Source organism: Nocardioides sp. SRI_004 (assembly GCF_057586415.1).
This window is the reverse complement of the sequence record NZ_JBYCZV010000013.1, coordinates 57,672-163,049: the sequence shown is the minus strand read 5'-3', so window position 1 is coordinate 163,049 and position 105,378 is coordinate 57,672. Positions and strand designations below refer to the sequence as shown.

Below are 105,378 nucleotides of genomic sequence, written 5' to 3'. Positions count from 1 at the left end.
ACGGCGGCCCCGGGCGTGACGGGGAGCCGCAGGGCGGCCTGCAGGTCGCTGCCCATCTCGGCCGCGGACTGGTAGCGCTCGGCGGGCTCCTTCGCCATGGCGGTGCGCAGGATCCGGTTGGTCGCGTGGACCATCGCGCTGTCACCCTCGAGCTGCGGCACCGGCTCGCGCACGTGGGCGGCGATCAGCTGGAACTCCGACATCCCCTGGTACGGCGGCGTGCCGGTCAGGGCCACCCAGAGCACGCACCCGAGGGCGTAGATGTCCGTCGACGGGCCCGCCTTCGCGCCGCCGTGCAGCTCGGGCGCCATGTAGGAGGGGGTGCCGGCGGTCGTCGTACTGAACCTCGTGGCGTCGGCGTTCATCCGCCGGGCGATGCCGAAGTCGGCGAGATAGGCGCGGATCGAGCCGGGGCGGCGGCGGACCAGGACGTTGCCCGGCTTGATGTCGCGGTGCACCAGTCCGGCGTCGTGCGCGGCGGCGAGGCCGCTCGCGACCTGCTCGATCACCTCGAGGGCCTCGACGAGCGTGGGCGGACCCTCGTCACGGATCATCTGGCCCAGGTCGCCGCCGGGGATCAGCTGGCTGGCGATGTAGAGGTAGCCGTCCTCCTCGCCGTGGGCGTAGACGGTGACGACGTGCGCCGACTCCAGCGACGCCTGGGCGCGGGCCTCGCGGGTGAACCGCTCGCGGAACTCCGGGTCGTGCGCGAAGAGGGGCGCGATGACCTTGAGCGCGATCTCGCGGCCGAGGTTCTCCTCGCGGGCGCGGAAGACCACGCCCATGCCGCCCTGGCCGAGCTGCTCGAGCAGCAGGAACCGGCCGACCCGCGTGCCGGGCGCGGGTTCGGGCGGCGGGGACGAGGGGGGCACACCCCGTTTCTACCGGACGCAGGCGCCGGAGACATGACCCGGACGCACCGGTCTCGTGTCCGGACCTCCCGCGGAGGGGGAGGAGCGGAGCCGAGAGGAGAGGAGCGCCGCACCCGGCCGGTGTGCCGAGACCCCCAGGACCGGTCCCCGGTCAGTGTCCTCCGTCCGCGGCGGGACGGAGCGGAGCGGCGCGCCTCTCGCTGGACCACTTCCCCCACGGTGCGGTCCACCACCAATCCTTCCGGCCGCGAGCAGGGCGCCGAAACCAGAGGAATGGAGGACATCAGTCCAGTGGAACGGCCTCGGGGCCGGGTAAATCGCCCTAACCTCCGAGGAATGGGGGCTCATCGGCTGTCCGGGCGCTCGTTCGGCGCTTCGGTCGAGCGCGGCCTCAACCTGTCCATCGGCATGGTGATCCTGGCCAAGACGGTGGTGTTCGCGGTCCAGTTCGCCGCCATGGACAGCTTCGACCCGGTCGAGGTGAGCTCGGCGGCGGCGATCATCATGTGTGTCGGGACGGTGGCGCTGCGCTGCCTCGGTCGCGGACCGTCCGGCTTCGACGTCCTCCTGTGCACGGTCGCCCTCGTCGTCGGCTCGTGGATGCCCCGCGACAGCGTGCCGGTGGCCGGTGCCGCGGACTCCCCCATCGTCCACCTCGTCGAGCCGATGCTGGTCGTCATCGCCATCCGGCGCCAACGGGCCGTTCCCGCGATGGTCCTCATCGCCGCACTCTTCGTCACCCTGCGCTGGGAGAGCGCCGGCAGCACCGACGGGCTGGTCTTCGGGCTGCAGGAGGCCGTGCTGATCTGCGGTACGGCGTTCGCCGCGCTCTACCTCGTCACCCAGATGCGCCGCGCGTCGGCCCGCGCCGAGGCGCTGATCGCGAGCCACCGCGAGGTCCACCGTGCCCACCTGTCGGCGGCCGAGGTCGAGACGACCGCCTTCCTCCACGACGACCTCGTGCCGACCCTCCTCGCCGTCGGCAGCATCCCCGGCGCGGCCGAGACGCGCAGCGCCGCGGGATCGGCGCTCGCCCGGCTGGCCGGGCCCGCCCACGGGGAGGACGCCGCCGACGTCGCGACGGCACTGCGCTCGGCGGCCGCGCGGGAGATGCTCGACGTCGACCTCGTCGTCCGCGGGCCCCGCACCCACCTGCCGGAGGCCGTGCGCGAGGCGATGGTCGGCGCGGCCGTCGAGGCGCTGCGCAACGTGTCGCGCCACAGCGGCCAGCGGCACGCCACCGTGACCCTGGTACGACGCCCGACGGCCCTGAGGATCCGGGTCGAGGACCACGGCGCCGGCTTCGCCGGGACGCCCGGTGTCGGCATCCGGGTCGCCATCGTCGGCCGGATGGAGTCGATCGGCGCGACGGCGCGGATCAGCGGCACCCCCGGCGCCGGCACGGTCGTCGAGCTCGTGTGGCGCGGTCGCCTGGTGAGCCGGCTGCTGGGCATGGCGCCCGAGCACGACCGGCTGATCCGGGCCGCCGTCGTCGACCCGGGCCGGGTGGCGCTGCGCGCGGTCGCGATCCTCGCCGCCGGCTACCTCGCGACCGCTGCCCTGCTGACGATCGACGTCCCCCTCCAGCCGTGGTCCTACGGCGGCGCCGCGGTGGTCGCGGTCGTGGTGGTGCTGCTGACCCGGGCGATGAGCCGCGGACCGTTGCACCCGGCGGCGTTGCTGCTCGTGGGCGGCGTGCCGGCCGTCGTACTCCTGGTGGCGCTGCCGAGCGTCTCGGCCGACGGCCTCGGCGGCACGGAGTCGTGGCTGATCGAGTTCAGCGCGCTGCCGGCGCTCGCCACCGCATGGGTCATCTCGGTGCGGATGGTGCTGCTCCTGCTCGTGCCGAACGCGGTGGTGATCACGCTCGTCGCGCTCGACAAGGGCGCCACGGCCGTCGACCTCCCCCACATCCTGTTCGTCCAGCCGCTCAACGCGCTCTTCGTCGCGGTCATCGTCGCCGTGTGCCGGCGGGCGGGTCGGGTGCTGACCGAGCCGGGGGCGAGCCAGTCCACCGCGTGGACCCGCGCGGTGCGGGTCGCCCTCGGGCCGACCCTGCGCCCGGTCGTGGCGGCGCTGCGCAGCGTCGGCGACGACACCGCCGCGCCCGGCCCCGGCCCCGGCCTGCTGGCCCAGGCCGTGCGGGACTGCCTCTACCTGCCCGGCCCCGAGCACGAGGCACTGCGGGCCGAGCTGGACGCGCTGCGGCGTACCGGCGCCCAGGTCGACACCATCCTCCCCGAGCCGCCGCCGGCGACGCGGACCCTGGCCGCCGCCCTGGGAGCGGTACGACGGTTCGGGCCCAGCCACGTGACGGTCTCCGGCAACGCCGACGAGGCCACCGTGGTGATCGTGCCGGGGCCACCGCCCGAGGTCGTGGAGCGGCTCCCCCGTCTGCTGCCGGTGGCGTGGCAGGTCGACGCCGACCCGGAGGCGTGCGTGATCACCGGCCCGCCGGACCTGGCCACCCTCATTCGTCGAGGTGACCCTCAGCCCGCGCCCGGCTGATCAGCCCGTGCACGTTGCCGATGTCGACGCCGCCCTCGCGGTAGGCGCGGGCGGCACGGGAGAGGTGCTCGCGCACGGTGACCTCGCTGATGCCCAGCTGGCGGGCGACGAGGCGGTAGGGCAGGCCGGTACTGACGGCCCGGAGGATCTCGATCTGCCGCTCGGACAGGCGGGTCGCCAAGGACGCGTCGGTGAGCAGCGCGGCGGCGACCTGGCCGGAGCAGGCGAGCTCCCCGGCGAGGGCGTCGCGGATCGACTGCGCGATCCGCTCGGCGGGGTCGACCTTGAGCACGAGCCCGGCGGCGCCCGCGGCGATCGCACGGCGGACCGGGACCGGCTTCTCCTCGGCGGTGAACAGCAGCACCACGATCCCGAGCGCGGTCAGCCGGGCCACGGCCTCCTCGGCCGGCGGCTGCTCGGGCATGTGCAGGTCGAGCAGCACCACGTCGAGGCCGTCGGGCGCCGCCTCGAGCAGCGCGTCGACCGAGTCGGCGATCGCGACCAGGTGGAGGTCGGGCGCCGTCTGCGTCAGGGCAGCACCGACCCCGGCAAGCACCACCGGGTGGTTGTCGATCGCGCCGACCCTGATGAACGGCCCCATGGGGACAGTATGGGGACGTCCGGGGACCGATCCGGGCGGAATTCCCAGATCTGTCATCGTCCCGGCCGGGAGCGGGCTGAACCGGCCCGTCGTCGCGAGCGGCGTGAGGTGCGTCCGATGGCAAGGCGCCGGCGCGAACGCATGCTGGACGCACGTGGAGGGTCGGCAACGCAGCCAGCGGGCGCGCATCGCGCCGCGCAGCAGGCGGGACGGTTCAGCCCGCTCCCGGGGCTCGTGGGAGGACGGGCCCCGGCCGGAGTCCGGGTGACCGGGCAGGTCAGACGCCGGCGGGCACCTTCGCGGGCTCGGCCGCCGGGTCGTCGTACTCCTCGCGGAAGCCGTGACGCTCCCACCAGCGGGCCATCGGGGCGGGCGCCCACCAGTTCCAGCGGCCCAGCAGCTTCATCGTCGCCGGCACGAGCAGGGCCCGCACGACCGTGGCGTCGACGAGGATCGCGACCAGCATCCCGAGGCCGAGCATCTTCATGAAGACGACGCCACTGAGGCTGAACGCCCCGATCACGACGGCCAGCAGGAGGGCCGCGCTGGTGATGATCCGACCGGTCTTCTGCACGCCGGTCTGGACGGCGCGGTCGTTGTCGCCGGTGGCGTCCCACTGCTCGCGGACGCGCGAGAGCAGGAAGACCTCGTAGTCCATCGAGAGGCCGAAGAGCACGGCCAGCATGACGATCGGGTTGGTCAGGTCGAGGAAGCCCTGCGGCGTGAACCCGAGCAGGTCGGCGAGGTGCCCGTCGCTGAAGATCCAGGTGACCACGCCGAAGGACGCGGTGATCGAGAAGGCGTTCATCAGCACGGCCTTGAGGGGCAGCACCACCGAGCCGAAGGCGAGGAAGAGCAGCACCAGCATCACGCTGATCACGATCAGGCCCATGAGCGGCAGGTGGTCGCCGACGGACTCGGCCAGGTCGACGGTGTCCGCGGTCAGGCCGCCGACGAGCGCCTCCGAGCCGGCCGGGCCGTCGACGGCCCGCAGGTCGCGGACCACCTGCTGCGACTGCTCGGTCTGGCTGTTGCCCCGCCACGCGACCCGCAGCAGCGTGGTGTCGCCCTCGGCCTGCACGGGGCGGACGTCGACGACCCCGGGCACCGCACCCAGCTCCTTCGTGTACGACGCCAGGCCGGCCTCGTCCGCGCCGGTCACCAGCACGTTGGCGGTGGAGCGCTCGGCCCCGAACTCGGAGTTGAGCCGCTCCGCGGCCATGTGCGAGGGGGTGTCGTCGGGCAGGACGCGGTAGTCGACGCTGCCCCACTTCACGCCGAGGAACGGCGAGGCGACGACGAGCAGCACGGCGACCACGCCGACGGCCACGACGACCGGGCGGCGCATGACCGCGGCGGCGAGCCGGGCCCACGCGCCGTGGTCGGTCTCGACGGCCGCACTGCGCTGCAGGAACGGGATCCGGCCGGCGTCGATGCGGGTGCCGAGCAGGGCCAGCGCGGCCGGGAGGACGGTGAGGGCGGCGACCATCGCGATCAGGACCGCCGCGATGCCGCCGTACCCGATGGACTTGAGGAAGGTCTGCGGGAAGACGAGCAGCGAGCTCATCGCCGCGGCCACGGTGAGCGCCGAGAAGGCGACGGTGCGACCCGCGGTCGCCATCGTGCGCACGAGCGCCTGGCGGGTGTCACCCGGGGTGCGGGCGATCTCCTCGCGGAAGCGGGAGACCACGAAGAGCGCGTAGTCGATCGCGAGGCCCAGCCCCAGCAGGGTGATGATGTTGGGCGCGAAGATCGAGACGTCGACCAGCTCGTTGAGGCCGGCGATCGTCGCCCGGGCACCGAGCACCGCGACCGCGCCGACCAACAGCGGCATCAGGGCCGCGACCACGCTGCGGAAGATGATCAGCGACAGCAGCAGCACGATCGGCATCGAGACGAGCTCGGCGCGCAGCAGGTCGGACTTGGTCTCCTCGTTGACGTCGCTGTAGACGGCGTACGGTCCGGCGAAGGCGACGTCGAGCGAGCTGGTCTCCACGACCGGCCGCAGCTCGTCGTAGGAGTCGATGAAGTCGTTCTGGGTCTCGCCGGCCAGGGACACGTAGACGGCGGTGGCGTGCCGGTCCTTGCTGACCATGGCGCGATCCTCGACGTCGTACCAGGTGAGCACGGAGACGACGCTGTCGGCCGGGATGGCGTCGACGGTCCGCTCCACCTCCCTCTCGAAGCCGGGGTCGTCGACCGTCGCGTCGTCGCTGGAGAAGAGGATGATCGCGTCGATCGAGCGGTTGCCGAAGGTGTCCCGCTCGAGCGAGAGCTCGCGCGAGGACTCCGTGCCGGGGTCGTCGAAGCCGCCGGCCGAGAGCTCGTCCTCCAGGCCGATGCCGGCGATCGCGGCGGCGGCCGTGATGCCGAGCCCGACCAGCAGGACGACGACCGCCCGTCGTACCACCAGGGCGCCCCATCGCTCGATCATGACGTCTCCTCCGGGTTCGGCCCGAGTACCAGTGAAACTGCATCAGTTTCGTTAACGCCGTTAACCGTAAACGGTGTAAACTCGCCGCGTCAAGTGCTCTCCCCCACCACCCGAGGAGTCCCGTGGGCCAGTTGCGCGCGCCCGTCACCCGCCGCGAGAAACAGCGCGAGGCGACGTACGACGAGATCGTGGCCGTCTCCGCCCAGCTGCTCGCCGAGGGCGCCGACCTGTCCCTGCGCGCGGTCGCGGGGCGGATGGGGATGACCGCCCCGGCGCTCTACCGCTACGTCGCGAACTACCAGCAGCTCGTCGACCTGGTCGCCTTCGAGCTCGACAAGGCGGCGACCGCGGAGTGGGCCGCGGCCGCCGAGCGCTTCCCCGAGGACGACCCGGCCGCCCGGCTGGCGGTGGCGTGCGTGCGCTTCCGGAACTGGGCGCTCAGCAAGCCCCGCGAGTTCGCGCTGGTCTTCGCGAACCCCATCGCCGAGGCCGACAGCCAGCGCCGCGAACTGCTCACCGTCTCGACGTCGGGGCACTTCTTCACCGACCTGCTCTGGCAGATCTGGGAGCAGCAACGCTTCCCGTTCCCGTCGCTCGACGAGCTCGACCCGGTCATCCGCGACGCCGTCCTCGACCCGCTCATCCCGGCCCGGGCGGAGCACATCCCGGCCGAGGACCGCGGCCTGCTCTGGATCTACATGCGCTCGTGGTCGGCGCTCTACGGCGTGGTCACCCTCGAGTCCACCGGCCACTGCGACCCCCGGGTGATCGAGTCCGGCCAGCTCTTCCGTGCCACCGTGCTCGACTGGCTCGAGCCGCTCGGCCTCGGCGACGACCGGGAGCGGCTGGCCGCGATCATGGACGAGGAGCTCGCCCGGCGCTGACCGCCGGAGACGACGCGACCCGGCGCGTCGTACGCGCCGGGTCGGGTCGGTGGAGCGGGTCGGGTCAGTTGAGCTTGGCCAGGTCGAAGATCTCGCCGGCCGCGGGCTTCTCGACCTCGAGCGGCTCGTCGAAGCGGCTGAAGCCCATCGCGCCCTCCTCGGGGACGTCGAAGCGCACGAAGTAGTGCGGGTCCTCGGCCGCGACGTAGGCCGTGCCCTGGTTGCCGTCGTCGGAGGTGAAGGCGATGGTGACGGTCTCCTTGCCGGAGACGTCCTGCGTTCCGGTCACCTTGGAGTCGTCGCCGGCGATGTCGTCGGAGTTGAGGTCGGACAGCAGCTCGTCGAGGTCGCAGAGCTCGGCGAAGCCCTCGGGGTCCGAGGAGTCGGTCGTCCACTTGTCGCCGATCAGGCCGGTGATCACCGACGCCTGCTCGCCGCCCTGGCTCTTCCAGAAGGCGTCGTCGGCCTTGAAGTAGGAGACGCCCTCGACGGCGATGATGTCCATCGACCCGACGCCCTCGATCTGCATGGTGCCCTCACAGTCGCCACCGCGGCTGACGGTGACGTCCATCAGGATCTTCTGGCCCTCGTCGTCGACGATGTTGCCGGCGAGGTGGACGGTCTCGAGGGCCTTCATCGCCGCCTCGACGTCCTCGCCGATCTGGTCGACGGGGGTGTCCTCGTAGTTCGAGGTCTGGCTCGACTCGCTCGACTTGTCGTCGCCGGCGGAGTCGGAACCCTTGCTGTCGTCGTCGCCACAGGCGGCGAGTCCGAGGGCGAGGAGGGGCAGCAGTGCGATCGAGAGTGCAGGGCGCATGACGGAACGGTAGCCGCTGCGGCGCCTGCGACCGGTGATCAGGTCCAGAGGACCTCGCGCGTCCAGGCGGGCACCAGGTCGCCGGCGCGGCCGTGCCGGGCCTCGTGGAAGAAGTGGGTGCCCTCACTGGGCTCCAGGTTGAGCTCGAGGGTACGGGCGCCGTGGCGGCGCGCGTGCTGCACGAAACCGGCCGCCGGGTAGACCGCCCCCGACGTACCGATCGAGACGAACATGGTGGCGTCGGTCAGCGCGTCGGTGATGCGGTCCATCTCGTAGGGCACCTCGCCGAACCACACCACGTCCGGCCGCAGGTCGCGCACCCCGCAGCCGGGGCAGGCGGGCTCGTCGAGCAGGGTGCCCGTCCACGGCGAGGCGACCCCGCAGGAGCGACACAGCGCCTTGAGCAGCTCGCCGTGCATGTGCACCACCCGCGTCGACCCGGCCCGCTCGTGCAGGTCGTCGATGTTCTGGGTGACGACGAGCAGCGCGTCGCCCATCGTCTCCTCGAGCTCGGCCAGCGCGCGGTGCGCGGCATTCGGCTCGACCGTCGCCAGCGCGGCCCGGCGCTCGTCGTAGAAGCGCTGCACGGTCGCCCGGTCGCGCTCGAAGCCCTCCGGCGTCGCGACGTCCTCGACGTGGTGGCCCTCCCACAGCCCGTCGGCGTCGCGGAAGGTCGGCACCCCGCTCTCGGCGGAGATGCCGGCACCGGTCAGGACGACGATCTGGGGCACGACCGGAGGCTACCCGTCGTACCCGTGACGGGCGTCACCCGTCCCACCCCCGCCCGCCGACTTGCCACTCTTACCGGCCGAGTTGCCACTTCGGCCGATCGAGTTGTCACTTCGGTGGATCGAGTTGCCGAAGCTGCGGACGTGCGCGCAACTCGACTCGGATCTTCGGCCAGTCGACCCAGAAAAGTGGCAAGTCGCCGGCGAAACGGGGCAAGTCGACGGTCAGTGGAAGATGCGGCTGGTGACGGAGGCGGTGGCGACGAGGGTGTGGTCGGCGTCGTGGACCGCGACCTGGGTGTGGGTGCCGGTGCGGGTGCGGTGCACGACCTTCGCGGTCGCGACGAGGTCGGAGCCGGCGACGGCGAGATAGGCGACGTCGAGGTGGGTGGTCGCGCCGCCGGTCGCTGCGTCGGCGGAGGTGAGGCCGGACGCCGAGGCCGACGCCCCGGCGACGTCGACGAGGGTCGCGACGACGCCGCCGTGGAGTACGCCGGGGACCGTGGTCAGGTCGTCGCGGAAGCGCAGTCCCAGGCGGACCTCGTCGACGCCCGCGTCGAGGACGGTGATGCCGACGTGCCGGGCGATCGGCGACGCCGCGAGCACGCCCTCGATCCACTGCCGGGCGAGGGGGTCGAGCGGGTCGAGCCGGCCGGGCTGATCGGTCGTGACGGCGGACATGGGGCCTCCTCGGGGCGGGCTGGCGGGGTGAGTCTCCGAGGGTGGCCGACCGGGCGTCGTACCGTCGATGACGTGGGAGGTCATGGCTGCGCCCGGCACGCATCTCGTGCGTGCCGGGCGCAGCACCTCGTGGGTCAGTCCTCCAGCAGGCTGGTGACCGTGCCCGCGGCCACGGTCCGGCCGCCCTCACGGACGGCGAAGCCGAGGCCGACCTCCATCGCGACCGGCTTGCCGAGCTCGACGGTCACCTCGACCGTGTCACCCGGCATCACCAGCGCGACGTCCCCCAGGTCGATCCCGCCCGACACGTCGGTCGTGCGGAAGTAGAACTGCGGGCGGTAGTCGGCGGCGAACGGCGTGTGCCGTCCACCCTCGGCCGCGGTCAGCGCGTGCAGGTTCGCGGTGAACCTGGCGTGCGGGCGGACCGAGCCCGGTACGGCGAGGACCTGCCCGCGTCGTACGTCCTCACGACGCACGCCGCGCAGCAGGACGGCCGCGTTGTCGCCGGCCTGGACCTCGTCGAGCGTCTTGCCGAAGGTCTCCAGCCCGGTCGCCACGCTGGCCACCGTCGGGCCGAGCCCGACGACCTCGACCGTGTCGCCGACGCGGAGCGAACCCCGCTCGACCGCACCGGTGACGACCGTCCCGCGGCCGCTGATGGTGAGCACGTTCTCGATGGGCATCAGGAACGGCTCGCCGAGCTCGCGGTCGGGGACGGGGACGTAGTCGTCCACGGCCTGCAGCAGGTCGACGATCGACTGCGTCCAGCGCGGGTCGCCCTCGAGGGCCTTCAGCCCGGAGACCCGGACCACGGGGACCTCGTCGCCGGGGAACCCGTACTCGCCGAGCAGGTCGCGCACCTCCAGCTCGACGAGGTCGAGCAGGTCCTCGTCGTCGACGGTGTCGGACTTGTTGAGCGCGACGACGAGGTACGGCACGCCGACCCGCTGCGCCAGGAGTACGTGCTCCCGGGTCTGCGGCATGGCGCCGTCCTGCGCCGACACGACGAGGATCGCGGCGTCCACCTGGGCGGCGCCGGTGATCATGTTCTTGACGTAGTCGGCGTGGCCGGGCATGTCGACGTGGGCGTAGTGACGGGTCGCCGTCTCGTACTCCACGTGGGCGATGTTGATGGTGATCCCGCGCTGGACCTCCTCCGGTGCCCGGTCGATGCCGTCGAAGGCGACGAACGAGTTGCGGGTCGGGTCGGCGTCCGCGAGCACCTTCGTGATCGCGGCGGTCAGCGTGGTCTTGCCGTGGTCGACGTGACCCATCGTGCCGATGTTGAGGTGCGGCTTGGTCCGCACGAACTGGCTCTTGGCCATGGTGGTGCTTTCTGTGAGTGATGCGTCGGCAGGACGTCGTGGCGCGGCGGCATGCCAGGGCCGCGCGCCCGGGACCGGGAGGAGACGACCCTCCTCCTTCGGTCCCGCTGGGGCGGGAGGAGGGTCAGCGTCGCGCGCCGGCCAGCTTCACGTTCGCGGCGTCGGCGCACGGCGCAACAGCCGACAGGACGACTGTCGGGAGTGCGGTGCGGGCGGCGAACATGCGGGTCACGGTAGGCAACAACGCGGGCGGGTGCCACTGGATTCCCGAGCGGTACGGCGGCGGACGCCGACCGACCGCGCACCGTCGACGGTGCGCGGCCGGTGGCCCGGGAGCCGGTCCGGAGGACGGCTCAGTGGATCGTGTCGGTCGCGTTCTTGTTGGTGACCGCGACGTCGAAGTTGTCGACGTCCACGTCGTCGCGGTGGGCGGCGTCGTGCTCGATGACGTCCTTGACCGCGAACTTGTCCTTGCCCTGGCCGCCGACGAGGTGGTCGTAGGCCGGGGTGACCTCGTGCGACTCGAGGGTGTCGTCGCCGTACTGGCCCTCGAGCCAGTCGACGCCCTCGTAGCCGTTCAGGTAGTCGTTGCCGTCGCCGCCGTAGAGGTCGTCCGACCCGTCGGCCACGTTCGCGCCGGCGTAGCTGATGAGGACGTCATTGCCCTCCTCGCCGCGGAGCACGTCGTCGCCGGCGCCGCCGTTGACGGTGTCGTTGTCGAAGCCGCCCATGACGAAGTCGTTGCCGGAGTCACCGAAGACCTGGTCGGCGCCGCTGCCGGTGTAGAGGTCGTCGTTGCCGGTGCCGCCGTAGACGGTGTCGGCGCCGGTGCCGGAGAGGACCTCGTCATCACCGCCGAGGGCGTAGATGGTGTCGTTGCCGGAGGTGCCGATGATCTTGTCGGCGCAGCCGGTGCCGTAGGTCGTCACGCCGGGCTTGGCGAAGACGAGGTTCGGCTCCGAGCCGCAGGTCCCGGCGTGGGCGGCGGTCGAGGTGGCGGCGAGGCCGGCGAAGGCGGCGGCGCCGGCGAGGGCGAGCTTGGCGGCGATCTGGATGCGGGTGGAGCTGGTCATGGCAGTGGTCCTTGCGTGAGGTGGTCGGCGCCGGGCGGGTGCCGGGCTCACGGGTAGGAGCGCCGCACGGCGCCGACCTTGCAAGAAACTCAGGCCATTTCTCGCGCACCCTTCCGCGCATTGCGGCGACTGCCGTTGACCATGTCGTTGAAGCGGTCGACGGCCCAGATGGTGCGGAGGCCGGCGCGGCCCATCATGACCGGCCGCGGGAACCTCGGCTCCTCCTGCCAGATCGTCTCGAGGTCCTCGTGCCGCTCGCCGTCGACGATGGCGTCGGCGATCAGCGTCCCGACGTACGGCGCCTGGGCGAGCCCGTGGCCGTTGCAGGCGATCGAGTAGTGGACGTCGTCGCCGATCCGGCCGGCGACCGGCAGCCAGGACGAGGTGATCGCGATCCATCCTCCCCACGCACGCTCGACCGCCACGTCGGCGAGCGACGGGAACCGCCGCGCGAAGGCACCGGCCAGCTCCTCGACCAACCCGGGGTCGGGCGTCCGCTCCGGCAGCGGGTACGACGTGCCGCGCTCCAGCCGTCGTACACCGAAGACGATCGTGCCCCTCGGCGTGAGCCGGTAGTTCTCCATGATCGCGTGCTGCGTGACCAGCCCCATCCCACTGGTCCAGCCGAGGGCCTCGATGCGCGCGGGGTCGATCGGCTCGGTCTCGACCTCGATCACGTAGATCGGCACCGAGAGGTGCTTCGGGGTGATGTCCCACTCGCCGGCGAAGGCGTTCGTCGCGAGGACGACCTGGTCGGCCCGCACCTGTCCGCCCGACGTCGTCAGGACGATCTGCCCGCCATCCCGCACGACGTCGGTGACCTTCGTCTGCTCGAAGACCCGCGCGGCGGAGTCGAGCAGGACCCGGCGCATGCCCAGCGAGAACTTGCCCGGGTTCATCCGGCCACCGACCGTCTCGCGCATCCCGCCGACGAAGCCGCGCGGGATGCCGAGCTCGGCAGCGGTGCCGACCTCGACGTGCCCACCGGCGCGGGTCACGATCTTCGCGACCCGGCGTACCCGCCCCATCTGTCCGCGGGAGACGGCGGCGAAGGCGTTGCCCGTCGCCTCGTACTCGCAGTCGATGTCGTGCTTGGCGATGAAGTCCTCGACGTGATGGGCGGCGTTCTCGGCGAGCCGCATCATGCCGGGCATCTTCTTGCGGGAGAGCAGGTTGAGCAGCTGGAGGTCGCCGCCGGGGGCGCCGGCCAGCTGGCCGGCGTTGCGCGAGCTCGAGCCGTGGCCGCAGAACTCCGCCTCCACCAGCACGACGTCCTGGCCGCGCTGCGCGAGCCGCAGGGCGGTCGACATCCCGCCGATGCCACCGCCGATGACGGCGACCTGGCAGGTCACGTCGCCGTCGACGGCGGGCCGCAGGTCGGTGGGTGCGTCGACCCAGCCGCTGAAGGACTCGTAGGTGACGCCGTCGGTCCTCATGCCCGCACCGCCTTGCGGTGGTCGTCGGCCGGAGCGATGCCCGATGCCTTGTTGTGGTCGTCGAGCGCGCGGTAGGCGAACAGGTAGGTCAGCATCTGCAGCCCCCACACGGTCAGCGCGAACGTGTAGAAGAGCGCGCGGTCCTCGAGCGGGTCGACCGAGTCGGGCAGCGGGAAGAAGTCGTAGGTCAGCGCGATGGCCGTCGCCGCGAGGCTGACGGCGAGCGTCGCGACGGCGACCCGGGTGGCTCCGATGTCCCACAGCCGCTTCACGAAGTACAGCAGGAAGGCCAGCGTCACCAGGTTGACCACCAGGTAGAAGGTGGCCGGGCCCTGGTGCAGGACGAACTCACCGTTGGCGTCAACGTGGGCGCGGTACTTCGGCTGCGCCAGGAACAGGCCGCTGCCGATCGCCAGCGCGAAGATGCCGAGCTCGACCGCCAGGCTCGCCTTGTAACGGTGGGTCACGGCCATCAGGCCGACCACCAGCAGCAGCGTGATCCCGATCGATCGGGAGAACGCGTCGAGGAAGAACGCGAAGGCGTACTGCCCGCTCGCCTCACCACCCTCCGGGTCGTCCGCGAAGCGCAACGCCCACACCAGGAAGTTGGTGCCGGAGGTCGCCACGATGCACCACTCGATGCCGAGCAGGTAGTTGCGGTGGTGCTTGAGGAAGCGCCAGCCCGCCCAGTAACCGCACACGATCATGACCAGGTCGGCGACCAGGAAGGTCAGGCCGTAGATGTCTTCTTTCATGACAGTTCCTTCGTTCGTTGGGACGGTCAGGCCACGACGCCGCCGGTACGACGCCGGCTGCGGTTGGTCGAGACCAGGACGGTGAGCACGACGGCCAGGGCGAGCGCGCCGGCGAGCCAGTAGCCGACGCCGTACAGGTTCTCGGCGGCGACCTCGAGGGTGGTTCCGGGAACCGGCACGAGCGAGGCGCTGAGGTCGGCGCTGACCAGGGCGGTGCCGAACGCGAAGCCGACGGCGAGGAAGGTGCCGGCAACGCCGGTCGCCATCCCGGCCTTCTCCTCGGGGACAGCCAGCTGCACCAGCGTGAAGCCGGCGGCGTAGCCGATGCTGCAGCCGAGTCCGATGACGGCGGCGCCGACGAGGTAGTGCCACTGCTGGTCGTGGGCGAGGGCGAGCCAGGCCAGGCCGGCCGCGCTGATGAGCGCGCCGCTCACGAAGACCGGGACCACGCGGCCGTTGTTGACGGGGCGGTCGGCGATGGCGCCACCGACCACGAAGGTCAGCGCGAAGGGCAGCATCAGCCAGCCGGTGTCGAGCGCGCTCAGGCCGAGACCGTAGGCGTCCACGGGGCGCAGCGCCGCGGGGATGATCTGGGCATAGGTGCTGACGAGGAGCAGGAAGGCGGCGTTCACCGCGGCGAACAGGGTGATGCAGATGCACGACGCGGTGACGAGGGGCGCCTTCATCAGCGCGACATCGAAGACCGCGTTCGACGACCGGCGCTCGACCCGGAACCAGGCGATGCCACCGACCACACCGAGCACGAGCGGGATCAGGGCGGCGTTCCCCCACACCAGGCCCTGGGTCAGCGTCAGCAGGATCGCCGCGACCCACGCGATCATCCACACGGTGCCGACCACGCCGATGCGCCCGCCGCGCTCGGCCGGCGGGAGGTGCGGGATCAGCAGGTACGACGCGACCGTGGTCACCGCGCCGATCGCGGTGAGGACCACGAAGAAGCTCTGCAGCGAGAGGGTCTGCACGATGAGACCGCCGCCGATCATCCCGGCGACGATGCCGACGCCGGTGCCGATGACCAGGACCGCGACGGCGACGGTGATGCCGCTCTCGCCCAGGCCCCGGCGCAGGAACCCGAGGGGCAGCACCTGGGCGGCCCCGCCGAAGCCCATCAGCGCGCAGCCGACCAGCAGCGTCGGGTAGGAGTCACCGATCGCCGGGACGAGGGCGCCGACGGTGAGGAAGGCCGCGGCGGCGACGTTGGCGTTGCGGTCGCCGTGCAGGTCGGCCAGGCGGGGCAGCAGGATGAATCCGGCGCCACCACCGAGGGTGAGGACCGTGTAGAGCCAGGTCACCTCGGCGACGGTGGCGAGGCCGTACTGCGCCTGGATGACGGGCAGCAGCGGCGGAAGGATGAAGATCACCGCGTTGGTCAGCACGACCAGCAGGGATCCGATGCCGACGAGCGTTGCCCGGCCGGGCTCACGGCCTCTCGTCGTACGACGGCCGGTTCCGGCTGCCTGTTGGGTCTGGGACATGACTGGTCTCCGATTCGGGCGGTGGTGTGATCCGGCTCATACGGTACGCCGAAGTTAGTCATCCAATCAAGATGTATGACCAAGATGTTTGACCAAGTTCCTAGCCCGTCGCGCGGGAGGCTCTGGTAGGGTCTGGTTGACTTAGACAAGCGTCCTAGTCGGGGCGCCCGATCACGGAGGCCGCCGATGGCACGGATTCCCGTCGCCCAGCGACGTCGCGAGCTCGTTGAGGCGGCGGTGGAGGTGATCTCCACCCATGGGATCGACGGCGCCACCACGCGCCGGATCGCCGACCAGGCGAAGGCGAACGTCGCGATGGTCCATTACTGCTACGACTCGAAGGAGGACCTCTTCGCCGATGTCTTCGAGTTCGTCGCCGGCAGGTTCCGCGAGGTCATCGAGCAGAGCGACCCGCACACGACGGTGCTCGAGACGGCCCAGGCGATGCTGCGCGGTCTCATGGAGTGCTACTGCGACTCGCCCAGCTTCGCTGCGACCACGATCGAGCTGATCAACTGGGCCCGGCGCCAGCACGGCGATCGCGGGATCGCCGTCTACGACCAGGCCCTCGGCGCCGGCCTCGAGGCCATGCGCCGGGTCGCCGCCGCGGAGGGCGTCGCCGACGAGGTCGTCGAGGACATTCCCTACGTCGTCGGGGCACTCTCCGACGGCTTTGCCATCAACTTCTTGACGTACGGCGACCGGGAGGCCGCCGATGCCCTGATGGACGTCACGGCCTCGGTACTCGAGAGCTGGCTCTCGGCGCGGCTCGGAAGCGCCGCCGCCAAGCGCCCGCGACGCAAGCGCGCGGCCAGCGCCTGAGGCACCGACCGCGCGCCGCGCCCGCGGTCACAGCGACACGGTCACAGCGACACGGTCACAGCGGCAAGGTCACAGCGGCAGGTCGGGCGAGTCCACGCCCACGACCCGGTCACCGCAGAACACCCGGACCGACTCGTTCGGCCCATGGCCGCCGATGCCCGACGGGCCCCAGAAACTCTGGGCCGAGTCGTCGCCGAGGTCGGCGATCTTCGCGCCGTTGACCCGCACCTCCCCTGCCACGACCCGCGCGCCGACCTCGATCGCCCGGTCGGTGTCGGTGCCGAAGACGTAGGCGTCCAGGCCCGACGGGTTCGCATTCGCGATCCGCAGGGCGTCCTCCGCAGAGTCGACCCCGTGCACGGAGACCACCGGGCCGAACAACTCCGCGGTCGCCTGTGCCGCGTCAGCACCCACGGCCACGGTCGGCGAGAGGAAGAACCCGCCGAGATCGGGCAGGCGCGCCGGCTGGTGGATCTCGGCGCCCAGGCCGCGCAGGCCGTCGATCCGGGCCTGCAGGGTCTGGAAGTGCGGGGCGTTCGAGATCGGACCGACCTGGCTGTCCTCGTCGAGCGAGTGGCCCACCACGAGCTTGGAGACCCGCTCGGTCAGCGCCTCGACGAGCGGCCCGACGAGGGCCGGCGGCGCGAGCACCTTGCCCGGCCCCTCGCACCACTGTCCGTTGAGCTTGGTCATCCCCTCGAGGATGCCGTCGGCGGTGACGTCCACGTCCGCGTCGTCGAGTACGACGACCGGGTTGTTGCCACCCAGCTCGAGCTGCAGCACCTTGAAGTCCTCCGCTGCCGCCCGAGCGATGGCACGGCCGGCGCCGGGCCCACCCGTGAAGGAGACGATCTTGACGCGCGGGTCGCCGGTCAGCCGGGCGCCGACGTCACCGGTGCCGTGCACCAGCTGGAGCGCACCGGACGGCAGGCCCGCCTCGACGAAGCACTCGACGACGACCTGGGCGCTGCCCGGCGCGTGCTCGGAGGGCTTCAGGATGACCGGGCAGCCGGCCGCGACCGCGCTCGCCACCTTGGCCGCCGGGATGAAGCTGGGCCCGTTCCACGGCGTGAGGATCGCGGCCGGACCCCACGGCACCTTGTGGAGCCGGACGTCGCGGCCGCCGGCGTCGAGGGCCGTGACGCGAGGGATCGCGCGCAGGTCGGCCGCCGAGGCGCGGATCCGGTGGGGCAGGAAGGCCGCCACGAGGCGGGTGACGCCGATCGGCGTACCGCTGGTCAGGGCGTCGGTGCGGGCGATGTCCTCGATCCGCGCCTCGACGAGATCGGCGACCCGGTCGAGGACGGCCGCGCGCTCGTGGCGCTCCTCCTCGCCCCAGGGACGGGCGTCGTACGACTGCTCGGCGTGGCGCAGCGCCCGCTCGACGTCGTCGGCCGAGGTGGACACGAGCCGGTGGACCGGCTCCCGGGTGTTGGGGTCGACATTCCAAGCGTCGCCGGTCGTGCCCTCGCACCACTCGTCGGCGATGAAGTTGACGGGCTGCGGGATGGTGATCTGGTTGCTCATGGGAGTCCCTCTCTCAGGCCCGCAGGTCGACGACGATGCGGGTGACGTCACCGGACTTCATCTGCTCGAAGCCCTCGTTGATCTCGGCGAACGGGACGACCCGGGTGACCATCTCGTCGAGCAGCAGCCGGCCCTGCTGGTAGAGCCGGGCGAACTGGGCGATGTCCTCGCGGGCCTGGCCCGAGCCCATGTAGGAGCCGATCAGCCGCTTCTCCTGGAAGAAGAAGTCGAGCGCGGGCACCGTCAGCTCCGTGCCCATCGGCGCGATGCCCACCAGGCACGCGGTGCCGGTCGGACGGAGCAGGGCGAGCGCCGTCTCCGCGGTCCGGGCCGAGCCGACCGCCTCGAAGGCGTAGTCGACGCCGTCGCCGAGCAGGCGGTGCAGCTCCGCCACGGTGTCGCCGTCGCCTCCGTTGATGGTGTGCGTTGCGCCGTACCCACGGGCGGCCTTGAGCCGGTCGTCGTCGAGGTCGATGGCCACGATCGCGGAGGCGCCGGCGAGCCGCGCGCCCTGGATGATCGCGGAGCCGACCCCGCCGCAGCCGATCACCGCGACCGTGCTGCCGGGGCGCACCTGCGCACCGCGGAAGACCGCGCCGACGCCGGTGATGACGCAACAGGACAGCAGGCAGCCCACGTGCAGGGGGACGTCGTCGGGCAGCTTCACCAGCGCGCTCTCGCGCAGCAGGATGTGCTGCGAGAACGCACCGATCGCCGCGAGCCGCTCGATCGGGCGCCCGTCCACGGTCTCGAAGGCGGGCCGCTGCCGCAGGCGCACCTCGTCCAGCCGCAGGCACTGGGTCGAGTGCCCCGCGTCGCAGTTGACACAGCCACCGCACGGCGGCGTCAACGCGCCGGTGACGCGGTCGCCGGGCCGCAGCGAGGTGACGGCCGAGCCGACCGACTCCACGATGCCCGCGACCTCGTGGCCCACGACGATCGGGAGCTCGGTCGGCACGGTGCCGGTCATGTAGTGCAGGTCGCTGTGGCACAGGCCCACGTTGGTCACCGCGATCCGCACCTCGTGCGGCGCCGGGTCGTCCACGCGGATGTCGGTCAGCTCCAGCGGTGCGCCGATCTCGTTCAGGACGGCGGCTCGGGTGGTGATCATGCGGTGGCCTCCTCAGCCTTGGTGGTCCAGAAGCCGGCGACGCCGGCGGTGAGCAGTCCGCTCGTCCACGCCTCGTGGGCGGCGGCGTCCTCGCGCTCGAACGCCGCCTCGACCTCCGCGAGCAGCGGCCGCAGCAGGGCGAGGTGGAGCGCGGTGGTCCCGCCCTCCGGCGTCCAGGCGTGGACGATGTCGATGGCGCGGTCGAGCAGGGTGTCGGGATCGACGACCTCGTCGAGCAGGCCGATCCGCAGCGCCTCGTCCGCAGGGACGCGCGGCGACGCCAGCACCATGCGCATCGCGTGGTTGCCGACGAGGCGGCGCAGCAGCAGGCTGGTGGCGTTGGAGATGGTCAGCCCACGCCCGTTCTCCGGCTGGAAGTACGACGTCGCGGGCGTCCCGATCCGCGTGTCGCAGCACAACGTGATCTCCGAGGCACCGCCCACGGCGATGCCGTTGACCGCCGCGACCACCGGCACCCGGGTCTCCAGGATCGCGCGGGTGATGTCGTGGAAGCTCTCGAACGCGGCGTGCACCTCCTCCTCGGTGGTCGGCGCCTGGCTGAGGTCCTCGCCGGCGGAGAAGGCGCGGCCCCGGCCGGTGAGGACGATGCCGCGCACCGTGTCGCCGGTGCCGTGCTCCCGGATCAGCTCGGCCAGCCGGAGCCGGGTGATGACGTCGAGGGCATTGAGCTTGTCCGGACGGTCGAGGGTGAGCACGGCGACGTCGCGGACGACGTCGGAGGTCAGGGAGGTCATGGTCAGCTCCTTCGGGGAGAGAAGTCGTGGGTGGTCCCGGGCTGTTCGGCAGCCCGGGCCTTGAGCGCGGGCTTCGAGACCCGCTCGGAGGGCGTGCGCGGGAAGTCGGCGACGAACTCGACGTACCGCGGCACCTTGAAGCGGGCGAGCTCTGCGCCGGCCCGCGTCACGATGTCCTGGGCGGTGGCACGGTCGGCGCGGACGCCCTCCCTGAGCTGGAGGAACGCCTTGACCTCCTCACCCAGGACCTCGTCCGGCTCCGCGACGACGGCCGCCGAGACGACCCGGTCGTCGCGCTCGAGCACGGCCTCGACCTCCGCGCAGGCGACGTTCTCGCCACCGCGGCGGACCATGTCCTTGATCCGGCCGACGATCTGGATGCCGCCGTCGGGCCGTCGTACGACGAGGTCACCGGTGTGCAGCCAGCCGTCGCGCAGCGTGCTCGCGGTGGCGTCGGGCCGGTGCCAGTAGCCGCTCATCATCGGCCGCCCGGAGATCACCAGCTCGCCGGGCTCACCGGCCGGCACCTCGCCGGCCGCCGGGTCGGCGGGGTCGACGACGCGCACCTGTTTGGTCGGCACCGGCCGGCCGAGGCTGCCGCTCCCGACCGAGGCGGTGTCCTCGAACGCGCTGTAGAGGTCGATCCCCGACTCGGTCATGCCGTAGACCTCGCGCCAAGGCGCACCCCACCGCTCCTCGAGCTGGGCGTGCAGGGCGACCGGAATGGCCGAGCAGAAGACCGCCCGCAGGGCGTTGTCGCGGTCCTCGTCGGCCGGTGGCTGCTTGAACAGCAGGGTCGGCATCGAGCCGAGGACGTAGACGAAGGTGGCCCGGTGCCGTCGTACGTCGGCCATGAACGTCGACGCCGAGAATCGCGGCAGCACGACGAGCGGCGCAGCGACGGTGAGCGCCACGGCGGTGTTCCACTGGGGGTCCATGTAGGAGAACGGCTGCGCCGTCAGCAGCACGTCGTCCCTGCCGAGCCCGGCCGTGCCGGAGCAGAGCCAGCCCAGCCGCACCCAGTAGTCGTGGGTCAGCATGCACGCCTTCGGGAAGCCCGTCGTGCCCGACGTGTACTGGAGGTTGGCCAGCGTGTCCGCGTCGACGACCCGGTCCGGCGCCGTCGCCGGGAAGGGCTCGGAGCCGTCCTCGGCGACGTCGAGCACGTCGACCTCCAGCCCCTCCGCACGGGCCACCTCGGCGACGAGGCCGACACGCTCGGCGTCGGTGAGGACGACGCGGGCGCCGGAGTCCCGCAGGACGAAGGCGAGGTCGGCGCGCTGGTACGAGCAGTTGACCGGTACGACGACCGCCCCCGCCTTGAGCGCCGCGAGCCAGCCGACCGGCCAGTGCACGACATTGGGCAGCATGATCGCGACCCGGTCGCCGGGACGGACCCCGTCGACCTCGATCAGGCGGTGTGCGAGGCGCGACGTCCAGGCGTCGATCTCGGCGAAGGTCCACGACCAGTCGCCGAAGCGGAGGAACTCGCGCTCACCCGAGTCGGCCGCGCGCTGCGCCAACAGCCCGGTCAGGGTGGGGATGGTCGGGTCGGCCGCCATCGGGGCGGCGTCGACGAAGGGATGGAGGCTCACGGGTGACTCCTGTTCTCGAGCAGGCGGGTCGCCTCCCGGACGACCCAGGTCAACGTCGGGTCGGCGCTCTTCATCCACTCCGGGTGCCACTGCACGCCGAGGACCGGGTGGCCGGGCACCTCGATCGCCTCGACGACGCCGTCGGAAGTGCGGCCGGTCACGACGACCCCCACCCCGCAGCGGTCCACGGCCTGGTGGTGCCAGGAGTTCGTGACCACGTCGCCGTCGAAGAGTCCGGCGACGATGGACCCGGGCTCGAAGGAGACGAGGTGGTCGACGGTCCCGTCGGTGGGGGCCGTCTCCGCGGAGAGGTGGCTGATCGCGCCGGGCGGCAGGTCCGCGACGAGCGTGCCGCCGAGCGCGACGTTGAGCACCTGCAGGCCGCGGCAGACGCCCAGCACCGGGATCCCCCGGTCGAGGGCCGCCCGGACCACAGCGATCTCATAGTCGTCGCGCTCGCGGTCGTGGACCATCGGGTTGGTCCGCGGGTCGATGCCGCGGACCACCGACGTGTCGCCACCCCAGCAGGCCGGATGCATGTCCTGGCCCCCGGTGACGACCACACCCGTCAGCCAGTCGCACACGGCCTCGGGGTCGGTGTCGTAGGACAGGTGCACCGGCAGCCCGCCGGCCTCGGCGATCCGCGTCGCGAAGTCCGACATCGCGGTGTCGATGCACCGGTCGCCGTACCTCTCGTCGGAGCCCTCGATCAGGGAGAGGCGGAAGCGGCGTCCGGTGATGCCGATCAACGGCCGCCGTGCGGCCTCGCTGCGCGCGCTCACGGGAACTCGAAGTAGCGCCGGGACTCCCACGCGGAGAGCTCTGCTAACGGGTCGCCGCCCTTGGTGTGGAACTCCATCCACTCCCAGCGACGCGACGCGACCCAGAAGTCGACGAACTCGTCGCCGAGGTACTCCCGCAGCAACGGGTCGGCGGCGAGCGCGGCACCGGCCTTCGACATGGTGTCGGGGATCCGTTCCACGCCCGAGCTGTCGGGCAGGGCCCAGGCCATGTCCGTGACCTGCGCCGGCGGCTCGATCTGCTTCTCGATCCCGGCGAGGACGCCGGCCAGCACGACGGCGATCGCGAAGTAGGGGTTCACGTCGGCGCCGGGCAGCCGGTACTCCAGCCTCGAATACTTGGGGTGGCCCGTGATCGCACGGACCGCGGCGGTCTTGTTGTTGACGCCCCAGCTGATCGTGGTCGGCGGACCGGTGAGGTCGACGAGCCGGCGGTACGACGTGATCTGCGGCATCACGATCGAGGTCGCGCCCGCCATCGTGGCGAGCAGGCCGCCGACAGCGTGGCCCATCACCTCGGAGAGGCCGTCCTCGGCGAAGAACTGGTTCACCCCGTCGCTCTGGAGGGAGATGTTGATGTGCGCGCCCTGACCGAAGCCGGCGGTGGGCTTGGCCATGAACGAGACCGTGTGACCGAGCTCGTGCGCGACCTCGCGCATCACCTGCCGGGTGCGCGCCCAGCTGTCCCCGAGCCGGACCGGGTCGGTCGGCGCGATGTTGAGCTCGGTCTGGCCGGGCGCCGCCTCGTCGGTCCACGCCTCCCAGCCGATGCCCACCTCGTCGAGACGGTCGACCACGGCCTCCATGTAGGAGACCCAGTCGCTGGACCTGGCCAGGTGGTACGTCGCCCCGGTGCTGCCGCCCAGCGGAGTGAGGTCGCGGTAGCCCCGCGCGCGGGCCTCCTGGACGGACTCCTCGAAGAGGGTCGCCTCGATCTCGACAGCGGCGGTGGCGGTGTAGCCATGGCCGGCGAGTCGGGCCACGAGCCCCTTGACGAGGTTGCGCGGGCAGATCGGGACCGGCCTGCCATCCTTGAGCCAGTAGTCGCCGATCACCGAGTCCAGGCCCGGCTTCCACTCGACGAGAGTGGTCAGGTCCGGGACCATCGCGATGTCGTAGAGGTTGCCGCGCCACTCGGGGAAGGCGTCGCCGAAGACGATCTCGTTGCCGAGGTCGATCGCGAACAGGATGTCGGCGAATGCGAAGCCGCTCTCCTTGCCGGCCTCGAACTTCGCCGGCGACACGTTCTTGCCGAGCAGGCTGCCCTCGTGGTTCGTCGCCTCGAGGCGGACGGCCTTGCGGACGGTGGTGCCGGTGGTGGCGGTCTCAGACATCGAAGCGGACCTTCCAGGAGGCAGCCGTCATCACGGACAGCTGCGAGAGGGTGCCCTGGATCCGCACGCCGGCGGCCAGGGAGACGAGGAGGTCGTCGGCGCCGCTGAAGATGCCGGCGAGGAGGTCGGCGGGGCCGGCGATCCCGTAGGTCGTCGTACCCTCACCGAAGCGGTCGTGCTCGGAGCCGTCCGGGCCGACCGCCTCGACCACCAGGACGTCCGGTATGCCCGGGATCTCGCGGGTGGCCGCCCAGAAGCGGCGCGCGGCCTCGCGCCAGTGCGGGACCGGCGGGGTCAGTGCCTGCAATGCTGCGGCCGCCAGGACGCCGTCGCCCTCAGGCTCCTGCGTGAGCGCGAAGCGCGCGTTCAGGTCGACCACGACGGTCGCGCCGGGCTCCGGCTGCGCGCCGGACGCCACGTCGATCGTCCCGCCGCTGAAGGCGATGGTCGCGACCTGCGGGGTGTCGTGGGAACGGACCACCACGGTCCCGACGGTCGTCTCGAGCACCTCCTGGGCATGACCGGAGTGCAGTGCCTGCTGCAGGGTCCGTCCGACCAGGCGCGCCAGCGGAGTGGCGTCGTCCTCGCTCACGACCCGCACCACCCCCGGTCGCGTCGGTGGCGCGGTGATCGTCGTGGTTGCTGCCATGCGCTCGGTCCTCTCAAGATCGCTCAGTCAGTGTCTTAGTCACACGACTAAAATGCTTGACCATGATGGTGAGGGGGATCACGGTGCGCTGTCAACCACCTCGCGCAAATCGATCTCGACGGAACACCCCCGGCGCCGCCCCGGCAGCGGATCCCAGATCGGCCTTGACGAAAGGTGATGCGTGACACACACTTAGGCACCTGACCTAAACAGATGACTAAGACTGATCTCAGGACAGTCACGCACAAGGAGGACGCGCACCATGACCCAGCCCAGCCACCCGACCGAGACGGCCGACATCGTCGTCATCGGCGCCGGCCTCTCGGGCATCGGCGCCACGAAGTACCTGATGGACGACTTCCCGGACAAGAAGGTCCTCCTGCTCGAGGGCCGCGACGCGGTCGGCGGGACCTGGGACCTCTTCCGCTACCCCGGCATCCGCTCCGACGACTCGGTGCACACCTACGGCTACGAGTTCAAGCCGTGGCTGCACGAGGAGGCGATCGCCGGGGGCGACCTGATCCGCGGCTACATGGAGGAGACCATCGCCGAGTTCGGGATGGACGAGATCCTCCGCCTACGGCACCGCGTCACCGCTGCCGACTGGTCCAGCGAGGACGCGCAGTGGACGCTGCACGTGACGGTGACCGACGAGGCCGGCAACGAGTCGCACAAGATCGTCCAGGCCGGCTTCGTCTTCAGCGGCACCGGCTACTACAAGTACGACGAGGGCTTCGAGCCCCGCTTCGAGGGTCGCGAGGACTTCCAGGGCGACATCCTGCACCCGCAGCACTGGCCCGCGGACTACGACCACAGTGGCAAGCGTGTGGTGATCATCGGCAGCGGCGCGACCGCCGTCACGATGCTCCCGGCGATGCTGAACGGCGAGGGCGCGGCGGCCCACGTGACCATGCTCCAGCGCACCCCGAGCTATGTCGCGTCGATGCCCCGGGTGGACAAGATCGCCCAGTTCCTGTTGAAGGTCTTCGGCAAGAAGCTCGGCTACCGCCTCACCCGGATCAAGAACATCTGGCGCGACCACTTGCTCGTGACGGTTCTCGTCAAGTTCCCCAACTTCGGGCGCAAGCTCCTGCGCAGCATGACCGTCAAGGAGCTCCCCGCCGGGTTCGACGTAGACACACACTTCGCGCCGCCGTACAGCCCCTGGGACCAGCGGCTGTGCGCCACCCCGGACGGCGACTTCTTCGAGGCGATCCGCAACGGCAACGCCGACGTCGCCACCGACCAGATCGAGCGGTTCACCGAGAAGGGCATCCTCCTCACCTCCGGGAAGGTTCTCGAGGCCGACGTGATCGTCACCGCGACCGGCCTGGTCATGCAGATGCTCGGCGGCATCAAGCCGACCGTCGACGGCACCCCTGTGGACGTCGCCGACACGGTGCTCTACCACGGTGCCCTCATGTCCGGAGTGCCGAACTGGGCGATGATGCTCGGCTTCACCAAGGCGACCTGGACCCTGCGCATCCGCAATGTCACGCGCCTCGTCGCCGACGTGATCCGCGAGATGGACCGCAAGGGGTACGACACCGCACTCCCCGTCCCGCCGGAGGGGATGGCCACCCAGAGCCTCTTCGACCTCTCGGCGGGTTACATGCAGCGCGCCCAGTCGGAGCTGCCGCGCCAGGGTGCGGGCAAGCCATGGCGGATGCACACGACCTTCGTGCGGGACAACCGGCTCTTCAAGGGGCGCCTGATCCACCGCGACCTGCAGTTCTCGAAGCGCGCCGTCGAGGCGCCGCACCTGGTCAGCGTCGAGGCCGCGTCATGAGCACCCCGCCGAGCACGCAGCACTTCACGGTGGCGCAGCGCCTGCAGCGCACTCTGCTCGTCTTCCTCAGCCGTCTGCCGGCCTCGCTCCAGCGCCTGCTGGCCCGGCCGGCGACCAACACGGCCGGCGACACCATGGCACCCGATGTCGCGCTGCTGATGAAGCTCGGGGAGTCCGGTCCGGACTACAGCGACCTGCCGCCCGTCGAGGCACGGGCGACGACTGAGCGGGACCTGCTCCTGTTCGCCTCGCGGATCGCTCCGTGCGCGATCGAGGAGGAGATCGCGATCGGCGACGGCCTGCTGGCGACGCGCTACAGCAACGGCACCCCCGAGCGCGGCCTCGTCCTCTTCTTCCACGGCGGCGGGTTCGTCATCGGCAGCCGGGCGAGCTACACCGCACCCGTGCGCATGCTCGCCCACGGCACCGGCGCCGACGTCGTGTCCGTGGAGTACCGGCTCGCGCCCGAGCACCCCTTCCCTGCCGCGCAGGACGACGCCCTCGCCGCCTGGCGGTATGTCGTCGAGCACGCCGCGTCGTGGGGCGTGGACCCGCACCGGGTCGTCGTCGCGGGCGAGAGCGCCGGCGGCAACATCGCCGCCGTCCTGTGCCAGCAGGTGCGAGGAGAGGCCGTGCAGCCGATGCTGCAGGTCCTCATCCAGCCGGTGACGGACCTCGTCGACCACCGGCCCTCGCAGGACGAGTTCGCCGCCTCCCCGGCCCTGTCGGCCAAGCAGGTCGCGTGGTTCGTCGAGAACTACCTCCCTGCCGGGACCGACGTCGCGGACCCGCGGGTGTCCCCCTACCGGGCGTCCTCCCTCGAGGGGCTGGCTCCTGCGATCGTCAACCTCGCCGGCTTCGACCCGCTCCATGACGACGGGCTGGCCTACGCGACGGCCCTCCTCGAGGCCGGCGTCCCGGCGCAGGTGGACCGCGAGGCGGGCCTGGTCCACGGCTACCTCTCCTACACCGCGGTCAGCCCGAGCTGCCGGAAGGCGACCGAGCGCCTCGTCGCCTCGATCTCCGGAGCGCTGGACCGCACCCCCACCATCACGAAGGCGAGCTGAGCAGCATGGCCACGACACGCAAGGACACGACCCCGGACAGGGTCCGCGAGGAGACCCACGAGGTCGTCGTCATCGGCGCCGGCATGGCCGGGCTGATGGCCGCGACCACGCTGGCCGACCGTGACGTCGTAGTCCTGGAGGCGAGCGACCGGGCCGGCGGCCGCGTCGACACCGTCCGCAAGGGCGACTACTGGATCAACGTGGGCACCCAGTTCACCGAGGGCACGGGACCGCTCATCGACGCGCTCCACCGGCACCGGGTCCACCTCGGGACCCTCGAGGGCAAGTCGGTCGCCCTGTCGCTGGGCGGCAAGCAGGTCGACACCTCCAACCCGTTCGCGCTGATGTTCCGCTCGAAGATGACCTGGGGCGACCGCCTCGGCCTCGCGGCCGTCGGCACCCGCATCCTCGCCAACGTGCCCTTCCTCGAGATGAGCCCGGACAACCGGTGGGCCAACCGGGTCCGGGCCAAGCTCGACAACCGGCGTGCCGACTTCGTGCTGCGCGGTGTGAGGTCCGAACTCGCCCGCGAGATGGTGCGGTCCTGGTCGGGCCAGTGGATGGGCTGCGAGCCCGAGGAGACCGCCGCCACCCAGTTCGTCTTCTCGATGGGCATCCTGCTCACCGACCCCGAGAAGGTCGACAACCTCACCCTCCCCGAGGGCGGCAACCAGACCCTGACCGACATCCTCGCGGCCGACCTCGGAGACCGGGTCCGGCTCGGCTCGCCGGTGCACACGGTCGAGTGGACCGAGGACGGCGTCGTCGTGGACTACGAGGACGCCGCCGGACCGGCGCGGATCCGCGCCCGGCGGGCGATCGTCGCCGTCCCCGCGGACATCGCCGTGAAGATCATGCCCGGCCTCCCCCCGGACCACCGGACGGCCTTCGAGGCCATCCACTACGGGCGGTACGTCGTGGTGGGCTTCTTCACCCACGAGGAGGGCCCGCAGCGGTGGGACGACTTCCTCGCCGTCTCGACGCCCGGGCTCTCCTTCCAGGCGGTCTTCAACCACGCCGCCGCTCTGCGCCGGGGCGTGCGCAAGCCCGGGGGCGCGCTGGCCTGCTTCGCCGGCGGCGCCGAGGCCGACCGGCTCTTCGAGCTCGGCGACGAGGAGATCGTCGCGCGGTTCACCGCCGACCTGCTGCGCCTCTACCCCGAGCTCGAGGGCAAGGTGGAGCCGGGCATCCTGCGGCGCCACCCGCGCGTCGTACCGTTCTGGGCGCCGGGGGGCCGGGCCACGCTGGCCACCCTGCGCGAGCCGCTCGGCCCGGTGCACCTGGCGGGCGACTACCTTCTCGACATGCCCTCGCTGGCCGACGCCGCGGCCTCGGGCCAGCAGGCAGCGGAGCGGGTGCTGGCGAGCCTCGGCGCGCGCTGAGCGGGGATCGGTTTCCGTACGCCGGGTCGGGTACCGCCGGCGTACGGAACCCGCACCCCTGGAGGTGGAGATGACGGCGACGAAGAACGTCGTGCAGATGTTGACCGACCAGCACCGCCACATCGAGAAGCTCTTCGACGAGGTCCAGACGACCGCCGGTGAGGCGAGGGCCCGCGCCTTCGCCGAGCTGCGGCGCATGCTGTCGGTGCACGAGGCGGCCGAGGAGATCGTGACCCACCCGAACGTGACCCGGTACGGCGGCGGCGACGTGGTCGAGGCCCGTCAGGAGGAGGAGCACGAGGCGAAGGAGCTGCTGTCCTCCCTCGACGGCATGGACACCACGTCGCCCGACTTCGAGACCGGCATCGCCCGCCTGCGAGGGATGGTGACGGAGCACGCGAGGAACGAGGAGGAGCAGGAGTTCCCGCTGCTGCTGGCCGAGGCCGGCCCGGCGGAGCTCGAGAAGATGGCCGCCGCGCTCAAGGCGGCGGAGCAGATCGCGCCCACGCACCCGCATCCAGCCGTCGGCGAGTCGGCCGTGCTGAATGCCGCGGTGGGCCCGCTGGCCGGGCTCGTGGACAAGGTGCGCGACGCGGCGCGGTCGGCGATGCACTGAGCGGCCGATCCGCTCACGTCCGCCCAGGTCCGCCCCCTCACCCCCCGATGAGGGGGCGGCCGGCCCCCCGTTGGGCGGCCGGCCGCCGACGCCCCCAGGGGTGGGTGGCGGGTCGCCGGCGCCGGCCAGCGACGAGGTGCCCCGATCTCGCGATTCCAGACCCATCGGATCCGCTGGTCCACCGTCGACGTGCTGCCGGTGAATGTCGCGCACGACGCCGGGTACCGGACGTCCGCCGGCAGACAACCGGCTCCGAGGGGGGAACACGATGACCGTCCAGCACCACCATCCGGGACCGACCGAGACCGACGAGACGTCGGGCCTGGTCCTGGTCCTCGCCATCCTGGCCATCGCCGCGGCGCTGGTCCTCGCGCTGACCTGAACACCAAGGGGGAAACCATCATGTACATCGGACTCGGAATCGTCCTGCTGGTCCTGGGGCTCATCCTCGCGCTCGACGTCATCACCGTCGACCTGGACTTCATCAACGACGGCGCGCTCGGCACGATCCTCATCGTCGCCGGCATCATCGCCATCGTCGTCTCGCTGATGTACGCACCGCCGTGGCGGCGTCGCGACGACGTGGTCGACCGCCGCACCTACTGACCGGCGCACCGACCGACCCAGGCGCACAGAGCGAGGCCCCACCCGGACATCCCGAGCCGGGTGGGGCCTCGTGCGTCCGGACCGAGCCTCACACGGTCGCGCGGCCTCACTCGGCCGCGGCGGGGCAGCGCAGCTCGGCGCGGACGGTGCGACCGTGCTCGGCCGGCTCCCACCACCACCGGTCGCTGAGCGCGTCGACGAGGAACAGGCCTCGCCCGCTCGGGCGGACACCCGGGCCCGGGACGATCTCGGGCACGCTGTCGGATCCTCCGTCGGTGACCGCCACGTGCAGCCGGTCGCCGACCAGCCGTACCTCGACCCCGATGTCGTCGGTGCGGGTCGGACGGGCGTGGGAGAGCGCGTTGGCGACCAGCTCGGAGAGGACCAGCACGGCGTCCTCCACGAGCGCGACGGGCTGGGCCGCCGGGCGCAGCACGTCGCGCAGCTCGGTGCGCGCCAGTCCGACGGACGACGGATGGATGGGCACTGCGAACGCATGGACGACGTCGGCCATGCCGCACCCCCAACCACGTGTGGAGCATCGGGCCGGCTCGTCCCGGTCGCTGCTCGCCCACGAATCTAGCGTCTGCGGCCGGCTCGTGCAGTAGGGTCTGACGACGGTCCAGCAGCGGCCGAGCACCACCAGCAGTCGCGAGCGAGGAACGCTGATGACGCAGCTCACCGCCTCCGCGCTGGGCCCCACCTGGCAGATCCAGGTCTCGGGAGAGATCGACATCGCCGCGAGCGACGACCTCCTCGGGCTCGCCCTGACCGGCCTGGACCAGCACGAGCACCTGAGGCTGGACCTCGCCGGCGTGACCTTCATGGACTCCGGCGGGCTCGGGATCCTCCTCCAGATCCGCCGCCACGCCATCGACACGGGCAAGCTGCTCACCCTGCGGTCGCTGGGTCCCGGAACCCGCCGGCTCCTCGAGGTCGTGGGTCTCAAGCAGCTCTTCGAGGTCGAGGAGGACCCCGCGCCGTGACGGCCGGCGAGTCCGATCAGCCGTCCAGCCCCGACCGACGCCGCGACCGCGTGTCCGCGGCGATCGTGATCCTCGGCCTGGTCACCACCGCACTGAGCGTGGTGCTGGCCATGCGCACGGACCGGAGCAACGAGGAGCGTCTGCTGCAGGTCCAGACCGACCAGGCCGCCGCCGTCCTGGAGGCCGCGACGATGGGCCTGCAGGAGCCTCTCTCGTCCGCGCTCGACGTTGCCGCCAGCGTGCTGCCCCGGCGCCTTCGCACCGTGTTCGAGGAGCGGTTCAGCCGCAACATCGGCACCGACCAGCTGTTCCAGGTGGGAGCGCTGTGGCGGCGGGGACCCAAGGGCCTGAGCCAGGTCGCGGCGGTCGGCGGCCGGCCGGGCATCGCCGCACCCAGTGCGCGAGCGGAGAGACTCGTCGCCCGCTCGCTGAGGGCACGGACGATGGCCGTGGACTGGAGCACGGTCGGGAAGCAGATCCGCATCGTCTTCGTGCTCGCCGACCCGGCGTCGCGGTTCGTGGTGTTCGCCGGGCGCACCGTGCCGAGGAACCGCCAGAGCCCCGTCGACGCCGACTCCGGGTTCGCCGGCCTCGACTACGCGCTCTACCTCGGGGACGGCACCCGGACCGAGGACATGGTGATGACCGACGTCGAGCCCTCGACGCTGCCGCTCGACGGGCTGACCTACTCCACGACCGTGCCCTTCGGCGACGACGTGTTGAGGTTGGTGACGCGTCCCCGCGAGCACCTGGGCAGCGACCTGGGCTGGCAGCTCCCGTGGCTGCTCGGCCTGGGCGGCCCCCTGGCCACGCTGCTGGCGCTGCTCCTCACCCGTCACCTGCTCCGGTCCCGCGAACGCGCCGAGGCGGACACCCGGACCATCACCTCGCTCTACCGCCGCGTCGAGGGCCTGTACGACGAACAACGTGAGCTCTCCGTGCGGTTGCAGCGCGCGCTGCTGCCCCGGACGCTCCCGCAGGTGCCCGGCTTCGACATCGCGGCGACCTATGTCGCCGGCGCCCAGGGCATCGACATCGGAGGCGACTGGTACAGCGTCGTCGAGGCCGAGGGGGACGAGTTCGCGTTCGTCGTCGGCGACGTGTCGGGGCACGGCATCGACGCCGTCGCGGAGATGGCGCGGGCGCGCTTCACGCTCCGCGCCTACCTGATGGACGGCGACAGCCCCGCGGCCGCGCTGGAGAAGTGTGCCCACCAGTTCGACATCGCCGTCGACGGCCACATGGTCACCGTCCTCGCCGGCACGGGGAACTGGCGCACCGGCGAGCTCACCATCGCCAGCGCCGGCCATCCGGCGCCGCTGGCGGTGTCCGCCGACGGCGCCACCGCCTTCCTGCCGGTCCGGACCGGTCCTCCGCTCGGCGCCGGGGTGGCCGCGTTCGAGGCGACCACCGCGACGCTCGACCCGGGCACGACGCTGCTGTGCTTCACCGACGGGCTCGTCGAGCGTCGTACCGAGGACATCGACGCGGGGTTCGCCCGGCTGGCCGAGGTGAGCGCGGCCCACCACCCCGCCTCCGCCCCGCTCGAACCGTTCCTGGACGAGCTGCTCGAGCGGATGCGCGACCCCGACCGCAGCGACGACATCGCCGTGCTGGCGCTGCGCCGCAACCTCGAGCTCGGTTCCGGCGGGCCGGTTGGCCCACCACCCGCCGGAACCTGACACGGCGCGCATCGTCCCCGACGAACGCCCTGCTGGCGGTGGTGGTACCCCCGCGAGAGGTCTCAAACGCCCCGAGGTGCGATGGCCCACTCGGTCGTTGAACGGGGCACTCCCCGGGTACTGCTCCCCCATGAGCAGCGATTCGGTCATCGTTCTCGACGACCGCTACCGGTTGCTCGACGAGCTGGGGCACGGCGGGATGTCCGACGTCTTCCGGGCGACCGACGAGCTGCTCCAGCGCGAGGTCGCCGTCAAGGTCCTGCGCGAGGTCGAGGATCCCGTCCTGCGCGCCCGCTTCATCGCGGAGGCCCAGCTGCTGGCCCGGCTGAACCACCCGGGCCTGGTCACCCTCCTGGACGCCGGCATCCGCGCCGACCGGCCCTATCTCGTGATGACCCTCGCGGAAGGCCCGACCCTCGCCGCGCAGCTCGCGGCCGGCGCCCTGCCGGCGCAGACGGTCGCCGAGATCGGGACGCAGGTGGCCGCCGCCCTTGCCTACGCGCATGCCCAGGGCGTCACCCACCGGGACGTGAAGCCGAGCAATGTGCTGCTGTGTGGCGACTCGCGGGCGCTGCTCGCCGACTTCGGCATCGCCCGTCTCGCCGGCGACCTCGAGCAGCACACCCGGACCGGGGAGACCATCGGCTCCCCTGCCTATCTCGCGCCCGAGCAGGCCGCGGGCGAGGCCGTCACCTCGGCAGCCGACGTCTACTCGCTCGGCCTGGTGCTGCTGGAGGCCCTCACCGGGGAGCGGGCCTTCCCCGGCGCCCCTCTCGAGACCGCCGTGCAGCGGCTCGTCGCGTCGCCGCCCATGCCCGTGTCGCTGCCGCGCCCCTGGCGGGACCTGCTGACGGCGATGACCGCCCGCGACCCGGCCGCCAGGCCCACCGCCGAGGACGTGGCCGCCGCGACCGCCGCCATCGCCACCGGGACCGTCCCCGCCCTGCCCGACCCCGGCGAGAGCACCCAGCCGCTCGCGGTCACGACGGACGGCTCCGCAGCGGCCCCCGCGGAGGGCGGCCGTGCGGCCGCGCATCGCGGCCCGCGGCGCCGGTGGCTCCTCGTGGCGGCCCTGGTCGTCGTGGCGGTCGCCGCCGCCCTCGTCCTCCTCCTCCTCCGACCGTCGGGCGACCCCGAGCCCACGCGCGGGGGCACGGAGGTCCCCGCGAACGTGCCCGAGCGGTACCAGCAGCCCCTGCAGGAGCTGCACGACGCGATCGAGGAGCCACGATGAGCCGGCGTACCCGTCTCGCCCGGGCGCTCGCCACCGCGCTCCTCGCAGGCCTCCTCGCGGGATGCGGTACGACGGAGGCGAGGTCTGCGGCCGACGACGTACCCGCGCTCGCGGCCGCGCTCGCCGAGGTCGACGACGCGATGGCCGCGCGGCGGTATCCCGCCGCACAGCGGCTACTGCGGCAGCTGATCGCCGATGTCCGGCGCTTCGAGGAGACGGGTGACCTCGACGGCGCGGCCGCGAGCGACATCGAGGCCGCTGCCCGCGCGCTGCTGCGTGAGCTCACCCGGCGGGGCGGCCCGGCCACGGACCTGCCGACGGCGACGAGCGACGGCGCGGACGAGGGCGACGAGCCGACGGGGGAGGCGACGCCTCGCCCGCACAAGTCGCGCAGCAGCGAGCCGACACCCGCGCCGACGCCGGAGTCGACCGCCCCGCCCACCGCGGAGCCGTCGGGGACCACCGAGCCGCTCGACCCGACGCCCACGGCCGGGACCGAGCCCGCGACCGAGGAGGCACCGGCGCCGTCCGAGCAGGCCACCCCGGCGGCAGTGACGACTCCCTGAGTCGTCCGGCGTTCCGCGGCGGTGTCCAGCGGAGGTGCGCCGGTGCGAGAGCGGCCGCGTCACCACGGACGCCACCTCCGCCGCCATCGCTGTCGCTGTCGCAGGAACGTAACTGGTGCAATACGAGAGATGTGTCGTCGTCACGAGTGCGTTGTCGCGGCGTGCGTCAAACGGGTCTCGGCGGCCTCCACGACGTTGCTCAGCAGCATGGCCCTCGTCATCGGTCCGACGCCGCCGGGATTCGGCGAGACCCAGCCGGCGACGTCGTGGACCCCTCCTGCGACATCGCCCGCGATCTTGCCGTCTGCGGTCCGCGAGACACCGACGTCGAGGACGACGGCGCCGGCCTGGACCATGTCCGGGCCGATGATCCCCGGCACCCCCGCTGCCGCGACCACGACGTCAGCAGCCCGGGTGTGCGTCGCGAGGTCCCGGGTCCCGGTGTGGCACAGCGTGACCGTCGCGTTCTCCGTACGCCGGGTCAGGAGGAGTCCGAGCGGCCTTCCCACCGTCACGCCACGACCGACGACCACCACCTCGGCGCCGTCGAGGTCCAGGCCGTAGCGGCGCAGGAGCTCGACGATCCCGTTCGGGGTGCACGGCAGCGGAGCCCGTCGGCCGAGCACGAGCCAGCCGAGGTTGGTGGGGTGGAGGCCGTCGGCGTCCTTCTCGGGGTCGATGAGACCGAGGACGGCGTTCTCGTCGATGTGCGCAGGGAGCGGCAGCTGCACGATGTAGCCGGTGCAGGCCGGGTCGGCGTTGAGCCGCAGGACCGCCTCCTCGACCGCGGCCTGGGAGGCATCGGCAGGCAGGTCGACCCGGATCGAGTGGATGCCCACCTCCGCACAGTCGCGGTGCTTGCCGGCGACGTACCAGGCCGACCCGGGGTCGTCCCCCACGAGGATCGTCCCCAACCCGGGGACGACGCCGTTCTCGCGAAGCTTCTCCACGCGGCCGGAGAGCTCGGCCTTGATCGCGGCGGCGGTCGCGACACCGTCGAGGATGCGCGCGCTCATGCGAAGACCACCGTGCGCGCGCCGACCAGCAGCACGCGGTCCTCCGCGTGCCGTCGTACCGCCCGCGACAGCACGGTGCGCTCGACGTCCCGGCCCAGCGCGACGAGCTGGTCGGCGGTGTAGGCGTGGCTCACCCGGTGGACGTCCTGCTCGATGATCGGGCCCTCGTCGAGGTCCGCGGTGACGTAGTGGGCGGTCGCCCCGATCAGCTTCACGCCCCGCGCGTGGGCCTGGTGGTACGGCTTGGCGCCCTTGAAGCCCGGCAGGAAGGAGTGGTGGATGTTGATGACCCGCCCGGAGAGCTTGCCGCACAGGTCGTCGGACAGCACCTGCATGTAGCGGGCCAGGACGACGACGTCGATCCGGTGGTGCTCCACGAGGGCGAGCAGGTCCGCCTCCGCCTGCGCCTTGGTGTCCTTGGCGACCGGCAGGTGGACGAACTCGATGCCGGCCTGTGCCGCGATCGGCGCGAGGTCGAGGTGGTTCGACACGATGACCGGGATGTCGACCGGCAGCTCACCGGTGCGGTGGCGGTAGAGCAGGTCGACGAGGCAGTGGTCGAACTTCGAGACCATCACCAGCACGCGGCGACGATGGTCCGCGTCCCGGAGGCCGATGACCGGGTCGAAGCCGGCCAACGCGTCGTCGACGCTCCGGCGCACCACCTCGGCGCTCGTCTCGGGCGATTCGAACTCGGCGCGCAGGCAGAAGGTGCCGGTGTCGGGGTCGGTGAACTGCTGGTTGTCGACGATATTGCCCTTGACGTTGACGACGCCGTCGGCGAAGGCACGGACGATGCCGGGTTGGTCGGGGCACCGCAGGGTGAGCACGTAGCGGTTCATGGAAGTCCTCCTCAGCTCCGCACGCGGTTGCGCTCGGGGTCGTGGACAGGCGTGCGGACGACGACGGCCTTGCCGCCGGGGAGGTCGAGCTCGGTGCCGATCCTCGCGGCCGTGGCGGCGACGCGGGCCAGCCCGAGCGTGGCACCGTCGAGGGCCGGCGACGGCACCGCCATCGTGACGAAGCCGACGTCCGCCCCGTCACGGAGGAGCCGGGCCCCGTCGGCGGCATCGGGGTCGCAGTCGAGGGTCACCGAGACGACCCGGGTCCGGACGGCGTCCTTGTGGGCGAGCAGCGCCGCTCGTCCCTGGAAGTCGGCCTTGTCGAGGTCGACGGCCCAGCCCATCCGGCACTCGAAGGGCGTGCTGGTCTCGTCGTACTCGAGCTCGCCCATGATCATCCCGGCCTCGACACGCGCCTGCATGAGCGCGGCCGCCGCCGCCGGCTGCACGCCCAGGTCCGGTCCGGCCGCGAGGAATGCGTCCCAGAGCTCGAGGGCTCGCTCCACCGGCACCATGACCTCGTAGCCGAGCTCGGCGGTGAAGCCCATGCGGTTGACGTGCGCGCGGATGCCTGCGACCTCCATCGCGGGGTCGAACGTGTAGTAGGGAAAGGCCTCGTTGGACATGTCACGGTCGGTCAGGCGCTGGAGGAGCGCCCGACTGTGGGGTCCCTGCACCGACAGCACGGCCAGCGTGTCGCGGATCTCGGCGACGTGGACGTCGTGTCCGGCGCCGGCGGCCTCGAGCGCCTCGCCGGTGGCCGGGTTGCCGCCGATGACCCGGACGTGGTCGGCGCCGAGCACCGCCGCGGTGACGTCGTCGAGCATGTAGCCGTTCGGCGTGACCACGACGCCGTAGGCGATGCGTCGCGGACCGAGCTCGCGCAGGTTGCGGGAGAAGACCGCGTCCGCGACGGCGAGCGCGTCGGGTCCCACGAGGTCCCACTTGTAGAGCATGGAGAACTCGAGCAGTGCGACGCGGTTGCGGATGGCGTCGTACTCGGTGTCGGGATCGGTGTACCAGAGCGGTACTGCGAAGCCGTAGACGTCGATCACCTCGCCCGTCGACTCGGGGAAGCGCGGCGAGAAGGGGGTCGAGCGGAGCTCGTCGGTCTGGATGGTCACAGGGGTCTCCTGGGTCGGGCCCGGTCAGCGGACCGTGATGGGAAGTGCGGTGATGGAGCGGATGAAGTCGGAGTGGTTGTGGTCCACCGGGCCTGCCAGCTCGAGAGCCGTGAACCGCTCGGTCAGTGCGCCGAAGACCACGTGGGCCTCGGCGCGGGCGAGCACCTGACCGGCACACCCGTGGATGCCGCCGCCGAACGCGAGGTGCTTGCTGAGGTCGACGTCGCGGTCGAGCCGGAAGGTGTCCGGCTCGGCGAAGACGAGTGGGTCGCGGTTGCCGGCACCGATGAACAGCACCAGCACCTCCCCTGCGGGGATGTCGACCCCGTCGAGGGTGATCGGCTGCGTGGTGGTGCGGACGACGAACTGCTCGGGCGTGTCCAGCCGGAGCGTCTCGTTGACGATCGCCTCGCGCAGCTCGGGCCGGTTGCGGTAGTCGTCGAAGATCTCGGGTCGCTCCGCCATCAGCTCGATGCCGTGGGCGATCAGGTAGGTGATGTCCAGGTGCCCCACGGCGAACAGCAGGGTGGTCGACGCGATCACCTCGTCGTGCGACATCGTGCCCTCGTCCTCGAAGGCGAGGAAGGCATCCAGCAGTCCGTCGCCGGGCTGGCGCCGCTTGTCCGCGATCAGGCCTTCGATGTGGCCGACGAACCAGTCGAACGCCGCCGCGGTGCCGGCGGCCTCCTCCTCGGTCGGCGCGAGACCGAGGCTCTTGCCGATGTCGTACGTCGCCTGTCGCACCCTGGCCCCGTCGGTGTCGGGGACGCCGAGCAGGTGGCTGATGGTCGCGAAGGTGACGGGGAAGGCCAGGTCGTGGACGGCGTCGAAGGTCCGCGAACCCGCTGCGACCACCTCGAGCCGGGCGTCCACCTCGGCGCGCGTGATGTCGGTCCAGGTCTTCACGGCCCTGGGCGTGAACCACCGGCTGTGGGTCCGTCGTACGCGGGTGTGCTTCGGCGCGTCGGCACCCAGCATGCTGTCGTGCAGGGGGCCTGCGGGGCCGTAGTCGAGCTCGGCGACGCCGAGCGTGCGGTCGTAGAGCAGGTGGCGGATGGCGTCGTACGAGGTGATCGCCCAGAAGCCGTCGGGATGGCGGTGGACGGGATGCTGGGCACGGAGCGCGGCGTAGAACGGGTAGGGATCCGTCCGGTACGCCTGCGTCAGGTACGGCAGCGGGTCGGTGGTGGGCTGCAGGGTCGTCATCGCCACACCTCACGCCGCCGCGACGGCTGCGTCGGCAAGGACAGCTCGGGCCCACGCGATCGCCGAGGCGACCAGGTCCTCGCTGCTCGACGCATCGTGGCGGCCGAAGTCCCCGAAGCGCTCGGCCCCCAGGGCGTCGAGGCACTCCGCCAGCCGGTTCCCACCGAGGCTGTAGGACTCGGCGTAGCTGCTGTCGCCGAGGCCGAAGATCGCATAGCGGACTCCGGTCAGGTCGGGCTTCTGCGCCTGCAGGCCGTCCACGAACGGCTGGGCGGAGGCAGGCAGCTCGCCGTCGCCGTAGGTGGAGCAGAGCACCAGGTAGACGGTGGATGCGGACAGGTCGTCGGGGTCGAGGTCCTGGAGGTCGAGGGACCGCGCGTCGGCGACCGCAGCGGCGATCTCCTCGGCCGCCATCTCGGCGTTCCCTGACTCGGTTCCGTACAGGACGTCGATGCTCATGCTGGTTCTCCTTGGAGGTGGTTGAGGCGGGGGCGCGCCAGCTGGAGCAGCGCGCGCCTGTCGGTGACCTTGTTGCGGACGCGGCCGTGGGCAGCGGTGGCCCGTTCGTAGCGATCGATCGCCTGCCAGCCCTCGAGATCCGTCGCGGGCAGCGCGGCGAAGCACCGATGCGGCTCGCTCCGGCTCGTCGGCCGGTGCTGCGCGCCGAGGTCGCCGGCGACCACCTCAGCGACGAGGCGGGCGTCGGTCCGGGCGTCCGGGATCGTTCCGCGCGGGCCGCGGCGGGCCCAGCCCACGGCGTACAGTCCGGTCCCGAGCCGTCCGTCCTCGACCCGGGCACCGTCCGGTACGAGAGGGGCCGGGCCGGTGAATCCGATCGCCGAGACGACCGTGTCGGTGGCGACGGAGTGCTCCGTGCCGGTCCGGTCGGCGAAGACGACCTTCTCGACCCGGTCCTCTCCCTCGATCCGCGAGGGCGTCCACCCGAACCGGAACCGCACCACGACCCGGTTGCCGCGTCGCTGGTCGTCCGCGAGGTGCCGTAGTGCGTCGGACCGGGGGCTGGCCGAGGCGCTCGAGGACTCCGGGACGTCGAACGTCGCTCCCGCGACCTGGGCCAGCTCCTTGACCATGACCGGGTCGAACCGGGCCTCGTCGGCCGTACCGCGTCCGACGATGACGACCTCGCCGACATCGGCGGCCACCAGTGCCGAGGCCACCTCGCCCGGCAGGTCGCTGCCCGTGAACTCGTCCTGCGCCTTCGCGAGCAGGCGGGCGACGTCGATGGCGACGTTGCCGTTGCCGATCACCACCGCACGACGGCCGAGGCGGGGGCGTGCGTGGGTCGCATCAGGATGTCCGTTCGCCCACCGGGTCAGCCAGCCGGACGGGATCACGCCGGGCAGCTCCTCGCCCGCGATCCCGAGGCGTCGGTCGCGGCACAGCCCGGTGGCGATGACGACCGCGTCGAACTGCGAGCGCAGGACCTCGAGGCTGACGTCCGCACCGACCTCGACGTTGCCGACGAACGTGACGTCCGGGTGCCCGAGGACGCGGTCGAACTGCCGGGTGACGGCCTTGGTGCCCTGGTGGTCGGCCGCGACGCCGTACCGCACCAGGCCGTACGGGACGGGAAGCCGCTCCACGAGGGTGATCCGAACTCCCGGCAAGGTCCTCAGGAGGGCCTGGGCCGTGTAGCAGCCCGCGGGTCCGCTCCCGACGATCGCGACCTGGAAGGTCATCTCAGGCCGCCGTCTCGACGGCGGTGCCGACGACGCCGTGGGCTCGACGCCTGAAGGCCGTCGAGACCATCCACCCGAGAAGCGTCACCGCCGGGACGGACCACAGCAGGACGGCGCACGTGGTCGCGCTGCCACCCGTGAGGGTCTGGAAGTTCTTCACGATGATGTACAGCTCGCCGAGCATCAGCACCACGGAGACGGCGGGGGCCACGGCTGTCGTCCACAGGTTGGCGTGCACGCGGTGGGACCGGAAGTACCGGATGATCGAGACGGAGACGAGCACGTAGAGGACGACCAGGGCCGCGACGGCCGTGCCGCTGAGCCACCCGAACAACGTCGCCACGGGGTTCTTGTCGCCGATCATGAACCATGCCATGACCAGGACGACGGTGACCGACTGGGCTGCGGCCGCGACGGCCGGAGCCTGGTGGCGATTGGTGCGGGACAGCTGCCGCGGCAGCTCGTCGTGCTCGGCCATGGCGTGCAGGTACCGGTTCACGATGTTGTGGAAGGCCAGCAAGCCGGCGAGCAACGACGTGCACAGCAGCACGGAGGTCAGGTCCGCCGCCCAGCCGCCGAGCACGGCACCGATCGGGACGAGGACGAAGTCGCCAGGGTCCGTGGCGAGGGTGCCGAGCGCGGCCTCCTGGGCACCGCCCGCCCCGTAGTAGGAAATGGCGACCCACATGATGAAGGCGAAGAAGACCGCGATGAGGCTCACCGAGAGATAGGTCGCGCGTGGAACCGTGCGCTGGGGGTCCCGGGCCTCGCCGGCGTAGATCGCCGTCGACTCGAAGCCGAACATCGACGCGATCGCGAACAGCACGGCGATGCCCGGTGCTCCCGCGACGATGGCGTCGGGGCCGAAGCTGGCGGCGATGTCGAAGCCCTGGGGCGCACTTCCCCGCACGATGACGCCGATGGCGAAGGCCAGCAGGATGGCCACCTCGGCACTCACCAGCACCGCCATCACTCGCGCCCCCACCTCGATGTTGCGGCGACCGAAGGCGTAGACGAGGGCAACGGTGGCCAGCACCACCACCCACCACGCCACGTCGACGTGCAGGTACCGGTCGATCAGGGCGCTGGTCGTGGCCCCGAACAGTCCGTACATCGCGGCCTGGATCGTGTTGTAGGTGATGAGCGCCAGCCACGACCCGATGCGAGCCATGCTCACGCCGAGCCCCGCACGGATGAGCGCGTAGAAGCCGCCGACGCTGTCGACGTACCGGGTGATCGTGGTGAAGCCGACCGCGAACAGGATGATGACGAGGCCCACGAGCAGGTAGGCGCCCGGCGCGCCGGCACCGTTGCCGAGGGCGACCGCGAGAGCGGCTGCGCCGACGATGCCGGTCAGGGGTGCTTGGGCAGAGAGGACGAAGAAGAGGATCCCGACCACGCCGACGGCGTCCTTGCGCAATGTCGTGGTGGGCCCGGTGGGTTCGGCGACAGACATGTGTACCTCGCTGAGGTTGATCCCAGGGTCGAAACTATCCAAGTGGAAAGTTCTTGGGAACAAGTAATCCGGATCACACTAAACTTGTCAAGTGGCAAGTTTCAGGCTCGGACAGGTCGGCTCTCACGGCGCCTTCCCTCGTCGAGCGTTCGATAGGTTGGAGGCGACCCCGAGGAGCACCATGAGCAACGAGTCATCCCGCGCCGTGCAGTACGGCGGCGGTCGCGAGGCGCTCCTGGAAGCGACGATTCGCGTCGTCGCCCGCGCGGGCCTGCGCAAGGTGACGAACAGGGTCGTCGCCGAGGAGGCTGGCGTCACCCACGGCTTGGTGAGCCACCACTTCGGCAACCGGGACAACCTGATCGCCGAAGCCCTGAGGTACGTCCTCGAGCGGAGCCTGGACAGCTCGACGCTCGAGTCCGGCACCGGCTCGATCGACGACTTCGCCCGGACCCTGGTCGAGATGGCGACCAGCGATGCCGACGGCCAGGCGTTCCAGTACGAGCTGATCCTGGAGAGTCGCCGGCGACCCGAGCTCCGGCCGCTGGTCGCCGGCCTCTACGAGACCTACCGGGACGCCACTCGCCGCGAGCTCGCGCGCATCGGGCTGGCCGACGTTCCGGGCCTGGACCACGCTGTGTTCGCCACGCTCGACGGGCTGGTCTTCCAGGAGCTGGCCGACCCCGACCCGGCACGCATGCAGTCGGCACTCGACGCCCTGCACGACCTCCTCCGCGCGGCCACGGCCTCGACGAACGCCACGGCGAGCGCTTCTCGGCGCTGACCGGGCGCAAGGTCCCTCGCCGGGACGGCCTATCCGTGCGGCCCCGGCAGGGCGACCCGGAGGAAGCGCGGGCGGTAGCGCCGCGGGTCGTCGCGGACGACCTCGAAGTCGGTGTTGCTGACGCTGTAGCTCACGACGACGGTGCCGGGCTCGGGCAGGAGGTCGGGGTGCGCCAGCGGCATGTAGCGGAGGGTGCCCGAAACGGCGTCCGACGGGATGGACGCCGACGCCGGCTGAACCGTGAAGGGTCCCGCCGCGCTCGGGGCGGTCCAGACGGTCAGGTCGGTGCCGAGGACCTCGTCCCTCTTGCTCAACGCGTACCAGGTCCGCCCCACCCGGAAGACGCTCAGCGTCTGTGACACTCCCCCGCGGTGGTCGATGAGCTCCACGGCGCTCCGGGCCCTCGCCGACCACGCCCGGCCGTCCCAGTACTGCCAGGTCGCGGGGTCGCCCACGGACTCGGGTCGGGTCCGCGCGACGCGGAGGTCGAAGCCGTTGAGTCCCGCGTCCGCAGGCCGGGAGGTGCCGTAGAGGTAGACCCAGCCGCCGTCGACAACGGCGGCCGCTCCCCACATGGGCTGGTTCGTGTCGGCCCGGTCCGGTCCGATGTCGCGCACCGACTGCAGCTCGGGCACCCCTCCACGGGGTACGTCGAAGCGCGCCACCGCGGGGCCGAGGATCTCGAAGTCGAACACGCCCGAGCCACCGGTCGAGCGGACCCGCTGCAGCCCGACCCCGACGATGTCGTGGCCCTGGCGCTCGATGCGGGCGATCGACATCGGCCAGTAGCCGACCCCGTCCTCGCGGTCGGGCACGAGCGCACCGTGGTCATGGGGCATGACCACCTGTCCGCACCCGGGCGAGAAGACCAACATCGAGTTGCGCACGAAGCGCTGGCCGTCGAAGTCGCTCGCCCGGAGCGTGTCGCCGAAGACGAAGAGGCGGCGTCCGTCCTGCAGCTCGACGCTCGCGCCGACGTCGCCGCCGGCGAAGCCCTCGCTGCCGCGGGCCTTCGTCACGAACTCGTTGAGGGCCCGGACGGTCTCGAGGTCGCCGGTGTGGATGCAGGGCTCGAGGGCCGCGGAGGAGACCGCCGGGGAGGTCGTGGGCGGCGCGTCGTGGTCGTCGTCCGGCGCGCGCAGCACGAGCAGCGCGCCTGTCAGGGCCAGCGCCAGGATCACTCCCGCCGGCACGACGCGCCACGGGGACCAGCTCACGGTCCCATCCTGCATCACGTCGCGGTGGGCGGCTCACCTCGCCGGGGGGCCCGGAGCGCCGCGCCGATCGCGGAGACAACGAGGACCACGCAGATGACCAGGAGGGACGCCTCCAGGCCGTCCATGAACGCGAGCCTGACCGCATCCGCGAGCGAGCCCGCCTGCTCTCCGAGCTGGGCGGCCACGTGCAGTCCCGCGGCCGGCGAGTCCTGGACCGCTTCACGAGCCTCGGCGGGCAGGGCACCCAGGTCCGGCAGGTTGTCGGCGTACACGCTCCCGAAGACCGAGCCCATGACCGCGATCCCGACCGCCGAGCCGACCTCGCGCGTGGCGTCGTTGACCGCCGACGCGACCCCCTGCTGCCCGGCGCCGAGGGAGCCGACGATGGCGCTGGTCGCGGTCGACGTGGACAGGCCGATGCCGAGGCCCGCGACGAGGATCCCGCCGAGGAAGGGCAGGTAGCCCGCGTCGACGTCGAGGCGGGCGACCCAGAACAGGCCCGCCGCCAGCAGTGCGAGCCCGCTCGACATCACGACATTGGTACCGATGCGCTCGACCAGCCACGGCGTGACCCGTGAGGCAGGCAGGACGACGATCGCGACGGGGACCAGCGCCACGGCGGCCTCGAGCGGGCTGTACTCGAGGATGAGCTGGAGGTACTGCAGGCCGACGAAGAAGAACCCGAAGACGGCCATGAACTGCACGAGCACGGTGATGGCGCCGCTGCGGAAGCCGGGCCGGCCGAAGAGCCGTGGGTCCAGCAGCGGCTCGTCGTGGCGGGCCCCGAGGACGGCGTAGCCCGCGAAGCAGACGACGGCCACGACCGCCGTGACCATCACGACCGGCTCGGTCCAGCCCTTCTCGTTGCCCTCGATGATGGCGAACACCAGGGTGCCGATGGCGACCGACGAGAGGACGGCGCCGGCGACGTCGGGGCGGCCCTGGTCCTCGTCGCGCGTGTTCGGCGCCCAGGCGAGTGCCGCCACGGCGGCTGCGACGGCGACGGCGGCGGAGCCGACGAAGATCGACCGCCACGTCCACTGCTCGAGGAGGGCACCGGCAGCCAGCATCCCGAGGATCGCCCCGGCTGCCGCGACACCCGACCAGACGGCCACACCGCGGGCCCGCTGGTCCGCCGGGAAGGCAGCGGTGATCGTCGACAGGGTGCCCGGCATGATCATCGCCGCGCCCACACCCATGACGACCCGCCAGATGATCAGCGCGTCGCTGGTGTCGGCGTACGACGCCAGCAGCGAAGCGGCACCGAACACCACCGCACCGACGACCAGGACGTTGCGCCGCCCCCACCGGTCGCCGAGGGCACCGAGCGGCAGCACCAGCGCGGCGAGCGCGACGGTGTAGCCGTCCGCGATCCAGGTCAGGGCCGTCGTCGACGCGTCGAGGTCGACCGCCAGCTCCGGCAGGGCCAGGTTGAGGGCGGAGACCGACCCGACCACCAGTACCAGCGACAGGCACATCGCGAAGAGGGTCAAGTCGGTCGATCGGGATCCCTGCCGGGACTCGGTACGCAGCATCGTCTAGCTCCGTTGTGCTTGAAGGGTCGTTCGGGAACGGTTGAAGGGTGCGCGCCTGACGACGGCGTCCACCGTTCCCACGGTCATGACGGTCCGGTCCGGTCGCACCAGCGCCGCCTGGTGGCGGCCCAGCCAGCGGTCCAGCTCCGGGGTCTCCCGAGCGTCGATCACCACCGTGTCGTGGCACCGGAGGAGCTCGTCATCGCGATCGTCCGGAATCGCGCGCGACACGACCACCCAACGATCACCCGCGGCAGCGTCGAGGCGCTCCCCCGCCGCCACGACCGGGTTGGGACACAGCGTTCCGGCAAGGCCACGACCCGGTCGACGGCGGTCGACCAGCGACGAGCGGGACAGGGCCGGGGTGGTGCTGTCGAGGACGCGGCCGCGTACGCCGGGCAGGTGCACCAGGAGCGGGACGACGATCCCGCGCAGGCGGTCGCCGAGCGGCCCGCCGGCCGTCATGGCTCGTCCGACCAGGCTGGCGAGGCGGATCATGGCGCGCGCGTGCGGCGCACGCTCGGCCTCGTAGCTGTCGAGCACCTCGACCGGGAGGATGCCATCGACGACGGCCGCGACCTTCCAGGCGAGGTTGGCCGCGTCCCGGATGCCCGCGCCCATGCCCTGCCCGATGAACGGCGGGGTCAGGTGCGCGGCGTCGCCGAGGATGAAGACCCCGTCCCGGTGCCAGCGGTCGGCCAGTCTCGCCCGGAAGGTGTACTCCGCCAGCCGGACGAGCTCGAAGTCGGTCGTGTCGGTGTCCCACGGGGCCAGCAGCGGCGCCAGCGCGTCGAGATCCTGGTAGTCGGCCGCCGACTCGTCGTCCCGGAGTGCGAACTCCCACCGGTGCCGGGTCTCGCCCATGCGGGTGTAGGTGGCGGCGCGGTTGCTGTCGCAGACCTGGTGGACGCCACCCCAGTGCCCGAGGTCGCGCGGCGTCACGATGTCCACCACGAGCCAGCGCTGGTCGCCGAGCCCGAGGTCCTGCATCGTCGATCCGATGGCGGCACGGACGGTGCTGTTCGCGCCGTCGCACCCGAGGACGAACCGCGGACGGACCCGGTGGACCTCTTGGGTGCCGAGGTCGACGTACTCGACCTCGGGGCGGTTCTGGCCGTTCGGTCGGACCGCGCGGACCTCGACGTCACCCCGGAAGCCCACCAGGGGCAGCTCACGCATCCGGGCACGCAGGACGGTCTCGAGCTCCGGCTGATCGAACATGTTGGCCTGTGGATAGCCGTTGGACGTGCAGGGGACCGTCCGGTCGAACTGGGCCAGCGCGACATGACGAGGCGAGAGCAGCCTCAGGCCGGCTCCGGCGATCGTGATGCGGTTGACCTGCTCGGCCACACCGAGGCGGGCGAGGATCCGGTAGACCTCGTCATCGAAGTGCGCCGCGCGTGGCTGGGGGAACACGTCGGGCCAACGGTCCAGGACCAGCGTCCGGACTCCTGCCTGGCCGAGGAGGATGGCGGCCGTGACCCCGGTGGGACCAGCGCCGACCACGACAACATCTGGCTCCTCGGACGGCCCCCCGCCGTGCCGGACACCGGCCGCCGCGGTCACGACGCGACCACCTCGCTGGCCAGGGCGAACTGGTCCAGCAGGTCGCGGACGGCGACGGCATCGGCGTCGGGCCCGACGGTGACGACGACACGGACCGATCCGTCGGCCACGAGACCCTCGATGCCGGTCACGCCGACGAGGTCCGCGAGGGCGTCCTCGACGGCCCTTCGTGCGGCATCCGCGCGCAGGGCGAGCTTGTAGGGCTTGCCGACGTCGGTGACCGGAAGGGCGTCGAGGATGGTGACGGACTTCGGCCTTGCCGCGGGCTCCAGGCTGGACGCAGCGACGAAGGCCTCCAGGTCCCCGGCGCTGGTCTCGGTCCCTGCCGCGACGGTGACGTAGGCGACCGGGACCTCGCCGGCGCGGGGGTCCGGTCGACCGACAGCGGCTGCGTCGGCCACGGCGGGGTGGGCGCGCAGCGCGTCCTCGATGGCGGCGGGGTCGATGTTGTGCCCGCCCCGGATGATCAGGTCCTTGGCCCGGCCGGTCAGGTGGAGGAAGCCGTCGTCGATGCGCGCCAGGTCGCCCGTGTCGAGCCAGCCGTCGCGGACCTTGCCGAGGTGGTCCAGGACGAAGCCGTCGTCGCCCCGGCCGGTCACGTAGCCCGCGAACACGGTCGGACCACCGATCAGGAGGGTGCCGACAGCGCCCGCCGGTACGTCGGTCCACGAGCCGTCCGGCGCGACGTCGACCACGCGCAGCTGCTGGTAGGGCAGTCGCTTGCCGACCGACCCCGGACGGGGGTCGGACACGAAGGAGCGGGCGCTCGCGCAGGTGCCCTCGGTGAGGCCGTAACCCTCCAGCAGGGGGACGCCGGTGTGGTTCTCGAACGCGGTGCGCACGGCCGGTGGAAGGGCGGACGCCCCGACCACGGCGAAGCGCAGTGACGAGATGTCGGCGTCGACCGGGCATCCGGCCAGTACGGCGTACACCGTGGGGACGGCGCTCATGGTGGCGACGGAGTAGTGCTCGACGATCTTCCAGATCTCGCTGTACAGGGCGGGATCGCGGTAGCCGAGCGGGCCGGCCCACACGACGCGCTGCCCCTTGAGCATCGGCGCGAGCATCGTGACGTGCAGGGCGTTGACGTGGAACAACGGCAGTGCGCCGAGGATGGTCGCCGGCTCGCCGCTGGTGTCGGCGGTGGAGTCGGCGGTGGAGTCGGCGGCGATGAGCCACGCGTCGATGACCTGGTTGGCGTGGGTGTGCGCGGCCAGCTTGGGGATGCCCGTCGTGCCGCCGGTGTGGAAGACCGCGGCGATGTCGCCGGAGGTGTGCGGGTCGTCGTAGCCGGGCTGCTCGGCCGCGGCCGCGTCGGCCAGGTACTCGACCGCGACGTCACCGTCGACGTCAGGGTGCGCAGCGACAGGCGTGCGGGTGCGGTCGGTCGGGTCGAGCAGGTACAGGTGGTCCAGGTGACCCGCGGCGGCGAGCCCGGAGACCTTGTCCCAGATCCCGCCGTCGAGGTCGGACGAGGCCACGACGGCGTGCCGCACACCGGCGCGCTCGAGGAGCGTGGCGAGGTGCTCGGCGCTGAGACCCCCGTTGAGCGGGACGGCGACACCGGCCGCCTGGACACCCAGCATCGCGGGGACGAGCTGCAGGCAGTTCGGGGCGACGATCGCGACCGGGGTGGTGGGTGTGACGCCTCGGCGCACGAGCGCGTTGGCGACCCGGTCGACGCCGTCCAGCAGCTCGGCGTAGGTGAGGCTGGCCGCCTCCCGCCACCGGGTCGCGTCCGGCATCACGCTGACTGCGACGCGCTCCGACCACTGCCCGGCCGCGCGCCGGAGGACCTGGTACGTCGTGGCCGGCAGGTCCCGCTCGGCCAGCGGGACGGCCTCGATCCTCTCCACGTCCTCCGGGGCCTCGAACGTCGGCCAGGCGGTGGGGAGTGCCGTCGGCGCACTCACCGGTCGGCCTCGGACGCGTACCGGACCGTCGTGCGCTGTCGTCCGAGGTCCAGCTTGCCGTCGAGGGTCGCGACCTGGATCTCGACCACGTCGCCGTCCGCGAGGTACGCCGTGTTCCTCGCCTGCGCCTTGAAGAAGGCCTTCCACTTGGTGGCCGGCGGGAGCAGCGCTCCGATGATCTCGACCGGCTTGCGCGGGGCCTTCAGCGCCGTGCCGCCGGGCGTCCCCGTGAGGACGAGGTCGCCCGGGGACAGCGGCTGGAAGCGCGTCAGCCCCTGGAGCGCTTCGACCGGCTTGTAGAGCATGTCCTCGGCGACGACCGCGTCCTGCCGGACCTCGCCGTTGACCCACAGCTGGAGCCGCAGCTCCTCGAAGCGCTCCCAGTCACCGGGCTCCAGGACGACCAGCCGCGGGCCGACCGGGGTGAAGGTCGGATAGGACTTGGCCTCGAAGAACTGGGTCTTCGGCAGCTGCAGGTCACGGGCCGAGACGTCGTTGGTCACGACGAGCGCGGCGACGTGGTCGGCGATGTTCTCCTTGGTCAGTGTGGTCCCGACCGGGAGCTCCTTGCCGATCACCAGTCCGACCTCCACCTCGTAGTCGAGGAAGCGGACGTGGGACGGCTTGACGATGTCGTCGGCGGGTCCGCTGATCGAGTGCGAGGTCTTGCGGAAGAAGGTCAGCGGCACAGTGTCCGGGTTGAACCCGGAGTCCTTGATGTGGCTGACGAAGTTCGTCATCTGGGCGACGACACGGCACGGCGCGGTCACCGGCGCCTGCAGCCCGTCGCCGGGCAGGTCGCTCTCCTCGCCCGCGACGGCGAGGTCGATGGCCGCCCGGTCGGCGAGCAGCTCGGCGGTCGTGATCGCCGCGGTGTCGATGAGGGTGCCGGTGCGGTCCGACTTCTCGACGTACCAGCGGTCGGCGGTGCGGATGACGTTGATGCTCATGAGTTGGCCACCTTCAGGAGCCCGCGCAGGCGGGTCAGGTCGAATTCGTTGTCGGACCTCCGCAGGGCGGAGAGCATGGAGCGGGCCTCGGCCAGGGACTCGCGGCCGGGCTTGAGGCCCATGAAGTCGGCGGAGGCAGGCGGCCCCCACTGCGCGAGACCGGAGGCCGTCATGGGCGCCCACCCGGGCTCGAGGGTGTTGTCGAACAGGTCCCCGTCGGTGAAGTGCTCGACGAGGAAGCCGTTGTCGTCGCGCCAGTAGTCGAAGATCTGGCTGCCCTGGATGTGGCGACCGATCCCCCACGAGCGGTGGTAGCCCGCGTCCAGCAGGAACTCGCCGCCCGCGGCGAGCGCGTCGAGGTCAGCCACCTGGTACGCCGAGTGCACGTACCGCGCGCGAGGACCGAGGGTCATCGCGAGGGTGTGGTGGTCGGCGGGCTCGCTGCCACGGTCGCAGCGGATGAAGCTCATCGTCGGCCCCAGGGCCCGCTGGCCGTCGTAGTAGAGGAAGTCACTGACGATGAGGCCGAGGTGCTCGAGGTACCAGTCGAGCGCCGCCCGGTAGCGCGGCGTCTGGAGGACGACGTGGCCGAGCCGCTCGACCTTCGCGGGCTCCCGGGGCGGCCGCTGGGTGGCGTTCACGCGGGGGCGCCGGTCGCCGACGTTGTGGGCGAGCGGCTCCTGGCCCGGCAGCGCCGGGAGCGCGTGGCAACCGGTGACCACCCGGACCCGCGCGCCACTGGGGTCGCGGGCGTCCACGGTGAGACCGCCCAGGCTCTCCGGCAGTGGCGCCACCGGGACGTCCAGGTGGCCGGCGAGGCGGAGCAGGTCGGCGTCGTCCGCGGCGAGGAACGCAGGTCCGGTGAACCGGGAGCGTGCGCCACGCCGGACGATGACGGCGGGGGTCCCCGCCAGGGTGCCGCGCAGGTGGAGCTCGTCGCGGTCCTTGAAGCTGGTGGCGAACCCGAAGGCGTGCGCGAAGACCTCGGCGCCGTCGAGGTCCGGCTTCTCGAACTCGAGCCAGGCCAGGTCGCGCACCTTGATGACGGGGTTCCTCGTCCGGCCGGGGTGCTCGCCGGGAAGTGCTCCCTGCTCACTGTGCAGGTCGTTGTGCGTGTGATGGGTCGACACGGGCCCTCCTCTTGTCTGACGTAATCGTCAATCAAAAGGCGTCGATCGTCAAGGTCTGATGACGAATTCATCAGAAACGGCGGTCGTCACCCTGCCTTCCCCGCGGGAAGCGGCGGCAGGTTGAAGATGTAGCCGTCCAGCCACGGGCCGTTCCCGGCGACATTGGCGAAGAGCCGGGCAAAGGGCGCGAAGGCCATGAGGCTCGCTTCGACGTTGTCCTCGTTCTTGCGCAGCACGGCCAGGACCGAGTCGAGATGCTTCAGCGCCGGCGCGAGATCAGCCCGGCTGTCGGCGATCAGCCCGGTGAGCACACGACTCATGTCAGCAGTCGCGACGAGGAGCTCGTGGATGGCCTCCCGCCGGTCGACGAGGGCCCGGAACAGCACGTCGGCGTCGTCCATCAGCGCGACGATGTCATCGTCGCGGCTCGCCAACGCGCGGCTCACCCGGGCGAGGTCCTGGAGCAGCCGCTCGAGCTCGGCGTCGCGACCGGCCACCGTCCGCGCCAGCCCCGAGACCCCGCGGAGCGCAGCCCGGAACTCCTCCGGCGTGTTGCGGGTCAGGTCCGCGAGCGTGGTCAACGACGCGGCGAGCTGGTCCGTGTCGATCGCCGCCGCCCGGTCCGACAGGCCGCTGAACGCGTCGATCACGTCGTACGGCGCCGTCGTACGGGACAACGGGATGACATCGCCCTCGTCCAGCTCGCCCCGCCCGGCCGGCTCGAGCGCGAGGAACATCGCACCGAGGAGCGTGCGGACCTTGATGACGGCCCGGGTCTCCGAGCCGAGCTCGGCCGCGCCGTCCACGTCGAACCCGACGCGGACCCGTGCGTCGACGAGCTCGATGCTGGTCACCTTGCCCACCCGGACACCGGTCACCAGGACCGGGTCCCCCAGCTTGAGGCCGCCCAGGTCCGAGAACTCCGCGTAGTAGGTGTCGCCACCGACGAAGGGCAGGTCGCCCGCCCGGACGCCGGCAACGAGCGAGAGGCAGATTAGGAGCAACCCGGCCACACCGACCCGAATCGGGTCTCGATCCCGGAACGACCTCATCGCGCGGACACCGGGAGGCGGGGCGCTTCCTGCGCGCGCACGGGAACAGCGGACATGTCGTCTCCTTTTGCTTGACGCAATCGTCAATCACAGGCGAGCCGCGGTCAAGGTTCGTTGACGGATTCGTCATTCATCTCGCGCCGGGCGCTAGAGTGACCCGTCAGGCAGGCGAGGTGAGGAGCAACAGGTGTCGGAGGCGATGGCCAGGGCGGCGAGCGCACGAGGCGCACGGCAACGGGCCCAGACCAGGGCCGCCCTGATCAAGGCAGCCCAGCGGCTGCTCGCCGAGGACCGTGCGCATGTCGCGATCCTCGAGATCACCCAGCTCGCCGACGTGGGGATGGGGTCGTTCTACAACCACTTCGAGAGCCGGGAACAGCTGTTCGAGGCCGCTGTCGACGATGCCCTCGAGCAGCAGGGCGCTTTCCTCGACCTGGTCACCACTGACCTCGACGACCCCGCGGAGGCCTTCGCGCGGAGCTTCCGCATGGTCGGCCGCCTGCACCGCCTCGTTCCCGAGCTGAGCAAGGTGATGCTGTCCCACGGGGCCGCTCTGGTCGCCTCCGACCACGGCCTCGCCCCGCGCGCGCTGCGCGACATCGCGGCCGCCGTCGCCGCGGGCCGCTTCCGCGACGTCGAGCCCACCGCGGCGCTCCTCATCGTCGGCGGGGCCGCACTCACCCTGGGCGAGCACCTCCACCAGCATCCGGACGCCGACGACGCCGCCCTCACCGACACCGTCACGCAGTCCCTCCTCGTCATGCTGGGCCTGAGCATCGAGGAAGCACACGCTGTCGTCAGCCAGCCACTGCCGGGCCCCGGCGGCCCGCTGGACGAGCTGCTCGCCGAGATCCGGCCCGCCTGAGCTGGGCGCGCGGACGCGACCCTCTCTCGCGAGCGCACCCGAGGCCATCGCGACCGCTCCATCACCGCGGACACATCAACGCGCTCGCCCGGCGCAGCGCGGCCTGCCAGTCGCGAGTCGCGACATGGGCGACATATCCATCGGGACGAACCAGGATGTGCGCTGGCTGCCGGAGTCCGTACGCTGCCGTGACACCCGCGGCCCCTGCGGTCGGGATCGGCACCATCTCGAGCTCGGCTCCCTTGCTCGGCCAGGCGAGACCACCCAGCGCCTCGATCGCGGCATCCCCGACCGCAAGGAGCGTGAAGTGCGGTCCGCGGAAGGCGTCGAACAGCGTTCCCTGATGACCGTCGGGAAGCCGAAAGCGGGCATCCGGCGCGCGGTCGCCGGCCTGCACCGCGGAGTCGGTGGCACCGGGGATCTCCGTAGCAAGCGGCCCGCCGCGATAGCTCAGCTGCAGCTGGCGCTCCTCGTCGCCCCGCTTGGCCGCGGCGAGCGGTCGGTTCGAGATGCTCTGGTAGAGCACGCTGGACAGGCCGAGGACGCGGGCCGCGACCGGTCGACGCTCGGCCTCGTAGGTGTCGAGCAGCTCGTCCGGCGCGCCCGCGATCACCTGAGCGAGCTTCCATCCGAGGTTGTGGGAGTCCTGCACTCCGGTGTTGAGCCCCTGCGCCCCGGCCGGCGTGTGGACGTGCGCCGCATCGCCGACGAGGAAGGCACTGCCCGCGCGGTAGCGCTCGGCGAGGCGAACGTTGGGCCGGAACACCGAGGACCATGAGACGCCGCGAACCCGCAGGCCGGCGCGGCCCGTGGCCTCGCGGACCATTCGGTCGATGGCCGCCGGATCCCGCTCCGGCGTCTCCCCGCCCTTGAGGCGCAGCATGAGCTGGAAGCTGTCACCCGGCAACGGGCACAGGGCGACGAATCGGCCGCCGCTGCGTGGCCAGACGTGCCAGCGGTTGCGCGCGAGGCCCTCCACAACGACGTCGGCGACGATCATGCGATCGCCTTCGTCGGTGTCGCCCACGAAGGCGATCCCCGCCCGGCTCCGCACCGCACTGGCCCCACCGTCGGCGCCGACGATGTAGCGGGCACGAATCGCCTCTTCGCCCCGTGGGCCGACGACGGTCGCGACCACGCTGCCGCCCGTGGTCGGGCCGTCGTACTCCACCAGTCGGGTCGAGAACTCGACGGCGCCACCGAGGTCCGCGAGCCGTCGACGCAGGCAGGCATCCGTGTCGTACTGCGGGATGAGCCTGGTCTCCGGGTAGGGGACGTCGTCGGTCGGCTCGTGCCGGGCCATCATCCGCCACGGAATGGTCACGGGGCCGACGTGGACGCCGAGCAGCGGATAGCGGAGGGAGCGATCGAGGACGTCGTCGACGAGTCCCAAGTCGTCGAAGACCTCGAGTGTCCGTGGCTGCACGCCCTTGGCCCGCGAGCCGGAGAACCCGGCGTCGGCCGCGTCGATGATGCGGTGCCGGACGCCGCGCCTGGCCAGGTCGCAGGCCAGGGTCAGGCCGGCAGGGCCGGCGCCCACGATGAGTACGTCGAGCTGGGTCATCTCAGAGCTCCGTGAGGAAGGTGGTCAGCAGGCCGGCGAACTCGAGGGGTCGCTCGAAGGGCGCCATGTGGCCGCAGTCAGGGAGGTACTCCGCACGCGCCGGCCTCAGCAGCTCGACGGCCGGCGCGAGCCCGGTCGGCGGGGTCACCCGATCGTTGCCTCCCCAGACCAGCATCGTGGGCGGCAGTGCCCGCCGGGCGCTGTCGAAGAGGGCATGCTGGTCCGTGAGGGGAAAATGCTTCAGGGTCGAGGTCAACGCGTACATCGAGCCCTCGTACTGGAAGCCGTCCAGGACCAGCTGCCGCAGCCGCGACGCATCCTCCGCGGACTCGACATTGCGCGCGAGGTGGCGCAACAGGTTTCGGCGCAGCAGGTTCTTGCCGATCAGCGGGAGCACCGGACCGCGGTCGGGGAGCAGGGAGATCGGATTGCGTTCGGCAGCCAGGCCTGCCGGGCCGCTGAGCACCAGCGACGCTACGGATGCGTCCGCGGAACCGGCGTACGCGAGGGCGATCAGGGCACCCATGGACGAGGCCACCAGATGCTGGGGCGCCAGCTCCAGGTGCCGGACCAGATCGTCGAGCTGGCGCACGAACAGCTCGCGACCGTAGCGGCCGCGCACCCTGTCGGACATGCCGCGGCCATAGGCGCTGTAGGTGAGGGTGCGCAGGCCGCGATCGTGGAGCTCGCCGACCACGCCGTCCCAGAAGTCGAGTGGGATGGTCAGTCCGGGCACGAAGACGACCGTGGGCCCCGGCTCCGGTCCCGCGAGCTCGTAATGGGTCACGCCGTCGGACAGGACCACGAAGTCCCCGCGACGTCCGCGCCTCGCCGACGCATCGAGCCGCGCCGTCTCTCCCCGGGCGACAAAGTACCGCATCACTGCTCCTGCTCGTCGAGATCTCGGGAGAACCTCGTGATCGCGCCACTGATGACGTGAGGCGCCTCTGCGGGCATCAGGTGACCGACGTCGGGCAGGAGGACTTCTCGGCACCCCGGGATGTCCCGGCCGAAGTGCTGGCCGTCGACGAGGTCGCTCCTCAGGACGAGCGTCGGGGTCGAGATATCGACGAGCTCGCGAGACCGGTCGGGCTGCTCGGTGCCGGCGAAGTCGATGAGGGCCTGCCTGGCGTCCGCGCCCGACGTGAAGGCGTGGACGCGGTCGACCATGGCGTCGTCCATGACCGACGAACCGGGTCCGGCGAGGCGGACCAGGCTCCTGCGCGTCGCGGCAGGCGACCCGAGGTGGCGGACGAGCGGGCGCGTCAGGGGATGGCGCGCCAGTCGCAGGACCAGCGGCACCGACTTGTCGGGATATCCCGTGGCGTTCATCAGGACGAGGCCGGTGAGCCGGCCCGGATGGGAGAGCGCATAGGTCCATGCGACCTGTCCGCCGAAGGAGTGCCCGGCGAGCACGAAGCGCTCGAGGCCCACCGCATCAGCGAAGCGATCGAGGAAGGACACATAGGCGCCGACGGAGTAGTCGCGGTCGGGGCGCGGGCCCGTCACGCCGAACCCCGGCAGGTCGACCCGGACGACGTCGAAGTCGCGGGCGAGGATCGCCACTGCTGCATCGAAGATGTGCAGCGACGAGCCGCTGCCGTGGAGCAGCAGCAGCGTGGGCCCTTGACCCGTTCTGCGGAGGTGCACCTTCATGCCGTCGAGCTCGACGAGTGCCGAGGTCTCGTCCATGTACTCCATTGTGGTTACTCCGTATCCATTAAATGGGCATGCCCGGTCCCGTGCGGACGGGTGCACTAGGGCCGGCAGGACGTGAGTACGACGGAGCGCGCACCGGCGCGGGCCAACAGGCCCTCGGCGGACTCGGTCAGCCGCTCCACGACGTGGCGGACGTCGACACCCACGAGCTGCCCGTCGGCCTTGACCGTCCGCCCGTCGACGAGAACCGTCTCGACGTTGCTGGTGTCCATGTTCAGCACGGCGCCGGGGGCATGGAGGACCGGCCCGGCATTGAGTGCGCGGCCGTTCAGGACGAGCACGTCCGCGCGCTTGCCGGGGGTCAGCGAACCGACGAGGTCGTCGACCTGAGCGGCCCGCGCGCCACCGATCGTGGCCATCTCGAGGATGTCCCGGGGCGACAGCAACCTCCCGTCGCGCCCGACATCCACCCCGCGGCTCGAGGCGACGTCGGCTCGCCCACCGCGGTGCAGCGCGTACGCCGCGCGCATCTGGGAGAAGAAGTCGACCGGCCCGATGCTGACCGCGTCGGTGCCGAGGCCCACGGTCACCCCGTGGTCGACAGCATCGTTGAGCGCAGGCGGCCCCATGGCCAGGGTCTGCTCGGCGATGCACGACGCGGAGACCTTCCCACCGGTACGGGAGATCGCCTGCCAGGTGGAGGCATCGAGCCCGAGGCAGTGGATGTACGTCAGGTGCGCTCCGAGCAGGCCGTCCTCCTCGAACTCCTCGAGCAGCCGGCCGAAGCTCGCGTCGTTGACGTGCGCGAAGACGGGCAGGACCAGATCCCGGGCGAGGCGGAAGAGGTCCTCGTCGACGTGATAGCCCAGGGCCAGCCGGATCAGGTCCGAGCCTGCGGCCCCGAGCAGGCGCCGGATGTCGTCGGGGTGGCTGTACCGGTCATCCACCTCATGGTCGCCGAACACCGGCGAGTAGCTGAAGACCGCCCGGATCCCCGAGCGCCGGATGCCCTCGAGCGCCGCATCCGTGTGCTCCGGCGTGTAGGAGCACTGCGAGGTGTCGACCACGGTGGTGGTCCCGGCCGCGAGGTTCTCGAGGGCTCCCCCCAGCTCCCCCCAGTACACGTCGGCGGGCGCGTACTGGTGGAACAGCGCATCCTCGCCCGTCCGCGACTGGAGGAAGTAGTCCATGTCCAACGCATCCGACCAGTAGTTGCGCAATGCGGTCTGGAACATGTGGTGGTGGGAGTTGACGAAGCCGGGCAGGACGATCTTGCCGGCACAGTCGATGACCTCGGCCTCAGCCGCCGGGATGCCCGATCCGACCTCCACGATGACGCCGTCATCGATCAGCACGTCCCCGGACTCAAGGTCACCCACGACCGGGTCCATGCTCAGCACGGTTCCCCCGCGCAGGAGTCTCCTGGCTGTCACAACGCACCTCAGATCCGCCGAAACCCTATAACGGATACACCGTATCCGTTATAGGCGACGGAGGTCAACCCTGGTGTCGCAGACCGCCGGGGCGACAGCCTGTCAGGCGGTCTCCTCGCGACCCCGAAGCACGGCGAGGCCCTCGATGATCAGGTCGAGGCCGAACTCGAACTCCGTCTCGATCGGCACCGGCATCAGGTCGGCGACCGTCGCAGTGGCGGGGAACCGCCGTCCATCGAGCGAGTCGATCTGCGCAGAGACCTCCGCGGCCTCCCGATCCCGGTCCGGCGCGGTCGACCCGCCCAGCTGCATGGCGTAGCCGAGGACGTGCCTGGAGATCGTGGTGTAGGCACCGACCGCGAGCTCACGGGAGAACCCGCGCTCGAGCAGCAGTGCGAGCGCACGCTCGCGCTGGACCATCGCGTGCGGACCGAGCGGGATGCGCTGCGCCAGCAGCGGGGCGGCGTTGCGATGCCTGCACAGCACGCGGAAGAGGGCGCGAGCCAGCTCACGACACGCGTCCTCCCAGCCCTCCGCCACCGCATCGGCGTCCACGCGGACCTCGCCCAGCACCCGGTCCGCGACCTCGGCGAGCAGTTCGGACCTTCCCTCGAAGTGTCGGTACAGGGTGGCCGTGCCGGAGCCGAGGCGTTGCGCCAGGGCACGCAGGGAGAGCGCGTCGAGGCCCTCGTCGTCGACGATGGCGAGGGCTGCCGCCACGATGTCCTCCCGCGGCACGGGCGGCCGTCCGGGCGAGCGTCGAGGGCCGGCAGCCGCGGAAGCGTGACGGAGGTCGGACACCTGCCCAGTATGGGTCGGCTTGACCACCGACACAATAACGGTTACAACGTATCCGTTATCAACAGGAAGGCCGACCTGCCGGGCGGCCGGCTGACGAGGAGTTCCCATGGGCGCCCGCCACGAGGTCCGGCGCGATCGCACACCGCGGCCGACGATCGCGCCCTGGCTGGTCGCCGCCGCGTTCGCGGCGACGATGCTCGGGACGACGCTGCCGACGCCGTTGTACGTCCTCTACCAGCGTCAGCTCGGCCTGTCGACGCTCGCGGTCACCGTCATCTTCGCGGCCTACGCCGCCGGAGTGCTCCTCGCGCTCCTCCTCTTCGGACGCGCGTCCGACGCGATCGGGTACCGCCGCACGCTGCTGCCGGGCCTGGCCTGCGCTGCCGCGAGCTCAGTCGCATTCCTCCTCGCCGACAGCTTCGAGGTGCTGATCGCGGCCCGCCTGCTGTCAGGTCTCTCGGCTGGCGTCTTCACCGGAACCGCAACCGCCGCGATCGTCGCGCTGGCGCAGGACAGGGAGCGCGCCGTCCTGGTCGCCACCGCAGCAAACATGGGAGGACTGGGCGCGGGTCCCGTCGTCGCGGGCCTCCTGGCGCAGTACGCCCACCACCCACTGCAGCTGACCTACGTCGTCCACCTGGGGCTTCTCACCATGGCCGCAGCCGGCATCTGGGCGATCCCCCGCCCGAGGGAGCCCGTCGGGGGAAGCGGCTTCCGCTGGGGAGCCCGGCTTTCCGTGCCACGCAGCGCGAGACTCGTCTTCGCACGCTCGGCAGTTGCGGTCTTCGCCGGATTCGCCATGCTCGGGCTGTTCACGGCCGTGGTGCCGCTCTTCCTCGCGCAACTGCTCCAGCTCCCGAACCCTGCCCTGGCTGGACTGGTCGTCGGAGCGCTTTTCGGCGCATCGACCTTCGGACAGGTCGTCGCACCGCTCCTGGGCACGCGCGCGCCTCGGGCCGCGGGCACCGCGCTGACCCTCGGCTCACTCGCGCTGGCCGTTGCCGTCGCCACGACGGATCTCACCCCCCTGCTGGTGGCGGTCCTGCTCGCCGGCACCGGCCAGGGCATCACCTTCCGGACGTCCGTCGCGCTGCTCCAGGACGCAGCGCCCGCACATCAACGCAGCGAGATCACGTCCAGCCTGTTCGTGGTCGCCTACGTCGCGATCTCGGCCCCGATCCTCGGCGAGGGCCTCGCTGCCCAGGTCGTGGGTCTGCAACCGGCCGGCATCGGATTCAGTCTCGCTGTCGCAGCGGTGGCCGCGTCGGCGACCTGGAGCCTTGCAAGGATCCCGCCCACCCGCGCGGCCCCCGACTGCTCGCCATGAGCACGTCCCACCCACACCAAGGAGAAGAAGAATGCGAACCGTCGAAGCCAGCGCCACCGTCCCTGCGGATCCGGGGCAGCTGTGGCCCTTCATCAGCGAGCCGCCGCGGTGGGCCGAGTGGCTCACCATTCACAAGTCCTGGAAGAGCGATCCTCCGCCGGTAGCGGTCGCGGGCGCCAAGGCGACAGCGTCCGCGACGGCGATGAACATGCCGATCAGCATCGACTGGACCTTCGAGGAGGTCGATCCGCAGCGGTCCGTGCGCATGAGCGGGGTCACGCGGGCCCGGGTCGAGCTGGCCCTCACGATCCGCCTGATCCCCGGCGACGGCGGCACCCGCGTCGACCTCGTCACCAGTGTCGACGGCGGGATGATCGACGGCCCCATGGGCATCGTCTTCAAGAACGCCCTGAGCGCGGCGCTCCACAAGTCGCTCAGGAAGCTGGGGGAGATTTCCGGATAGTGGCCACGGGCGTGGGGGCCGGGCACATCGGCCACGCCTCGCCGCACTCAGGCCACCAGGATCCGGGCGATCTCGAGCGCGAGGGACACCTCGAGCGTGCGGTCCGCGAGCGGCTGCGGCAGGAGGTCGCGAGCGCGCTCGAGCCGCGCGGCGACCGTGTTGCGGTGGGCGAACTCCAGCTGAGCGGTCCGGCTCAGGTTGCACTCCTGGCGGAGGTAGGTCCGCAGCGTGGCGCGCACCTCCGCCGGAGCGTCGGCGAGCGGGCCGAGGGTCCGCGCGACGAAGTCGCGGGCCTGGTCCTCGTTGGCGCTCGCGAGGGCCAGGACCTCGACCTCGTCGTACGACGTCAGCGAGCTCCGCAGGGGCAGGCGGCGGGCCAGCCGCTGGGTGGCGGCGGCCTCCTGGTGGCTCTTGCGGAACCCGGCGAGCCCCGCAGCCGGGCGTCCGAGCGCCACCCGTATCCCGTCCATCGGTTGCAGGCGCTCCGAGACGCCGGACGACGCGCCGCCCGAGAGCCAGACCCACGCCGTCGACGGCGCGACGCGAAGGGTCAGCGGACGGGCGGCGCCGGACATCCGGGCGAGGTCGTTCGTGACCGACTCGATAGCGCCATCCGTCACGGCCTCGTCGGACCAGACGATCGCGGCGGCGTGGGCACGCTCGACGTCGTACCCGAGGAGCTGCGTGGCGCGACGCTCGGAGATCGGGGCGCCTTCGAGGATCAGCGCCACGGCCTCGGCCCGCGCGGCGCTCGCCGCGTCGCGCAGCTGCGCCCGGTCGGCGCGGATCGTCGCGGTGATGCCCTCGAGGGTGTCCTCGACGTAGGCGAAGATGGACTGGGACATCAGCACGAGGAGCTCGTGCAGTGCCTCGTGGTCGTCGGTCACGCGGAACGCGACATCGGTCGCCGTGCGCAGCGCGAGGTTCTGCCCGGTGCGGAACCCGCTCAGGATCGTCTCGTCGAAGCCGTGCCGGACCACGTCCCTGGCGAAGTCGAGGTTCTCCGGGCTGAGGTTCGCGGGCACCGGCAGGCCGGGCTTGCGCATGTTGGCCAGCGCCCACACCATCACGTTCGACCGTCCGGCAGCGCGCAGCGCATCACCCAGCCCCGGCGCGAGCTCGAGCAGCTCCCGGTTGACCTCGAAGCTCGCCGCGTCGATGGCCGCCAGGAGCTCGTCGGCCTCCTCGAGCATGACCTCGACGGCTCGCCGCAGGAGGGTGGCGATGGCGGGCGGCGGCGGATCCCACTCCCTGGCCAACGACCGGGACGTCACGCCGAGCCTCGCTCGCACTGTGCGTCATGCATGGTCACGCCAGCAATCTACAGCGTGATGCCCTTCTGGCGCGGGGGATGCGCGGTTGACACTCGTCACGCACCAGCAGCCACGGAGGAGAGCACCCATGCCGCACAGGCCCGTACCGACGGACACCGGAAACCTCTACTCGCGCTCGGCGATCCTGCATCCCTATCCCCACTACCAGCGCCTGCGCTCGCTGGGCCCCGTGGTCTGGCTCCAGCGACACAAGGTGTACGCACTCCCCCGCTACGCCGAGTGCAAGACCGTCCTGCTCGACGACACGACCTTCGTGTCGGGCCGGGGCGTGGGGCTCAACCCGATCTCGAACCGCTTCTCGCGCGGCACGACCCTGAACAGCGACGGCGCCGAGCACGCCGAGCGGCGCAGCCTCGTGGCGCACCGGCTCACCCCCCGTGCCCTCCGGGCGCTGCAGGAGCAGGTCGACGAGCAGGCCGGGCTCGTCGTCGCCGACGCCGTCCAGCGCCGGCACGTGGACGGCGTCGAGGAGCTGGCGATGGCGCTGCCCATGTCGATCGTCCCCGACCTGATCGGGTGGCCGGAGGAGGGCAGGGACCGCCTCCTGGCGTGGGGTGCCGCAACCTTCGACGCGCTGGGCCCGATCAACGGGCAGTCGGTCCGCAGCATCCAGCCGACCCTGCAGATGCTGCGCTACGCACGCACCGTCGCCCAGCAGCGCACCCTGCAGGAAGGCAGCCTCGGGGCGGACCTCCTGAAGGCCGTCGACGAAGGGCGCCTGGACGCATCCGGCTGCCCCAAGCTGCTGGTCGACTACCTGGCACCGTCGATCGACACCACCCTCAGCGCCATCGCCAGCGCGCTGTACCTGTTCGCGCAGCACCCCGACCAGTGGCAGGCCCTGCGTGCCGACCGCGGCCTGCTGTCGAACGCGATCAACGAGGTCGTCCGGCTGGAGTCGCCGCTGCGGGCCTTCGGCCGCCAGCTCGCCGAGGACACCTCCCTCGCCGGCACCGACCTGCCCGCGGGCAGCCGGGTCCTCGTCATGTACGCCTCTGCCAACCGGGACGAGTCGGCGTGGACCGATCCGGCAACGTTCGACATCACCCGCGAAGCGAGCCACCAGCTCGGGTTCGGCCACGGCACGCACGGATGCGCCGGGCAGGGCCTGGCCCGGCTGGAGATCCGGTCCATCCTCGGGCACCTGCTCGACCGGGTGGAGCAGATCCGGCTCACCGGAGAGCCGACCTGGGCCGTCAACAACATCATCCACCGCCTCGAGCACCTCCCGCTCGAGCTGATCCCCGCAGGGTGACCACCATGAGGATCCACGTCGAGTACGACCGGTGCGAGGGCCACGGCCTCTGCGCCGAACAGGCACCGCAGCTCTTCAGCCTCGATGACGACGCCGAGCTGACCTATCACGCAGAGGGTTCCGACGTCCCCGCTGACCAGCAGGCGCCAGCGCGAGCGGCCATCGCGTCGTGCCCGGTCGCCGCGCTGCGGGAGACCTCGTGACTCGGCCCGGAGCCGTGGTGATCGTCGGCGAGTCGATCGCCGGCCTGACCGCCGCTCGCGAGCTCCGCGCCCAGGGGTACGACGGGACCGTGACCATCATCGGGAGCGAGCCCGAGGGCGCGTATGCACGGCCGCCGCTGTCCAAGGCCGTGTTGAAGGACGCTTCAGGCGAGACCGGGCTCTCCTACCCGTGCGCGGACCTCGACCTCCGGCACGTCCGCTCCCCCGCCGTCGCACTGGACGCCCCCGGCCGGGTCGTGACGACCGACGACGGACGAGCCGTGCCGTACGACGCCCTGCTCGTCGCGACCGGCGCGACGGCGCGACGACTGGCGACCCCGGACCAGCGCGGCGAGCTCGTGCTGCGCACCCTCGCGGACGCACGCGCGATCCGGGAACGGATGGACCACGCTGCGTCGGTCATCGTCATCGGCGCCGGCTTCCTCGGCATGGAGGTGGCCAGCGCGGCCGCCGCGAGGGGACTGGACGTCACCGTCATCGACACCGAGCCCCCGCTGCGCCGGCTGCTCGGCTCGTACCTCTCGGACCGCCTTGCGGCCCACGCGGCGGCCCGAGGAGTCCGGACCCGCCAGGTCTCCGGCCCCGTCGAGCTTGCCGGAACCCCGGTCCGCGGGGTGACACTGCCGGACGGGGACACGCTGACGGCGGACCTCGTCGTCACGTGCGCCGGCGACCTCCCCGCGGTCGGATGGCTGTCCGGCACTCCGCTGGCAGATCCTGCGGGCATCGCGATCGACGAGCGCTGCTCGACCTCGGTGCCCGGCGTGTTCGCCGCGGGAGACGTCGCCCGCCTCAGCCCCTCCGCGGGCTGCAGCGGCAGCCGCGCGCCGTTCTGGTCCAATGCGGTCGCGCAGGGCAAGGTCGCCGCTGCCTCCATGCTCGGGCAGGACAGCCCGCTGCGGCCGACCGACGACTACTTCTGGACGGAGATCCTCGGGCTCTCCATCAAGGTCGCCGGCCCTCTTCCGCTCACCGGTGCGCCCGCGTCGGTGGACGGGGACGTCCAGGCGGGCGACGCCATCCTGCGCTGGGACCGACCCGGACAGCGGACGACCGCCGTCGCCTTCGGCCGCAAGGTGCCGGTCGGCCGGCTCCGCGCCCTCGCCCGCGACAGCGCTTCGAGCCACAAGGAGAAGTCATGAACACCACGGCCGTCCTCACCGCCCTCCTCGCGGTGCCCTTCACTGCCATCGGCGCCGCGAAGCTCGCCGCCGTCCCGTCGATGCGGGCCCGAGCCGCACACGTCGGTCTCGGCGTCGACGCGTACCGGGCCATCGGTGCGCTGGAGCTCGCCGGCGCGGCGGGACTGGTCGCCGGGGCCGCGGTTCCTCTGCTCCGCATCCTCGCCGCCCTCGGCCTCCTGCTCCTGCTGGTCGGAGCGGTGGTCGCCCACCTGCGCGTGAAGGACGGGCCGAAGGAGATGGCTCCCGCCCTCGTGCTCGGAGCCCTGGCGGCCGCGCTCCTCGTCCTGAGCGTCCTCAACTACTGATCAGGGCGGGGCGTCAGTAGTACCAGGGGGAGGATTCGATGGGTTTCTGGGCCTGGGTGACTGATGCTGGTCACTGCTTGAAAAGTCCCTCTGAGCTGCGCAAACGCGACATTCACGCCACTTGTCGATGGTGGCGCTCTATGGCCAGTTCTCAACGTTCTGCGGACATTTTGCGGACTGCGGGGACCTGATCGACCTCCGCCGCCGAGGACACCGAAACTCGCGAGCCTTCCTGATTCCCCTCACGCGCCGCAGCGATTCGCCATGCTCATGACATGTCCTCGTCCGTGGGCAAACCTGGAGGCTCCAGCCAGGCGCAGTACGACGCCCTGACCCGATCGTGGCGGCGCCGCAACCGCAAGCTCTTCCTGGCGGTCGGGGCGATCTGCGGCTCGGTGATCGTCGGTTCCTTCGCAATCGCCACCACTTGGCCATCCCTCGAATGGATCGCCGGCGTGTTCGCTGGAGCCGCGCTCTGCTTCTACCTTTTCGCGCGCATGAGTCCACCCGGATGGATCGAGAACTGGCAGGCGGGCGCGTGGGGTGAGGAGGCGACCGCAGCTGCACTCGGACCGCTCGAGGCCGAAGGGTGGATCGTGAGGCATGACCTGCCTGCGCGTCGGGGCAACATCGACCATCTCGTCGTCGGACCAGGCGGAGTGTTCCTCCTCGACTCGAAGCGGATCAACGGCACCGTGAGCGTCAGCGAGGGGCGGGTTGCCGTCCAGCGGCTCGACAATCCGGCGCTGGGTTACAACCATCCGGGCGCGGGCCATGTGATCGCTCTGGCGAAGGAAACGCACGACCGGGTACTCGCTGCATCGCGCCTCAACGTGTGGATCGTGCCCGTCATGGTTTTGTGGGCGAACTTCCCTCAAGGCGTAGCCGGAGGTCGGTGCACCTTCGTGCACGGCGAGCGAGTCGCCGAGTGGCTACGCGAGCAACCGGTGAAGATCTCCGAAGACCGCATCGAGCAGGTGTCCGAGATGGTGGTCCGCGCCCTCTCCTTATGACGGATCGCTCGGCGGCGGTGCGGGCCAAGGCGGCGAAGTGACGCAGGGGTGGCGAGCCGTTCGTTGGGTGGCATGAGTGCGCAGTCGGTCAGATTCAGTGACCATATGGTCCATGCACTACGTAGCGACATTGAACCTGGACTACACGCGCACGAAGCAGGTGCCTTACCAAAAGCTCCTGGTTCCTCGAGCACGCTGGCTGGGAGTACGTCGAGACGTCGGCGATGCTCTACGAGGCCGACGACCTTGACGGCGTACTGCGCGCTTTCGAACTCTTGTCCAGGTCGGTTCATCTTGGGGGCGATCTCAGCGCTCTCAATCTCCAGGTCCAGGCAGTTGGGAACGCGCGCAAGGCGCCGACAGATCGAAACCGCGCAAACGCCTACCGCGAAGTGATGAAGCTGCCATCGCCGCCCGCTCCGTGACAGGGCTACATGCGTCATGGGCGGCAGCACCGACGGCTTCCGATGTCACACCGAGACGATTGTGGGCCGTCCACGGTGGAATGATCACGTCTCACGCAGCGATACGACGTGGGAATGCTGCTGCTTTCGGCAGGGCGGTGAGTTGTCGTGGCTTTCGGGCGACGGGGTTTCTGCCCGAAGCTCGCGCGCGGCAAAGGCCGCCAGGGGTCGGCAGGTACAAAGTCGCGCATACACAGCTCAAGGCAGTACGACGTGGGTGGGGCCGCGCCTACCGGTCCAAGCCTGGTCCGTAAAGCTTCCGGCTGAGCGCGTCTAGCGGAGGACGGTCTTCAGGCGCGAAAGACAGAGCCTTTTCGACCCACTCGCGCTTGTTGCCAAGCTGCTGAGCGACCGAGGGGGCGAGTCGAAGCCGTGTCAGATCGGGACCGACCATGACGTCTCGCGGCTCGTGACCGGTAAGCAGATAGACCGTCAGCATTCCGAGGGCGTAGATGTCGCTTGCCGGCGTGACCTCGCGGGCGCTGATCCACAGTTGCTCGGGAGCCGAGTACCCAAAGGTCCCCATGCCGACAGCCGTCTGTGTGAGCGCTGTCTGGCCCTGACCTTTCGCTAAGTCGAAGTCGCACAGTGCGACACTCTCGGACAGCATGTGCTGATCGTTGACCCGCTCCACCAGGACGTTGTCCGGCTTGAGGTCGCGGTGGACGACGCCGTGCATGTGGACGAACTCCACTGCACTCACAATTTGGGAGAGCAGCCAGGTGCGAACGTCGGCGTCGGTGCGTTGATCCCGGTTGCTGCGACTGCTGCTGTCGGCGACGCCGTTTGCGAGCGCTCGGCGAAGGTTTGGACCGCGGAAGTCTTGCGCGACCCATGGCGCGGCAGCCTCAAGATCCCACGCGAGAATGTCCGGTACCCACGGACTGGGGCGGATCTGCTCGTCGAGCGGATACATCGGAGCCGGATAGTCGCTCGCCTTGTCCAGCAGTGCCAACTGAGTTCGCATGCTCCGGGCAGCTCGATCAAGCGCGTACTGCTCGGCGTCGGCGAACGTCTTAATGATGCAGATGCGCGAGAGTGCCCGATCGTCGCCGGCACCGAGGAATACCGTCCCCTGGCCACCACGGGCGATCGCAGCGTGAGAAAAGAACGACCCGTGCCGGATCGGCTCGTCGAGCAGGCTGGCGCGGGTGAGCCTGAGGGCACGCTGGAAGCGCTTGCTTCCGAAGTTGTCAGCCGTCACGTGACCATTCTCCCAGCGGCCACTCGCTTACGCGGCTACATACAGAAGGTGTAGCGGAGGACCTTGATCGGAGGCCTGAGTTCAGACGGCTGGCGGCTGACGACTGGTCACCAACGCCCGGGTGGCGCCACACCACTATCAGGGACGCAACTTCTCAACCGTTGCCTCCCAGTGAATCTGTACCTGTGACGCTCCAACCGATCGAGTCGCTGAGAACAGCCGTTGCGCGAACGCGGCGGATTGATTCAGCGGTTGCCGGCTCCACTGCTCGGGTGATCAGTCCTCCGGGTTGATGTGCCGTTCGTAGGCGGTCATGTCGACGGCAAGAACGGTGCCGGTCAACTGCAGCATGCGGAAGAGTCGTGCGGCGAAATGGATGAGTTGGTTGCCGTCGTGGCGGTACTCCCGAGGCGGGTTCTCGGCGGTGGACGTTTCTTCGCCTTCGACGGGGTTAGGCGTGTGGTCGAAGGAGATCGTGTCCAAAGCGATCCCAAGATCGAGGAAACCGGGGTCGCCGTAGGCGGGGAGGTAGGCATCAAGGCCCCGAATTGCTCTTTCGTGGGTCGACCAACCGGTGGTGGTCGCGAGTAGGCCGCCGATGATCGGTCGGTCTTCGGGGTCGAGTGCCCGGAACTTGCCGCCCGCGTGGATGATTGGCGCTGAGGTGCGGTGGAGGGCCCGAACAGACCCGACCTTCTTGGCGGCGTATTCGATGTAATCCTTGTCGATGTGCGGCTTCACCTCAAAGACGCCGTAGACGGCCTCCACAGGAACGAATCGAGTCGCCGCCTGGTGCCCGAACCACAGGGGTGAGTACTGACGGTCGAAGAGCGCGACGTCGATCTGCTCACTCTGTGCGCCGTTCGAATCCACCGCGATGATCGGCCCGACCTCGTAGCGCTCGGGCAGGAAGTTGCGCAAGATCGCCACCCAGTCCTGCTCGCTCTGGTCACCGACGGTTGTCCCGTGGTTGGTCATCGCGCGGATGGCCTCGTGGTTGCCGAGGATGCGTGCTTGGTGGCCGAGAAGGGATTGTCGGATGTTGAAGGTGCTGGTCATGCGGGGTCGCTTTCGATGGTGAGCGGGGTGAGTGTTGCGGCGTCGCGGGTGACGACCCAGCATGCGGCTACAGGAGGCTCGCGGCCGGGACTGACGATGATGCTGATGAACCGGTCGAATCCGAGTTCGTCATCGGTGAGGTGACGCAGGTAGGAGTCGAGGTCGATTGCGCTGGGCATGGGGTCCGCTCGCGGGTGGGTGTGCCATTCGCCGACCCAGACTGAGTGATCGTGTTCCCAGCCTGCGGCTGCGATTCGTTGGGCGTGGTTGAGGTCGCGCAGGAACCGGGTGGGCTCGTGGACGGCGTTGGGGCCTGGATCTCCCGCGACGCCGATTGTCACTCCGTCGTTTGTGTCTTTCCCGAGGAGGATTCCGCCGGTTTCGAGCCCGTCCGGTGCTGCCGCGACCTCGCTGCGGATCGCTTCCCACGCCCGACGGTCCACGGTGATCCTCATGTGTCGGGATTGCACGTTGGGCAGACGGGTCGGGGTCGCGGGATGTCATGCCATGCGAGGTCGATGGCCCGGGCGAGGTCGAACGGTGCGGCGAGGTCTCCAGTGGGGCGTAGGCCGATGGTTGCCAGTTCGCCGGGGAGCCGGGCGGTGTGGTCACCGAGGTGGGTTTCCAAAAGTGTGGAGATCGCGGCCTTGGCAGCGAGCTGTCCGACGAAGTGGAGGTCGGGTCCCACGGCTGTCATGGCTCGATGGACGGAGCCGGTGCCGTAGTCGAGTTCTTGTGCCGCTTCGACGTCGATGGCTCCACCGGCGGCGAGATGGGCGCGGAGGCACATCAGGCATCCGTGCCGTGGCGCGGGTTGAAGGCGCACGATTTCGCCGACCGCGCCGTCGTCGAGGACGCAGGCGAGGACGGCTGGTTTGCCTGCACGGCGAGCGAGGTGGGAGACGACTCGTCGCGGGGCAACGCCGTCTGCGGCGCACACGATGACGTCAACGTTGGAGAACAGAGAGCGCATGAGGTGTGCGTGATCGACCACGTCGTAGGTGTACGGGTGGACGTCGGTGTCGGGCCAGCGTGCGTTGAGGCGCTGTTTCATTGCATCGACCTTCATGATGCCGACGCTCTCGGGGCCGAGTACATGGCGGATCATGTTGTGCCACAGGAACCGGTCGGGGTCGATGAGATGCAGTTCTCCGACGCCGTACCGGGCCAGTGCGTCGGCCACGACGCCGCCGATCGATCCGACACCAACGACTGCGACCTTGAAGTCGAGCACCTCGTCGACGGGCCAGTGTCCGTCAAGTTGAGCGAGACCCGTCTCGGGTTCTACGGCGACCGGCATCGGGGTTACGAAGTCACGGGTTGTGAGCCACGCGGAGAATTCGGTGGCTCCTGCTTTGATCCAGTCTTCCGGCATGTCGGGGACGTGGGTGACGAGGAGGCCGTTGTTGGTGCCGCTGGGTTGGCGAACCTCGGGCACGAGTTTCTTGAAGTCGTCGAATCCGAAACCGACGCCGCGTCCGCGAGCGATGGTGGCCCGGTGTTGGATGTTGATGTCGCTGCCAGTCATCCGGACCCACCGCCCGGCGACCGTTCCGCCTTGATAGCGAAGCGCGGCGTACTCGGTGGGGACCGTTACCGGGAGCCAGAGGTCCTTGGAGGTCTCGACCTTCTGGGCGACGTACATGTTGTTCCACTCGTTGGCATGGAACAGGAGCTCACCACTGGACCCTTCAGCGCCCTGGATCTTCTCTACCGCTTCGCTGGGGAGCGCGACCCACGGGTATCCGGCACTCACAGGTTCGCTGCCTCCGTTACGAGGTGGTCACGGGAAGGGTCGCTGACGATGCCATTGGTTGTCATGGACTCAATGAGCCCGGCTTCCATGAGCGCGAACTCGATGCGCCAGCCGCACGCCTTGAGGAGCAGGTCGACGGGCGTCGTCTCCGGGGTCCAGTCGTTCTCGGTCTGCAGAAGGCAGAGGGACCCGCCAGGCGCGACGTGCCATGCGTGCTGTGTGTACTGCTGGATCGTCGGCTCCGGGTCGAGGACGTACACGCGTGGTGGCACCATCGGATAGGCCGATGGGTAGTGGAGCGATACGAGCGCACCGTCGGGTACCAGCACGTCGAGCCCTTCCGGCGCGGGACGGTCGAAGGGCCAAATTGGTAGGCGTCCTGCCCACGCGCCGTGGGTGACGACCCCTTCGTGGACATTGGGCGGCACGTACTGGAGGTCCGCCGCGAAGGCGGCGATGGCAGCCTTGTCGCGTTCTTCGAGCTGCGGATCGGCTTCGTTCCACAACTCAATCTGAAGAACCGGCTTACTCATCCTTGCGGAGTGTCCTTAACCGGACGCGGGAGGACGGGCGGGACGACGGCCGGGGCCGGACCAGTCGACGGCGGCCTCGGGAATCCTTCACCGAACACGTCGCGCCATGCACGAATCGCGCCAGCGTCATCACCGACGCTCTGCTTCACCACCGCGAGCGCCGCGTTGTCGGCTGCCGCCCGCAGTCGGTCGCCGAGCGTGTCGTAGTCGAGGTCGGTCTGAATGGGGCCGCAGTGCCCGGCGGGGTCTTCGACCGCGTAGCCGCTCTCGATGTAGTGAGCGGCCTTGACGAAGAACTCCTTCACCGCGACCGGCTGGGTCCGGCCCAGCGGGAGGTTGTCGAGTGCGAGGACCTCCATGACGAGAGACTTGATGTTGACGCCCGTCTGGATCGATGCCCAATCCTTGAGCATGCGGACCGTGCCCGGGTAGTTGCCCCACTGCTCGCGCCGCTTCTGGACCTCGTCGATCAGGTGCTCGGGGTCGCATGCGACCCACTTACGGGACAAGAACTCGGGGATGAGCAGGTAGCCGTCCTTGCGGAGGGCAGGCATCGCGTCGACGGTGAACGCGTCCTCGTCGTCGGGGTCGTCGATGAAGCACTTGACGGCGTGGTTGCGCCAGCGTGCGAGGCGGACCAATTGGTCGTACGTGCCGTTCGTTGCGCCGAGGAGCGCGTTGACCTTCTCGCGGGTGTAGTTGAGGGCGTCCTCGGCGGAGTCGCCCGCGCCACCCCAGCCGGGGTGGTCGACTTCGTTGTAGATGATGACGACGTCCACGTCGTGGATCGGGTCCTTGTGCGTTTTGCGGGCCAGCGACCCAGACATGAAGACCTCGTCCACGTCGCTGAGCGTGTCGAACGCGCCCTTGAAGGAAGCCGCTCGCTCACGCGCTTCCTCAACCTGAGAAGGGTCTGCGTCGACATACAACTGGTACTTGGCGAAAGCGTCTGAGACGTTCACGTGCCACTCCTGCCCGTGCGGACCGTCACCGTGACTCACCGCATCGTTCGAACCTGTGTTCGGACCCGCAATCACCATAGCGGGTACCACCGACAGATTCCGCGTAGGTCGTCTATGGCCCCATGGCGGCGTGGGCGAACTTGGGCTGGCCTGGTGAAGTTGTTCCGAGCCGACGCTGTAACGCATTACATCCGACAATTCGCCTGTTGACCGTTCGGGAGCACGTTGGACTACGACCACGTTGGTCGGCTTGGTGGCAGTCAGCGGACCAGTCGACGTCGGCGATGACAGCTGGGCTGGTTGTTTGAGGTGCCTTGGGCAGTCGAGTGACGAGGTCGCTCGTGGGCTTCGGGCACTCGACGAGATAGCGAAAGCAGCACAGGAAGCTCAAGGCGCGCCATTCTGGGCGAAGTGGGGCACCTCTGGTGGGTGATAGGCAGCACCGCCGGCCTGGGCATTTTCACTCCGAGTGGCTCGACGGCCGTTCGGCGGCCGGAGTCTCGCCTACACAGGCGTGAAATCACGCAGTAGACCGCACTCATTGCACGCCAGGGGTTAGCGCTTGCGTGTGTTCTCAGTCTCGAGATCGCCGGGCCAGGAGCTACCCGTCGCGACCGGGTCCGGTCGAGCAGGTCCGCCCGTGCCCCTGATGAGCGCCGCGGTGATCACCGCTGCCGTCAGGAGGATCCCGGTCGCTACGTCCAACGCCCGCTGGTAGCCGTCGACCACCGCCGCTGCACCATGACTGCTTTCACCCGTGACGGCCGCGGCGACCCCGGCCAGCAGAGCCAGTCCGAGCCCAACCCCAACCTGCTGCGCCGCGTTGAGCACGGCTGCAGCCACACCTGCGCGGTCCTCGGAAACGTCGTACACGGCTGCTTGGGTCAGCGCCATTACGCCGAAGCCGAACCCCAGTGCCAGCACGAACATCGCGGGCGCGAGATGAGCCCAGTACGACGCGTCCTCGCCGATCCTGGAGAACCACGCGGTGGCGACCGCGCTTAGTAAAGCCCCTGCCGGAGCGACGACACGGGCAGAGGTCCGTGCGATCAACACGGGGGCCAGCGCCGCTCCACCCATGATCCCGACAGCGAAGGGCAGCCACGCGGTCCCTGCTTCGACCGGCGTGAAGTGTCGCACGTCCTGGAGGTAGAGCGTGATGATGTAGAAGGTCCCCATCGGTCCGATGGCGAGGAGAAGCATGCCGAGATAGGCGCCTGCTCGGGACCGGTCTGCCAGGAGCGCGAGCGGGAGGAGTGGGCGATGGTCCTTCGCTTGCGACAGCACGAAGAGACCCAACAGGATCGCCGCGCCCACAATGAGGATCAGGCCGTCCAGATCGAACAGGCCGTGCTCGCCCATGCGGGTGATTCCGTACGTCATCGTCAGCATGCCCCCGGTCACCAGCGCCGCACCGATGCCACCGAGTGGCCCGGACGCTGGCCGCGTGGCGGTGAGCGACCGACTCCCCCACAGGACCAGCAGACCGATCGGGACATTGATGAAGAAGACCCAGCGCCAGCCCCCGACTTCAGTCAGGACTCCCCCAAGGAAGAGCCCAGCAATGATGCCGAGCTCGGACATCGCGCCGTAGAGCGACAGCGCCCTGTCGCGCATCATGTTGTCCTGGAACGACGTTGCGATGAGCGCCAACGCGTTCGGGGCCGCCAACGCGGCACCGAGACCTTGCAGGGCGCGAGCGGCGACCAACACCTCGAGGTCGTGCCCCATGCCCCCGGCGAGCGACCCTGCCACGAAGATCGCGATCCCCGTCGAGAAGGTGCGGCGCCGCCCCCACACGTCCCCGATGCGTCCGCCGACGAGAAGCAGGGACCCGAACACGACGATGTAGGCGTTCACGACCCACGGAAGGTCGACCGGCTCCACGTCGAGCGAGCGCTGGATGCTCGGCAGCGCGATGTTCACGATCGAGTCGTCCAGCACCAGCATGAGCTGCGCCGTGGTGATCACCACCAATGCAATGGAGGCAGATCCCCGAGAAGCTTTGTTCATGTGTGAACTATACCCCCCTAGGGTATAAGGGCACGAAATGGCCCGGTCGCCCTCTCCGCGAGAACTCTCGGCATCTCGGCGCGTCCCGGTCCCCCACGGTGTACCCACTCGACGATGGCATCGACCACCGAGGGCTGGAGGACTCCGCCGAGCCACACCGGCCGAGCCCTCCATTCGACGCGCGCGGAGGGCGCCGGGGAGACGACGACGACGTTCGACTCCCCGCAGACCAGCAGACAGGTACTCACCCGCACCTCGGCACGGCCTCGCAGGCCATTGATCAGCACATTCACCTGTGCGGCGTGGTCGACGTCGGGATGGCGGCCGACGTCGCCGCAACAACAGCCACGGCAGACCGTGACCAGGCACTGGTCACGGTCTGCCACGACGCCTCCGGAGAAGGTCACGCTCGGACGACCATCGGTCGTCCGACCCCTGGGCGAGCCACCTCAGCTCGGTGCGTGACCGCCCCGTGCGCAAGGCCGATCACGCCCCACATCGCCCCGAGCTGAGCGAGCGATCCGACCCGGAAGTCCCAGAGCAGCGCCGCCGGCACGGAGCCGGGAACGACGTCAGCCGGGCCCGGAGCGAACAGCACGACGGCGCCCGCACCCAGCGTCGCCACCGCAGCCACAGCGAGCCACGTCAACTCCGACGAAGGCGCTCGGCGTTCCAGGAAGCGCTGAGTCCCGAAGGCTGCGCCGACGACGAGAACTCCCAGACCGATGACCACGAAGTAGCACAGCGTTCGATAGTTCACGGTGTCCGGATCACCGACTCCGGGGGGATTGGCCGGGATGACGAGCGCGGGCAGCAAGGCCATGACCGTGAAGGCGAGCGCGCCGAGCGCAGCCGACTTGCCGAGGTCCGTGCGCCCGGGAAGGCGATGCCGCGACCGCGCGTAGACGACCGAGAAGGCCAAGCCCATCAGAGCCGCCACGATGATGACGGTCAGGGTGCCGCCGATCTGCTGCTGGAACCGTGTCACGACCTCACCGGTCTCGTGGGAGTGGCTATGGGCGCCCTCCGATTCCGCGTGACCGTGCGCGTCGGCGCCTGCGCCCTCCAACGCGATCGCGCGGGACAGGACCGGCTCGACGGCCACCCACAAGACCACAGCCGCGGCCGTTCCCCCTGCGATTCCGCTCGCACCGCCCCGAACGAGGCGCTGCGTCCACGTGGTCCGCATCAGGATCAGTGGCAGGGCACGCCGAGGGCGTGGCGGCCGTCGTGGGTGACCTCGTGCAGGAACTGCGCAGCGTTCGCCGAAAGCAGAGCGCCGTTCTCCTGCACAAGGAAGTAGGCGCCGAACAGGGCAAAGGCCGCGACGGCCCAGACCCAGGCGGGGACTGCGATGGCCGCCTTGGTTGCGGCGACGGATGCGTTGGACATGATGATTTCCTTTCCCGTCACGCCCGGATGGCCGGGTCGACGGCAATGGGCTCGGTGTGAGCCTCGTGGTGGTTGCGATTGGCCGGTACGGCAAGCACGTCCAGGGTTCGTCCGTCGAGCTCGTCGAGCAGGAGGACCCCCTGATTCCCCAGGACTTGCTCTAGGGCGGCGACCCAGTGCTCGTAGTACGACCACGACGGATCGTCGAGACCCGGGTTCTCCTTCTCCCAGGTCGAGATCGATGCGATCAGGGCCCCTTGGAACTGTGACCAGTCGAACTGCCCGGTCTTGTGGGCGCTGACCGCGAGCGCGAAGGCCCGGATCTCCCACGGCTCGTCGAAGGCGAGATCGCCGGCCCGACCGCCGGGCATGTCACAGACGAGGTCCTCGACAGCTCGGCGTTCTGCTGCAGAGGGCCGCTCACGGGTGCCCACGCTCACGATGCGGCCTTGGCGGGAGCGACACCGATCATCGAGTCGCGGGTGACCAGGGCAGCGAGCTGCTCCTCGGACCAACCGTCGGTGCCGGCCGGACGCTGGGGCATCACGAAGTACCGCATCTCCGAGCTGGAGTCCCAGACCCGGATCTCCTTGTCCACCGGCACGTCGAAGCCGAAGTCCTCCGAGAGAACCTTGCGGGGCTCGCGAACGATGCGGGACCTGTACTGGGGCTCCTTGTACCAGTTCGGCGGAAGCCCCATCACCGGCCAGGGATAGCAGGAGCAGAGGGTGCACACGATGGCGTTGTGGACGTCATCGGTGTTCTCGAGCGCGACGAGGTCCTCGCCCTGGAGACCGCTGATGCCGAGCTCCTTCGCGGCCTCGGTGGCGTCCTCGAGCAGGCGAGCCTTGAACTCGGGGTCACTCCACGCCTTGGCGATCAGCTGGGCACCGAGGTGCGGACCCACTTCGTTCTCGTAGATCTCTACCATCCGGTCGACCATCGACGTCGTCATCACGCCCTGCTCGATAAGCATCGACTCCAGCGCCTTGACGCGCGCGGCGATCTCTTCCTGCGACTTCACGAGGCCACTCATGCGACCGCTCCTTCCTTCTCGACCAGCTCGATGTAGGGATCCCAGACGTCGAAGCACGTGCTTCCGTTGGGATCGGCGTACTGCGCACCCCACAGCTCCTCGGCCGCGAACCGCACGGTGTAGAGGTGCTCGGGAGCGTCGCCCTGTCCGTTGCCCGCGGAGTCGGGGTAGATGAACGAACCGTGGTGGCTGATGATCACGCCCGTCTTCCCGCGGACGTAGCCGGCACGACGGCTGTGGCCGAAGGGCACGTCGATGCCCATGCGCACGACATCCCCGACCTTGAAGCGCGGCTCCTTCTCCGTCGGACGGCCAGCAGGTGCACCAGCCGGAACGACCGCGTTCACGAAGTCGATCAGCTCCTGGCTCTGCTCGTGCTCCGGTAGCGGTGCATCCGGGTTGTCGAGGTAGAACTGGGTACGCCGGTCGAGCTCGGCCTCGTCGATGTGCCCCCCGCCGATCCCGTAATACTCGAAGGTGTGGAGCCAGTGCTCGTAGTACGGCGCCTTGAGATAGACGGCCGGGTCCATCACCTCGATGCCGTAGCGGAACTGGTCCACGCCGAACCAGCCGGCACGGAAGCAGGCGGCGAACATCGTGAACGCCGGCTTCTCCCACTCCGCGCGGAAGATCGGCTCCTCGGCAGGAGGATCGATCGGACCGAGTCCGTCGGTGCCTCCCAGGTCGAACACCCCGTTCATGCGTTTCTCCTCTCGGCGGCCGGCAGCGGGAAACCGCCGATCGCGTTCTCCAGTGCGTGCGCCACGCGTAGGACCGTGGCGTCGTCGTACTTCCTGCCGATGACCATGAGGCCGACCGGAAGTCCATCTGCGAGACCGGCCGGCACGGAGCAGGCCGGGTGGCCCGTCACGTCGAACGGCGCGGTGTTGGCGAGCATCTCGAGGGCTCTGCCGAGGATGTCGGCGAGCTCGGCGTCGGCAGCCGGGAGCTTGCTCGCAGTGATCGGCAGCGTCGGCATCACCAGCACGTCGTAGTTCTCGAGGGCCGCGTCGTACGCCGCTGCGAGGCGCGACTCGAGGCCACGCGCCATCGCGTAGTGGCGCCCGAAGTCGTTGGCGAGTGCATGCCGACCGGCCATCATCACGAGCTTGACGGTCTCCGAGAACCGGCTGGGGTCCTCGCGCCAGCGGCGCCCGTAGTGAGCGATCAGGTCGGGGTCGTAGTAGCCCTTCCAGTTCATGCCGTAGGCGTTGCCGTCGACCATCTGCCACGTCGCGCCCTCGACCGAGATCACGTCCCAGATCGCCGGTCCGTAGGCGTGCCACGGGATCGAAACCTCGTCTGCCTCGAGCCCGGCGGATACCAGTTGTGCAATGGCTGCGCGCACGGTCTCGTTGACTGCGGGGTCAGCGTTGGCCAGCTGGAAGCCCTCGGTGACGACGCCGAGGCGTAGACCGGAGACGGACTCGGCGAGTGCCTGCACGTAGTCGACCGGCGCCGTCGCGTCAGGCTGCCGTGGGTCGAGACCGTCGACGCCGGCGATGACGTTGAGCATCCTCGCAACGTCCTCGACGGTGCGGGCCATCGGCCCCAGGTGGTCGATGGACTGCTCGATCGGGAAGGCGCCCGTGTAGGGAACGAGACCGAAGGTCGGCTTGTGACCCACGATGCCGCAGAAGGCGGCAGGAATCCGCACCGATCCGCCTTGGTCACCACCGAGCGCCAGGTCCACCTCGCGGGCGGCGACGAGTGCGGCACTGCCGCTCGATGAGCCGCCGGCCGACCGCTCCCGGTCCCAGGGATTGCGCACGGGACCGGGCTTGCTCGTGTGGGAGCCTCCGGAGAAGCAGAGGTCCTCACAGGTCGACTTGCCGGCGATGGTCGCGCCTGCGGCGAGGAGGCGGCGGACCACCGTCGCGTCCTCGGCCGGGATGTAGCCATCGACGGTCAACGAACCGTTCATCATGGGAACGCCGGCGACGCTCACGTTGTCCTTGATGACGACCGTCCGGCCTGCGAGGGGCCCCTCGGCAGTCTCAGCAAGGTCGGTCTGGACGTACCAGGCTCCGAGCTCGTTGTGATTCTCGACCGGTCGGACCCACGTCCGCTCCGGCACGCTCGGCGCGAGGTCGGCGTACAGCTCCTCCACGCGGTTCCACGACTCGAGCAGTCCGTCGGCGACCGCCTGGTAGGTCACGATCTCAGCGTCGTCGATCCCCAGGCCTGCGGCAGCGGCGAGCTCGGCCATTGCGGCCACGGTGGGCTTCTCGATCGGCATGCGACCTCCCTCTCTCGGATGCGCGGCTTGTGGTCCGCGTCACGCCAAGTGAAGTGTCAATCTGTTCATATGTCAACAGATAGCGACATATTGAACCAATCGGCCAGCAGATCGACACCGCGCGCTCACCGTCAGCCCTTCAGTGCAGGGAAGTCCTCGTCGCGGTACTCGCCGGCGGGCCGGCTGCCCTCGACCTCGTTCTCCCGCTTGCGCAGCTCGACCCGGCGGATCTTGCCCGAGATCGTCTTCGGCAGCTCGAAGAACTCCAGCCTCCGGACCCGGAGGTACGGCGCCAGGTGCTCGCGCGCGTAGCGCAGGATCGACTCCGCCGTCTCCGCCGTCGGCTCGTGGCCGGCGACGAGGGCGACGTACGCCTTCGGGACGGCCAGCCGCACCGGGTCCGGTGCCGGCACGACCGCCGCCTCGGCGACAGCGGGGTGCTCGATGAGCACGGACTCCAGCTCGAACGGGCTCACCTTGTAGTCCGACGCCTTGAACACGTCGTCGGTGCGACCGATGTAGGTGATGTAGCCGTCCTCGTCGCGGGCCGCGACGTCGCCGGTGTGGTAGAAGCCGCCGGCCATCGCCTCGGCGTTCTTCACGGCGTCGCCCTGGTATCCGGTCATCAGCGTGAGCGGCCCGGACCCGTCGCGGACGCTCAGGTCGAGGCAGATCTCGCCCTCCCCCACGCCGTCGACGACGGTGCCCTCGAGCGGGTCGACCAGCACCACCGGGACGCCCGGCAGCGGACGGCCCATCGAGCCCGACGTCACCGGCTGGCCCGGCGGGTTCGCGATCGCGGCCGTCATCTCGGTCTGCCCGAAGCCGTCGCGGATGGTCAGGCCCCAGTGCTTCTCGACCTGGCTGATCACCTCGGGGTTCAGCGGCTCGCCGGCGGCGATGGCCTCGCGCAGCGCGCCCTTGCCACCCGACAGGTCCGCGTTGATGAGCATCCGCCAGACCGTCGGCGGCGCACAGAAGGTCGTCACTCCCTCGGTCCGGATCTGCCCGAGCAGGGCGGCCGCGTCGAAGCGCGCGTAGTTGAAGACGAACACCGTCGCCTCGGCCAGCCACGGCGCGAAGAAGTTCGACCAGGCGTGCTTCGCCCAGCCGGGGCTGGAGATGTTGAGGTGCACGTCACCGGGCTGCAGGCCCAGCCAGTACATCGTCGACAGGTGGCCCACCGGGTACGACGTGTGCGTGTGCTCGACCAGCTTCGGCCGGCTCGTCGTGCCGGAGGTGAAGTAGAGCAGCAGCCGGTCGTCGCTGGCGTTGCCCGGGTGCGGGACGGGAGCGGCCGCGACGTCGTACGCCGCCGCGTAGGACACCCATCCCGCCGGCGCCTCGCCGACGGCGACCCGCAGGTAGCTGCCGGGCACGTCGTCGAACTTCGCCGTGTCGGCCGCGTTGCACACGACCGCCCGCGCGTTGCCGCGCGCCAGCCGGTCGACCAGCTCGGCCGGTCCGACCGCCGTCGTGGTCGGCATGATCACCGCGCCCAGCCGGATCAGCGCGAGCATCGACTCCCACAGCTCGACCTGGTTGCCGAGCATCACCACGACACTGTCGCCGGCGCGGACGCCCTGCGCGGCGAGGTGTCGCGCGACCTGCTCCGAGCGCGTGACCAGCTCCCCGAACGTGTACGACGCCCGCGCGCCGTCCTCCTCCACGATCACCAGGCCCGGCTGGTCGTTGCCGCGGGCGAAGGCGTCGAACCAGTCGTGCACGAAGTTGAACGTCGACCCGACATCCGGCCAGGCAAACCGGGCGACCGCCTCGTCGTAGGACGTGCGCAGCGAGCGGAGATGGTCGCGTGCGGAGCGCAGAGCGTGTGTGGCTTCCATGCGGCAGATGGTTCAGCCATCGAGCGCGCTCCGAACACCCCCCGATGGGGGGCGAGCGCGACGACGGTCACAGCACGAGGCCCAACCGCCTGGCCTCGATCACCGCCAGGTGCCGCGACCGCACGCCCAGCCGTGACAGCACGTCGCGCATGTACGACTTGACCGTGAGGGCCGTCAGTCCGAGGTGCTCGGCCACGGCTGCGTAGGTCAACCCCGTGGCGACGAGCGCGAGGACATCCAGCTCGCGGGCCGTCAACAGTGGTGCAGGCCCACTGTCGGCGGCAGCCATCTGTTCAAGCAACGAGGTCGCGGCATCACGCGCGCACTCGTCGGTAGTGGAGCTACGGATCGCCACCAGGCCAGCATGGAGCCTGCGCGCCCGAACGGCCATTTCCTCGTGGCGTCGCGTGAGCTCCGCGGTCCGTAGTTCCACCTGTCGGTGAATCTCCTCCTGAACACTGATCTCATGGGCGAGCGCACGCGATGCCCTGATGACGACGTCCAGGGTCCGATCGCCCACGACCGTGGCACGGAAGCCGACGTAGAGGACACCTCGGGCAGATCGCCCGACGCGCACCGGCGCTGCTGCAATCGTTGTCAGGCCCTCCGCTCGAACCTGTCGGTCATAGTCGTGCGAGATGCGCTGGGTGCCGTAGTAGTCGTCGACGGCCATCGCCCTCTGTTCCGCCCACACCCTCCCACCGAGGCCCCGCCCACGTTGGAGCTCGAGACCCCTGAGGGCTCCGGCGTTGGCGCCGTTGAACCAGGCCAGCCTCAGGCGTTCGCCCTCGACCGCACCTCCGAAGGCCACCGACGCGCCCGCCTCGAACCGAAGACGCCGGACCGCGGATTCCCAGACCGCAGGGTTCCGGGAGAGTTCATCGCGCACTGCAGGATCAACCGTTCTGGATGCGGAACCCGCCGGACTCGGCCCTGGCAACGTACAGGTCCTGCCGCATGTGGTGCGGGCCCTCGGACCGGACCGCACCTCGAGGCATGCGTCCACGGCTGCGGCGCAGCATGTTGCTCACCGTGCTCTCGTCCCCACGGCTCTGACGAACCGCCGCTGCATAGAGCACGATGGCCTCGTAGACCGACTCGGAGAGCGAGGACAGCGGCGGGGCCAGCTCGCCGTATCGACTGCGGTAGCGGCCCACGAGTTCGATGTTCTCGGGGGTGTCGAGTGCTTCGAAGTAGCCGAGAGCCGTCCAGATCCCTTGGGATGCCTGATCGCCGATCCTCTCTCGAGCGGACTCCTCCATCACCAGCGACAGCGTCTGCCAACGAGACCGGAAGCCCTGGTCCCACGTCTGCCGCTCGAAGGCGACCTCGTCCGCACCCACCAGCGTCGAGAGCACACAATCCGCCCCGCTCCGCTCGATGCCCGCCAAGGTGGACTCGAAGTCCTCGGTGCCGAGCGGCACGAACTGATTCCCCACAATGGTGGCACCGGCCTCCGCCAGTGCTCGCTCGCCAGCGAGGTGGGCACCGTGCGCCCAGCGGTAGTCGTTGCCGATCATGTACCACCGCTTGCCGGCAGCACTGTTCATCACCGTCGAGGCCGCCGCACGAACCTGGTCGAAGGGACGCTCTCCCCAGCGCAGCACGTCGCCAGCTCCAGCTCCGCCCTCGTTCAGGAGGGAGTGGATCACGGGACGACCGGTTCCGCTGAGTGCGTCGACCGCCGAGCCGAAGCTGGCACTCGTGACGCTCGCAACGATCGATCGGCATCCAGCGGCGATCAGCCGTCGAGCCTCCCGCGCAGCTTGGTCGGCATTCGTCTCGTCGTCGCCTACGACCAGCTCCACAGGGCGTCCGTCGAGACCTCCATCAGCGTTGATCTCCTCAACGGCCAATTCCGCCATGTACTCGGAAGCCACGCTGAACACAGCTCCCGGACCCGATTTGCTGGTGAGAAGGCCGATGCGATGGACACCAGCATCCACGTGCGAGGGCACGGGCCAGCCCCGCCGGCGCAGCAGCCAGTCCATGCCCTTCTGGTCGACGTCGCCGGTGACGGACACCAGGGAACCTCCGTCGGGCCCGGGACGGATCAATATCTTGAGGCGACCTGACCAAGGCTGGTCGTGGACGATCTCGATGAGCCGCCCCGGGACCACCCGGCCGAACCGTCCGAGGATGTCGACCGAACCGGTGGAGAGACCGTCCGACGGCAACCGGATGCCCACCGGAACGCCGGTCCGCACGACGTCACATCGCGCGTCGAAGAGCCAACTGCCTGCGCAACCCGAACCGAAGAGGCCGAAGACCTCCATCGGAGAATGGCGCAGCTCGCGCGTCGCCGTGATGAGCACCTCGCCCAAGGACCGTCACCCCCAAGGCCCGGATCGCTACGCAGAACGCGATCGGGATCCCTTCATCGCCTTCGACTCGACACTCGGCGAGTCGTCCGGAACACCTGACCCGAGCAGCACCGACAGGAACGACATGGCGTCGCGCACCGGACCCTCGGGGTCCAGCGAAAGGTGACGGAAGCGCCCCTCGCGGCGCTCGACCACCAGCCCCGCCTGACGCAGGATCCGAAGGTGGCTCGACACAGCAGTACGACCGACAGCCGAGACACTGTCGGCAACCTCGCCCGCGGTCATCTCGCCGTTCTCCGCGAGCAGGCGCAGGATCTCGCGCCGCGTCGGATCGGACAATGCGTCGAACGCGTCCTGGGCGGGTGCGCCCATCCTCCAGACCTCCCTCTCGTGTCAATGGGTGATGACACAACAACAGATTACCGCGCACCCGCCGCTACAGCAACATGTCAATTTGTCAGAAATCATTGACATATGCGGGGCCGCTTCATAGGTTCGCCGACCAGTTCGCCACGGCACCACGCCGCGGCACTGAGAGGAGCTCCTCATGAGTGCAGACACCGCCCCCGCCACCACCGACACCGGATCGACGACGGTGGCCCCGACGGGCGACCCCTTGGCCGTCGGCCTTCCAGGTTTCGTCGTCGGATCGGTCGCCCTCGGTCTGCAACTGACCGGATTCGTCTCTGCCGCCGCTGCAGCGGCGCCGCTCGCGATCATCCTCCCGGCCAGCGCCGTCTGCACCCTGATCGCCACTGTCTGGGCAGCTCGGCTCGGTCAGAACGCGGTCGCTGCCGTCTTCGGGGTCTTCGCGGGCTTCTGGGCGAGCTACGCCGGCCTCGTGCTCGGCCTCACGCACGGATGGCTGCCGGTGCCGCTTGAGGACATCCAGCACACGCAGGCGCTGTTCCTGATCAGTTGGCTGGTGGTCGTCGGAGTCCTCACCCTCGGCTCGCTCCGCCTCCCGCTGAGCTTCACCGCGGTCCTCGCCCTGGTGGACCTCACCCTCGTCCTGCAGATCGTCGCCGTTCTCGGCAACAACACCGGGGCCGCCAAGGCCTCCGGCTTCACGGCTCTGGGCTTCGCTGCCATCGGCTCCTACCTCTTCCTGGGCACCGTGCGGCAGGCGACCGGCGGGCAGCCACTGCCGCTCGGGCGCCCGGTCGTCACCGCCTGAGGCCTCCTGAGCACCGGCGGTCGTGAGCGGTCCCGCCCTCACGGCCGCCGGCACCACCGAGTCAGCGAGGGGTCGCCTCCGACGGCTCGAACGCCGCTCCGTGGCCCGGCACGATCAGTGCAGGCTCCATGTCGAGAACACGTGCGCGGCTCGCGTGGAAGGCGTCCTGGTCCGTGCCCACGGTGTCGTCGCCCGGAGGCCGCGACTCCGTCCACCACAGGTGGGTGAACGCCACCAGGCCGTCCGCGGTGCGTGCGAGCGTTGTGATGTCCTGGTCGGTGTGCCCCGGGGTCTGGATCAGGCTGACGTTGTCGGACACCTGGAAGCCCTCGGCGGGCCGCATCACCCACTGGTCGTTGCGGTAGATGCCCCACACGTCATGCGCCTGGGCGTTCGGGAAGAGCGCAACGTTGAAGGTGTGGTCAGGATGGTGGTGGCTGAACACCACATCGGTGATGTCACCCGCCTCGATGCCCATCTGGCGCAGAGGATCGAGGATCGATCCCCGACTGGGCACGAACCCGGGATCCACGATGATCAACTGGTCCCCGTCGCGCAGGAAGGCCACGGTCGAGGCGACAGACCCGGCGGTGCCCATCTCCCACGGCACGGCCGGAGGCACGTAGCCCGCGAAGAGAACCTCGAGCTGGTCGACGGCGCCGGTGGGCGCGTCCTTCGAATCGGTCATGCGATCACATCCTGTCTCGTTGAGTTGCGTTGGCCGCCAGCGACGACTGCCGCCAGGAAGTCCTGTCGGGATACCTCCTGGAGGGCGTCGTCGAGGATGTCGATCATCAGATCGATCTCGTCCGCGCTGATCGTCAGCGGCGGCGAGAGCACCACGGCGTTGTTCAAGGGAGCGATGCCCGCCGGGTAGACGATGAGACCCCGCTCGAAGCAGGCATCGACGAACAATCCGGACACCTGATGGGCCGGGTCGGGAGCAGCCTTGGCCAAGGGATCTGCGAGGAACTCGAAGCCCCACAGCAGACCGCGCCCCCGGACATCGGCTAAGAAGGGAAAGCGGGCGGCGAGCTGCAGCAAGCCGGCCTCCAGTTGCTCACCGCGCTGTCTGACATTGACCAGGACCTCATTCTGCTCGAGGTGGTCCAGCACGGCGAGGCAAGCCGCGGCGCCCAGCGGGTTCCCGGAGAAGGTGTGCCCGAACGGCGCCACACCACTGCCCGCGCGGATGACCTCGACCATGTGATCCCGCATCAGCACGGCGCCCATGGGTGAGTAGCCAGCGCTCAGTCCCTTGCCTGTGGCCAGCAGGTCGGGCACGACACCCTCGGTGATGCTGGCGAACCAGTCACCCGTGCGACCCATGCCGGTGATGACCTCGTCGATGAGGAGCAGGATGTCGAGTCGGTCGCAGATCTCCCGCAGAAGTTGAAGGTAGCCGGGCGGCGGTACGAGGACTCCACCCGCCGCACCGACGATCGGCTCGACGATGATGCCCGCGACGGTCTCTGGTCCCGCGCCGACCACCGCAGCCTCGAACTCCGTCGCGGCACGAGAGCCGTACTCATCGTCACTCTCGCCCGGCCGTGCATGCCGGAAGGCGTGGACGGCAGGGACGACAGGGAACGGGTGCAGCAACGAGCCGTAGTCAGGACGACGCGCGGCATGACCGGACATCGACAGGGCACCGAGGGTCATGCCGTGGTAGCTAACCTCGCGGCTGAGGATCTTCACCTTGTCCGGGCGGCCGCGTTCACGCCAGTGACCAACGGCCGCACGGATGGCGAACTCCGTGGCCTCGGAACCGCTGCTGACGAAGAAGGCGTGGTTGAGGTCACCCGGGGCCAGGTCGGTCAACCGACGCGCAAGCTCCTCGGCAGGTTCGTTGGTGAACTGCGTGCGGTAGGTGAACGCGACCTGCGACAACTGCCGGGCCATGGCGTCAGCGACTTCCTGAACGCCGTGGCCGATGCTGGCGGTCATCGCGCCACCACACCCGTCGAGGTAACGACGCCCCTCGCTGTCGTAGAGAAACACCCCCTCTCCACGGCTGACCGTTGGGTAACGACGGTCAACGACCTGCTTCAACAGAGCGCTTCGCGTCACTTCACTCCCACTCTCCACCCGTCGCGGCCCGTCGAACCATCGAAGCGAAGTTCCGGACGAGCTCTTGGTTGGCGCGAAGAACGAGGTCTTCGACTTCAAGGAGTTCCCCTCCACCGACCAGCATCGCCTGACGCTTCTGGGGCTCGGTACCCGTTGCTTCGACCCACGACTGGTAGACGCCGTGATTGATCTCGGGATGGAACTGGACGCCCCAGGAACTCTCCCCGACCCGGAAGACCTGGTTCGGATACATGTCGCCCGACCCCAGTTGCACGGCATCGGCGGGTAGTACCACCACCGCGTCACTGTGCATGGTTCCTGCCACAAACGGTGACGCCAAGCCGGCCACGAGACTGTCGTCCTGCGCACCGGGCAACCATCCAACCTCAGCAACGCCAGCCTCAAGCCCACGGTCGCCGACCGCGGTGCACCCCCCGAACGCTTGTGCCATGAGCTGAGCTCCCAAGCAGATGCCCAGACTCGGTTGGCCCCGTTCGGCCGCCGCACGTTGAAGTGCCCGGATGTCTTCGAGCCACGGATAGTCAACGTCGTCGAGCGAGCTCATGTCGCCACCGAGGACGACAAGACCGTGTGCGTCGAGAAGCGCCGGAACCGCATCGCCGTCGAAGGGCCTCACGCACGTCCACGACACCTTCTCCTCATCCAGCCAGCGACCCAACTCGCTGGGCGGGCAAAGGACGTCTGGTTGCACGATGACCACCTTCGGCGTCATCTCAGCCTCTCCCCCGCGCCTGTCGGGCCCTTCTTCTCTCCTCATCGCTCATCAGATCGGAAGGGTCAGGTCATCGAGCCCGACAACTTGGCTGCCCTGGAAGAAGCGCACCATGTCCGTCGGTCCGTGGCCACCCACACCCGCCGAGTTCCAGAATGTCTGCTCGGAACCGTCAGCCAGGTCCGCGAGCTTGCAGCCGTTGACCCGGACCTCGCCTGCGGGAACCCGCGCCGCGGCACGCAGCGCTCGGTCGACGTCGGCGCCGAACACGAAGCCGGCGAGCCCTGTCTCCGGACCAGCTGCCGCGGCCACGGAGAAGTCGTCGCTCTGCGAGGCATGCACGGAGATGACCGGACCGAACAACTCCGCGGTCGAGTCCTCCGCCGGAACGCCGACCACGAGGGTCGGAGCGAGGAACCAGCCGGACAGGTCGGGGAGCTCGTTGACGGTGAGCTCCCTCCCACCCCTGGCGACCAGGTCGTCGATGCGGCCGACGAGGTGGTCGCGGTGCGCGGAGTGCGCGATCGGCCCCACGTCGGTCGTGTCCTCCAAGCAGTGCCCGACCGTGCGGGAGTTGAGCTCTTCGAGGATCGCGTCCACCAGCTCGTCGTGACGGGACTCGTGCACGATCACCTTGCCGGGAGCCTCGCACCACTGACCGTTGAGCTTTGTCATGCCGTCGACCAGAGCCGCGGCTGTGAGCCGCACATCGGCATCCCGGAGGACGACCGCCGGGTTGTGGCCACCGAGCTCGAGCTGGAGAGCCGCGAAGTGAGGTGCTGCTGCCGCAGCAACAGCCCGCCCGCCGGACCCACCGCCGGTGAAGGAGACGGCTCGGACCCGCGGGTCGCTGACGACCTGCGCCCCGACCGCCGCGGCGCCGTGGACCAACTGGAAGACAGCTGGCGGAAGATCCAATTCGCCGACGGCGTCGGCCAGCACCTCCGCCACGATCTGACAGCCTGCGGGCGCCCACTCCGAGGGTTTGAGGATGACCGGGCAACCTGCCGCGAGCGCGCTCGCCAGCTTGGCGACGCCGACGAACGTCGGCGCGTTCCATGGCGCGAGGACCGCCGCAGGTCCCAGGGGGCGCCGCATCAGGCGGACCGGGCGTCCGTTGCCGTCGAGATGGCGTCCCGTGCCAACCTCGAGCAACTGGTCCCGGGCCGAGCGCACGCGCGGACCGAGATACCCAGCCATCTGGGTCGCAACGCGCAGCGGGTTGCCGTTGCCCATCGCGTCCTCGAAGCCGATCTCGTCCGAGCGGGCATCGAGGCCGTCGGCGAGCCGGTCGAGGAGCGCGACCCGCGCCTCCACCCCAGCGGCTTCCCAGGCGCCATCGACGTGCAAGGAATGGGCGGCGGCGAGAGCGCGCTCGACACCCGTCGGGTCCGTTGCGACCTGCCGCTGTCGAACTTCACCGGTGTTCGGGTCGTCGAGCGTCCCTGGGAGCTGGTGCGCCGGCGCGATCCACGCGCCGTCGATGTAGTCGATCTGTTCCTTGGGGGCGTTGCTCACTGCCATCGTCGGCTTCCTGTCTGAGGCGATTGGGGAATGCCGGAGTCAGGCGCCGGCGCGGGTGAGGTCGACGACGATCCGAACGGTGTCGGGATCGCCCATGGCGGTGAGACCGCTGTTGATGTCGGCGAAGTCGATGACACTGGTGACCATGCCGTCGAGGTCGAGTCGCCCCGCCCGGTAGTGGTCCGTGAACATGGCGACGTCGCTCAGGAAGCGGTTGGCGCCCATGTAGGCACCGCGGACAGTGCGATCGCCGTACACCAACTCGTCCGCAGGCAAACAGAGACGCGCCCCTTCCGGCATCAGGCCGAGGATCGTTGCCGCGCCAGTGGGAGCGAGACAGGCGAAGGCCAGTTCGGCCGTCGCCGTGCGCCCGACGGCCTCAATGGCGTGGTCGACCCCTGCAGGGACGAGCGCACGAACGGCGGCCACCGTCTCCTCTGCGCTGGTGCCGGCAACGACGCCGTCGGTCGCACCGAACCGCTTTGCGCTCTCGACCTTCGCCGGTTTCGCGTCGACGGCAATGATCCGGCGCGCACCTGCGATGCGGGCGCCTTGGATGGCGGAGACCCCGACTCCCCCGCAGCCGATCACGGCGACAGTGTCAGTTGGGCCGACAGACGCGCCGTGCACGACCGCACCAACACCTGTCGTGACGCAGCAGCCAAGCAAACAGGCGACATCGGCAGGGATGACATCGTCTACCTTCGCAAGCGAGTGTTCACCGACGAGAATCGCCTCAGCGAAGGCACCCACCCCTCCGAGTGCCCCCAGCGGTGAACCATCGGGCAGCCAGTGCTTCGGTCGCCGGCGAGATCGCACCACGTCCACGCGCTGGCACTGCGTGGGACGTCCACGCAGGCACTGGTCGCACGTGCCACACGCAGGCGTCACGGTGGCGACGACTCGGTCACCCGGCGAGAAGCGAGTCACCGCAGCACCGACCCTGCCGACGACGCCGGCCACCTCGTGGCCGAGCACTGTCGGAAGGTCGATCGACAGGGACCCGTGGACGTAGTGGAGATCGCTGTGGCAGAGCCCCACACGCTCGACCCGGACGAGCACCTCGGCGTCGAGCGGGTCGTCGATCATGACGGACTCGAGGCCCAGCGGAGCTCCGACCTCGCGCAGGACTGCGGCAGTGATGGTGGTGGGCAACGTCCGTCTCCTGTAGAGCTGCTACTTGGGTCGCCGCATAACGCGGTTCCTGGTACTTGATGGTCGTCGCGCTCTACGGGAGCGACAACGTGTGCGGTGCACCCCTCAACGGATCTGGCTGTGCACGACCGCCACATGTCCAACGGCGCTGAATCTCGCATGGCGTCGGCGACGTTCGAGATCCTCGGCACGGCGGGCGACGCGCTGCCGCTCGCCCGGCGTCGTACCGCCCCACATGCCGAACTCTGCCCCGACCTCGAGAGCGAACAGCAGGCACCGGGTGCTCACCGAACAGCGCCCACAGAACGCGCGCGCCTCCTCGAACTGCGCCTGAGCCGCTCGTCTGTCACCAACCGGGAAGAAGAGATCACCGTCCTCGTCGAGGCAGGCGCTGCGAAGTCGCCAGTCCTCGGTGTGAGCGAGGCTCGCCGCCCGTTCGCTAGGCGCCGCCGTCTCCGTCGTCACGACTTCCCAGCACCCACCAGGTCTTCGTCGCTGCGTTCTTCCACACAGGGACGCAAGCCACGGCCAGCAGCTTCTTCTGCGACCTGCGCGAGCGCGAGTCGTCCGAAGATCTGCTGTTCGGTGAAGGTCCGCTCGGACCGACCTGTGCCGAGGAAGGAGACCGACCAATCCATCACCGAGGTGACACGGTTCTTGAACCCGACGATGTAGAAGAGGTGGACGAGCAACCACATCAGCCACGCGACGATCCCGGTGAGGCGGAGCTGGCCGACCATCGCGACCGCGCGGAAGCGGCCGACGATGGCCATCGAGCCCTTGTCGTGATAGCGGAACGGGTCGTCACGGGGGAAGCCGTTCACACGCCGATTGATGAGCTTCGCAGCGTGGTTTCCCCCTTGGATGGCGACCTGCGCAACGCCGGGGAGGTTGTCGAGCGAGATCATGTCGCCGACGACGAACACCTCGGGATGGCCCGGCAGGGTCAGGTCGGGGTTGACCGAGATCCGGCCGGCGCGGTCGAGCGGCGCCCCGGTCTGCGCGGAGAGCTGCTGGCCGAGCGAGTTGGCCTGGACACCGGCCGCCCACACCTTCGCGACGGCCTCGATGCGCTGCTCGCTCCCGTCCTTGTACTTCACGGTCAGGCCGCGCTCGTCGACATCGGTCACCATCGCACCGAGCAGCACCTCGACACCGAGCTTCTCGAGCTTCTCCTGGGTCCACTTGCCGAGCTTGGCGCCGAACGGCGGCAGCACCTGGGGCGCGGCATCGACGAGGATGACCCGGGCCTGGCGGGTGCTGATCGCGCGGAAGTCGCGGGTCAGCGTGCGGTGCGCGAGCTCGGCGATCTGGCCGGCCATCTCGACCCCGGTCGGGCCGGCGCCGACGACCACGAAGGTCAGCAGGTGGTCGACGTTCTCCCCACGAGCGGCGCCGAGCTCGGCCATCTCGAAGGCGCCGAAGATCCGGCCGCGCAGCTCGAGGGCGTCGTCGATGCTCTTCATGCCGGGGGCGAACTCGGCGAAGTGGTCGTTGCCGAAGTAGGACTGACCGGCACCGGCGGCGACGATGAGGGAGTCGTACGGCGTCACGAGCTCCTCGCCGCGGGCGCTCGACCTCACCTCGCGAGCGGCGAGGTCGATCCCGGTGACCTCGCCCAGCAGGACCTGGAGGTTCTTCTGGTTCGCCAGGACCTCGCGCGTCGGGGGCGCGATCTCGCCCTCGGAGAGGATGCCGGTCGCCACCTGGTAGAGCAGCGGCTGGAAGAGGTGGTGCGTCGTCTTCGCGATCATGGTGACGTCGACGTCGGAGTGCCGGAGCGCCCGGGCGCCGAACAGGCCGCCGAAGCCGGAGCCGATCACGACCACGCGGTGCAGGGATTCGGATGTGGTGCTCGTGGCACTCGTCACGTTGGGTCTCCTCGTTGGAAAGAGCCCCGGGTGGCGGCGACCCCCCCAGCCGCTGCCACCCGGGGTTGAGTGCCTGGAAGGTCCTCAGTCGCCGCGGCGCTCGGATTCCAGGCCGGACTCGACGTACTGCTCGTCGACGAAGAGCTCCTCGAGCTCGTCGTCGTGCAGGTCGCCGATGGTCGCGTAGCGGTCGGGGTCGCGCGAGCGCAGCCACAGGGCGTAGAGGAACCCAGCCGCGGCGATGACAGCGACGTAGAGCGGGATCAGCTTGACCACCCTCACCTCACCTCCCGCGAGGAAGCTCAGGTTGTTGACCAGCAGGTACATGACGACCCCCTGCGCGATCGCGCCCACGGCCGGCGCAGCGAGCGTCTTCAACCAATCGGCGCCAGTGACCCGTCCCACTCGGTTGAAGTAGCCGATCACCGCCAGGCAGACGAGGAACTGCACCAGCAGCACCGCGAGTGTGCAGAAGATCGGCAGCCAGGTCGCGAGGTGGACCAACGGGTCGGCCCCACCGATTGCGAAGATGGCAACGGTGACGATCGCGATCGTCGCCTGTACGCCGGCCGCGACATGCGGAGACTTGTGCTGCTCGTGGGTGCGGCCCAGCGCCCGCGGCAAGATGCCGTCACGACCCAACGAGTAGAAGTACCGCGAAGCGTTGTTGTGGAACGCGAACGCGCAGGCGAAGAACCCGGAGACCACGAGGAAGTCCATCAACGTCCGCATGAAGCCGAACGTGTGAGAGTCGGCCAGGACGAAGAAGTACTGGTCAATGAGCGTGCCCGCCTGAGCTGGCGAGTCATCGCCGAAGCCGACCGTGCCGGCGTACGCGACGAACGTGTAGAAAATGCCGAGCGTCAGCACTGCGATGTAAGTGGCGCGCGGGACGCTCTCCTTCGGGTCGCGGGTCTCCTCGCCGTAGATCGCCGTCGTCTCGAACCCGATCCACGACCAGAAGGCCAGGAAGAAGCCGATGCCGACCGCCGGGGCAGCACCCCACTCGCCCGGGTTGAACGCCTCCGGCTGCTGCCCCTGGGTGCCACCGGAGAAGACCGTCGCGAGAGCGACGACGAGCACGACCAGCACCTCGAGGGCAAGCAGCACACCGAGGATGCGAGCGGTGAAGGTGACCCTGAAGTAGGAGATCGCGAACATAAGGACGAGTCCGGTGATCGACACCCAGTACCAGGGGACCGAAAGGCCGAAGTGTTCATCAAGGAGTGCGGAGCCGTAGAAGCCGAAGCCACCGACGATCGCGGCGGAGATCATGCTGTACGCCGCAAGGACCACGAAGCCGACGCTGAGCCCCATCGGACGCCCGAGGCCCTGTGCGGAGAAGGTGTAGAAGGCGCCAGCAGATGTGATCCGCTTCGCCATCTGCGCGAAGCCCACGGAGAAGATCAGCAGGATGGCCGTGGTGGCGGCGTAGGTGAGTGCCGTCGCCATGCCCGCGCCGGCCGCCATCGAGATCGGGATGTAGGTCGACGCGACGACCAGGGGTGCCGCGGCTGCAGTCACCATCAGCACGATGTGCAGGAAGTTGATCGAGCTGCGGAGAAGCTGTGTGGAGACGCTCCCAGCCCCGGACTGGGATGCGGAGATCTGGCCCATCTGGACATCCTCCTCGGATGGTCGGGCGCGTCACCCCGATGGGACGAGCCGGTGTTCGGACTCGCTGAAACTAGGCCGCGTGACCCACGCCACGTATAGCCCTGCCGAACACATCGACCCGCAGGTGTGTGCGCCGCTGGACTGTCCGGGAGACGGTGCCTCCGACCCACACTGATCCGCGCAAGCACACGTCCCAAGTTGGAGGAATCATGCGGATCGGCGTCCCCAAGGAAGTCAAGAACCACGAGTACCGGGTGGCCATCACGCCCGTCGGCGTGCACGAGCTGGTCTCGCGTGGCCATGACGTCGTGATCCAGACCGGGGCCGGTCTCGGCTCCTCGATCACCGACGCCGAGTACGTCGGCGCCGGTGCCAAGATCCTCGACAACGCCGATGACGTGTGGGGCTCGGCGGAGATGGTCCTGAAGGTGAAGGAGCCCATCGCGGAGGAGTACACACGGATGCAGGAGGGCCAGACCCTCTTCACCTACCTCCACCTCGCTGCCGACAAGCCGCTCACCCAAGAGCTGCTCGCCCGCAAGGTCACCGGCATCGCCTACGAGACCGTCCAGCTGCCGAGCGGCGGCCTGCCGCTGCTCTACCCAATGTCCGAGGTGGCCGGTTGCCTCGCGCCCCAGGTCGGCGCGCACGCACTGATGAAGGCCCAGGGTGGCCGTGGCGTGCTCATGGGCGGCGTAGGTGGCGTCGCGAACGCCAAGGTGGTCATCATCGGCGCTGGCGTCTCCGGTCAGAACGCCGCCAACATCGCGCTCGGCATGGGCGCCGACGTGACCCTGCTCGACACCGACCTCGACAAGCTGCGGATGTCGTTCTGGCGCTACAACAATCGCGTCCACGGCCTCGCGTCGTCCCGGCTCACCCTCGAGCAGCAGGTCAGGCAGGCCGACCTGGTCATCGGTGCCGTACTGATCCCCGGTGCCGCCGCGCCCAAGCTCATCTCGAACGAGCTCGTCGCCCAGATGAAGCCGGGCTCCGTTCTCGTCGACATCGCCATCGACCAGGGCGGCTGCTTCGAGGACAGCCACGCAACGACGCACGCCGACCCGACGTACCAGGTCCACAACTCGACCTTCTACTGCGTGGCCAACATGCCCGGCGCAGTCCCGAACACCTCGACCTACGCGCTGACCAACGCCACGCTCCCCTACACGGTTGCCCTGGCGGACAAGGGTTGGGCGCAGGCCTGCCGCGACGACCGCAGCCTGGCGCTCGGCCTCAACACGCACGCTGGCGAACTCACCAACAAGCCGGTTGCCGACGCCGTCGGCATCGACTTCACGGAGCTCGACTCGGTCTTGGCCTGAGCCGCCAGCGCCGGCGTCACGCCGGCACACCAGCGGCGTCGGCGCGGTTCACCCTTCCAGTCACGGACCGCGCCGGCGCCGCTTCTGCATGTCCAACGCACAGCCAGGAGAGTCATGTTCAAGAAGGTCCTTGTCGCCAACCGTGGCGAGATCGCGATCCGCGCCTTCCGCGCCGCGTGGGAGGTCGGTGCGAAGACGGTCGCCGTGTTCGCGTACGAGGACCGATGGTCCGAGCACCGGTTCAAGGCCGACGAGGCCTACGAGATCGGGGAGCGGGGGCACCCGGTGCGGGCCTACCTCGACCCGGAGGCCATCGTCGCGACGGCGGTGGCCTGCGGGGCCGACGCGATCTACCCCGGCTACGGCTTCCTGTCGGAGAACCCGGCGCTCGCGGAGGCCTGCGCCGAGGCCGGGATCACCTTCATCGGCCCGGACTCGACGGTCCTGGAGCTGACCGGCAACAAGGCCCGCGCGATCGCGGCGGCCAAGGCCGCCGGCGTACCGACACTGCAGAGCGTGGACCCGTCGACCGACGTCGACGCCCTCGTGGCCGCCGCCGAGGCGATCCCGGCGCCGCTGTTCGTCAAGGCCGTCGCCGGTGGCGGCGGTCGCGGAATGCGCCGCGTCGACGACCGTGCGCAGCTGCGCGAGGCGATCGAGACCTGCATGCGCGAGGCCGAGGCCGCCTTCGGCGACCCGACGGTCTTCATCGAGCAGGCCGTCGTCGACCCGCGCCACATCGAGGTGCAGGTCCTCGCCGACGGGACCGGCACGGACGAGGGCGTCATCCACCTCTACGAGCGCGACTGCTCCGTGCAGCGCCGCCACCAGAAGGTCGTCGAGATCGCGCCGGCGCCCAACCTGGACCCGGAGATCCGCGACCGGATGTGCGCCGACGCCGTGCGCTTCGCGCGCGAGATCGGCTACAAGAACGCCGGCACGGTCGAGTTCCTGCTCGACCCGGCCGGCAACTACGTCTTCATCGAGATGAACCCCCGCATCCAGGTCGAGCACACGGTGACCGAGGAGGTCACCGACGTCGACCTGGTCCAGTCGCAGATCCGGATCGCGGCCGGCGAGACGCTTGCCGACCTCGGACTGCGCCAGGACAAGGTGCGTCTTCGAGGATCTGCGCTGCAGTGCCGGATCACCACCGAGGACCCCGCCAACGGCTTCCGTCCTGACACCGGCGTCATCACTGGGTATCGAGCCCCTGGCGGGCCTGGCGTGCGGGTGGACGCGGGGACCGTCAACGCGGGAGCGGAGGTGTCACCCCACTTCGACTCGATGCTCGCGAAGCTGACGTGTCGCGGAGCCTCCTTCACCGATGCCGTCCGCCGAGCCCGCCGCGCCTTGGACGAGTTCAGGATCCGCGGGGTGCAGACCAACGTCCCGTTCGTCTCCGCCCTACTTGCCGACGCCGAGTTCATCAACGGGGCCATCACAACGTCGTTCATCGAACGGCGTCCCGAGCTGCTCGCAGCGCGGGTCACGGGGGACCCAGGAGCCAGGTTGCTGGACTACTTGGCGGACGTGACCGTCAACAAGCCGTACGGCGCCGCCCGGGCCTCGGTCGACCCGTCGTCCAAGCTGCCCGCGCTCGACCTGTCGCTCCCCGTGCCGGACGGCTCCCGCCAGCAGCTGCTCGCCGTCGGCCCGGAGGCCTTCGCCGCCGAGCTGCGCGCCCGCACCGGCGTCGCGGTCACCGACACCACCTTCCGCGACGCCCACCAGTCGCTGCTCGCGACCCGGGTGCGGACCATCGACCTGCTCGGCGTCGCCGACCACGTCGCCCGGCTCACCCCCGAGCTGTGGTCGCTCGAGGCCTGGGGTGGCGCGACCTACGACGTCGCGCTCCGCTTCCTCGCCGAGGACCCGTGGGAGCGGCTCGCCGCGCTGCGCGAGGCCGTGCCCAACATCTGCCTGCAGATGCTGCTCCGCGGACGTAACACGGTCGGCTACACGCCGTACCCGACCGCGGTGACGCAGGCCTTCGTGCAGGAGGCCGCGGCCACCGGCATCGACGTCTTCCGGATCTTCGACGCCCTCAACGACGTCTCCCAGATGCGGCCCGCGATCGAGGCCGTCCGTGAGACCGGCACGACCGTCGCCGAGGTCGCCCTCTGCTACACCGGCGACCTGTCCTCGCCCGGCGAGAAGCTCTACACGCTCGACTACTACCTGCGCCTGGCCGAGGAGATCGTCGACGCCGGCGCCCACGTGCTCGCGATCAAGGACATGGCCGGCCTGCTGCGCGCACCCGCCGCGCGCACCCTGGTCACCGCGCTGCGCGAGCGCTTCGACCTGCCCGTGCACCTGCACACCCACGACACCCCGGGCGGCCAGCTCGCCACCCTGCTCGCCGCGATCGACGCCGGCGTGGACGCGGTCGACGCGGCCTGCGCCTCGATGTCCGGTACGACATCGCAGCCGGCCCTGTCCGCGCTGGTCGCCACCACCGACCACTCCTCGCGGTCCACCGGGCTGGACCTCGACGGCGTCAACGCGCTCGAGCCCTACTGGGAGGCGACCCGCCGGCTCTACGCGCCCTTCGAGTCCGGGCTCCCCGCCCCGACCGGCCGCGTCTACACGCACGAGATCCCCGGCGGCCAACTCTCCAACCTGCGCCAGCAGGCCATCGCGCTCGGCCTCGGCGAGAAGTTCGAGCAGGTCGAGGACATGTACGCCGCCGCCAACCGGATCCTCGGCAACGTCCCCAAGGTGACGCCGTCGTCGAAGGTCATCGGCGACCTCGCGCTCTCCCTCGTCGCCGCCGGCGCCGACCCCGCCGCGTTCGAGGCCGAGCCCGGCCGCTTCGACATCCCCGACTCCGTCGTCGGCTTCCTCAACGGCGAGCTCGGCGACCCGCCCGGCGGCTGGCCCGAGCCGTTCCGCTCCAAGGCACTGGACGGCAAGTCGTGGACGGCGCCCGAGCCGGTGCTGTCCGACGAGGACGCCACGGCGTTGGCGACCGCTGACCGATCGGTGCGTCGTCGTACCCTCAACCGGCTGCTATTCCCGGGTCCGACCGCCGACTTCAACGCCGCACGGGCAAAGCACGGTGACGTATCGATTCTTCCCACGCTTGAGTACCTCTACGGCCTCCAGCCAGAAACCGAGCACGCGATCGATCTCGGGCACGGTCGCCGCCTGCTCATCGGGCTTGAGGCCATCGGCGAGGCCGACGAACGTGGATACAGGACCGTCATGTGTCGTCTGAACGGTCAGCTCCGGCGGCTCAGTATCCGCGACCGGTGCGTTGCGACCGCGACGGCGTCAACCGAGAAGGCCGACCCTGCCAACCCGGGCCAAGTCTCGGCGCCCTTCCAGGGCGTGGTGACTCTCCTCGTCAATGTCGGAGACATCGTCAAGCCCGGGGATCACGTCGCAACGATCGAGGCGATGAAGATGGAGGCCGCGATCACGGCGCCGCGGGCGGGAGCCGTCACTCGACTCGCGATCAACGAAACACAGGCCGTCGAGGGCGGCGACCTTCTCCTCGTCCTCGGCTGAGCAGCCGGCCGCGGCAGGATCAGCCTCCAGCCAAGAGAATGATCCCGCCGCCGGTGTAGGCGATCATGACGGCGACAAGCGGATACTGGCCCCGCATGCCTTCGCCGCTCCGGAGTACCGCGAGCGAACGGTCGTGAGCCGCAAGGACCGCCACCACATGACCGATCACGATCGCCGCGATCTGGATAAACGCGATCTGGGAGGTGGAGAGCACCGTGTAGTCGACGGCGGCTCCCTGCAGACCGAAGAGGTCCCAACCCTTGCTGAGCGGGTCGTTGGCCAGCAAGTAGCCCTGCTGCCCCTGGAACAGCGCGAACGACAGGTAGTGGGCGACGGTGTAGCCGATCGCGATCGGGATGAGCGACGGCGCGAACAGGGCGGCCAGACCCCGCGCGTCCGCGCGGTCGCGTAAGACGAAGCGCCGGGTCAGGAGCATGGCAGCTCCGAAGGTCGCCCCGACCGCGGCAACCGAGCCCACCAACCCGAGGGTGCCGATCATGAGGTACTCGGCGCGCCCGGTGTCGGCGACCCGTCCCGCCCACCAGGAGGACCTGCTGACTCCGTCGAACACGGTCGACCCGAGGATCACTACGACCACGGGAGTCAGAGAAGGACTTGCCGGCGTCATGGCGATGCCCCGCATCGGGTTGCGCAGCACGATGCGGCCGCCGTGGTTGCGCCCCAGAGGTGCCGCTCTCGCCACCATGTTCGCGTACACCTCGAATCCGTCTCCCCGGTCGAACCACGTGGGGCCGAACACAACTCCCGCGACGATCTGGACCACGGCGTACCAGAAGACGAACCAGGCAACGGTCGAAGGTGAAGCAGCGCCGTCGTACACGAGCTCGAGCCAAAGAAAGGCTACGAGGCCAACCACCCCCGGCCACATACCGGTGGCCGACGGCAGCCGGACCGGTGCCGGGTTCAGGAAGGTGAGAGTGGACGCGACAGCTCGAAGCGGATTGAGGCGCTTCCAGACCGGGCCAAGAAGCAGCGACAAGGGGACGAGCCCCACCCAGAACCACGCGTAGAACCACGTAGGCGCGGGGTTCGCTCGACCGTAGTCATCGGGCCCCATCCACCCGACGCACAGGAAGACGGTCAGGAGCAGCAGGCCCAGCAGCCGCAGCGCCACACGAGCTGGCGCGGAGTCCACGATTCGTTCCACGGTGGCGAGTCGGAGCTCACCGCCCGCGTCTTCCCATCGCGGTTTCGCCCACAGCGCCGTAGCAGCAAAGAACGACACCGCCACCACGGCGACACCCGCGTACGTGGCCAACCAAGGCGCGACCGGCAGGTCGGATCGGCCGCCGATCCCGTGAGCGAGGACCTCGCCGCCGCTGACGGCCTCGACCAGCCCCCTCATCGCACACGAAGCACGATCAGGGACAGATGGTGGTCCTCCAACTCGACGTCGAACTCGCCGGGGATGTCAGCATCGAACGTCACCGTTCCCGGCACGCCAGCCTGGAGGTCCTCCGTCAAGTCGTAGCCGTGGACGTGCATCTCGTCGGCCTCATCAGAAAGCACCTCGACGGTCACGGAGGCACCCAGGCTGACTTCGAGTTCCTGAGCTCCGCCCACGACCTCGCCGCCACGAACCTCGATCAACCGCGGCTGCCCGCTCACTCCAGGTCCATCATCGGACTGCGAGTGGCTCTCCGCGGACGACGGGTTCGGGTCCGGATCGTCGACCGAGCACGCCCAAGCGGTGAGAACGAGCAGTAGGGCCGCCCATATCGCGCCCCCGAGTGCCTTGACGGCGGGGACGTTCATTCGCCCACCTCAACCGTCGCAAGCACCGTGACCTCATCGCCGTGGCGGAGGGTCAGATCGAACTCGCCGTTCTCGGCTGCGTTCACCACTACGGTCGCAACCTTGCCGGGCTTGACCGACTGCCTCACCGACTCATCTCCCTCGAGATCGAGCTGTCCCGCAATGTCACTGTTGACGGCCAGGAAGAGGAACTGACCTTGGGTCGCCTCGAGGTGCTGGGCCTCGTACGGCTCGCCGTCCTCGAACTTGATCGCGGTTGCGTCCACGAGCTCGGTCGGATCGGTGATCGTCGGCTTGGCCTCCTTGCCCGATCCGCCGTCCGTTGCGCAACCGGACAGCCCAGTTCCAACGAGCGCCGCCAGAACGAACACATGGGCCGTCTTGTGGCCCCAACGCCTACCTTCTTGCATCAGTTCTTGCATCAGTTCGCCTTCTTCTCAGTCGCGCTGCTAGGTAGGAGGCCGCGACCGCGGCCGTCAGGGCTACTGCCACGGCGTACGCTCTCGCGTCACCCGCCCAGAACCCGTCGCCGGGAACAGGCGGGTCCAGAACGGGTGGATCGACAGCAGACCATTCAGACTCCCCGGTGATCTCGGCCCTCCGACCATCGATCGTGAGCGGAATCGTCCATCGGTTGATCACCAGGTTCTGCTCGTCGGACGACGCGGTGGGGATGTCAGCGCTGTAGTCGAGGCGTGGCTCACCCCACGTGAGCCATCCGGGTGCACTTCCGGCCATCGGCGCCCACCCGGTTCCCCGGTCTTCCGGAAGCAGCAGCGCCCGGAGATTCGCCTGGTAGTCCTCGCTGCTCCTGCTGCCGTAGGCACCCTGCGGGGAGACCCGGAGATAAGGGTGGTTCGATCGGTCGAGGATCTCGACCTTGTGTTGACCGGTGCCGATCCGGATCTGGGGCGGCCGCGCTTCGATGATGTCGACCTGCAGCTCGGGCGGTGAAGACGTGACAGTAGTGACGACCTTGCCCACCCGCTTCCGCTCGACGACGCCCCTGACCTCGAACTCGCCATCCACGCCGCGGAACCTGACAGACCAGTTAGCGAGCGGTTCCGAAGAGAGGGCGCCAAGGCCGCGCTCCTGGTCTTTGGAATCGTCGCGAAGGACGGGATCAAGCCGAGGGTCCGGCCAGATCCACGACGCTTTCGACGTGAGGCGCACCCATGTTCCGTCGGTCTTGCAGCAAGGTCTCTCGACGACCTTGGCACTCTCACGGTTCTTGGGCGAGGCGCGCAGGTAGCGTGAATCGATATCACCGAAGGTGCCGCGGGCCGAGACTTCCAGATACGGGTTGCCGTCGGGATCGAGTGCATAGACAGGGTCTACGGACTCGTTACCGAGAACGAAGTACGTCAGCTCGTCGTCGACGACCTCGATGGCCACGCCATCCGGCTGAGCCGGGGAAATCCCGGTCAGCCGGACGACGAGGGTGGGGTCACGGTGAGCGTTCGCTGGCAGGACCAGCAGCGGGACCAGCGCCACGAGAAGAACCACTACGATTCCCCCCACGCAGCGCACCCGTCGCCACAACGATCCATCAGACATCGTGTGCCTCAACATCATCACCAGTGACCCCTCGGACGTGAACCGTCAGCTGGTCTTGTTCTCGTAGAACTCGACAGGACCGCCGGTGTAGCAGCCCGGGCCGGTCATCGGCCGCATCGTGCCCTTGGCGTTGCCCGCCCACGTGTTGACCTTGACGTCCCAGAGCGTGGCGTAGTTGTCCTCGGTCAGGAAGCACAGGTCGGGGAACGCGTCGCCGGCCTCGGCCTTGCCGTCAGCGAAGGTCTTGGACAGTCCCGGCCAGTACTTCGAGGCAGGATTGGTGAGCCACAGCGGGTACCAGTTGTAGTGATGGGTCGGCATGAACCTCTTGGCGCCAATCGCCTTCGCGTAGCCCTTGTTGTCGGCGAAGTAATTGGCGTCCGTGAAGAACGTCATCTCGGCGACACCGCCGATCTCAAGGTCTACACGGTCCGTGTCGCCGATCTTCTCCAGCGCCTCGCGAATCTCCTTGGCTCCGGGCTCGAGGTTGTTGGTCGCTCCCGTCGATCCGTGCTGGACGATGCTGAAGTCCTTGTATCGCAGGACCCAGGCGACGTTCGAGCCTTCAAGGTCGAACGGCGCGTACTGCTCGTAAATGCTCTGCGCGATCGCCGTCGGGTTGCTCGCGTAGTCCTCGATGATGTCCTTGATGTTCTGGTCAATGCTCAGCTGGGCGCCCGACAGGCTCTCGGGGTAGGGCCGACCGATGAACGACGGCGTGTGCTTGACCTGGACGGCCCGGATCTCCTTGAGACCGGGGATCGGCTTCTCCGGCCATGCGTTGTCACCAAAGTCGTTGAACCGCAGGAAGGCGGTGAGGTCAATCTCCTGACCGAGCAGGTTCAGCGGCAGCTGGCCAAGGACCGGTCCAAGAAGGTCCTCGAGCCCCAGGTCAAGACCCTGTCCGAGGTACGGCAGACCGCCGGCCCAGGAGTCGCCGGTGAAGAAGGGCTTGCCCTTGGCATCGCGCAGCAGGTTGCACTTGAGCTTGGCGGGGTCCTTGCCGAGCTTGATGGCCGTGACCTTGGTGAAGAGGCAGCCACCGAGGTCGGTGACCAGAGGGATGCCACCGTCGACGGCCAGCGCGACGGCGTTGTGGTTCTGGTCGAAGTGGATGTGGTTCTGCAGGATCGCTACGGGCTTGGCCGCGATCACGTCCTCCAGGCTGACGTAGCCGTTGGTATTCCGATTGGCACCAGTGTCAGTCAGCTGGTCCTCAATGGTTGAGTCGGACAGCAGAACGGTGCCGCCGAACGAGAACAACTGGGTCGTGTTGCCGATGGACCGGACCCGGACCGTGTTGGGATCGTCCCAACCGGGGCCCAAGATCTTGGTCCGCGCCTGCTCGACAGTGAGCTGGGCCGTTTCGTCTGCCGCGGCGTCCGGGGCCGAGGCCACGGATACGCCAACCAGCGGGACCAGCAGGGCGGTGGCGACCACCCCGACTCGCCGACGCACGTTAGAGGTGAGTTTCATTGGGAGCATTGCCTCTCTGGTTGTTGTGTGGTCGCCCGATGCGACCGTTCAGACCTCGACCACCACGGCGTTGCCCGCCGTCTCGGTCGAGTCGTCCATGGCCACCTCGCGGGTCTCCTTGATCGCCAGGAGGCACAGGAGGCTGAGGACGGCGTAGCCGGCCAGGTAGTAGCCGACGAAACCGGTTCCCCAGTGCGGGATCGCGGCCTCAGCGACGACCGGCGGGATGGCGCCGCCCAGCACACCTGCCAGGCTGTAGGCGATTCCGGCGCCCGTGTAGCGGTAGCGGGTCTTGAAGAGCTCCGGCAGCTGGGCGCCGACCGGGCCGTAGCCGATGCCTGCGATCGCGAGGGTGATGGAGACGCCGAGGATGTAGGCGAAGGCACCGCCGCTGCCGACAACGGTGAACAGCACCAGGGACCACGGGATCGCGATGACGCAGGCAGTGATTGTCACGCGGCGACGGCCCAGCCGATCGGAGTACATCGCCGAGGCTGCGATGAAGACCGCGAATACGATCGCCCCGATGATGCCGCCCGTCAGGACGGTCGTGCGCGAGAGCAGCAGGGTGGCGCCGCCGTAGCTGGTCAGGAAGGTGGCGCCGGTGTGGAACAGCGCGAAGACCATCGACAGCGAACCAGCGCCGAGGATGAGCTGGAGGGGCTGCATCTTGACGACGTCGAACAGCGGGTTCTTCGCGACCGTCTTGGTCTCCGTCATGGCCTTGAAGCTCGGCGTCTCCTCGATCTGCAGCCGCACGACGAGACCGATCACGACGAGCACCAGGCTCGCGAGGAACGGGAGGCGCCAGCCCCAGTCGAGGAATGCCTCCGGGCTCATCATCAGGTGTGCGGCGAGGAAGGTCGCCATGGCGAGCGCGAGACCAAGAGCCGGGCCGAGCTGCGGAAACAGCGCGTAGAACCCGCGCTGCTTGGGCGGGGCATGTTCTCCGGTGAGAAGTACCGCTCCGGCCCACTCGCCGCCAACGGCCAGGCCCTGCAGGATCCGACAGGTGATCAGCAGGATCGGGGCGGCCGCACCGATGCTCGCGGCCGTCGGAAGGAGGCCGATCGCGACGGTGGCGGCGCCCATCAGCAACAGAGTCGAGACGAGGGTCGCCTTGCGGCCGATGCGGTCGCCGAAGTGACCGAAGAGGATCGAGCCGAAGGGGCGAGCCACGAAGGCAACCGCATAGGTGGCGAGCGAGGCCAGAGTGGCCGCGTTGTCACCGAGCGCGGGGAAGAACTGGGAACCGAAGACGAGCGCAGCCGCGGTTCCGAAGATGAAGAAGTCATAGAACTCGACGGTGGTTCCGAGTAGACCGGCTGCGGCGATACGCCGCATCGAGTTGGGAGACGTTGATGCCTGGGTCATGCAGAACTCCTCGGGTTGCCCACCAGGACGGGCATCCGGCTTCGCATGGGTCGCCGGTGGGTCGGATGTTCCAGCGAAGGTAGTTCCGCGGCGAGAAACGTCACTAGTACGGAATCCGGACCGATTTTCGGTAGGCCGACGCCGGCGGGCGACCTACGTTGACCGAGATGCATCGCTACCCATCTCGTTCGAACGGAGCCCACCCATGACCTCTCCCACCACCCGCCTGGCCTTGCAGATCGCAGGGCGGGGTCGCCTCGAAGGACATCCGCCGGGCGAGGTCGACGGCGTCCGGTTCGAAGGACGCTTCGTCATCTACGCCGCAGCCGACGCGAAGGGCCCGCTCTTCGGGGAGGACATCTCACTCTTCGACCCCGCCACAGTCGCGGCGCACGGTCGCGGCGCCCAGAGCGCACACCTCGTCGCGGTGCGTAGCGGCTTCCTCATGGAAGGCTTCGTGACCGGGGACGACACCATCGAAGGCACCACCATCGGCCGGTCCTCGTCCCAGACCCGACTCCGGATCTACTACGACGCCGCGCCAGACGGATCACGACGGTTCAACGACCGGAAGGCCTTCATGGCCGGCGACCTGGTGGCGACCTACCGTGCCGAGGAGTACTTCCAGATGGACGGGCGCGCGGGCGTCTTCGACACGAGGGTCAACTACACATTGCTCGAGAGCAAGCCGTTCGAACACGCCGGCGTGACGGTCGACTTCGCCGATCTCGCGCCCGTCATGGTCGAGCTCTCGCATGGACACAACCCCGAACCGGACCCCTCCCCCGAGGAGATCCCGATGGAGGAGCCCTTCCTCCACGGCGGCCCCGGTCTGTTCGCCGACCACTTCCCTGTCGGCGGAGCGATCATCGCGTCGAGTTGAGCTCCTGGTCGGGCTGGCTCGTGTCTTTGGGGGGACGAGTCAGCCCAGCCGGCGGCTGCTGCCCTCGATGCTCGGAGCGAAATAGCTCCGCTTGAACCAGTTCGGGAACTCGCGCTCGGCGTACCGCGCGCCGGCGATCTCGATCAAGCCGTCGTCGATCGCCGTCCGGAAGTTCCTGAACCCGTACCAGGCTTCGTAGAGCACCTTCGGTCGAGCACACACGACGACGTCGACTTCCCGGTCCGGGGCGCCGACACAAGCTCCGGACGACTTCTTGTCCATGTGGATCCAGCCACGAGACGGGTCGGTGTCGGGGAATCGGAACTCGATGCTGACCTGACGGCCCGGCAGCGCTTCGGGATCGAGCCCTTGGTACATCCGCCACAGGAGGAGCGGTACGTCGACGAACTCCTCCCGCGGGGCAGGGAACTGCCAGTCGATCGTCCACTCACCGATGGCGATGATGACGGGGGTGAGCGCCTCGCCGGCTTCGGTGAGGTTGTACTCGGGCCGGTTCGAGCCATCGACGTCGGTGCGCACGATGAGTCCGGACCGCTCGAGGTTGCGCAGGCGTTCGGACATCACACTGCGGTTGAGCCCGGGAAGACCCCTGTGGATCTGGTTGAAACCTCGAGCCCCGGCGATCAGTTCTCGGATGATCAGCAGCGTCCACCGATCTCCCAGCAGCTTCGCGCCGATGGAGACCGGGCAGTACTCGGCCGGAGGTACCGCGTCGTCCCCAGCCAGCAGTCCCACACTCAAGTCGTCCAGCGTCATGGTCAGCTCCCCCACGTCGGTCGGCTGGTCGGCCTTCGCCGATTACCTTCCATTCAACCTCTCGTGGCTGGTACCCGTTATGGCCGTGACGACCACTCTCGCAAACCACGATGTGATCGGCGGCACTCAACGCCGGCAAAGGTTCAGGTCCGCTTGGCGGTCATCACGCACGCCGAGGTGACACCACAGCAGGCCTTGCCAATGGTGGTGACACCGTTCGGGCACTTGGCTGCGCCGCGGGCCGGCGAGCCCTGGGCCAGCTCGGCCCTGCTCATCCGAACGAGGCGAGCGGCGAGGCCCGCCGAGATCCAGTCGTCGAACGCTTCGGGCGATTGCCCGATCAGTTCCTCGATTCGCTGGAGACGCTGACGCAGGGTGTTGCGGTGAATGAACAGAGCCTCCGACGCCCGCGCGACAGACCCGCTGTTGGCGAAGAAGGCCTCGAGCGTGTGCGACAGCTCGGTCCCGTTCTCGAGGTCGTAGGCCACGACGGAACCGAGCGAGCCGAGGACCGAGCGCAGGGAGTCCGCCATGTCCAGGGCTGCAGAGGGCAGCATGCGCAGATGGACGACGTCCTCGAACCGGACGACACCGACGTCCGGCCCCGCCAGGACCGCCCACTGCGAGGCGAGGGTCGCCTGTCGCAACGACCGGTGCACGTCTCGGAGCGCGCCC

Annotated in this window: 97 protein-coding genes (1 of these 97 cut by a window edge); 25 read left to right on the top strand and 72 right to left on the bottom strand. The window is 69.9% G+C overall.

The genetic code is table 11. From position 1 onward, the window contains the following. On the bottom strand, positions 1 to 872 hold an 872-nt coding region (locus AC2YHB_RS18255), incomplete at its 3' end, for a serine/threonine-protein kinase (protein WP_487354413.1). 336 nt (positions 873 to 1,208) lie between these two features. Between AC2YHB_RS18255 and AC2YHB_RS18250 the strand changes: the two genes are divergently transcribed. Further along, a complete protein-coding gene (locus AC2YHB_RS18250) occupies positions 1,209 to 3,380 on the top strand; it encodes a sensor histidine kinase (RefSeq protein WP_487354412.1) in 2,172 nt (723 codons plus the stop codon). Here the strand turns inward: AC2YHB_RS18250 and AC2YHB_RS18245 are convergent. Continuing rightward, positions 3,343 to 3,981 (bottom strand): response regulator, encoded by a 639-nt coding sequence (locus tag AC2YHB_RS18245; protein ID WP_036549085.1) that lies wholly within the window; start codon positions 3,979 to 3,981, stop codon positions 3,343 to 3,345. The genes AC2YHB_RS18250 and AC2YHB_RS18245 overlap by 38 nt on opposite strands. 277 nt (positions 3,982 to 4,258) lie before the next feature. Then, entirely contained in the window at positions 4,259 to 6,415 is a 2,157-nt protein-coding gene (locus AC2YHB_RS18240; RefSeq protein ID WP_487354411.1) for an MMPL family transporter, read from the bottom strand. A 122-nt stretch (positions 6,416 to 6,537) separates the two neighbouring features. On the opposite strand from AC2YHB_RS18240, the gene AC2YHB_RS18235 reads away from it, so the two are divergent. After that, the gene (locus AC2YHB_RS18235) at positions 6,538 to 7,299 is read left to right on the top strand and encodes a TetR/AcrR family transcriptional regulator (RefSeq protein WP_487354410.1); all 762 of its coding nucleotides are present in this window, start codon (positions 6,538 to 6,540) and stop codon (positions 7,297 to 7,299) included. Positions 7,300 to 7,363: 64 nt separating this feature from the next. Here AC2YHB_RS18235 and AC2YHB_RS18230 read toward each other — a convergent pair whose 3' ends face one another. The 8 genes from AC2YHB_RS18230 to AC2YHB_RS18195 all read right to left on the bottom strand — a co-directional run bounded on the left by AC2YHB_RS18230 (position 7,364) and on the right by AC2YHB_RS18195 (position 15,610). Then, a complete protein-coding gene (locus AC2YHB_RS18230; RefSeq protein ID WP_179648279.1) occupies positions 7,364 to 8,116 on the bottom strand; it encodes a LolA-like protein in 753 nt (250 codons plus the stop codon). Positions 8,117 to 8,154: 38 nt separating this feature from the next. Then, complete coding sequence (locus AC2YHB_RS18225; protein WP_487354409.1) at positions 8,155 to 8,847, bottom strand: NAD-dependent deacylase; 693 nt, start codon at positions 8,845 to 8,847, stop codon at positions 8,155 to 8,157. A gap of 222 nt (positions 8,848 to 9,069) precedes the next feature. Next, a complete protein-coding gene (locus tag AC2YHB_RS18220; RefSeq protein WP_179648280.1) occupies positions 9,070 to 9,525 on the bottom strand; it encodes a PaaI family thioesterase in 456 nt (151 codons plus the stop codon). Positions 9,526 to 9,659: 134 nt separating this feature from the next. Next, a complete protein-coding gene (gene tuf / locus AC2YHB_RS18215) occupies positions 9,660 to 10,850 on the bottom strand; it encodes an elongation factor Tu (RefSeq protein ID WP_036549097.1) in 1,191 nt (396 codons plus the stop codon). A gap of 353 nt (positions 10,851 to 11,203) precedes the next feature. After that, positions 11,204 to 11,923: a calcium-binding protein gene (locus tag AC2YHB_RS18210; protein ID WP_179648281.1), complete on the bottom strand. Its 720-nt coding sequence runs from the start codon at positions 11,921 to 11,923 to the stop codon at positions 11,204 to 11,206. An 89-nt stretch (positions 11,924 to 12,012) separates the two neighbouring features. Then, positions 12,013 to 13,359: an NAD(P)/FAD-dependent oxidoreductase gene (locus AC2YHB_RS18205; protein WP_487354408.1), complete on the bottom strand. Its 1,347-nt coding sequence runs from the start codon at positions 13,357 to 13,359 to the stop codon at positions 12,013 to 12,015. Next, entirely contained in the window at positions 13,356 to 14,114 is a 759-nt protein-coding gene (locus AC2YHB_RS18200) for a transporter (RefSeq protein WP_179648283.1), read from the bottom strand. Before AC2YHB_RS18200 ends, AC2YHB_RS18205 begins: the two co-directional genes overlap by 4 nt. A gap of 26 nt (positions 14,115 to 14,140) precedes the next feature. Further along, the gene (locus AC2YHB_RS18195; protein WP_179648284.1) at positions 14,141 to 15,610 is read right to left on the bottom strand and encodes an MFS transporter; all 1,470 of its coding nucleotides are present in this window, start codon (positions 15,608 to 15,610) and stop codon (positions 14,141 to 14,143) included. Between the two features lie 186 nt (positions 15,611 to 15,796). On the opposite strand from AC2YHB_RS18195, the gene AC2YHB_RS18190 reads away from it, so the two are divergent. Next, positions 15,797 to 16,432 carry a TetR/AcrR family transcriptional regulator gene (locus AC2YHB_RS18190; protein WP_179648285.1) on the top strand — a complete coding sequence of 212 codons (636 nt, stop codon included), beginning with the start codon at positions 15,797 to 15,799 and terminating at the stop codon, positions 16,430 to 16,432. Positions 16,433 to 16,501: 69 nt separating this feature from the next. Here the strand turns inward: AC2YHB_RS18190 and AC2YHB_RS18185 are convergent, their stop codons facing one another. From AC2YHB_RS18185 to AC2YHB_RS18155, 7 genes are read right to left on the bottom strand one after another with little or no spacing between them, the layout of a single operon-like run. Then, on the bottom strand, positions 16,502 to 17,959 hold the full coding sequence (locus tag AC2YHB_RS18185) for an aldehyde dehydrogenase family protein (protein WP_179648286.1): 1,458 nt from the start codon (positions 17,957 to 17,959) through the stop codon (positions 16,502 to 16,504). 13 nt (positions 17,960 to 17,972) lie between these two features. Next, on the bottom strand, positions 17,973 to 19,070 hold the full coding sequence (locus AC2YHB_RS18180) for a Zn-dependent alcohol dehydrogenase (protein ID WP_487354407.1): 1,098 nt from the start codon (positions 19,068 to 19,070) through the stop codon (positions 17,973 to 17,975). After that, on the bottom strand, positions 19,067 to 19,825 hold the full coding sequence (locus tag AC2YHB_RS18175) for an enoyl-CoA hydratase/isomerase family protein (protein ID WP_179648288.1): 759 nt from the start codon (positions 19,823 to 19,825) through the stop codon (positions 19,067 to 19,069). Before AC2YHB_RS18175 ends, AC2YHB_RS18180 begins: the two co-directional genes overlap by 4 nt. Before the next feature lie 2 nt (positions 19,826 to 19,827). Next, positions 19,828 to 21,420, bottom strand: a complete 1,593-nt coding sequence (locus AC2YHB_RS18170; RefSeq protein WP_218864629.1) for a class I adenylate-forming enzyme family protein — start codon at positions 21,418 to 21,420, stop codon at positions 19,828 to 19,830. Continuing rightward, positions 21,417 to 22,202 carry a gamma-glutamyl-gamma-aminobutyrate hydrolase family protein gene (locus AC2YHB_RS18165; protein ID WP_179648289.1) on the bottom strand — a complete coding sequence of 262 codons (786 nt, stop codon included), beginning with the start codon at positions 22,200 to 22,202 and terminating at the stop codon, positions 21,417 to 21,419. Before AC2YHB_RS18165 ends, AC2YHB_RS18170 begins: the two co-directional genes overlap by 4 nt. Then, positions 22,199 to 23,554 carry a glutamine synthetase family protein gene (locus AC2YHB_RS18160; RefSeq protein ID WP_179648290.1) on the bottom strand — a complete coding sequence of 452 codons (1,356 nt, stop codon included), beginning with the start codon at positions 23,552 to 23,554 and terminating at the stop codon, positions 22,199 to 22,201. The genes AC2YHB_RS18165 and AC2YHB_RS18160 overlap by 4 nt, the downstream gene beginning before the upstream one ends. Further along, positions 23,547 to 24,203 (bottom strand): hypothetical protein, encoded by a 657-nt coding sequence (locus AC2YHB_RS18155; protein WP_179648291.1) that lies wholly within the window; start codon positions 24,201 to 24,203, stop codon positions 23,547 to 23,549. The genes AC2YHB_RS18160 and AC2YHB_RS18155 overlap by 8 nt, the downstream gene beginning before the upstream one ends. A gap of 262 nt (positions 24,204 to 24,465) precedes the next feature. Here AC2YHB_RS18155 and AC2YHB_RS18150 point away from each other — a divergent pair, with 262 nt between their 5' ends. The 5 genes from AC2YHB_RS18150 (at position 24,466) to AC2YHB_RS18130 (ending at position 29,663) form a co-directional block, all read left to right on the top strand. Beyond that, positions 24,466 to 25,992 carry a flavin-containing monooxygenase gene (locus AC2YHB_RS18150; RefSeq protein ID WP_179648292.1) on the top strand — a complete coding sequence of 509 codons (1,527 nt, stop codon included), beginning with the start codon at positions 24,466 to 24,468 and terminating at the stop codon, positions 25,990 to 25,992. Then, entirely contained in the window at positions 25,989 to 27,059 is a 1,071-nt protein-coding gene (locus AC2YHB_RS18145) for an alpha/beta hydrolase (RefSeq protein ID WP_179648293.1), read from the top strand. The genes AC2YHB_RS18150 and AC2YHB_RS18145 overlap by 4 nt, the downstream gene beginning before the upstream one ends. A gap of 5 nt (positions 27,060 to 27,064) precedes the next feature. Continuing rightward, positions 27,065 to 28,441, top strand: coding sequence for a flavin monoamine oxidase family protein (locus AC2YHB_RS18140; protein WP_179648294.1), 1,377 nt, complete (start codon positions 27,065 to 27,067; stop codon positions 28,439 to 28,441). A gap of 70 nt (positions 28,442 to 28,511) precedes the next feature. After that, positions 28,512 to 29,057, top strand: coding sequence for a hemerythrin domain-containing protein (locus tag AC2YHB_RS18135; protein WP_179648295.1), 546 nt, complete (start codon positions 28,512 to 28,514; stop codon positions 29,055 to 29,057). A 402-nt stretch (positions 29,058 to 29,459) separates the two neighbouring features. Further along, on the top strand, positions 29,460 to 29,663 hold the full coding sequence (locus AC2YHB_RS18130; RefSeq protein ID WP_036549102.1) for a hypothetical protein: 204 nt from the start codon (positions 29,460 to 29,462) through the stop codon (positions 29,661 to 29,663). A gap of 106 nt (positions 29,664 to 29,769) precedes the next feature. On the opposite strand, the gene AC2YHB_RS18125 is transcribed toward AC2YHB_RS18130, so the two are convergent. Next, complete coding sequence (locus AC2YHB_RS18125) at positions 29,770 to 30,177, bottom strand: ATP-binding protein (RefSeq protein ID WP_179648296.1); 408 nt, start codon at positions 30,175 to 30,177, stop codon at positions 29,770 to 29,772. 154 nt (positions 30,178 to 30,331) lie between these two features. Here AC2YHB_RS18125 and AC2YHB_RS18120 point away from each other — a divergent pair, with 154 nt between their 5' ends. From AC2YHB_RS18120 to AC2YHB_RS18105, 4 genes are all read left to right on the top strand, one after another. Next, positions 30,332 to 30,649 carry an STAS domain-containing protein gene (locus tag AC2YHB_RS18120; protein ID WP_179648297.1) on the top strand — a complete coding sequence of 106 codons (318 nt, stop codon included), beginning with the start codon at positions 30,332 to 30,334 and terminating at the stop codon, positions 30,647 to 30,649. Next, complete coding sequence (locus AC2YHB_RS18115; RefSeq protein ID WP_179648298.1) at positions 30,646 to 32,331, top strand: PP2C family protein-serine/threonine phosphatase; 1,686 nt, start codon at positions 30,646 to 30,648, stop codon at positions 32,329 to 32,331. Before AC2YHB_RS18120 ends, AC2YHB_RS18115 begins: the two co-directional genes overlap by 4 nt. Positions 32,332 to 32,461: 130 nt before the next feature. Continuing rightward, positions 32,462 to 33,565, top strand: a complete 1,104-nt coding sequence (locus AC2YHB_RS18110) for a serine/threonine-protein kinase (protein WP_179648299.1) — start codon at positions 32,462 to 32,464, stop codon at positions 33,563 to 33,565. Continuing rightward, positions 33,562 to 34,131: a hypothetical protein gene (locus AC2YHB_RS18105; protein ID WP_179648300.1), complete on the top strand. Its 570-nt coding sequence runs from the start codon at positions 33,562 to 33,564 to the stop codon at positions 34,129 to 34,131. Before AC2YHB_RS18110 ends, AC2YHB_RS18105 begins: the two co-directional genes overlap by 4 nt. A gap of 140 nt (positions 34,132 to 34,271) precedes the next feature. On the opposite strand, the gene AC2YHB_RS18100 is transcribed toward AC2YHB_RS18105, so the two are convergent. Genes AC2YHB_RS18100 through AC2YHB_RS18070 form a run of 7 tightly spaced genes read right to left on the bottom strand, consistent with a single transcriptional unit; the run spans position 34,272 to position 41,475 of the window. Next, entirely contained in the window at positions 34,272 to 35,147 is an 876-nt protein-coding gene (locus AC2YHB_RS18100) for a bifunctional methylenetetrahydrofolate dehydrogenase/methenyltetrahydrofolate cyclohydrolase (RefSeq protein WP_179648301.1), read from the bottom strand. Continuing rightward, positions 35,144 to 35,989 (bottom strand): formyltetrahydrofolate deformylase, encoded by an 846-nt coding sequence (gene purU / locus AC2YHB_RS18095; protein ID WP_179648302.1) that lies wholly within the window; start codon positions 35,987 to 35,989, stop codon positions 35,144 to 35,146. The genes AC2YHB_RS18100 and purU overlap by 4 nt, the downstream gene beginning before the upstream one ends. An 11-nt stretch (positions 35,990 to 36,000) precedes the next feature. Continuing rightward, a complete protein-coding gene (locus tag AC2YHB_RS18090) occupies positions 36,001 to 37,113 on the bottom strand; it encodes an aminomethyl transferase family protein (RefSeq protein ID WP_179648303.1) in 1,113 nt (370 codons plus the stop codon). Between the two features lie 24 nt (positions 37,114 to 37,137). Then, complete coding sequence (locus tag AC2YHB_RS18085) at positions 37,138 to 38,319, bottom strand: cytochrome P450 (protein WP_179648304.1); 1,182 nt, start codon at positions 38,317 to 38,319, stop codon at positions 37,138 to 37,140. A gap of 9 nt (positions 38,320 to 38,328) precedes the next feature. After that, entirely contained in the window at positions 38,329 to 38,778 is a 450-nt protein-coding gene (locus AC2YHB_RS18080) for a flavodoxin domain-containing protein (RefSeq protein ID WP_179648305.1), read from the bottom strand. Next, positions 38,775 to 40,019 (bottom strand): FAD-dependent oxidoreductase, encoded by a 1,245-nt coding sequence (locus AC2YHB_RS18075; RefSeq protein WP_179648306.1) that lies wholly within the window; start codon positions 40,017 to 40,019, stop codon positions 38,775 to 38,777. Before AC2YHB_RS18075 ends, AC2YHB_RS18080 begins: the two co-directional genes overlap by 4 nt. Position 40,020: 1 nt before the next feature. Then, complete coding sequence (locus AC2YHB_RS18070) at positions 40,021 to 41,475, bottom strand: APC family permease (RefSeq protein WP_179648307.1); 1,455 nt, start codon at positions 41,473 to 41,475, stop codon at positions 40,021 to 40,023. 181 nt (positions 41,476 to 41,656) lie between these two features. Here AC2YHB_RS18070 and AC2YHB_RS18065 point away from each other — a divergent pair, with 181 nt between their 5' ends. Further along, positions 41,657 to 42,259: a TetR/AcrR family transcriptional regulator gene (locus tag AC2YHB_RS18065; RefSeq protein ID WP_179648308.1), complete on the top strand. Its 603-nt coding sequence runs from the start codon at positions 41,657 to 41,659 to the stop codon at positions 42,257 to 42,259. A gap of 29 nt (positions 42,260 to 42,288) precedes the next feature. Here the strand turns inward: AC2YHB_RS18065 and AC2YHB_RS18060 are convergent, their stop codons facing one another. From AC2YHB_RS18060 to AC2YHB_RS18030, 7 genes are all read right to left on the bottom strand, one after another. After that, positions 42,289 to 43,476, bottom strand: a complete 1,188-nt coding sequence (locus AC2YHB_RS18060; protein ID WP_179648309.1) for a DUF5005 domain-containing protein — start codon at positions 43,474 to 43,476, stop codon at positions 42,289 to 42,291. A 14-nt stretch (positions 43,477 to 43,490) separates the two neighbouring features. After that, positions 43,491 to 44,954 (bottom strand): MFS transporter, encoded by a 1,464-nt coding sequence (locus tag AC2YHB_RS18055; RefSeq protein ID WP_218864630.1) that lies wholly within the window; start codon positions 44,952 to 44,954, stop codon positions 43,491 to 43,493. Between the two features lie 60 nt (positions 44,955 to 45,014). After that, a complete protein-coding gene (locus AC2YHB_RS18050; protein WP_179648311.1) occupies positions 45,015 to 46,577 on the bottom strand; it encodes a bifunctional 3-(3-hydroxy-phenyl)propionate/3-hydroxycinnamic acid hydroxylase in 1,563 nt (520 codons plus the stop codon). Then, positions 46,574 to 48,490, bottom strand: a complete 1,917-nt coding sequence (locus AC2YHB_RS18045; RefSeq protein ID WP_179648312.1) for an acyl-CoA synthetase — start codon at positions 48,488 to 48,490, stop codon at positions 46,574 to 46,576. Before AC2YHB_RS18045 ends, AC2YHB_RS18050 begins: the two co-directional genes overlap by 4 nt. Then, entirely contained in the window at positions 48,487 to 49,440 is a 954-nt protein-coding gene (locus AC2YHB_RS18040) for a fumarylacetoacetate hydrolase family protein (RefSeq protein WP_179648313.1), read from the bottom strand. Before AC2YHB_RS18040 ends, AC2YHB_RS18045 begins: the two co-directional genes overlap by 4 nt. Then, on the bottom strand, positions 49,437 to 50,570 hold the full coding sequence (locus AC2YHB_RS18035; protein WP_179648314.1) for a VOC family protein: 1,134 nt from the start codon (positions 50,568 to 50,570) through the stop codon (positions 49,437 to 49,439). Before AC2YHB_RS18035 ends, AC2YHB_RS18040 begins: the two co-directional genes overlap by 4 nt. Positions 50,571 to 50,656: 86 nt before the next feature. Next, positions 50,657 to 51,583, bottom strand: a complete 927-nt coding sequence (locus tag AC2YHB_RS18030) for an MCE family protein (protein ID WP_308645511.1) — start codon at positions 51,581 to 51,583, stop codon at positions 50,657 to 50,659. Between the two features lie 226 nt (positions 51,584 to 51,809). On the opposite strand from AC2YHB_RS18030, the gene AC2YHB_RS18025 reads away from it, so the two are divergent. After that, entirely contained in the window at positions 51,810 to 52,487 is a 678-nt protein-coding gene (locus AC2YHB_RS18025; protein ID WP_308645512.1) for a TetR/AcrR family transcriptional regulator, read from the top strand. Between the two features lie 61 nt (positions 52,488 to 52,548). Here the strand turns inward: AC2YHB_RS18025 and AC2YHB_RS18020 are convergent, their stop codons facing one another. From AC2YHB_RS18020 to AC2YHB_RS18000, 5 genes are all read right to left on the bottom strand, one after another. Then, positions 52,549 to 54,051: an FAD-dependent monooxygenase gene (locus tag AC2YHB_RS18020; protein ID WP_179648316.1), complete on the bottom strand. Its 1,503-nt coding sequence runs from the start codon at positions 54,049 to 54,051 to the stop codon at positions 52,549 to 52,551. Between the two features lies 1 nt (position 54,052). Next, positions 54,053 to 54,856 carry an alpha/beta fold hydrolase gene (locus AC2YHB_RS18015; protein WP_218864631.1) on the bottom strand — a complete coding sequence of 268 codons (804 nt, stop codon included), beginning with the start codon at positions 54,854 to 54,856 and terminating at the stop codon, positions 54,053 to 54,055. Between the two features lie 74 nt (positions 54,857 to 54,930). Continuing rightward, the gene (locus AC2YHB_RS18010) at positions 54,931 to 55,743 is read right to left on the bottom strand and encodes an alpha/beta fold hydrolase (RefSeq protein ID WP_218864632.1); all 813 of its coding nucleotides are present in this window, start codon (positions 55,741 to 55,743) and stop codon (positions 54,931 to 54,933) included. 65 nt (positions 55,744 to 55,808) lie between these two features. Continuing rightward, positions 55,809 to 57,101: an amidohydrolase family protein gene (locus AC2YHB_RS18005; protein WP_487354406.1), complete on the bottom strand. Its 1,293-nt coding sequence runs from the start codon at positions 57,099 to 57,101 to the stop codon at positions 55,809 to 55,811. A 144-nt stretch (positions 57,102 to 57,245) separates the two neighbouring features. Then, positions 57,246 to 57,863, bottom strand: coding sequence for a TetR/AcrR family transcriptional regulator (locus AC2YHB_RS18000; protein WP_218864635.1), 618 nt, complete (start codon positions 57,861 to 57,863; stop codon positions 57,246 to 57,248). A 187-nt stretch (positions 57,864 to 58,050) separates the two neighbouring features. On the opposite strand from AC2YHB_RS18000, the gene AC2YHB_RS17995 reads away from it, so the two are divergent. Together AC2YHB_RS17995 and AC2YHB_RS17990 are read left to right on the top strand one after the other, a co-directional pair. Then, on the top strand, positions 58,051 to 59,271 hold the full coding sequence (locus AC2YHB_RS17995; RefSeq protein ID WP_179648320.1) for an MFS transporter: 1,221 nt from the start codon (positions 58,051 to 58,053) through the stop codon (positions 59,269 to 59,271). A 31-nt stretch (positions 59,272 to 59,302) separates the two neighbouring features. Continuing rightward, complete coding sequence (locus tag AC2YHB_RS17990) at positions 59,303 to 59,734, top strand: type II toxin-antitoxin system Rv0910 family toxin (RefSeq protein ID WP_179648321.1); 432 nt, start codon at positions 59,303 to 59,305, stop codon at positions 59,732 to 59,734. A 47-nt stretch (positions 59,735 to 59,781) separates the two neighbouring features. On the opposite strand, the gene AC2YHB_RS17985 is transcribed toward AC2YHB_RS17990, so the two are convergent. After that, positions 59,782 to 61,008 (bottom strand): PucR family transcriptional regulator, encoded by a 1,227-nt coding sequence (locus tag AC2YHB_RS17985; RefSeq protein ID WP_179648322.1) that lies wholly within the window; start codon positions 61,006 to 61,008, stop codon positions 59,782 to 59,784. Between the two features lie 127 nt (positions 61,009 to 61,135). Here AC2YHB_RS17985 and AC2YHB_RS17980 point away from each other — a divergent pair, with 127 nt between their 5' ends. The 5 genes from AC2YHB_RS17980 to AC2YHB_RS17960 all read left to right on the top strand — a co-directional run bounded on the left by AC2YHB_RS17980 (position 61,136) and on the right by AC2YHB_RS17960 (position 65,049). Continuing rightward, on the top strand, positions 61,136 to 62,323 hold the full coding sequence (locus AC2YHB_RS17980; protein WP_179648323.1) for a cytochrome P450: 1,188 nt from the start codon (positions 61,136 to 61,138) through the stop codon (positions 62,321 to 62,323). Between the two features lie 5 nt (positions 62,324 to 62,328). Continuing rightward, the gene (locus tag AC2YHB_RS17975; RefSeq protein WP_179648324.1) at positions 62,329 to 62,526 is read left to right on the top strand and encodes a ferredoxin; all 198 of its coding nucleotides are present in this window, start codon (positions 62,329 to 62,331) and stop codon (positions 62,524 to 62,526) included. Continuing rightward, positions 62,523 to 63,689 carry an NAD(P)/FAD-dependent oxidoreductase gene (locus AC2YHB_RS17970; protein ID WP_179648325.1) on the top strand — a complete coding sequence of 389 codons (1,167 nt, stop codon included), beginning with the start codon at positions 62,523 to 62,525 and terminating at the stop codon, positions 63,687 to 63,689. Before AC2YHB_RS17975 ends, AC2YHB_RS17970 begins: the two co-directional genes overlap by 4 nt. Then, positions 63,686 to 64,036 (top strand): DoxX family protein, encoded by a 351-nt coding sequence (locus tag AC2YHB_RS17965; protein WP_179648326.1) that lies wholly within the window; start codon positions 63,686 to 63,688, stop codon positions 64,034 to 64,036. The genes AC2YHB_RS17970 and AC2YHB_RS17965 overlap by 4 nt, the downstream gene beginning before the upstream one ends. Positions 64,037 to 64,311: 275 nt before the next feature. Next, positions 64,312 to 65,049, top strand: a complete 738-nt coding sequence (locus AC2YHB_RS17960) for a nuclease-related domain-containing protein (protein ID WP_487354405.1) — start codon at positions 64,312 to 64,314, stop codon at positions 65,047 to 65,049. A 693-nt stretch (positions 65,050 to 65,742) separates the two neighbouring features. Here AC2YHB_RS17960 and AC2YHB_RS17955 read toward each other — a convergent pair. From AC2YHB_RS17955 to AC2YHB_RS17875, 17 genes are all read right to left on the bottom strand, one after another. After that, positions 65,743 to 66,717, bottom strand: coding sequence for a protein kinase domain-containing protein (locus tag AC2YHB_RS17955; protein ID WP_487354404.1), 975 nt, complete (start codon positions 66,715 to 66,717; stop codon positions 65,743 to 65,745). Between the two features lie 276 nt (positions 66,718 to 66,993). After that, positions 66,994 to 67,776, bottom strand: a complete 783-nt coding sequence (locus AC2YHB_RS17950) for a DUF6602 domain-containing protein (protein WP_487354403.1) — start codon at positions 67,774 to 67,776, stop codon at positions 66,994 to 66,996. Continuing rightward, the gene (locus AC2YHB_RS17945) at positions 67,773 to 68,231 is read right to left on the bottom strand and encodes a M67 family metallopeptidase (RefSeq protein ID WP_487354402.1); all 459 of its coding nucleotides are present in this window, start codon (positions 68,229 to 68,231) and stop codon (positions 67,773 to 67,775) included. Before AC2YHB_RS17945 ends, AC2YHB_RS17950 begins: the two co-directional genes overlap by 4 nt. Beyond that, a complete protein-coding gene (locus AC2YHB_RS17940; RefSeq protein WP_487354401.1) occupies positions 68,228 to 69,532 on the bottom strand; it encodes a HesA/MoeB/ThiF family protein in 1,305 nt (434 codons plus the stop codon). Before AC2YHB_RS17940 ends, AC2YHB_RS17945 begins: the two co-directional genes overlap by 4 nt. Next, a complete protein-coding gene (locus tag AC2YHB_RS17935) occupies positions 69,529 to 70,065 on the bottom strand; it encodes a hypothetical protein (protein ID WP_487354400.1) in 537 nt (178 codons plus the stop codon). The genes AC2YHB_RS17940 and AC2YHB_RS17935 overlap by 4 nt, the downstream gene beginning before the upstream one ends. Beyond that, positions 70,062 to 71,027 carry a nucleotidyltransferase domain-containing protein gene (locus AC2YHB_RS17930; protein ID WP_487354399.1) on the bottom strand — a complete coding sequence of 322 codons (966 nt, stop codon included), beginning with the start codon at positions 71,025 to 71,027 and terminating at the stop codon, positions 70,062 to 70,064. Before AC2YHB_RS17930 ends, AC2YHB_RS17935 begins: the two co-directional genes overlap by 4 nt. A 555-nt stretch (positions 71,028 to 71,582) precedes the next feature. Beyond that, the gene (locus tag AC2YHB_RS17925; RefSeq protein ID WP_487354398.1) at positions 71,583 to 73,001 is read right to left on the bottom strand and encodes an MFS transporter; all 1,419 of its coding nucleotides are present in this window, start codon (positions 72,999 to 73,001) and stop codon (positions 71,583 to 71,585) included. A gap of 442 nt (positions 73,002 to 73,443) precedes the next feature. Continuing rightward, positions 73,444 to 74,229: a CbtA family protein gene (locus AC2YHB_RS17920; RefSeq protein ID WP_487354397.1), complete on the bottom strand. Its 786-nt coding sequence runs from the start codon at positions 74,227 to 74,229 to the stop codon at positions 73,444 to 73,446. A 5-nt stretch (positions 74,230 to 74,234) separates the two neighbouring features. Beyond that, on the bottom strand, positions 74,235 to 74,432 hold the full coding sequence (locus AC2YHB_RS17915; protein WP_487354396.1) for a CbtB domain-containing protein: 198 nt from the start codon (positions 74,430 to 74,432) through the stop codon (positions 74,235 to 74,237). Positions 74,433 to 74,449: 17 nt separating this feature from the next. Next, positions 74,450 to 74,872, bottom strand: coding sequence for a nitrile hydratase accessory protein (locus AC2YHB_RS17910; RefSeq protein ID WP_487354395.1), 423 nt, complete (start codon positions 74,870 to 74,872; stop codon positions 74,450 to 74,452). Then, positions 74,869 to 75,468 (bottom strand): nitrile hydratase subunit alpha, encoded by a 600-nt coding sequence (gene nthA / locus AC2YHB_RS17905; RefSeq protein ID WP_487354394.1) that lies wholly within the window; start codon positions 75,466 to 75,468, stop codon positions 74,869 to 74,871. Before nthA ends, AC2YHB_RS17910 begins: the two co-directional genes overlap by 4 nt. Further along, on the bottom strand, positions 75,465 to 76,169 hold the full coding sequence (gene nthB, locus AC2YHB_RS17900; protein ID WP_487354393.1) for a nitrile hydratase subunit beta: 705 nt from the start codon (positions 76,167 to 76,169) through the stop codon (positions 75,465 to 75,467). Before nthB ends, nthA begins: the two co-directional genes overlap by 4 nt. After that, entirely contained in the window at positions 76,166 to 77,707 is a 1,542-nt protein-coding gene (locus AC2YHB_RS17895) for an amidase (RefSeq protein WP_487354392.1), read from the bottom strand. Before AC2YHB_RS17895 ends, nthB begins: the two co-directional genes overlap by 4 nt. A 131-nt stretch (positions 77,708 to 77,838) precedes the next feature. Further along, positions 77,839 to 79,551 carry an AMP-binding protein gene (locus tag AC2YHB_RS17890; RefSeq protein WP_487354391.1) on the bottom strand — a complete coding sequence of 571 codons (1,713 nt, stop codon included), beginning with the start codon at positions 79,549 to 79,551 and terminating at the stop codon, positions 77,839 to 77,841. A gap of 67 nt (positions 79,552 to 79,618) precedes the next feature. Continuing rightward, entirely contained in the window at positions 79,619 to 80,224 is a 606-nt protein-coding gene (locus AC2YHB_RS17885; RefSeq protein WP_487354390.1) for a helix-turn-helix transcriptional regulator, read from the bottom strand. 223 nt (positions 80,225 to 80,447) lie between these two features. After that, complete coding sequence (locus tag AC2YHB_RS17880) at positions 80,448 to 81,866, bottom strand: substrate-binding protein (RefSeq protein ID WP_487354415.1); 1,419 nt, start codon at positions 81,864 to 81,866, stop codon at positions 80,448 to 80,450. Positions 81,867 to 81,902: 36 nt separating this feature from the next. After that, complete coding sequence (locus tag AC2YHB_RS17875; RefSeq protein ID WP_487354389.1) at positions 81,903 to 82,247, bottom strand: metalloregulator ArsR/SmtB family transcription factor; 345 nt, start codon at positions 82,245 to 82,247, stop codon at positions 81,903 to 81,905. A gap of 175 nt (positions 82,248 to 82,422) precedes the next feature. Between AC2YHB_RS17875 and AC2YHB_RS17870 the strand changes: the two genes are divergently transcribed. Beyond that, on the top strand, positions 82,423 to 83,052 hold the full coding sequence (locus AC2YHB_RS17870) for a GPR1/FUN34/YaaH family transporter (RefSeq protein WP_487354388.1): 630 nt from the start codon (positions 82,423 to 82,425) through the stop codon (positions 83,050 to 83,052). A 61-nt stretch (positions 83,053 to 83,113) separates the two neighbouring features. Here AC2YHB_RS17870 and AC2YHB_RS17865 read toward each other — a convergent pair whose 3' ends face one another. The 8 genes from AC2YHB_RS17865 to AC2YHB_RS17830 all read right to left on the bottom strand — a co-directional run bounded on the left by AC2YHB_RS17865 (position 83,114) and on the right by AC2YHB_RS17830 (position 92,022). Beyond that, positions 83,114 to 83,740: an MBL fold metallo-hydrolase gene (locus AC2YHB_RS17865; RefSeq protein WP_487354387.1), complete on the bottom strand. Its 627-nt coding sequence runs from the start codon at positions 83,738 to 83,740 to the stop codon at positions 83,114 to 83,116. After that, a complete protein-coding gene (locus tag AC2YHB_RS17860; protein ID WP_487354414.1) occupies positions 83,737 to 85,122 on the bottom strand; it encodes an aminotransferase class III-fold pyridoxal phosphate-dependent enzyme in 1,386 nt (461 codons plus the stop codon). The genes AC2YHB_RS17865 and AC2YHB_RS17860 overlap by 4 nt, the downstream gene beginning before the upstream one ends. A gap of 1 nt (position 85,123) precedes the next feature. Then, entirely contained in the window at positions 85,124 to 85,855 is a 732-nt protein-coding gene (locus AC2YHB_RS17855) for a type 1 glutamine amidotransferase (protein ID WP_487354386.1), read from the bottom strand. A 51-nt stretch (positions 85,856 to 85,906) separates the two neighbouring features. Continuing rightward, positions 85,907 to 87,379, bottom strand: a complete 1,473-nt coding sequence (locus AC2YHB_RS17850; protein WP_487354385.1) for an aldehyde dehydrogenase family protein — start codon at positions 87,377 to 87,379, stop codon at positions 85,907 to 85,909. A 39-nt stretch (positions 87,380 to 87,418) separates the two neighbouring features. Beyond that, a complete protein-coding gene (locus AC2YHB_RS17845; protein WP_487354384.1) occupies positions 87,419 to 88,534 on the bottom strand; it encodes an alcohol dehydrogenase catalytic domain-containing protein in 1,116 nt (371 codons plus the stop codon). A 105-nt stretch (positions 88,535 to 88,639) separates the two neighbouring features. Continuing rightward, a complete protein-coding gene (locus AC2YHB_RS17840) occupies positions 88,640 to 88,999 on the bottom strand; it encodes a WhiB family transcriptional regulator (RefSeq protein ID WP_487354383.1) in 360 nt (119 codons plus the stop codon). Continuing rightward, positions 88,996 to 90,405: an NAD(P)/FAD-dependent oxidoreductase gene (locus AC2YHB_RS17835; protein WP_487354382.1), complete on the bottom strand. Its 1,410-nt coding sequence runs from the start codon at positions 90,403 to 90,405 to the stop codon at positions 88,996 to 88,998. The genes AC2YHB_RS17840 and AC2YHB_RS17835 overlap by 4 nt, the downstream gene beginning before the upstream one ends. Before the next feature lie 84 nt (positions 90,406 to 90,489). Further along, positions 90,490 to 92,022: an APC family permease gene (locus AC2YHB_RS17830; protein WP_487354381.1), complete on the bottom strand. Its 1,533-nt coding sequence runs from the start codon at positions 92,020 to 92,022 to the stop codon at positions 90,490 to 90,492. Positions 92,023 to 92,231: 209 nt separating this feature from the next. Here AC2YHB_RS17830 and ald point away from each other — a divergent pair, with 209 nt between their 5' ends. Together ald and AC2YHB_RS17820 are read left to right on the top strand one after the other, a co-directional pair. Beyond that, on the top strand, positions 92,232 to 93,347 hold the full coding sequence (gene ald / locus AC2YHB_RS17825) for an alanine dehydrogenase (protein ID WP_487354380.1): 1,116 nt from the start codon (positions 92,232 to 92,234) through the stop codon (positions 93,345 to 93,347). Between the two features lie 114 nt (positions 93,348 to 93,461). After that, on the top strand, positions 93,462 to 96,860 hold the full coding sequence (locus tag AC2YHB_RS17820) for a pyruvate carboxylase (protein ID WP_487354379.1): 3,399 nt from the start codon (positions 93,462 to 93,464) through the stop codon (positions 96,858 to 96,860). 19 nt (positions 96,861 to 96,879) lie between these two features. On the opposite strand, the gene AC2YHB_RS17815 is transcribed toward AC2YHB_RS17820, so the two are convergent. The 6 genes from AC2YHB_RS17815 to AC2YHB_RS17790 all read right to left on the bottom strand — a co-directional run bounded on the left by AC2YHB_RS17815 (position 96,880) and on the right by AC2YHB_RS17790 (position 103,043). Further along, on the bottom strand, positions 96,880 to 98,226 hold the full coding sequence (locus AC2YHB_RS17815) for a hypothetical protein (RefSeq protein ID WP_487354378.1): 1,347 nt from the start codon (positions 98,224 to 98,226) through the stop codon (positions 96,880 to 96,882). Continuing rightward, positions 98,223 to 98,636, bottom strand: a complete 414-nt coding sequence (locus tag AC2YHB_RS17810) for a hypothetical protein (RefSeq protein ID WP_487354377.1) — start codon at positions 98,634 to 98,636, stop codon at positions 98,223 to 98,225. Before AC2YHB_RS17810 ends, AC2YHB_RS17815 begins: the two co-directional genes overlap by 4 nt. Further along, a complete protein-coding gene (locus tag AC2YHB_RS17805) occupies positions 98,633 to 99,058 on the bottom strand; it encodes a hypothetical protein (RefSeq protein WP_487354376.1) in 426 nt (141 codons plus the stop codon). Before AC2YHB_RS17805 ends, AC2YHB_RS17810 begins: the two co-directional genes overlap by 4 nt. Next, positions 99,033 to 100,130 (bottom strand): hypothetical protein, encoded by a 1,098-nt coding sequence (locus AC2YHB_RS17800; protein ID WP_487354375.1) that lies wholly within the window; start codon positions 100,128 to 100,130, stop codon positions 99,033 to 99,035. Before AC2YHB_RS17800 ends, AC2YHB_RS17805 begins: the two co-directional genes overlap by 26 nt. A 108-nt stretch (positions 100,131 to 100,238) precedes the next feature. Then, the gene (locus tag AC2YHB_RS17795) at positions 100,239 to 101,633 is read right to left on the bottom strand and encodes a hypothetical protein (protein WP_487354374.1); all 1,395 of its coding nucleotides are present in this window, start codon (positions 101,631 to 101,633) and stop codon (positions 100,239 to 100,241) included. Positions 101,634 to 101,717: 84 nt separating this feature from the next. After that, entirely contained in the window at positions 101,718 to 103,043 is a 1,326-nt protein-coding gene (locus tag AC2YHB_RS17790; RefSeq protein WP_487354373.1) for an MFS transporter, read from the bottom strand. Between the two features lie 205 nt (positions 103,044 to 103,248). On the opposite strand from AC2YHB_RS17790, the gene AC2YHB_RS17785 reads away from it, so the two are divergent. Further along, positions 103,249 to 103,926: a hypothetical protein gene (locus tag AC2YHB_RS17785; protein ID WP_487354372.1), complete on the top strand. Its 678-nt coding sequence runs from the start codon at positions 103,249 to 103,251 to the stop codon at positions 103,924 to 103,926. 39 nt (positions 103,927 to 103,965) lie between these two features. Here AC2YHB_RS17785 and AC2YHB_RS17780 read toward each other — a convergent pair whose 3' ends face one another. Then, positions 103,966 to 104,703 carry a winged helix-turn-helix transcriptional regulator gene (locus AC2YHB_RS17780; RefSeq protein WP_487354371.1) on the bottom strand — a complete coding sequence of 246 codons (738 nt, stop codon included), beginning with the start codon at positions 104,701 to 104,703 and terminating at the stop codon, positions 103,966 to 103,968. Positions 104,704 to 104,846: 143 nt separating this feature from the next. Beyond that, a protein-coding gene (locus AC2YHB_RS17775) for a helix-turn-helix domain-containing protein (protein WP_487354370.1) crosses the window boundary here: on the bottom strand, positions 104,847 to 105,378 show its 3' portion. It continues 1,409 nt past the right edge of the window; 532 of the gene's 1,941 nt are visible here — the last part of the coding sequence; its start codon lies beyond the right edge, outside the window; it ends in the stop codon at positions 104,847 to 104,849.

What these genes read in the sequence shown, in the direction of transcription:
- AC2YHB_RS17785 (WP_487354372.1), top strand. Translation starts at nt 103,249, where the DNA reads ATGACCTCTCCCACCACCCGCCTGGCCTTGCAGATCGCAGGGCGGGGT.
- AC2YHB_RS17865 (WP_487354387.1), bottom strand. Translation starts at nt 83,740, where the DNA reads ATGACCGATTCGAAGGACGCGCCCACCGGCGCCGTCGACCAGCTCGAG.
- AC2YHB_RS17830 (WP_487354381.1), bottom strand. Translation starts at nt 92,022, where the DNA reads ATGGGCCAGATCTCCGCATCCCAGTCCGGGGCTGGGAGCGTCTCCACA.
- ald (WP_487354380.1), top strand. Translation starts at nt 92,232, where the DNA reads ATGCGGATCGGCGTCCCCAAGGAAGTCAAGAACCACGAGTACCGGGTG.
- AC2YHB_RS17980 (WP_179648323.1), top strand. Translation starts at nt 61,136, where the DNA reads ATGCCGCACAGGCCCGTACCGACGGACACCGGAAACCTCTACTCGCGC.
- AC2YHB_RS18140 (WP_179648294.1), top strand. Translation starts at nt 27,065, where the DNA reads ATGGCCACGACACGCAAGGACACGACCCCGGACAGGGTCCGCGAGGAG.
- AC2YHB_RS17810 (WP_487354377.1), bottom strand. Translation starts at nt 98,636, where the DNA reads ATGAACGTCCCCGCCGTCAAGGCACTCGGGGGCGCGATATGGGCGGCC.
- AC2YHB_RS17850 (WP_487354385.1), bottom strand. Translation starts at nt 87,379, where the DNA reads ATGGCAGTGAGCAACGCCCCCAAGGAACAGATCGACTACATCGACGGC.
- purU (WP_179648302.1), bottom strand. Translation starts at nt 35,989, where the DNA reads ATGAACCGCTACGTGCTCACCCTGCGGTGCCCCGACCAACCCGGCATC.
- AC2YHB_RS18105 (WP_179648300.1), top strand. Translation starts at nt 33,562, where the DNA reads ATGAGCCGGCGTACCCGTCTCGCCCGGGCGCTCGCCACCGCGCTCCTC.
- AC2YHB_RS18020 (WP_179648316.1), bottom strand. Translation starts at nt 54,051, where the DNA reads ATGACCCAGCTCGACGTACTCATCGTGGGCGCCGGCCCTGCCGGCCTG.
- AC2YHB_RS18010 (WP_218864632.1), bottom strand. Translation starts at nt 55,743, where the DNA reads ATGGACGAGACCTCGGCACTCGTCGAGCTCGACGGCATGAAGGTGCAC.
- tuf (WP_036549097.1), bottom strand. Translation starts at nt 10,850, where the DNA reads ATGGCCAAGAGCCAGTTCGTGCGGACCAAGCCGCACCTCAACATCGGC.
- AC2YHB_RS18055 (WP_218864630.1), bottom strand. Translation starts at nt 44,954, where the DNA reads ATGTGCCTGTCGCTGGTACTGGTGGTCGGGTCGGTCTCCGCCCTCAAC.
- AC2YHB_RS18070 (WP_179648307.1), bottom strand. Translation starts at nt 41,475, where the DNA reads ATGTCTGTCGCCGAACCCACCGGGCCCACCACGACATTGCGCAAGGAC.
- AC2YHB_RS18220 (WP_179648280.1), bottom strand. Translation starts at nt 9,525, where the DNA reads ATGTCCGCCGTCACGACCGATCAGCCCGGCCGGCTCGACCCGCTCGAC.
- AC2YHB_RS18160 (WP_179648290.1), bottom strand. Translation starts at nt 23,554, where the DNA reads ATGTCTGAGACCGCCACCACCGGCACCACCGTCCGCAAGGCCGTCCGC.
- AC2YHB_RS17965 (WP_179648326.1), top strand. Translation starts at nt 63,686, where the DNA reads ATGAACACCACGGCCGTCCTCACCGCCCTCCTCGCGGTGCCCTTCACT.
- AC2YHB_RS18240 (WP_487354411.1), bottom strand. Translation starts at nt 6,415, where the DNA reads ATGATCGAGCGATGGGGCGCCCTGGTGGTACGACGGGCGGTCGTCGTC.
- AC2YHB_RS17950 (WP_487354403.1), bottom strand. Translation starts at nt 67,776, where the DNA reads ATGACCAGCACCTTCAACATCCGACAATCCCTTCTCGGCCACCAAGCA.
- AC2YHB_RS18120 (WP_179648297.1), top strand. Translation starts at nt 30,332, where the DNA reads ATGACGCAGCTCACCGCCTCCGCGCTGGGCCCCACCTGGCAGATCCAG.
- AC2YHB_RS17990 (WP_179648321.1), top strand. Translation starts at nt 59,303, where the DNA reads ATGCGAACCGTCGAAGCCAGCGCCACCGTCCCTGCGGATCCGGGGCAG.
- nthB (WP_487354393.1), bottom strand. Translation starts at nt 76,169, where the DNA reads ATGAACGGGGTGTTCGACCTGGGAGGCACCGACGGACTCGGTCCGATC.
- AC2YHB_RS17975 (WP_179648324.1), top strand. Translation starts at nt 62,329, where the DNA reads ATGAGGATCCACGTCGAGTACGACCGGTGCGAGGGCCACGGCCTCTGC.
- AC2YHB_RS17945 (WP_487354402.1), bottom strand. Translation starts at nt 68,231, where the DNA reads ATGAGGATCACCGTGGACCGTCGGGCGTGGGAAGCGATCCGCAGCGAG.
- AC2YHB_RS18135 (WP_179648295.1), top strand. Translation starts at nt 28,512, where the DNA reads ATGACGGCGACGAAGAACGTCGTGCAGATGTTGACCGACCAGCACCGC.
- AC2YHB_RS17935 (WP_487354400.1), bottom strand. Translation starts at nt 70,065, where the DNA reads ATGAGTAAGCCGGTTCTTCAGATTGAGTTGTGGAACGAAGCCGATCCG.
- AC2YHB_RS18245 (WP_036549085.1), bottom strand. Translation starts at nt 3,981, where the DNA reads ATGGGGCCGTTCATCAGGGTCGGCGCGATCGACAACCACCCGGTGGTG.
- AC2YHB_RS18130 (WP_036549102.1), top strand. Translation starts at nt 29,460, where the DNA reads ATGTACATCGGACTCGGAATCGTCCTGCTGGTCCTGGGGCTCATCCTC.
- AC2YHB_RS18075 (WP_179648306.1), bottom strand. Translation starts at nt 40,019, where the DNA reads ATGACCTTCCAGGTCGCGATCGTCGGGAGCGGACCCGCGGGCTGCTAC.
- AC2YHB_RS18125 (WP_179648296.1), bottom strand. Translation starts at nt 30,177, where the DNA reads ATGGCCGACGTCGTCCATGCGTTCGCAGTGCCCATCCATCCGTCGTCC.
- AC2YHB_RS18040 (WP_179648313.1), bottom strand. Translation starts at nt 49,440, where the DNA reads ATGAGCATCAACGTCATCCGCACCGCCGACCGCTGGTACGTCGAGAAG.
- AC2YHB_RS17780 (WP_487354371.1), bottom strand. Translation starts at nt 104,703, where the DNA reads ATGACGCTGGACGACTTGAGTGTGGGACTGCTGGCTGGGGACGACGCG.
- AC2YHB_RS18250 (WP_487354412.1), top strand. Translation starts at nt 1,209, where the DNA reads ATGGGGGCTCATCGGCTGTCCGGGCGCTCGTTCGGCGCTTCGGTCGAG.
- AC2YHB_RS17870 (WP_487354388.1), top strand. Translation starts at nt 82,423, where the DNA reads ATGAGTGCAGACACCGCCCCCGCCACCACCGACACCGGATCGACGACG.
- AC2YHB_RS18190 (WP_179648285.1), top strand. Translation starts at nt 15,797, where the DNA reads ATGGCACGGATTCCCGTCGCCCAGCGACGTCGCGAGCTCGTTGAGGCG.
- AC2YHB_RS18080 (WP_179648305.1), bottom strand. Translation starts at nt 38,778, where the DNA reads ATGAGCATCGACGTCCTGTACGGAACCGAGTCAGGGAACGCCGAGATG.
- AC2YHB_RS18065 (WP_179648308.1), top strand. Translation starts at nt 41,657, where the DNA reads ATGAGCAACGAGTCATCCCGCGCCGTGCAGTACGGCGGCGGTCGCGAG.
- AC2YHB_RS17790 (WP_487354373.1), bottom strand. Translation starts at nt 103,043, where the DNA reads ATGACCCAGGCATCAACGTCTCCCAACTCGATGCGGCGTATCGCCGCA.
- AC2YHB_RS18175 (WP_179648288.1), bottom strand. Translation starts at nt 19,825, where the DNA reads ATGACCTCCCTGACCTCCGACGTCGTCCGCGACGTCGCCGTGCTCACC.
- AC2YHB_RS17875 (WP_487354389.1), bottom strand. Translation starts at nt 82,247, where the DNA reads ATGGGCGCACCCGCCCAGGACGCGTTCGACGCATTGTCCGATCCGACG.
- AC2YHB_RS17995 (WP_179648320.1), top strand. Translation starts at nt 58,051, where the DNA reads ATGGGCGCCCGCCACGAGGTCCGGCGCGATCGCACACCGCGGCCGACG.
- AC2YHB_RS18210 (WP_179648281.1), bottom strand. Translation starts at nt 11,923, where the DNA reads ATGACCAGCTCCACCCGCATCCAGATCGCCGCCAAGCTCGCCCTCGCC.
- AC2YHB_RS17920 (WP_487354397.1), bottom strand. Translation starts at nt 74,229, where the DNA reads ATGCGGACCACGTGGACGCAGCGCCTCGTTCGGGGCGGTGCGAGCGGA.
- AC2YHB_RS17895 (WP_487354392.1), bottom strand. Translation starts at nt 77,707, where the DNA reads ATGCCGATCGAGAAGCCCACCGTGGCCGCAATGGCCGAGCTCGCCGCT.
- AC2YHB_RS17890 (WP_487354391.1), bottom strand. Translation starts at nt 79,551, where the DNA reads ATGGAAGCCACACACGCTCTGCGCTCCGCACGCGACCATCTCCGCTCG.
- AC2YHB_RS18145 (WP_179648293.1), top strand. Translation starts at nt 25,989, where the DNA reads ATGAGCACCCCGCCGAGCACGCAGCACTTCACGGTGGCGCAGCGCCTG.
- AC2YHB_RS18200 (WP_179648283.1), bottom strand. Translation starts at nt 14,114, where the DNA reads ATGAAAGAAGACATCTACGGCCTGACCTTCCTGGTCGCCGACCTGGTC.
- AC2YHB_RS18185 (WP_179648286.1), bottom strand. Translation starts at nt 17,959, where the DNA reads ATGAGCAACCAGATCACCATCCCGCAGCCCGTCAACTTCATCGCCGAC.
- AC2YHB_RS18180 (WP_487354407.1), bottom strand. Translation starts at nt 19,070, where the DNA reads ATGATCACCACCCGAGCCGCCGTCCTGAACGAGATCGGCGCACCGCTG.
- AC2YHB_RS17815 (WP_487354378.1), bottom strand. Translation starts at nt 98,226, where the DNA reads ATGAGGGGGCTGGTCGAGGCCGTCAGCGGCGGCGAGGTCCTCGCTCAC.
- AC2YHB_RS18195 (WP_179648284.1), bottom strand. Translation starts at nt 15,610, where the DNA reads ATGTCCCAGACCCAACAGGCAGCCGGAACCGGCCGTCGTACGACGAGA.
- AC2YHB_RS17805 (WP_487354376.1), bottom strand. Translation starts at nt 99,058, where the DNA reads ATGCAAGAACTGATGCAAGAAGGTAGGCGTTGGGGCCACAAGACGGCC.
- nthA (WP_487354394.1), bottom strand. Translation starts at nt 75,468, where the DNA reads ATGAGTGGCCTCGTGAAGTCGCAGGAAGAGATCGCCGCGCGCGTCAAG.
- AC2YHB_RS17855 (WP_487354386.1), bottom strand. Translation starts at nt 85,855, where the DNA reads ATGACGCCGAAGGTGGTCATCGTGCAACCAGACGTCCTTTGCCCGCCC.
- AC2YHB_RS18005 (WP_487354406.1), bottom strand. Translation starts at nt 57,101, where the DNA reads ATGGACCCGGTCGTGGGTGACCTTGAGTCCGGGGACGTGCTGATCGAT.
- AC2YHB_RS18205 (WP_487354408.1), bottom strand. Translation starts at nt 13,359, where the DNA reads ATGAGGACCGACGGCGTCACCTACGAGTCCTTCAGCGGCTGGGTCGAC.
- AC2YHB_RS18230 (WP_179648279.1), bottom strand. Translation starts at nt 8,116, where the DNA reads ATGCGCCCTGCACTCTCGATCGCACTGCTGCCCCTCCTCGCCCTCGGA.
- AC2YHB_RS17885 (WP_487354390.1), bottom strand. Translation starts at nt 80,224, where the DNA reads ATGGCCGTCGACGACTACTACGGCACCCAGCGCATCTCGCACGACTAT.
- AC2YHB_RS17960 (WP_487354405.1), top strand. Translation starts at nt 64,312, where the DNA reads ATGTCCTCGTCCGTGGGCAAACCTGGAGGCTCCAGCCAGGCGCAGTAC.
- AC2YHB_RS17915 (WP_487354396.1), bottom strand. Translation starts at nt 74,432, where the DNA reads ATGTCCAACGCATCCGTCGCCGCAACCAAGGCGGCCATCGCAGTCCCC.
- AC2YHB_RS18150 (WP_179648292.1), top strand. Translation starts at nt 24,466, where the DNA reads ATGACCCAGCCCAGCCACCCGACCGAGACGGCCGACATCGTCGTCATC.
- AC2YHB_RS18100 (WP_179648301.1), bottom strand. Translation starts at nt 35,147, where the DNA reads ATGAGCGCGCGCATCCTCGACGGTGTCGCGACCGCCGCCGCGATCAAG.
- AC2YHB_RS17820 (WP_487354379.1), top strand. Translation starts at nt 93,462, where the DNA reads ATGTTCAAGAAGGTCCTTGTCGCCAACCGTGGCGAGATCGCGATCCGC.
- AC2YHB_RS18110 (WP_179648299.1), top strand. Translation starts at nt 32,462, where the DNA reads ATGAGCAGCGATTCGGTCATCGTTCTCGACGACCGCTACCGGTTGCTC.
- AC2YHB_RS18155 (WP_179648291.1), bottom strand. Translation starts at nt 24,203, where the DNA reads ATGGCAGCAACCACGACGATCACCGCGCCACCGACGCGACCGGGGGTG.
- AC2YHB_RS18085 (WP_179648304.1), bottom strand. Translation starts at nt 38,319, where the DNA reads ATGACGACCCTGCAGCCCACCACCGACCCGCTGCCGTACCTGACGCAG.